Annotated in this window: 100 protein-coding genes and 1 pseudogene (2 of these 101 cut by a window edge); 42 read left to right on the forward strand and 59 right to left on the reverse strand. The window is 72.9% G+C overall.

Annotation, left to right across the window (positions count from 1 at the left end; genetic code table 11):
• The 14 genes from ABD331_RS14385 to ABD331_RS14450 all read right to left on the reverse strand — a co-directional run.
• A protein-coding gene (locus tag ABD331_RS14385; RefSeq protein ID WP_344474645.1) for a FecCD family ABC transporter permease crosses the window boundary here: on the reverse strand, positions 1–216 show its beginning. Its footprint begins 864 nt before the window's first position; 216 of the gene's 1,080 nt are visible here — the first part of the coding sequence; it begins with the start codon at positions 214–216; its stop codon lies off the left edge, out of view.
• A 2-nt stretch (positions 217–218) separates the two neighbouring features.
• Positions 219–1,220, reverse strand: coding sequence for a FecCD family ABC transporter permease (locus tag ABD331_RS14390; protein ID WP_344474649.1), 1,002 nt, complete (start codon positions 1,218–1,220; stop codon positions 219–221).
• Positions 1,217–2,236 (reverse strand): iron-siderophore ABC transporter substrate-binding protein, encoded by a 1,020-nt coding sequence (locus ABD331_RS14395; protein ID WP_344475026.1) that lies wholly within the window; start codon positions 2,234–2,236, stop codon positions 1,217–1,219. The genes ABD331_RS14390 and ABD331_RS14395 overlap by 4 nt, the downstream gene beginning before the upstream one ends.
• Positions 2,237–2,395: 159 nt before the next feature.
• A complete protein-coding gene (locus tag ABD331_RS14400; RefSeq protein WP_344474651.1) occupies positions 2,396–2,665 on the reverse strand; it encodes a WGxxGxxG family protein in 270 nt (89 codons plus the stop codon).
• 134 nt (positions 2,666–2,799) lie between these two features.
• On the reverse strand, positions 2,800–3,648 hold the full coding sequence (locus ABD331_RS14405) for a lysophospholipid acyltransferase family protein (protein ID WP_344474653.1): 849 nt from the start codon (positions 3,646–3,648) through the stop codon (positions 2,800–2,802).
• On the reverse strand, positions 3,645–4,361 hold the full coding sequence (locus tag ABD331_RS14410) for a GNAT family N-acetyltransferase (RefSeq protein WP_344474655.1): 717 nt from the start codon (positions 4,359–4,361) through the stop codon (positions 3,645–3,647). Before ABD331_RS14410 ends, ABD331_RS14405 begins: the two co-directional genes overlap by 4 nt.
• 114 nt (positions 4,362–4,475) lie before the next feature.
• Positions 4,476–5,081, reverse strand: a complete 606-nt coding sequence (locus tag ABD331_RS14415) for a hypothetical protein (protein WP_344474657.1) — start codon at positions 5,079–5,081, stop codon at positions 4,476–4,478.
• A 19-nt stretch (positions 5,082–5,100) separates the two neighbouring features.
• Complete coding sequence (locus tag ABD331_RS14420; protein ID WP_344474659.1) at positions 5,101–6,243, reverse strand: WD40 repeat domain-containing protein; 1,143 nt, start codon at positions 6,241–6,243, stop codon at positions 5,101–5,103.
• A 64-nt stretch (positions 6,244–6,307) separates the two neighbouring features.
• A complete protein-coding gene (locus ABD331_RS14425; protein ID WP_344474661.1) occupies positions 6,308–6,808 on the reverse strand; it encodes a GNAT family N-acetyltransferase in 501 nt (166 codons plus the stop codon).
• Between the two features lie 60 nt (positions 6,809–6,868).
• On the reverse strand, positions 6,869–9,418 hold the full coding sequence (locus ABD331_RS14430; protein ID WP_344474663.1) for a M14 family zinc carboxypeptidase: 2,550 nt from the start codon (positions 9,416–9,418) through the stop codon (positions 6,869–6,871).
• Positions 9,418–11,451, reverse strand: a complete 2,034-nt coding sequence (locus tag ABD331_RS14435) for a M14 family zinc carboxypeptidase (RefSeq protein ID WP_344474664.1) — start codon at positions 11,449–11,451, stop codon at positions 9,418–9,420. The genes ABD331_RS14430 and ABD331_RS14435 overlap by 1 nt, the downstream gene beginning before the upstream one ends.
• 50 nt (positions 11,452–11,501) lie before the next feature.
• Positions 11,502–12,560: an alpha/beta fold hydrolase gene (locus ABD331_RS14440; RefSeq protein WP_344474665.1), complete on the reverse strand. Its 1,059-nt coding sequence runs from the start codon at positions 12,558–12,560 to the stop codon at positions 11,502–11,504.
• Between the two features lie 81 nt (positions 12,561–12,641).
• A complete protein-coding gene (locus ABD331_RS14445; protein WP_344474667.1) occupies positions 12,642–13,442 on the reverse strand; it encodes an IclR family transcriptional regulator domain-containing protein in 801 nt (266 codons plus the stop codon).
• A gap of 49 nt (positions 13,443–13,491) precedes the next feature.
• A complete protein-coding gene (locus ABD331_RS14450; protein WP_344474669.1) occupies positions 13,492–14,925 on the reverse strand; it encodes an amidohydrolase family protein in 1,434 nt (477 codons plus the stop codon).
• Between the two features lie 158 nt (positions 14,926–15,083).
• Between ABD331_RS14450 and ABD331_RS14455 the strand changes: the two genes are divergently transcribed.
• Genes ABD331_RS14455 through ABD331_RS14470 form a run of 4 tightly spaced genes read left to right on the forward strand, consistent with a single transcriptional unit; the run spans position 15,084 to position 18,400 of the window.
• Entirely contained in the window at positions 15,084–16,235 is a 1,152-nt protein-coding gene (locus ABD331_RS14455) for a CaiB/BaiF CoA transferase family protein (protein WP_344474671.1), read from the forward strand.
• Positions 16,228–17,154, forward strand: a complete 927-nt coding sequence (locus ABD331_RS14460; RefSeq protein WP_344474673.1) for a citryl-CoA lyase — start codon at positions 16,228–16,230, stop codon at positions 17,152–17,154. The genes ABD331_RS14455 and ABD331_RS14460 overlap by 8 nt, the downstream gene beginning before the upstream one ends.
• Positions 17,155–17,174: 20 nt before the next feature.
• Positions 17,175–18,044: a DODA-type extradiol aromatic ring-opening family dioxygenase gene (locus tag ABD331_RS14465; RefSeq protein ID WP_344474675.1), complete on the forward strand. Its 870-nt coding sequence runs from the start codon at positions 17,175–17,177 to the stop codon at positions 18,042–18,044.
• Positions 18,041–18,400: a hypothetical protein gene (locus ABD331_RS14470; RefSeq protein WP_344474677.1), complete on the forward strand. Its 360-nt coding sequence runs from the start codon at positions 18,041–18,043 to the stop codon at positions 18,398–18,400. Before ABD331_RS14465 ends, ABD331_RS14470 begins: the two co-directional genes overlap by 4 nt.
• A gap of 114 nt (positions 18,401–18,514) precedes the next feature.
• On the opposite strand, the gene ABD331_RS14475 is transcribed toward ABD331_RS14470, so the two are convergent.
• Entirely contained in the window at positions 18,515–19,456 is a 942-nt protein-coding gene (locus ABD331_RS14475; RefSeq protein ID WP_344474679.1) for an RNA polymerase sigma-70 factor, read from the reverse strand.
• A 174-nt stretch (positions 19,457–19,630) separates the two neighbouring features.
• Here ABD331_RS14475 and ABD331_RS14480 point away from each other — a divergent pair, with 174 nt between their 5' ends.
• Positions 19,631–20,485, forward strand: coding sequence for an SDR family NAD(P)-dependent oxidoreductase (locus tag ABD331_RS14480; protein WP_344474681.1), 855 nt, complete (start codon positions 19,631–19,633; stop codon positions 20,483–20,485).
• Positions 20,486–20,630: 145 nt separating this feature from the next.
• On the opposite strand, the gene ABD331_RS14485 is transcribed toward ABD331_RS14480, so the two are convergent.
• From ABD331_RS14485 to ABD331_RS14495, 3 genes are read right to left on the reverse strand one after another with little or no spacing between them, the layout of a single operon-like run.
• Positions 20,631–21,296 carry an aspartate/glutamate racemase family protein gene (locus ABD331_RS14485; protein ID WP_344474683.1) on the reverse strand — a complete coding sequence of 222 codons (666 nt, stop codon included), beginning with the start codon at positions 21,294–21,296 and terminating at the stop codon, positions 20,631–20,633.
• The gene (locus tag ABD331_RS14490; protein ID WP_344474685.1) at positions 21,293–22,192 is read right to left on the reverse strand and encodes a hypothetical protein; all 900 of its coding nucleotides are present in this window, start codon (positions 22,190–22,192) and stop codon (positions 21,293–21,295) included. Before ABD331_RS14490 ends, ABD331_RS14485 begins: the two co-directional genes overlap by 4 nt.
• On the reverse strand, positions 22,189–24,039 hold the full coding sequence (locus ABD331_RS14495) for an FGGY-family carbohydrate kinase (protein ID WP_344474687.1): 1,851 nt from the start codon (positions 24,037–24,039) through the stop codon (positions 22,189–22,191). The genes ABD331_RS14490 and ABD331_RS14495 overlap by 4 nt, the downstream gene beginning before the upstream one ends.
• A gap of 61 nt (positions 24,040–24,100) precedes the next feature.
• Between ABD331_RS14495 and ABD331_RS14500 the strand changes: the two genes are divergently transcribed.
• Both ABD331_RS14500 and ABD331_RS14505 read left to right on the forward strand, forming a co-directional pair.
• Positions 24,101–24,865 carry a DeoR/GlpR family DNA-binding transcription regulator gene (locus tag ABD331_RS14500; protein ID WP_344474689.1) on the forward strand — a complete coding sequence of 255 codons (765 nt, stop codon included), beginning with the start codon at positions 24,101–24,103 and terminating at the stop codon, positions 24,863–24,865.
• A 404-nt stretch (positions 24,866–25,269) separates the two neighbouring features.
• Complete coding sequence (locus ABD331_RS14505) at positions 25,270–27,582, forward strand: rhamnogalacturonan lyase (RefSeq protein ID WP_344474691.1); 2,313 nt, start codon at positions 25,270–25,272, stop codon at positions 27,580–27,582.
• On the opposite strand, the gene ABD331_RS14510 is transcribed toward ABD331_RS14505, so the two are convergent.
• From ABD331_RS14510 to ABD331_RS14535, 6 genes are all read right to left on the reverse strand, one after another.
• Positions 27,575–28,486: a protein kinase domain-containing protein gene (locus tag ABD331_RS14510; protein ID WP_344474693.1), complete on the reverse strand. Its 912-nt coding sequence runs from the start codon at positions 28,484–28,486 to the stop codon at positions 27,575–27,577. The two genes, ABD331_RS14505 and ABD331_RS14510, sit on opposite strands and share 8 nt — an antisense overlap.
• The gene (locus tag ABD331_RS14515; RefSeq protein ID WP_344474695.1) at positions 28,456–28,686 is read right to left on the reverse strand and encodes a hypothetical protein; all 231 of its coding nucleotides are present in this window, start codon (positions 28,684–28,686) and stop codon (positions 28,456–28,458) included. The genes ABD331_RS14510 and ABD331_RS14515 overlap by 31 nt, the downstream gene beginning before the upstream one ends.
• Before the next feature lie 126 nt (positions 28,687–28,812).
• Positions 28,813–29,766, reverse strand: a complete 954-nt coding sequence (locus ABD331_RS14520; RefSeq protein WP_344474697.1) for a phosphotransferase — start codon at positions 29,764–29,766, stop codon at positions 28,813–28,815.
• 69 nt (positions 29,767–29,835) lie between these two features.
• Positions 29,836–30,402 carry a hypothetical protein gene (locus ABD331_RS14525; RefSeq protein ID WP_344474699.1) on the reverse strand — a complete coding sequence of 189 codons (567 nt, stop codon included), beginning with the start codon at positions 30,400–30,402 and terminating at the stop codon, positions 29,836–29,838.
• Positions 30,403–30,585: 183 nt separating this feature from the next.
• Entirely contained in the window at positions 30,586–31,413 is an 828-nt protein-coding gene (locus tag ABD331_RS14530; RefSeq protein WP_344474701.1) for an ABC transporter permease, read from the reverse strand.
• Positions 31,410–32,123: an ABC transporter ATP-binding protein gene (locus ABD331_RS14535; protein ID WP_344474703.1), complete on the reverse strand. Its 714-nt coding sequence runs from the start codon at positions 32,121–32,123 to the stop codon at positions 31,410–31,412. The genes ABD331_RS14530 and ABD331_RS14535 overlap by 4 nt, the downstream gene beginning before the upstream one ends.
• 130 nt (positions 32,124–32,253) lie before the next feature.
• Here ABD331_RS14535 and ABD331_RS14540 point away from each other — a divergent pair, with 130 nt between their 5' ends.
• From ABD331_RS14540 to ABD331_RS14550, 3 genes are all read left to right on the forward strand, one after another.
• Positions 32,254–33,393 carry a sensor histidine kinase gene (locus tag ABD331_RS14540; protein ID WP_344474705.1) on the forward strand — a complete coding sequence of 380 codons (1,140 nt, stop codon included), beginning with the start codon at positions 32,254–32,256 and terminating at the stop codon, positions 33,391–33,393.
• Positions 33,394–33,397: 4 nt separating this feature from the next.
• Positions 33,398–34,045 carry a response regulator gene (locus tag ABD331_RS14545; protein WP_344474707.1) on the forward strand — a complete coding sequence of 216 codons (648 nt, stop codon included), beginning with the start codon at positions 33,398–33,400 and terminating at the stop codon, positions 34,043–34,045.
• Between the two features lie 116 nt (positions 34,046–34,161).
• A complete protein-coding gene (locus tag ABD331_RS14550; RefSeq protein WP_344474709.1) occupies positions 34,162–35,052 on the forward strand; it encodes a phosphotransferase enzyme family protein in 891 nt (296 codons plus the stop codon).
• A 7-nt stretch (positions 35,053–35,059) separates the two neighbouring features.
• On the opposite strand, the gene ABD331_RS14555 is transcribed toward ABD331_RS14550, so the two are convergent.
• Positions 35,060–36,088, reverse strand: a complete 1,029-nt coding sequence (locus ABD331_RS14555) for a LacI family DNA-binding transcriptional regulator (RefSeq protein WP_344474711.1) — start codon at positions 36,086–36,088, stop codon at positions 35,060–35,062.
• Between the two features lie 208 nt (positions 36,089–36,296).
• Between ABD331_RS14555 and ABD331_RS14560 the strand changes: the two genes are divergently transcribed.
• A complete protein-coding gene (locus ABD331_RS14560) occupies positions 36,297–38,603 on the forward strand; it encodes a beta-xylosidase/alpha-l-arabinosidase (RefSeq protein ID WP_344474712.1) in 2,307 nt (768 codons plus the stop codon).
• A 22-nt stretch (positions 38,604–38,625) separates the two neighbouring features.
• Positions 38,626–40,635, forward strand: coding sequence for a beta-galactosidase (locus ABD331_RS14565; RefSeq protein WP_344474714.1), 2,010 nt, complete (start codon positions 38,626–38,628; stop codon positions 40,633–40,635).
• Positions 40,636–40,645: 10 nt separating this feature from the next.
• Here ABD331_RS14565 and ABD331_RS14570 read toward each other — a convergent pair whose 3' ends face one another.
• From ABD331_RS14570 to add, 3 genes are read right to left on the reverse strand one after another with little or no spacing between them, the layout of a single operon-like run.
• Positions 40,646–41,512 carry an aminoglycoside phosphotransferase family protein gene (locus tag ABD331_RS14570; RefSeq protein ID WP_344474716.1) on the reverse strand — a complete coding sequence of 289 codons (867 nt, stop codon included), beginning with the start codon at positions 41,510–41,512 and terminating at the stop codon, positions 40,646–40,648.
• The gene (locus tag ABD331_RS14575) at positions 41,509–42,345 is read right to left on the reverse strand and encodes a TIGR02569 family protein (RefSeq protein WP_344474718.1); all 837 of its coding nucleotides are present in this window, start codon (positions 42,343–42,345) and stop codon (positions 41,509–41,511) included. The genes ABD331_RS14570 and ABD331_RS14575 overlap by 4 nt, the downstream gene beginning before the upstream one ends.
• The gene (add, locus tag ABD331_RS14580; protein ID WP_344474720.1) at positions 42,342–43,376 is read right to left on the reverse strand and encodes an adenosine deaminase; all 1,035 of its coding nucleotides are present in this window, start codon (positions 43,374–43,376) and stop codon (positions 42,342–42,344) included. The genes ABD331_RS14575 and add overlap by 4 nt, the downstream gene beginning before the upstream one ends.
• Before the next feature lie 91 nt (positions 43,377–43,467).
• Here add and ABD331_RS14585 point away from each other — a divergent pair, with 91 nt between their 5' ends.
• The gene (locus tag ABD331_RS14585) at positions 43,468–44,211 is read left to right on the forward strand and encodes an alpha/beta fold hydrolase (protein ID WP_344474722.1); all 744 of its coding nucleotides are present in this window, start codon (positions 43,468–43,470) and stop codon (positions 44,209–44,211) included.
• Between the two features lie 101 nt (positions 44,212–44,312).
• On the opposite strand, the gene ABD331_RS14590 is transcribed toward ABD331_RS14585, so the two are convergent.
• A complete protein-coding gene (locus tag ABD331_RS14590) occupies positions 44,313–45,080 on the reverse strand; it encodes a class I SAM-dependent DNA methyltransferase (protein ID WP_344474724.1) in 768 nt (255 codons plus the stop codon).
• Positions 45,081–45,247: 167 nt separating this feature from the next.
• Positions 45,248–46,252 (reverse strand): annotated as a pseudogene (locus tag ABD331_RS14595) (RNA polymerase sigma factor); the annotation flags it as partial.
• A 97-nt stretch (positions 46,253–46,349) separates the two neighbouring features.
• Between ABD331_RS14595 and ABD331_RS14600 the strand changes: the two are divergent.
• The gene (locus ABD331_RS14600) at positions 46,350–47,072 is read left to right on the forward strand and encodes a TetR/AcrR family transcriptional regulator (RefSeq protein ID WP_344474728.1); all 723 of its coding nucleotides are present in this window, start codon (positions 46,350–46,352) and stop codon (positions 47,070–47,072) included.
• Positions 47,073–47,082: 10 nt separating this feature from the next.
• Here the strand turns inward: ABD331_RS14600 and ABD331_RS14605 are convergent, their stop codons facing one another.
• From ABD331_RS14605 to ABD331_RS14615, 3 genes are read right to left on the reverse strand one after another with little or no spacing between them, the layout of a single operon-like run.
• Positions 47,083–48,189, reverse strand: coding sequence for a winged helix DNA-binding domain-containing protein (locus tag ABD331_RS14605; RefSeq protein WP_344474730.1), 1,107 nt, complete (start codon positions 48,187–48,189; stop codon positions 47,083–47,085).
• A gap of 16 nt (positions 48,190–48,205) precedes the next feature.
• Positions 48,206–49,636, reverse strand: coding sequence for a WS/DGAT/MGAT family O-acyltransferase (locus ABD331_RS14610; protein ID WP_344474732.1), 1,431 nt, complete (start codon positions 49,634–49,636; stop codon positions 48,206–48,208).
• Positions 49,637–49,661: 25 nt separating this feature from the next.
• Positions 49,662–50,711, reverse strand: a complete 1,050-nt coding sequence (locus ABD331_RS14615; RefSeq protein ID WP_344474734.1) for a winged helix DNA-binding domain-containing protein — start codon at positions 50,709–50,711, stop codon at positions 49,662–49,664.
• 9 nt (positions 50,712–50,720) lie between these two features.
• On the opposite strand from ABD331_RS14615, the gene ABD331_RS14620 reads away from it, so the two are divergent.
• The 11 genes from ABD331_RS14620 (at position 50,721) to ABD331_RS14670 (ending at position 64,739) form a co-directional block, all read left to right on the forward strand.
• A complete protein-coding gene (locus ABD331_RS14620) occupies positions 50,721–51,899 on the forward strand; it encodes a cysteine desulfurase-like protein (protein ID WP_344474736.1) in 1,179 nt (392 codons plus the stop codon).
• Between the two features lie 124 nt (positions 51,900–52,023).
• Complete coding sequence (locus tag ABD331_RS14625) at positions 52,024–53,337, forward strand: purine-cytosine permease family protein (protein WP_344474738.1); 1,314 nt, start codon at positions 52,024–52,026, stop codon at positions 53,335–53,337.
• Between the two features lie 20 nt (positions 53,338–53,357).
• Positions 53,358–54,908 carry a hydantoinase/oxoprolinase N-terminal domain-containing protein gene (locus ABD331_RS14630; RefSeq protein WP_344474740.1) on the forward strand — a complete coding sequence of 517 codons (1,551 nt, stop codon included), beginning with the start codon at positions 53,358–53,360 and terminating at the stop codon, positions 54,906–54,908.
• 3 nt (positions 54,909–54,911) lie between these two features.
• Complete coding sequence (locus ABD331_RS14635; protein ID WP_344474741.1) at positions 54,912–55,982, forward strand: S-methyl thiohydantoin desulfurase family protein; 1,071 nt, start codon at positions 54,912–54,914, stop codon at positions 55,980–55,982.
• Positions 55,979–57,073, forward strand: coding sequence for an S-methyl thiohydantoin desulfurase family protein (locus ABD331_RS14640; protein WP_344474743.1), 1,095 nt, complete (start codon positions 55,979–55,981; stop codon positions 57,071–57,073). Before ABD331_RS14635 ends, ABD331_RS14640 begins: the two co-directional genes overlap by 4 nt.
• The gene (locus ABD331_RS14645; RefSeq protein ID WP_344474745.1) at positions 57,070–57,780 is read left to right on the forward strand and encodes an SDR family oxidoreductase; all 711 of its coding nucleotides are present in this window, start codon (positions 57,070–57,072) and stop codon (positions 57,778–57,780) included. Before ABD331_RS14640 ends, ABD331_RS14645 begins: the two co-directional genes overlap by 4 nt.
• A 47-nt stretch (positions 57,781–57,827) precedes the next feature.
• On the forward strand, positions 57,828–58,613 hold the full coding sequence (locus ABD331_RS14650; RefSeq protein WP_344474747.1) for a glycerophosphodiester phosphodiesterase: 786 nt from the start codon (positions 57,828–57,830) through the stop codon (positions 58,611–58,613).
• A gap of 267 nt (positions 58,614–58,880) precedes the next feature.
• Positions 58,881–59,309, forward strand: coding sequence for a Fur family transcriptional regulator (locus ABD331_RS14655; RefSeq protein ID WP_344474749.1), 429 nt, complete (start codon positions 58,881–58,883; stop codon positions 59,307–59,309).
• 23 nt (positions 59,310–59,332) lie between these two features.
• Entirely contained in the window at positions 59,333–61,609 is a 2,277-nt protein-coding gene (gene katG / locus ABD331_RS14660) for a catalase/peroxidase HPI (RefSeq protein ID WP_344474751.1), read from the forward strand.
• A gap of 387 nt (positions 61,610–61,996) precedes the next feature.
• A complete protein-coding gene (locus ABD331_RS14665; RefSeq protein ID WP_344474752.1) occupies positions 61,997–63,082 on the forward strand; it encodes an S-methyl thiohydantoin desulfurase family protein in 1,086 nt (361 codons plus the stop codon).
• Between the two features lie 4 nt (positions 63,083–63,086).
• Entirely contained in the window at positions 63,087–64,739 is a 1,653-nt protein-coding gene (locus ABD331_RS14670; RefSeq protein ID WP_344474754.1) for a helix-turn-helix domain-containing protein, read from the forward strand.
• 95 nt (positions 64,740–64,834) lie between these two features.
• Here the strand turns inward: ABD331_RS14670 and ABD331_RS14675 are convergent, their stop codons facing one another.
• Genes ABD331_RS14675 through ABD331_RS14685 form a run of 3 tightly spaced genes read right to left on the reverse strand, consistent with a single transcriptional unit; the run spans position 64,835 to position 67,825 of the window.
• Positions 64,835–65,929, reverse strand: a complete 1,095-nt coding sequence (locus ABD331_RS14675) for a LacI family DNA-binding transcriptional regulator (RefSeq protein WP_344474756.1) — start codon at positions 65,927–65,929, stop codon at positions 64,835–64,837.
• A gap of 32 nt (positions 65,930–65,961) precedes the next feature.
• On the reverse strand, positions 65,962–66,819 hold the full coding sequence (locus ABD331_RS14680) for a PfkB family carbohydrate kinase (RefSeq protein WP_344474758.1): 858 nt from the start codon (positions 66,817–66,819) through the stop codon (positions 65,962–65,964).
• Between the two features lie 4 nt (positions 66,820–66,823).
• A complete protein-coding gene (locus ABD331_RS14685) occupies positions 66,824–67,825 on the reverse strand; it encodes an SIS domain-containing protein (RefSeq protein ID WP_344474760.1) in 1,002 nt (333 codons plus the stop codon).
• 236 nt (positions 67,826–68,061) lie between these two features.
• Between ABD331_RS14685 and ABD331_RS14690 the strand changes: the two genes are divergently transcribed.
• From ABD331_RS14690 to ABD331_RS14710, 5 genes are all read left to right on the forward strand, one after another.
• Positions 68,062–69,378 carry an ABC transporter substrate-binding protein gene (locus ABD331_RS14690; protein ID WP_344474761.1) on the forward strand — a complete coding sequence of 439 codons (1,317 nt, stop codon included), beginning with the start codon at positions 68,062–68,064 and terminating at the stop codon, positions 69,376–69,378.
• 2 nt (positions 69,379–69,380) lie between these two features.
• Entirely contained in the window at positions 69,381–70,268 is an 888-nt protein-coding gene (locus ABD331_RS14695; protein WP_344474762.1) for a carbohydrate ABC transporter permease, read from the forward strand.
• Complete coding sequence (locus tag ABD331_RS14700; RefSeq protein ID WP_344474763.1) at positions 70,265–71,098, forward strand: carbohydrate ABC transporter permease; 834 nt, start codon at positions 70,265–70,267, stop codon at positions 71,096–71,098. Before ABD331_RS14695 ends, ABD331_RS14700 begins: the two co-directional genes overlap by 4 nt.
• The gene (locus tag ABD331_RS14705; RefSeq protein ID WP_344474765.1) at positions 71,095–71,919 is read left to right on the forward strand and encodes a sugar phosphate isomerase/epimerase family protein; all 825 of its coding nucleotides are present in this window, start codon (positions 71,095–71,097) and stop codon (positions 71,917–71,919) included. Before ABD331_RS14700 ends, ABD331_RS14705 begins: the two co-directional genes overlap by 4 nt.
• A 146-nt stretch (positions 71,920–72,065) precedes the next feature.
• Complete coding sequence (locus ABD331_RS14710; RefSeq protein ID WP_344474767.1) at positions 72,066–72,797, forward strand: dienelactone hydrolase family protein; 732 nt, start codon at positions 72,066–72,068, stop codon at positions 72,795–72,797.
• Here ABD331_RS14710 and ABD331_RS14715 read toward each other — a convergent pair.
• The gene (locus ABD331_RS14715; protein WP_344474769.1) at positions 72,778–73,143 is read right to left on the reverse strand and encodes a VOC family protein; all 366 of its coding nucleotides are present in this window, start codon (positions 73,141–73,143) and stop codon (positions 72,778–72,780) included. The genes ABD331_RS14710 and ABD331_RS14715 overlap by 20 nt on opposite strands.
• 91 nt (positions 73,144–73,234) lie before the next feature.
• Between ABD331_RS14715 and ABD331_RS14720 the strand changes: the two genes are divergently transcribed.
• The gene (locus tag ABD331_RS14720) at positions 73,235–74,311 is read left to right on the forward strand and encodes a helix-turn-helix transcriptional regulator (protein WP_344474771.1); all 1,077 of its coding nucleotides are present in this window, start codon (positions 73,235–73,237) and stop codon (positions 74,309–74,311) included.
• 134 nt (positions 74,312–74,445) lie between these two features.
• On the opposite strand, the gene ABD331_RS14725 is transcribed toward ABD331_RS14720, so the two are convergent.
• Complete coding sequence (locus tag ABD331_RS14725) at positions 74,446–75,630, reverse strand: molybdopterin molybdotransferase MoeA (protein WP_344474773.1); 1,185 nt, start codon at positions 75,628–75,630, stop codon at positions 74,446–74,448.
• Positions 75,631–75,769: 139 nt separating this feature from the next.
• On the opposite strand from ABD331_RS14725, the gene ABD331_RS14730 reads away from it, so the two are divergent.
• Entirely contained in the window at positions 75,770–77,188 is a 1,419-nt protein-coding gene (locus ABD331_RS14730) for an MFS transporter (RefSeq protein WP_344474775.1), read from the forward strand.
• Positions 77,189–77,309: 121 nt separating this feature from the next.
• Here ABD331_RS14730 and atzF read toward each other — a convergent pair whose 3' ends face one another.
• From atzF to ABD331_RS14750, 4 genes are all read right to left on the reverse strand, one after another.
• Entirely contained in the window at positions 77,310–79,055 is a 1,746-nt protein-coding gene (atzF, locus tag ABD331_RS14735; protein WP_344474777.1) for an allophanate hydrolase, read from the reverse strand.
• Positions 79,056–79,150: 95 nt separating this feature from the next.
• Positions 79,151–82,789, reverse strand: a complete 3,639-nt coding sequence (gene uca / locus ABD331_RS14740; protein WP_344474779.1) for an urea carboxylase — start codon at positions 82,787–82,789, stop codon at positions 79,151–79,153.
• Positions 82,782–83,405 (reverse strand): urea amidolyase associated protein UAAP2, encoded by a 624-nt coding sequence (locus ABD331_RS14745; protein WP_344474781.1) that lies wholly within the window; start codon positions 83,403–83,405, stop codon positions 82,782–82,784. The genes uca and ABD331_RS14745 overlap by 8 nt, the downstream gene beginning before the upstream one ends.
• A complete protein-coding gene (locus ABD331_RS14750; RefSeq protein WP_344474783.1) occupies positions 83,405–84,247 on the reverse strand; it encodes an urea amidolyase associated protein UAAP1 in 843 nt (280 codons plus the stop codon). Before ABD331_RS14750 ends, ABD331_RS14745 begins: the two co-directional genes overlap by 1 nt.
• Positions 84,248–84,482: 235 nt before the next feature.
• On the opposite strand from ABD331_RS14750, the gene ABD331_RS14755 reads away from it, so the two are divergent.
• A complete protein-coding gene (locus ABD331_RS14755) occupies positions 84,483–86,021 on the forward strand; it encodes an amino acid permease (RefSeq protein WP_344474785.1) in 1,539 nt (512 codons plus the stop codon).
• Here ABD331_RS14755 and ABD331_RS14760 read toward each other — a convergent pair.
• The 3 genes from ABD331_RS14760 to rox form a co-directional block, all read right to left on the reverse strand.
• The gene (locus tag ABD331_RS14760) at positions 85,962–86,588 is read right to left on the reverse strand and encodes a TetR/AcrR family transcriptional regulator (RefSeq protein WP_344474787.1); all 627 of its coding nucleotides are present in this window, start codon (positions 86,586–86,588) and stop codon (positions 85,962–85,964) included. The two genes, ABD331_RS14755 and ABD331_RS14760, sit on opposite strands and share 60 nt — an antisense overlap.
• Before the next feature lie 72 nt (positions 86,589–86,660).
• The gene (locus ABD331_RS14765; protein ID WP_344474789.1) at positions 86,661–87,620 is read right to left on the reverse strand and encodes an NAD(P)H-dependent flavin oxidoreductase; all 960 of its coding nucleotides are present in this window, start codon (positions 87,618–87,620) and stop codon (positions 86,661–86,663) included.
• Positions 87,621–87,697: 77 nt separating this feature from the next.
• Positions 87,698–89,155: a rifampin monooxygenase gene (gene rox, locus ABD331_RS14770; protein ID WP_344475028.1), complete on the reverse strand. Its 1,458-nt coding sequence runs from the start codon at positions 89,153–89,155 to the stop codon at positions 87,698–87,700.
• Between the two features lie 362 nt (positions 89,156–89,517).
• Here rox and ABD331_RS14775 point away from each other — a divergent pair, with 362 nt between their 5' ends.
• The 3 genes from ABD331_RS14775 (at position 89,518) to ABD331_RS14785 (ending at position 91,499) form a co-directional block, all read left to right on the forward strand.
• Entirely contained in the window at positions 89,518–90,492 is a 975-nt protein-coding gene (locus ABD331_RS14775; protein WP_344474790.1) for a cytochrome P450 family protein, read from the forward strand.
• Positions 90,493–90,589: 97 nt separating this feature from the next.
• Entirely contained in the window at positions 90,590–91,030 is a 441-nt protein-coding gene (locus ABD331_RS14780; RefSeq protein ID WP_344474792.1) for a cupin domain-containing protein, read from the forward strand.
• A 67-nt stretch (positions 91,031–91,097) separates the two neighbouring features.
• Complete coding sequence (locus ABD331_RS14785; protein ID WP_344474794.1) at positions 91,098–91,499, forward strand: SMI1/KNR4 family protein; 402 nt, start codon at positions 91,098–91,100, stop codon at positions 91,497–91,499.
• Between the two features lie 99 nt (positions 91,500–91,598).
• Here the strand turns inward: ABD331_RS14785 and ABD331_RS14790 are convergent, their stop codons facing one another.
• From ABD331_RS14790 to ABD331_RS14800, 3 genes are read right to left on the reverse strand one after another with little or no spacing between them, the layout of a single operon-like run.
• Complete coding sequence (locus ABD331_RS14790; protein WP_344474796.1) at positions 91,599–91,826, reverse strand: alpha/beta hydrolase fold domain-containing protein; 228 nt, start codon at positions 91,824–91,826, stop codon at positions 91,599–91,601.
• Entirely contained in the window at positions 91,796–92,179 is a 384-nt protein-coding gene (locus ABD331_RS14795; RefSeq protein ID WP_344474798.1) for an alpha/beta hydrolase, read from the reverse strand. Before ABD331_RS14795 ends, ABD331_RS14790 begins: the two co-directional genes overlap by 31 nt.
• A gap of 29 nt (positions 92,180–92,208) precedes the next feature.
• Positions 92,209–94,959: an ATP-binding protein gene (locus ABD331_RS14800; RefSeq protein WP_344474800.1), complete on the reverse strand. Its 2,751-nt coding sequence runs from the start codon at positions 94,957–94,959 to the stop codon at positions 92,209–92,211.
• A 158-nt stretch (positions 94,960–95,117) separates the two neighbouring features.
• Here ABD331_RS14800 and ABD331_RS14805 point away from each other — a divergent pair, with 158 nt between their 5' ends.
• Entirely contained in the window at positions 95,118–95,777 is a 660-nt protein-coding gene (locus tag ABD331_RS14805) for a sigma-70 family RNA polymerase sigma factor (protein WP_344475030.1), read from the forward strand.
• Between the two features lie 99 nt (positions 95,778–95,876).
• Here the strand turns inward: ABD331_RS14805 and ABD331_RS14810 are convergent, their stop codons facing one another.
• The 5 genes from ABD331_RS14810 to ABD331_RS14830 all read right to left on the reverse strand — a co-directional run bounded on the left by ABD331_RS14810 (position 95,877) and on the right by ABD331_RS14830 (position 100,767).
• A complete protein-coding gene (locus ABD331_RS14810) occupies positions 95,877–96,593 on the reverse strand; it encodes an alpha/beta fold hydrolase (RefSeq protein WP_344474802.1) in 717 nt (238 codons plus the stop codon).
• Between the two features lie 4 nt (positions 96,594–96,597).
• Positions 96,598–98,352, reverse strand: coding sequence for a ferritin-like domain-containing protein (locus ABD331_RS14815; protein ID WP_344474804.1), 1,755 nt, complete (start codon positions 98,350–98,352; stop codon positions 96,598–96,600).
• A complete protein-coding gene (locus ABD331_RS14820; protein ID WP_344474806.1) occupies positions 98,342–98,782 on the reverse strand; it encodes a hypothetical protein in 441 nt (146 codons plus the stop codon). The genes ABD331_RS14815 and ABD331_RS14820 overlap by 11 nt, the downstream gene beginning before the upstream one ends.
• 158 nt (positions 98,783–98,940) lie before the next feature.
• A complete protein-coding gene (locus ABD331_RS14825) occupies positions 98,941–99,693 on the reverse strand; it encodes an SDR family oxidoreductase (RefSeq protein WP_344474807.1) in 753 nt (250 codons plus the stop codon).
• Positions 99,694–99,792: 99 nt separating this feature from the next.
• Positions 99,793–100,767 carry a universal stress protein gene (locus tag ABD331_RS14830; RefSeq protein ID WP_344474809.1) on the reverse strand — a complete coding sequence of 325 codons (975 nt, stop codon included), beginning with the start codon at positions 100,765–100,767 and terminating at the stop codon, positions 99,793–99,795.
• Between the two features lie 322 nt (positions 100,768–101,089).
• Between ABD331_RS14830 and ABD331_RS14835 the strand changes: the two genes are divergently transcribed.
• Positions 101,090–102,745 (forward strand): acetolactate synthase large subunit, encoded by a 1,656-nt coding sequence (locus tag ABD331_RS14835; protein ID WP_344474811.1) that lies wholly within the window; start codon positions 101,090–101,092, stop codon positions 102,743–102,745.
• A 35-nt stretch (positions 102,746–102,780) separates the two neighbouring features.
• On the forward strand, positions 102,781–103,752 hold the full coding sequence (locus tag ABD331_RS14840) for a tyrosine-type recombinase/integrase (protein ID WP_344474813.1): 972 nt from the start codon (positions 102,781–102,783) through the stop codon (positions 103,750–103,752).
• Between the two features lie 398 nt (positions 103,753–104,150).
• Here the strand turns inward: ABD331_RS14840 and ABD331_RS14845 are convergent, their stop codons facing one another.
• Both ABD331_RS14845 and ABD331_RS14850 read right to left on the reverse strand, forming a co-directional pair.
• Positions 104,151–105,845, reverse strand: a complete 1,695-nt coding sequence (locus ABD331_RS14845; protein ID WP_344474815.1) for a SulP family inorganic anion transporter — start codon at positions 105,843–105,845, stop codon at positions 104,151–104,153.
• A gap of 236 nt (positions 105,846–106,081) precedes the next feature.
• On the reverse strand, positions 106,082–106,684 hold the full coding sequence (locus ABD331_RS14850; RefSeq protein ID WP_344474817.1) for a TetR/AcrR family transcriptional regulator: 603 nt from the start codon (positions 106,682–106,684) through the stop codon (positions 106,082–106,084).
• A gap of 67 nt (positions 106,685–106,751) precedes the next feature.
• On the opposite strand from ABD331_RS14850, the gene ABD331_RS14855 reads away from it, so the two are divergent.
• The gene (locus ABD331_RS14855) at positions 106,752–108,734 is read left to right on the forward strand and encodes a HelD family protein (RefSeq protein WP_344474819.1); all 1,983 of its coding nucleotides are present in this window, start codon (positions 106,752–106,754) and stop codon (positions 108,732–108,734) included.
• Between the two features lie 71 nt (positions 108,735–108,805).
• Positions 108,806–109,072, forward strand: a complete 267-nt coding sequence (locus tag ABD331_RS14860; RefSeq protein WP_344474821.1) for a hypothetical protein — start codon at positions 108,806–108,808, stop codon at positions 109,070–109,072.
• A gap of 5 nt (positions 109,073–109,077) precedes the next feature.
• Here ABD331_RS14860 and ABD331_RS14865 read toward each other — a convergent pair whose 3' ends face one another.
• Genes ABD331_RS14865 through ABD331_RS14880 form a run of 4 tightly spaced genes read right to left on the reverse strand, consistent with a single transcriptional unit; the run spans position 109,078 to position 112,563 of the window.
• The gene (locus tag ABD331_RS14865; RefSeq protein WP_344474823.1) at positions 109,078–110,277 is read right to left on the reverse strand and encodes an ABC transporter permease; all 1,200 of its coding nucleotides are present in this window, start codon (positions 110,275–110,277) and stop codon (positions 109,078–109,080) included.
• Complete coding sequence (locus ABD331_RS14870) at positions 110,274–110,990, reverse strand: ABC transporter ATP-binding protein (RefSeq protein WP_344474825.1); 717 nt, start codon at positions 110,988–110,990, stop codon at positions 110,274–110,276. Before ABD331_RS14870 ends, ABD331_RS14865 begins: the two co-directional genes overlap by 4 nt.
• Positions 110,987–112,045 carry an efflux RND transporter periplasmic adaptor subunit gene (locus ABD331_RS14875; RefSeq protein WP_344474826.1) on the reverse strand — a complete coding sequence of 353 codons (1,059 nt, stop codon included), beginning with the start codon at positions 112,043–112,045 and terminating at the stop codon, positions 110,987–110,989. The genes ABD331_RS14870 and ABD331_RS14875 overlap by 4 nt, the downstream gene beginning before the upstream one ends.
• A complete protein-coding gene (locus ABD331_RS14880; protein ID WP_344474828.1) occupies positions 112,042–112,563 on the reverse strand; it encodes a hypothetical protein in 522 nt (173 codons plus the stop codon). The genes ABD331_RS14875 and ABD331_RS14880 overlap by 4 nt, the downstream gene beginning before the upstream one ends.
• Before the next feature lie 107 nt (positions 112,564–112,670).
• On the opposite strand from ABD331_RS14880, the gene ABD331_RS14885 reads away from it, so the two are divergent.
• Positions 112,671–113,271: the 5' portion of a response regulator transcription factor gene (locus ABD331_RS14885; protein ID WP_344474830.1), read on the forward strand. The gene runs 53 nt beyond the window's last position; the window shows 601 of its 654 coding nt (coding positions 1–601); it begins with the start codon at positions 112,671–112,673; its stop codon lies off the right edge, out of view.

The raw sequence follows: 113,271 nt of genomic DNA on the forward strand, positions 1-113,271 counted from the left end.
GACGACCTGGCCCAGCCCGAGCCTGACCTCGCCGAGGCCGATGCCCAGGCAGAAGGCGAGGAGGGCGGCGACGGCGGCGGCCACGCCGACGAGGATGGTCCGGGGCCGCAGCACGCCGGAGACGGGCGGGACGGCCAGCCGGAAGGCCAGCCGGAGGGGCAGTCGGAAGGGCAGCCGGAAGGGCAGCGCCCGGCCGGGAGACGGGGTCGCGCGCATGCTCACAGCTCCGCGAGGCGTCGGCGGCGGGCCAGGACGACGAAGAAGGGGCCGCCGACGAACGCCACCAGCAGGCCCGCCTGCACCTCGATGGGCGGGGCCACCATCCGGCCCAGGACGTCGGCGGCCAGCAGCAGGCACGGACCGAGCAGCGCCGCCAGCGGCAGCAGCAGCCGGTGGTCGGCCTCGGACCGGCCGCCGCCCCTTGCCAGGGCGCGGGCCGCGTAGGGCACGACGAGCCCGACGAAGACGACGGGGCCGATGGCGGCGACGGCCGAGCCGGTCAGCAGCATCACGGCCGCCGCGCCCTGGAGGCGTACCAGGCCGACGCGGCGGCCCAGCCCTCTGGCCACGTCGTCGCCGAGCGCCAGGCTGTTGAGCGCGGAGCCGCAGAGGAGGGCGAGCGCCGCGCCCGCGGCCACGAACGGCAGGAGCTGCGGCAGCAGCTCGCCGCCCGCCCCCGACAGCGACCCGGCCGACCAGAACCGGTACCTGCTCAGCGACTCCGGGTCCACCAGCACGAACGCGCTGGTGACGGAGCTGAGCAGGAACGTGGTGGCGACGCCCGCCAGCGCCAGCTTGACCGGGGTCATGCCGTCGCGGCCGAGCCCGGCCAGCGCGTACACGACCACGCTGGCCACCAGCGCCCCCGCGAACGCGAACCAGACGAACCCGGCGGGCGCCGCCACCCCGAACACGCCGATGGCCAGGACGACGGCGAACGCGGACCCGGCGCTGACGCCCAGCACGCCGGGGTCGGCGAGGGGGTTGCGGGTGAGCGCCTGCATGAGGGCGCCGGACAGGCCGAGCGCCGCCCCGGCCAGGAGGCCGACCAGGGTGCGCGGGACGCGTACGGACCAGATGACGTCCAGGACGTCCTGGTCGCCCGCCGTTCCGGCGAGCGCGGCGGCCACCTGGTCGAGGGGGATGGCGCGGGCGCCGAGCGAGAGCGACAGCAGGCACACCGCGAGCAGCGCGACGACGGCCGCGGCGAGCGCTTTCACGAGGTCTTGGTGGCCGGATCGCCGTCCACGGCGGCGGCCAGCCGCGGGACGAGCGTGTCGAGCACGTACGGGACGCTGAGCACGGTGAGGAAGGCGACCGCGTCGCTGGGCGGCGTGCCCTCGGGCAGGTAGACCTCGCGGCCCTGCTTCACCACGTCGAGCGCCTTGTAGACGGTGTCGCCGTGCAGGGTCTCCTGGCCCTTGGCGACGTCCGTGACGCTCCAGACGATCGCGCCGGTGTCGAGCAGGTCGAGCCGCTCCCGGCTGATGTTGGCGCCGAACTTGTCGCCGATGGCCTGGTCGAGGTTGGCGGGGAGCTGGAAGCCGAGCGAGCCGAGCAGGCGGTTGCGCGGGTCCTGGCTGCCGAAGACGAAGTAGCCCTCGTACAGGGTGGCCATCAGGCCGGTCTGGCCGGCGAACTCGGGGTGCTTGCCGCGCTCCTCGGCGAAGCGGTCCTCGACCTGCTTGACCAGGGTTTCGGCCTCGGCGGGCTTGCCGACGGCGGCGCCGACCCGCTTGGTGACCTCCTGCCACGGGATGCCGTAGTCGATGTACTCCTTGGGCTGGGCCACGGTCGGCGCGATCTTGGAGAGCGTCTCGTACTGTTCCTTGGTCAGCCCGGAGTACAGGGCCAGGATCAGGTCGGGGTTCAGTGCGGCGATCTTCTCGAACTGGGGGCCGCTGCCGGTGTCCTTGAGCACCTGGGGACGGGCGGCGCCGCCGAGCTTGGCCTCGGCCCAGGGGCCGATCGCGCCGGGGTACCCGCCGAACCACTCGGTGGTGCCGACCGGGACGATGCCGAGAGCGAGCAGCGAGTCCTGCTCCAGCAGGCCGACGGTGACGACGCGCTTGGGCGCGGCCGGGATGGTGGTTTCGCCGTACTTGTGCGGCAGCGTCACGGGGAAGGCCCCGGGCGAGGACGCCTGGGGTGCCGGTGCGGTGCCGGAGGGGGTGGCGGGTGTGGTGGAGCCGCAGCCCACGATGGTGATCAGGACGAGCGCCACGAGGGCGAGCACGCGGGTCAAGGACGGCTCCTCAGAAGGTAAGGCCACACTAAATAAGGGGAGCCTAACCTTATATGGGGAGTCGATCAATGTGGTGACACGGCCGACCTGCCGGCAGCCGTGTCACCCGGTGGAGATGCACCCCGGCCCGGAGGCCGGGGTTGGGCCCTGTTACGGGCGCGTGGTGCGGTGCGGGATGTTCTCTGCGGTGCCGACGTGGTTGCGCTGCTTACGCATGCCGGCCATGCCCAGCAGACCGAGCAGGCCGAGCAGGCCCCACAGGCCGGCGTTGCCGCCGCCTTCGTCCCTGTTGTTGTCCTGCGGTGCCGGTGTCACCTGGCTCTGCGCGACCGGCTCGACAGGCGTGTCCGCCGTTGCCGCGGCGGCCGGTACTAGCGTCAAGAAGAACGCCAGGCCCAGCCCGGTGAGCGTCTTGCGCATTGGGTTCCCCCGATCCGGCGGTCTCGATTCAACCGCGGAGACCGCCTATCACGCCTTCCCTGACGAAGGCTTCCGATAGCGGGGCGATCTCCAGATCCCCTGCTAAAGGGCCATCTACCATCGAGATGGCCGCATCAAACGCCTTCTCCCTCCAGGTGGCGGCCCGGGACGCCCGCACGTACGTGTGCCTCGGAGATTCCGGCCAGTTCCGCTCTCGCACGCGGATTGCGCAAACCGGGCTCGGGCCGTACCGGAGGCAGCAGCGTCACCTCCACGACCAGGTCGCGGGTGGCGGTCACCCGCAGCAGCGAGGCGAGCAGCGAGTCGTCGCCGACGAAGCAGGCGCGGGTGGAGGGCAGCGGCCCCTCGCGGTAGCGCAGCGTGGCGGGCCTGACGGCGGCCTCCGCGTCGATCGCCGCCTGGAACACGGCGGGCCGGAAATAGCCCATCTCCCGCCCGCACCACGTGGTCCCCTCGGGGAAGGCGACCACCGTGTCGCCCGCCCTGAGCGCGCCGGCCACGGCGGCCACCGCGGACGGCAGCGCCGTGAGCCGCTCCCTGTCGATGAACAGCGCCCCGGCCCCCGCCACCAGGGTCCTGATCACCGGCCACCCGGCGACCTCCTGCTTGGCGAGCGGCCTGGACGGCACCGCGGCCGCGATGACCAGCGGGTCGAGCCAGGAGACATGGTTGGCCACGACCAGCTCACCCGCACCACCCGTCCCGTGAACCTCCAGGCGGATGCCCAGCGCGCGCAGCATCAGCAGCGCCCACAGCCTCGTGAGCCGCGCCTGGGTGAAGGCGCGGGCGACGAGCGCCACGGGCACGCCGCCCAGCACCACCATGCCCGCGGCCAGCAGCCGGGCCGCGCGCCGGACACGGCCCACCGCGCAGGCCGGGTCCCCGATGCAGGCCGCGGGCGTGCACGGCCCCGTGGGGCGCCACGGGTTGAGCCGCGCGGCGGGCGGCAGGACGGTGCTCACAGCGGCTCGCCGAGGAAGTAACGCAGGTAGCGGGCGTTGACGTTGGCCATGGACAGCAGCATGAAGAAGTCGGCCGTGCCGAAGTCCCCGTCGTGCGCGGGCTCCCCGCACACCCACGACCCCAGCCGCAGGTAGCCGCGCAGCAGCGGCGGCGGCACGAACCGGTCGGGCGGCGCCACCCGGCCCGGCCGCCACGGCGTGCGCGGGCGCACCCGGTGCTCCTCGGGGCCGAGCGGCACCCGCTCCATCACGGCGGCGGCCAGCGCGCCGCCGTCGTCGAGCGGCACCGAGCAGCAGCCCGCCAGCCACTGGTGGCCGCCCGCGACCATGTAGCGGGCGATGCCCGCCCACATCAGAGCCATCACCGCGCCGTCCCGGTGGGCGGGGTGGACGCAGGTGCGTCCGGCCTCCACCAGGCCCTTCCTGATGGGCCGCAGGTTCGCGAGGTCGAACTCGGCGTCGGAGTAGAGCCGCTCGGCCCGCCCGGGCGGCAGCAGCCGGTACGTCCCCACGACCTCGTCCCCGGCCCGGACGAGGAGATGATCGCAGTAGGCGTCGAACCGGTCGGCGTCGAGGCCGGAGACGGGGCTGTCGAGCCGCGCCCCCATCTCCCCGGCGAAGACCGCGTAACGCAGCCGCTGGGCCGCCTGGAGGTCGGCGGCGCTGGTGGCCATGCCGACCGTGTACCTACCGGTGTCAAGAGAGATCGTCATGGGCGCGCGCGTCCTTCCCTGAAGGGTCCTCGCGCCAATGTCGACATGCGGACATGACGTCCACGTCTCACGTTGGGGGCAGCCAGGCGACCTGGAGAAAAAATCGTCCGACCGTCAGCCGGGCGCGTCCAGCTCGGCGGCCCGCCGCAGGTCCTTGGGACGGCCGATGGCGCGGCGCATCCGGATCAGGTCGTCCCGCGAGGCGTAGTGGACCTCCAGCCCTCCGGGTCCTGACGCAGTGAGCGCGCGGGCGAGGAACTCGCGGGCGTCGAGGCTCCCCCAGGGGAGCGCCGGGGTGCAGCAGTCGCCGCCGGCTCCGGTCGCGGTGAACTCCACCTTGGGGCGCAGGAACGACTCGGGGCGGACCGGCAGCGCGTCGCCCGTCTCGCCGGTGAGCCGGGCGTCCACGGAGGCGAAGGCGTCCGCCAGGGCGGGGGCGTGCGCGGGGTCGCCGTCCCAGAGCAGGTCGAGGTCGCCGGTCAGCTCGTTGGAGCCGTGCATGATGCCGGCGACCTGCCCGATCACCACGGCTCGCACGCCGTGCCGGTGGAGGGCTTCGAGCAGGGGGAACGGGTCGAAGCCGCGGGCGCCGTCCGTGCCGATGGTGCCGGCGTCGTCGTCGGCGTCCTGGTGGCCCAGGCCGGTCTCGGCCCTGTTCATGGCCAGTTCGCGGGTGCGGTGGGCGGCGGCGCGGAGCCAGCGCAGTGGATCATCGAACATCTGCGACATTCAACACCGTTCACCAGGCCGCGCGCGGCGGTTCGCCCTCCTGCTCGGCGATCGGGACCGAGGCGGCGGTGCCGTCGGCGAGGCTGACCTGGTGGGCGCGCCCGCCGTTCACGTACAGGAGGTGCTCGCCCGTCCCGTCCACGCTGAAGCGCAGGGTCAGCGACGCGCCGGGCGGCAGCTCGGGCCTGGCCAGGACGCGCGCGGGCCCGCCCGACACGGCGACGCGCTCGACGGTGTGCCCTGCCGCGTAGATCAGCGCGGCGCCGTCGGGGGTGTGGGCGACGGACTCGATCAGCCGGACGCCCTCGGCGTTCGTGACGGTCCTGGAGGTGGCGCGGTCCAGATCGGTGCCCGCGCGAGCAAGGTCGAGCACGGCGATGGCACGGCCACCCGGCACGTACGCGAGCGACCGGCCGTCCGGCGCCCAGGACAGGCCGTTCACCATCGAGTACGTCATCGTCGTCCAGTCCCTGCGCCTGCCGGTGGCGACGTCGAGCACCGAGATCTTGGCGCCGCCGCCGAGCAGCGGCGTGGCGTAGGCCAGCCGGGTGCCGTCGGCGCTCAGCGCCAGGTCGTGAACGGTGGTCAGGACGTCGGGGTCGGTCTGCGTGACGGCCACCGGCTCGCCCGGCCGCCCGTCCTCGCCGAGGCGCACCAGGAAGAAGACGATGGCCGGGTCCTGGCGGCCGGTCCAGCCGGCGATGGCGAACGTGCGGTTGTCGCGGGCGGCGGCCACGACGTGCCAGGAGCTCTCGACCCCGGGCGGCAGCGGGATCTCCGCGACGAGCTCGCCGGTCTCCGCGTCTTGGACGGCGGGCTTGACCGGCGTCTGCACGGCGGTCTTCGAGTCGCCGGGGAAGCGGGCGACGGGGGCTCCCGCCGAGACGAAGAACCGGGGCTCGCCGGTCGGCGCGAGTGGCGTTCCGGTCGCCGTGGGGTCGGCCAGGGAGGTGGCCATCGGGTACGGGTGGCGGACGGCGGGGCCCGTGGTCGTCCGGACCTCGGGCGGGAGCATCGTGGACGACGGCGGGAGCATCGTGGACGACGGCTGCGAGCCGACGAGCGAGACGCGGTCGGTGGCCGGATCCGCGCAGCCGGAGGCCAGGACGGCCAGGGCTAAACCGGCCAGCGCGACAGACGGTGAAGGGCGCATGTAACGATCATCGCCTGAACGCGGCGGCACCGCCACCGCCGGAGGTGGCGATGCCGCGCCCGTCCTAGCCCGCGGTGAAGGAGATCCACACGTCAGGCGGCACGTCGGGCCGGTTCGGCACGGCCAGCCGCTCCTCCGTCCAGGCGGCCCCGGCGGCCTCCGTGGCCACCCGCCGCCAGAACGCGACCGCGCCCGCGTTCGAGTCCTGGAAGGCGACCCGCCACGGGCCGGGGTGGCGGGCGATCACCTCGCGCACGACGGTCGTCCCGATGCCGGACCTGCGCGCGCCGCGTACCACGAAGAAGCTGTTCAGCACCCGGGCGGGCCCGGACAGCGCGCGCACGAACGCGAACCCGACCGGCGAGTCGCCGCTGGTGAACAGGTAGGCCGCCCAGTCGTGGTCGGTGAGCGCCGAGCGCAGCCGGTCGCTGTGGTAGGTGCCGTCGGTGCTGGGCAGGCCGCCCTGGTAGTCGGCCATGTCGTGGCGGAACATCAGCCAGAGGCGTTCGATCGCGGGGCGGTCGTCGGCCGTCGCCGGCCGTACGGTCACATCAATTTCGGTCATGAAAGTGACTTTCCGGCCGGGAGCGAACCCGGCCGGAAAGGTAGAACATAGCAGGTTCGATCATGGAGTGCCGACGGCGGCCCCCGTCACCGAGGACGACCAGTACAACGCCCTGGCCACCTGCGCGAACAGGCCCTTGGGGTGGTTGCGGAACATCGGCTCGGTGCCGAACAGCACCACGGCCGCGCCCCGCTCGTCCCTGCCGCTGACCACCGCCGCCTGGCCTCTGGCGTCCTTCTGGCCGCCGCCCGAGCCGTCGTCCCTGGGCCGCCAGTGACCGGCGATGAGCGGCCCTTCCGCCGCGTACGACTGCTCGACCGTGACCTCGGGGCCGAGGCCCGTGAACCAGAGCGGCGAGTACACGAACGAGTACCCGGGCAGGTCGGCGTTCGGGGACACGGTGCGGACCACGCCGTTGCCGTCGCTGTTGCCCGCGACCGTGGTGGCGGTGAGCAGGCCGGCCGCGGCGTTGAAGGCCGCGCCCGTCCGGCCCCTGGTGATGACGCCGCCGGTGACGAGGAACGCGTCGAGCGCCGTCCTGGCCGCCGGGTTGAGCGCCGCGTGGCTGAGGCCGCTGGAGACGTACAGGACGTCCGTGCCGCTCCAGTCGAAGCCCGCGTTCAGGACGGCGGTGGAGACGGGCGTGACGGCGAAGCCCAGCTCGCGCAGCGTGAACAGCTCGTCGGCGGACGCGGCGGCGGCGACCCGCACCGGCGCGAGCGGGACGCCGGCGGCCGGGCCCGCCGCGGTGAAGGCGACGCCGTAGCGGTCGGCGACGGCCCTGGCGGCCTGCCTGGCGGAGGCCGGGACGATCGCGCCGGCGCTCCCCCACGTCACCGCGACGCCCTGGGCGAGCAGGTCGTTGAGCGCCCTGACCTCCTTGGCGTCGTTGACGCGCAGCGCGAGCGGGCCGGGGGTGCGCGGCACGGAGCCGGTCGGGGCGGCGGCCTTGACCGGCTCGGTACGCGCCCGCAACGACTCGACCGGCTCGACCGTGGCGCCCCACAGCAGGGCGTGGCTCCAGCCGGAGATGTCGTACATGGCGCCGACCCGGGGTGAGATGTCCGCGCCCGGCTCCAGCATGACGTTGGCCAGGCCGCGTTTCGGCTGCCGCATGTCCACGACGTACGAGCCCGCCGGGTAGGTCCTGCCGCCCGAGCGGAACGCGGCTTCGGCCCGCTCGACCCGCACGTCGTTCGCGATCAGGTGGTCGACCAGGCGGGCGGCGGCCGTGGCCGAGCGCTGCCCAGCCCCGGACGGGATGACGTACGCGCGCGGGAACGTGGTGGTGTAGACGTCCTCGGGCCCGAAGCCCGGCACGATGCCGAGCGGCACGGCCTTCGACGGCTCGCCCGCCGCGCCGCGCCTGAACACCTCGATCTGGTCGGCGATCAGCCGGTCGTGCCTGGCCCGCACGAAACCGTAGGTGGCGCGGACGGCGGCGGCGGCCACGTCGGTGTTGATGGCCGAGCGGCGGCGCAGCTCCTCCACCGGCTCGGTGCTGTAGGCGGGCTCGTTGACGTCGAGGGGGATCTCCACGGTGTGCGCGGCGACCGTGCCGTGGAAGGGGGCGTACTGCGGGGTGAAGATGGGCGGCCAGTCGTCCCAGCCGTCCGTGGAGTCGCGGAACGGGATCTGCACCGGCTCCACGCCGTCCCGCTCCGGGGTGTAGCCGAGCGCGTTGACGGCGGCCTCCATGCCCAGGCCGTTGGCGTAGGTGTTGGTGATGAACAGGTCGTACTCGTAGTTGGCGCCGTGCGGCGGGGTGGTCGGCTCGATGAGCGTGCCGTTGACGTAGCCGTGCAGGTCGAGCAGGGCCACCGGCTGGGTGTCCATGATCGCCTGGCGCATGGCGCGCGCCTCGGGCTGGGAGGCGGTGACGAAGTCGCGGTTCAGGTCGAAGCCCGCGCCGTTCTGGCGCACGCCGTTGACGCGGCCGTCGGGGTTGGCGGTGACATTGAAGTACAGGCGGGTGCGGGCGAGCAGGGCCGTGACCGCCGGGTCGGTGCTGGTGGCGAGCTGCTCGATGGTACGCAGGGAGGCGTCCGTGCCCTCCCACTCGTTGCCGTGGATGTTGGCGTTGACGAAGATCGGCGCCTTATAGCGCGCGGCCAGGCCGCGGTCCCTGGCGGCGGCGGCCGGGTCGTTCTCGATGCGCTCGCGGATGCGGGCCTGCTCGCGGGCCCGCGCGGCGCTCTCCGGCTCGGTGACGGTGACGAGGTAGAGGTCGCGGCCCTGGTACGAGCGGCCGATGATCTCCACGCTGACCCGATCGCTGCGCCGCTGCAGCTCGTTGAGCCTGGGCGCGATGCCGTGGTACGGCACCAGGCCCAGCTTGATCGAGGAGTCGGCCGGGTTCTCCGGCGGCAGCGGCAGGCGGGTCCGGCGCGGGTAGCCGCGGTCGTGGGAGTGCCCGTACGGCTGCGCCTCAGGAAGGGCGGCGGCGTCGAGGGCGCCCGCCTGCTCGGGGACGCCTGCGGCGGCGTCGTTCCGCTCGGGGCCGTTGCCGAAGTCCCGCGCGGGCGGGGCCGTCGGGTCGGGGGCGGCGGAGGCGGGCGAGGGGACGGCGAGGAACGCGACCGCGAGGGCCGCGGCCAGGAGACGGCGCATCAGCGCTCCCTGTAGTCGGCGGCGATCCCGATGAGCGAGATCAGGCCGGAGGCGAACTCCATCGCCTCCGCGTGGCCCTCCTCGAACGGCGGCTGGAAGCCGACGCCCTCCCACGTGCCGGTCGCCGGGTTCCACAGGTCTGCGCCGACCTCGAAGTCCCAGCCGTAGACGCCGTAGTCGTACCAGAGCTCGTCGGCGGAGTTCCCGGCCGCCGAGTACAGCACGTCGGTGACGGGCCCGGTCTGCTGCGGCCAGATGACGGTGCCGCGCTCGGCGGCGATGGCCTGCTCGATGGTGCGGGCCGAGCGCAGGAAGTAGGCCAGCTCCTGCTCGGTGGGCCTGGGCAGGGTCACGCGGCCGTCCAGCTTGTACGCGCCGGGAGGCCACATGAAGAAGCCGCCGTAGCTGTGCACGTTCATGGCGAAGCGGATGTTGGGGTACTTCTGCGCCAGCCAGATGACGTTGCGGCTCTCGGGCTCGGAGTGCTCGCCCGGGCCCGCGTACGTGCCGCTCTGGCAGTTGGCCGAGGCGCCGAAGTAGCCGTCGGTCAGCGAGCCGACGGCGTAGTTGCGGTTGACGTCCACGCCCCACGTGTTGCGCAGCGCCGGGTCGGACTGCTGCGCCGGGCAGTGGTTCGTCATGTTCTTCCGCTGGGAGTTGAAGTCGTAGAAGCTGTAGTTCGCGCCGTCGGGGTTGACGGTCGGCACGATGAAGATGTCGGTGCGCTCCAGCAGCCGGCGGGTGGCCCTGTCGCGGGCGTGGTTGCGCAGCAGCCGCTCGGCGGCCTCGATCGTGACCAGCGGCGTCACCCACTCCCTGGCGTGTTCCTGGGAGTAGGCGAGCACGCCGGTGCGTGAGCCGTCGCGGCGCTCGCCGATGCGCAGCGCGAGCACCTGGGCGGGCGCGCGGGAGACGTCGGCGGGGGCGTTGAGGAAGTCGTCGAGCTGGACGGCCGGTGCGGGCGCCATGACGCCCGCCCCCGGGTCGGTGCGGTAGAGAGAGGCCCTGACCGGGATGCCGGGCACGGCGTTGACGGCCGCGACGACCTGGGCGGCGGTGCTGACCGCCGCGCCCGAGCCGTCGGTGGCCAGGCTGACGGTGATCAGCTTGCCGTTGACGGTGACCCGCAGCGGCTGATTGGGCGTGCCGGGCGTGACCAGCTCGACGGACAGGTCGTTGCCGCCCTCGGAGCCGTACGCGGCCGAGGTGATCACGACGGCTGCGCCGGGCGGCGTGCCGATCAGCGCCTGGGCGTGCCTGCGGTAGCCGTTCGTCCTGTACGGCAGCGCGATCAGGTCGGTGAGCTTGGGGAACTGCCGGTGCAGCGCCTTGATGCGCTCGTTGAGCTGGGCCGGCGGCATGTACTGGGTGACGAAGTCCTTCTGGTAGCCGCGGCCGGTGTGGTCGGGGCGTTCGCCGTCGGGCCACTCCTTGACCCGGGCGTCGGCCTTGCCGCCGCCGGTGGAGGTGACGGTGATCCGCTGCGGCTGGTCGGCGGCCGGGACGGGCGTGCTGAACTGGTGTCCCAGGTACGCGCCCGCGTCCACGTACGCGATCATCTCCGCCCGGCCGGTCGTGCCGCGCCTGCCCTGCCAGGTGACGGTGAGCGTGGCGGCCTGGGCGGCGCTGCTGCTGGCCTCGACGGACAGGAAGTACCCGTCGCGGGACTTGAACCAGACCGCCCGCTCGACCACGACCTGGTCCTGCTGCGTGGCGGTGGTGGCCTCGCGGGCCGCCCGCGGCGCCTGACCGGCCGCCCTGGTCACGCCCTCGGGCAGGGCGGCGAGCTGGCTCGGTGTGAGGACCGCGTCCACGCGGACGCTGCCGTCCGCCTGCGGGCGCACCCGTTCGGTGAGGTCGGCGCCGGAGGCGACCAGCCGCTCCATGGCGGCCGCGTCCGGCACGGACAGTGTGACCAGGGAGACCGGCTCCGGGTCGGCCGGTCCGGCGACCGCCGGGATCGATGGCGCCGGTGCCAGGAATGCCGTGACGGCGATCAGCAGAACGACCGTGGACGCCCGTAAGCCATGCATGTGCCCCTCCAGGAAGATCCCTTCTGGGGCTCATTGAAAGCCGACAATCCTCAACCGGCAAGACCCAGGAAATTCACCACCTCCCGGACGAACCGCTCCCTGCCCCGGTCGGCGCGGTCGAGGTGCACGTAGTGCGTCGCCTCCGGCAGCTCCACCTCGCGCACGTCGCGGGCGTGCACGAGGTGCTCGCGCAGCCGCGTCACGTCCTGCGGGCGGCTCCAGAAGTCGCGCTCGCTGCGCACGATGAGCGTGCGGGCGGTGATCGTGCCCGCGTCCCAGAGCTGGCGGCCGGTCGCCAGGTAGAAGCTGTCCTCCATGGCGCCGGAGGGGGCGCGGAGGCTGGGCGGCGTGCGGGTGCCGCTGGTGGGGTCGGAGGCCAGGGCCGCCTTGACGTAGGCGTCCACCAGGGCCGGGTCGCGCCACGTGGTCTTGTCCTCGGCCGGGATGCTGCTGTCCCACGACGGCAGCAGGCTCGCGCCGGTGCTGAAGCGGTAGGCGCCGTAGGCGGCGGCGTTGAAGCGGCCCGGATGCGCCGGGTCCTCGTTGTCGCTGCCTCGGCCCAGCGTGGGGTGGCCGTCCACGGGGCCGTACAGGGTGTTGTAGAGGACGAGGTGGCTGACCCTGCCGGGGTTGGCGGCGGCGTACTGGCCGAGCCAGTGGGCTCCGGTCGCCCAGCCGAGCAGCGCGACCTCGCCCTCGGGGGCGATCCTGTCCACGACGGCGGCGATGTCGCGGACCACCTCGTCAGAGCGGACGGCGGGCCGGTTCTCCTCCGCCGGGCGGGACAGCGCCGCCGGGCGGGTCGAGCCGCCGTAGCCGCGGGCGTCCATGACGTAGACGCGGTGGCCGGCGCGGGCCAGGTCCTCGGCCAGCGAGCCGCCGGGGACGCGCAGGTCGAAGCTGGCCACACCAGGGACGCGGGCGCCGTGCAGCAGCAGCACCGGCGGGCGGTCGCGCCCGGCGCCCTGGACGCTCACCTCGCGGACGGCGATCCGCACGCCGGGGTCGCTCGTGACCTGGAAGTCCGAGCGTTTCACCTGGTCGCGGGGCTCGGCTCCGAGTGACATGGCGGTGACCAGGGTGATGACGGTGTTGAGGATCAAACGCATGGCCCGATCCTGCCGCCGGGCTTGCCAGTGTTCCGGATTCAGCTCGTTATCGAGTGCGATTGATATGCCAAACGGGAGTAATCAGGAGGCGGTCACGTGCGGCACCGCCTCGTAGGCCGCCCAGTCGGCGCTGATCGCGCCCGCCGTCTTCAGCAGCAGCGGCAGGTGCTCCTCGGTGAGCTTGTCGATGGAGGTCTCGGCGGCGTGCGCGTTGACGTTCACCGCCGCGATGACGTTGCCGAGCCCGTCGCGCAGCGGCGCCGCCACCGACCTGATGCCCAGCGCGAGCTGCTGGTCGGTGACCGCCCAGCCCTTGGCCCGCACCGCGCGCAGCACCGCCTCGCGCTCCTTGGCGTCCGGCCGCCAGCGCGGCTCGATGCCGGAGCGGCTCGGCTCCGACAGCACCCGCTCCACCTCCGCCGGCGGCAGCGCCGCCAGCAGCACCTTGCCCAGGGACGTCTGCAGCGCCGGGAACCTGGTGCCGATCTGCACCGACAGAGCGACGATCTTCGGGACGGAGACCCTGGCGACGTACACGATGTCGGAGCCGTCGAGCTGCGCGACCGAGGACGACTCGTGCGTCTGCGTGACCAGCCGCTCCAAATGCGGCCTGGCCACCTCCCACAGGCCCATCGAGCGCACGTACGACACGCCCAGCTCCAGCACCCGCGGCGTGAGCGCGAACCCGCCCTGCTCCGGCCTGGCGTACCCCAGCTCCTGGAGGGTGAGCAGGATGCGGCGGGCCGTGGGGCGGGCCAGGCCGGCGGCCGTCGCCACGTCGGTCAGCGACATGACCGGGCGGCCCGGCTGGAAGGCCCTGATGACGTCGAGGCCGCGGGCCAGCGCCTCGATGAAGTCAGGTCCGGTCTCACCACGTGCCATCTACGTCCCCGCTCGCTTCTGGATCTACTTGATCCGACTTTAGGGGCTGCTACAGGCGGTGCGTGGAGTCGCTGCGGTAGTCGGTGTACGTGTACGGGTTGTCGAGCACCTTCGTCGTGGGGATGTCCGGGTTCATGCCCTTCTCCCACGCCTCCTCCCCCATCTCGCCCTTGAGGTACTCGACCGTGCGCTCGACTTCGGCGCGGGCGGCGGTCAGGTCGATGCCGACCAGCCGGTGCTCGTGCTTGACCACCCGCCCGTTCACCAGCACGGTGTGCACGTCACCGCGCTGCGCCTGGAAGGCGACGTGCCCGAACGGGTTGAGCAGCGGGAACGACACCGGCGACGCGTCATTCTTGATCAGCACGAGGTCGGCCTTCCGGCCCGGCGCGAGGGTGCCGAGGTCGGCGCGGCCGATGGCGGCGGCGCCCCCCCGGGTGGCCCAGTCCACGACCTGGTCGGAGCGCAGCGCGCAGTGCGTGACCGTCTCGCTCTTGGCGTGCGCCTCCAGGTGCTCGCGGGAACGGTCGGCGCCGAGCGTGGCGCGCATGGCGGAGAACAGGTCGCCGCTCCACCAGACGCTGGTGTCCATGGACAGCGACACCGGGATGCCGTGGGCGCGGATCGCCCACGTGGGCGGGTAGCCCTGGCCGGCGCTCTGCTCGCTCTCCGTGGAGACCGAGACGGAGCCGCCGGTGGCCGCGATGCGGTGGTAGGAGTCGGCCGACAGCGAGGCGGCGTGCACGTAGATGGTGCCGGGGGCCATGAAGCCGTGCTCGTACATCAGCCGGATGCCGTCGTCGCCGGTGGCGCCCCACACGCCGGCGTGCGTGGTGACCGTGACGCCGAGGTCGCGGGCGACCTCGAAGGCGGGCAGCTCCGGGAACGACGGGTCGCCGAGCACGTCGAAGGCCAGCTGGAAGCCGAGCATGCCGTCGCCGGTGATCCTCCTGCGGACGAAGTCTCGCAACTCCGGCGCCGTCGCCCACTCGGCGGGCGGCTGCTGGATGTTGCCGTACGCGAGCACGTACCGGCCCGGCACCGCGCGCAGCGCGTCGGCGGCGGCGTCGGCGTGGTCGGGGGTGCGCAGGCCGTGCGACCAGTCCACGACGGTGGTGACGCCGGCGTCCAGCGCCTCGATGGCGGCCAGCGTGTTGCCCGCGTGCACGTCCTGCGGCCGGAACAGCTTGCCGTACTCCAGGTAAAACCAGACGAAGTACTGGGTGAGCGTCCAGTCGGCGCCGTAGCCGCGCAGCGCGGTCTGCCACATGTGCCGGTGCGTGTCGATCATGCCGGGCATCACGATGCCGCCGGAGGCGTCGATCTCGGCGGCGCCCTCGGGAGCCTCCAGCCGGGGGCCGACGGCGGCGATCGTGTCCCCCGTGACGAGGACGTCCGTGTCAGGCAGCACACGGCGGCCGTCCATGGGCAGCACGGTGCCGCCGCGCAGGACCAGGGGGCGTCCGGCCTGGAAGTCGTTCATGACAGGCTCCTCGCTTGCGAACGATTGTCCGCTGTACGGTCACCGTCACTGTGATGAGCCCGTCGATGCCTGTCAAGATGGTTGACGGGGGCGGAGGTGCGTGCTGTGATCGCTTGGGCGGACGTTCGTCCGTCAAGCGGACGCGAGGTGGGAGCTGGATGACTGACGGGCCTCTGTCCGGCGTGCTGGTGGCCGACTTCTCCAGGATCCTGGCCGGGCCGTACGCGACGATGCTGCTGGCCGACCTGGGCGCCGACGTGATCAAGGTGGAGGGGCCGCGCGGCGACGACACCCGGACGTGGACGCCGCCCGCGCGCGGCTCGACGTCCACCTACTACCTCGGCGTCAACCGGGGCAAGCGGTCCATCGCGCTCGACCTGCGCGACGACGGCGACGCGCGGCTCGCCAGAGAGCTGGCCCGGCGCGCCGACGTGCTCGTCGAGAACTTCCGGCCAGGCGGCCTCGCCAAGTACGGGCTCGACCACGCGGCCGTCGCCGCCGCCAACCCCGGTGTCGTGTACGCCTCGATCAGCGGGTTCGGGTCGGGGGCCGGAGCGCGGGTGCCCGGCTACGACCTGATGGTGCAGGCCATGTCGGGGCTGATGAGCCTGACCGGCGAGCCGGACGGGCCGCCGTACCGGGCCGGGATCTCCGTGTTCGACGTGATGGCGGGCAACCACGCCGTCATCGGCGTCCTGGCCGCCCTGCGGCACCGCGACGCGACCGGGCGCGGACAGCACGTCGAGGTGAACCTGATGTCGTCGGCGCTGACGGGGCTGGTCAACCAGAGCTCGGCGTACGTGGCGGGGGACGTGGTGCCGTTCCGGATGGGGAACGCGCATCCGAGCGTGTTCCCGTACGAGCCGCTGCCGACCGCCGACCACGAGCTGATCGTGGCCGCGGCCAACGACGGGCAGTTCAGGAAGCTGTGCGAGGTGCTCGGGATTCCCGAGGTCGCCGACGACCCGCGGTTCGAGCGCAACGCCGACCGTACGGCGCGGCGGGAGGAGCTGCGGCCGTTGCTCGTCGAACGGCTCGTCACCCGGGGGGCGGACGAGTGGTTCGCGCTGCTGGTGGAGGCGGGGGTGCCGAGCGGGCCGATCAACACCATCGACGGCGGGTTCGCGGTGGCGGAGCGGTTCGGGCTGGAGCCGGTCGTGGTGGTGGGCGAGGGGGAACGGGCGGTGCCCACTACCCGGCATCCGATCCGGTTCTCCGAGACGCCCGCCGGGTACGCGCTGCCGCCGCCCGAGCTGGACGAGCATGGGGCTGAGCTGCGGAAGTGGCTGGAGGGTGGGTCGCATGCCTGAGCACTCGGCAGGGGCGGGCCGCCTTCCTGATGGGACGGGCCGCCTTCCTGACGGCGCGGGCCACCTTCCTGACGGCGCGGGCCACCTTCCTGAGCGACCTGCACCGGCGGGCGGGCCTGAGTACCCGACCGCGCTCGGGGCCTCCTCCCCCAAGGAGATCACTCTCCTCGGGCACGACCTCGCCACGGACGTGATGGGCGAGGTGGGGTTCGGCGAGCTGGCGTTCTGGCTGGCCACCCAGCGCAGGCCGGCGCCCGGCGAGGTGCGGGTGTTCGAGGCCGTGCTGGCCGCCCTAGCCGATCACGGGTTCACGCCGACCGCGATCGTGACCCGGCTGACGTACCTGTCGGCGCCCGACTCCGTACAGGGTGCTCTGGCGGCGGGGCTGCTCGGCGGCGGCTCGCGCTTCCTCGGCGTCACCGAGGACTGCGGCCGGTTCCTCAACGAGGTGGTCGCGGGACGCGACCCGCTGCCGTGCGACGACTCCGGCTGGGACGCCCTCGCCCTGGACACCCTGCGGGCCCGGCGCGAGTCGGGGCGGCTCGTCCCGGGGCTCGGCCACCACGTGCACAAGGACGGCGACCCGCGCACGCCGCGGCTGTTCGAGATCGCGGCGGAGGAAGGGCTGTTCGGCCCGCATTTGTCGCTGTTCGCCGCCATCGGCCGGGTGCACCCGCGCGTGCTCGGCCGCACGCTGCCGCTCAACGGGGCGGGGGCGTGCGGGGCCGCGCTCGCCGACCTGGGGCTGCCGCTGGAGCTGCTGCGCGGCTTCGCGCTGCTCGCCAGGACCGCGGGGCTGATCGGCCAGCTCGCCGAGGAGCTGCGCCGGCCGGTCGCCAACGACATCTTCCTGTCCGTGGACCTGAACAACCGGTCCGTCCCGCCCGAGCCTTACCCCGATGGAGGCCCGCATGGCTGAGCTCGTCGATGGAGGTCCGCATGGCTGAGGTCGTCGCCGTCATCGCGTCCACGCACCACCCGTTCTACTACCGCGCCAGCACCGCCACCGGCGAGGACCGGCCGCCGTTCGCCGACGAGTGGGTGCGCAAGGTGATGGCGTTCCGGGAGACGCTCACCAACGCCAGGCCGGACGTGCTGGTGATGGTCGGCTCCGACCACTTCCACCAGCTCTGGCTGGACAACATGCCGCAGTTCCTGGTCGGCAAGGCGCCCTTCTACGACGCGAACTTCTACAACGAGGAACGCGAGTTCGGCCTCCCCCGCCTCGTCTGCCGGGGGCAGGAGGACCTGTCGGCGTACATCCTGCGCGAGGGCCTGGACGCGGGCTTCGACCTGGCCTTCTCCAACGAGCTGCGGATCGACCACTCGATCACCTGCCCGATCATCACCCTGCGCCCCCAGAACGACCTGCCGATCGTGCCCGTCTACACCAACATCTTCGCCCCTCCCCTCCCCCAGCCGAAACGGTTCGTGCAGCTCGGGCGGACCATCAGGGAGCTGGTCGAGTCGTGGCCGTCCGACCAGCGGGTCGCCATCATCGGCACCGGGCACCTGTCGCTGGAGCTCGGCGGGCCCCGCCAGTTCGGTCCGCACGGCCCCGACCCCGAGTTCGACCGCAGGGCCGTGGAGTGGATCTCCTCCGGCGACATCGAGGGCTGCCTGTCCGAGGTCACCCTCGACAGCCTCCACCAGCCCGGCAACGCCACCCACGGGTTCATGGACTTCATGCTCATGATGGGCGTGGCGGGCGACGGCAGGAAAGCCGACTACGTCGACACCTACGACCTGTTCCACACCATGGAGGCGTACTTCACCTGGTATCCCGCGAACGGAGGCGGCCGGACGTGAGCAAGTACCTGCTGAACAAGTTCCTGTTCACCGTCGATCGCGACCCCGAGCTGGTGGAGCGGTACCGCGCCGACCCGCGCGGCACCGTCGAGTGGTGGGAGGACACCTACGCCAACCGGATCCTGGGGTGTCACGCGGGCGAGTCGTCCACGTGGCTGGGCTTCGACGAGGCCGAGCGGGAGGCGCTGGGGTCGCATGACTATCCGCGGTTGTTCGAGATGGGGGCGCATCCGTTCTTGACGTTGACGTTGTTCATCGCGATGTTCGAGCGGGATCATCCGCCGATGGGGTTTCAGACGGAGTATGCGCGGCGGGTGGCGCACGTGCAGCTTCCGTATCCGGACATCGCCACCTGACGAACAACCACCCCGCCCACGAGCCCACCGCCCCCGCCCTCTGATCACCCTGCCCGCCAGCCTCCCGTTCTGCCCTCAGACCGGCGGTTGAGGGGGCCGAGATCCCGAAGACGGTCAGTTGAGCGTGAGCGGGATTTCGGAGGCGATCCGGGTGAGCTTGTACGGGTTCCGGACGTAATAGAGGCCGGCGATGCGACCATCCTCGACGCTGGCCGCGATCACCCCGTCGATCTCGCCGTTCACCCGCAGCACCAGCGCGGGCCCGCCGTTGACCAGGGTCGGCTCGCCGGTGAGCGTGACCTGCGCCTTGCCGAGGCCGCCGACGATGAAGCGGGCCACCTTGCCGGCCCCGGCGATCGGCCGCGGCGCGGCCTGCTTGACGCCGCCGCCGTCGCTGATCAGCACCACCTCGGGGGCGAGCACGTCCAGCAGCCCTTGCAGGTCCCCGGTCTCGAACGCGCGCCGGAACGACTGGAGCGCCGCCCTGACCACGTCCGGAGCGACGACCTCGCGCGGGCGGCGGGCATCGACGTGCCGGCGGGCGCGGTGCGCGATCTGCCGTACGGCCGCCGGGTTCTTGCCCACCGCGGCGGCGATCTCGTCGTACCCGACGTCGAACACCTCCCGCAGCACGAACACGGCCCGCTCGGTCGGCGCCAGCGTCTCCAGCACCAGCATCAGCGCCATCGAGACGCTCTCGGCCAGCTCTGCGTCCTCGGCCACGTCCGGCGCGGTGAGCAGCGGCTCGGGCAGCCACGGGCCGATGTACTCCTCCCTGCGGCGCTTCACCGAGCGCAGCCGGTCCAGCGCGCGCCTGGTCACGATCCTGACCAGGTAGGCGCGGCGGTCGTGCACCTGCTCCAGGTCGACCTTCATCCACCGCAGCCAGGTCTCCTGGAGGACGTCCTCGGCGTCGGCGGCGGAGCCGAGCATCTCGTAGGCGACGGTGAACAGCAGGTTGCGGTGGGCGACGAACGTCTCGGTGGCCGAGTCGGCCGAGCCGCCGCCGGCGGGTGGCTCCCCCGTGGCCGCCGTCGGCTCGCTGTGCTCGTTCATGACCGGCTCCTGACTGTTCGCTGACCTGTGCTGCCGCTAACGAGACGCCGCCCGGCCCGGCGGTGTGACACCCGGGTCGAGTGGCACACGTCACATCTTCCCGATGTCACAGGGCCGGGCGTGGCCGGCGTCTCGTGGTCGTCAGGACACCGTAGAGGGAACGGAAGCAGCATCATGAGCAAGGTCTGGTTCATCACCGGTTCGTCGCGCGGCCTGGGCCGTCACTTCGTGCGGGCCGCCCTGGAGCGCGGCGACAAGGTGGCCGCGACGGCCAGGGACACCGCGAGCCTGGACGACCTGGTGGCCGCACACGGCGACGCGGTGCTGCCCCTCGCGATGGACGTGACCGACAGGGCCGCCGTCCTCGCCGCCGTCCAGCGCGCCAAGGAGCACTTCGGCCGGCTGGACGTCGTCGTCAACAACGCCGGGTACGCCCAGGTCGGCGCGGTCGAGGAGCTGACCGAGCAGGACCTGCGCGACCAGATGGAGACGAACCTCTTCGGCGCCGTGTGGGTGGTCCAGGCCGTGCTGCCGCACCTGCGCGAGCAGGGGTCGGGGCACATCATCCAGCTCTCGTCGGCGGCGGGGCTCATCGCGCTGCCGCTCGGCGGCGCCTACCACGCCTCCAAATGGGCGCTGGAGGGCCTGAACGAGGCGCTCGCCGGTGAGGTCGCCGGCTTCGGGATCAAGGTGACCATCGTCGAGCCGGGCGGGTTCGCCACCCGGGACGGCAAGAACCCCGACCCCCTCGCCAACGGCCACCTGGCCACCCCCGAACCCGCCTACGACGGCCTGCGTCAGCGCCTCGGCGCGGTCGCCGGCAAGCAGCCCGCCGGCGACCCGGCCGCCGCCGCCCAGGCGCTGCTCAAGCTGGCCGACACCGAGAACCCGCCGCTGCGGGTGCTGTTCGGGCAGGGGTTCTATCCGATGATTCAGCAGGCTTACGCCGAACGGCTCAAGATGTGGGACGACTGGCAGGACCTGTCGGCCGCGGCTCACGGCAGCCACGGTCAGGGGGACAACGCCTGAGGCCGACGGACCGGGCTGCTCCCGAGCGCCATCAGGCGGGCCGTTCCATACGCGGCCGACCGGGCCGGACCGTTGCTGAGCGCGGTCACCCGGGCGGGACGGCTGCCGGACGAGCCCGACCAGGCGGGACCGCTGCCGGACGCGGTCAGCCGGGCTGGGTCGTTCGGAGGTCGCCGAGTTGGGCGATGCCTGAGCGCGGTGACGACAGCACCGGTACGCCGCCGTCCGCCTCCCCCACGATCCGCGCCATGGACGCCTGGGCCAGCACCACCACGTCCACCTTCCCCGCCAGCTCCCGGAACCCGTCGAGAACCAGCGCGTCGTGCCGGGCGGCGTCACCGGCCCGCAACGCCTCGAACGCCCCCTCGCACAACCGGGGCACCACCTCCCGCTCCACCTCGCGCCGCGCCGCCGCCCGCTGGACCGCTCGCGTGGTGGGGCCGAGGGTGGTGGCGAGCGTGGCCAGCACCCCGATCCGGGCGCCTTCCCGTACGGACTGATCGGCCATCGGCTCGTCGATCCGCAGAACCGGCAGCCCGGTGAAGGGGCGCGCCCGCTCGGCCGCCTCCCCGATGGACGAGCAGGTCACCAGCAGCGCGCCCGCGCCGGACTCCTCGGCGTAGGCCGCGTACGCCATCACCCTGCGCAGCACGTGCGGCGGCGGGCCGCCGGCGGCGATGCTGTCCTGGAGCAGGCTCTCGTCCACGAAGTGCAGGAGCCGGGCGTCCGGGCGCACCTCGGCGGCCAGCTCGGCGAGGGGGGCGGCGAGCGCGGGCACGGTGTGCAGCATCGCGATCGTGGATCCGTTCATCGGGCGGTCCAGGGGCGGGCGTGCTCGTCCACGATCGCGGCCAGCTCCCGCAGGCGCGGCACGGAGCGGGAGCGCAGCTCGGCGGCCACGTCCTCGCAGCCCACCACGTCGCTCCAGATCGCCCGCCCGGCCAGCATGCCCGACGCCCCGGCCCGGCAGGCGGCCCGCACGGCGGCGGGGAAGTCGTCCCTCTCCACCCCCTGCGAGAGCACCACCCACGGGACGGGGATCACCTCGTCGAGCCGCGCGCACTCCTCCACCAGGCGTTCCTCCGGCGCGGCCCCGCCCAGCGGCACCTGCGCCTTATACAGACTCGGCCGCAGCCCGGCCAACTCCCTGGCCGCCTCCCTGATCGCGGCGGGCCCGTCGAACGCGGTGGTGCCGATGGGCGGTTTGGCGACGCCTTCGAGGACGGACAGCAGCCCGGCGTCCGCGCACCGCTGGACGAACTCGGCGGCGATCTCCAGCCGCCGCCCCCTGCGCTCGTCGTCGCGCCAGATGAGCAGCAGCTTGGCCGCCACGGCCCCGGCCTCGCGGGCGGCGACCAAATCGACCCGCTCGTCGATCCCGGTGTCCTCCACCGGCCCGTCGGGCTCCTGCTCCAGCCGGTCCACGGCGACGATCAGCCCACCGGACACCATCCGCTGTGCGGCCACCTGTCCGAACCCATAGTCCTGGTCGATGAGGAACCCAGAAGCGTACGGCCCCACCTCTCGCGCCACCGCCAGCTTGAACGACGTCAGCCGCTCGTCCCCGACCCGCTCGCCGAGGGCCGCCGCGAACATCTGCCTGAGGCTCTCCCGCTGATCCATCGCCACCATCGCGAACCCGCCTGAGGGGCGGGCCAGCAGGTCGAGCGTCGGCGCCGGTGTGGTGGTGGTGTGCTGCGCGGTCATGGGTGCTCCTGTCGTTGCTGCGAACGGAAACGCTGGTAGAGGGGCAGGTAGGCGGCTTGGAGGTGGGGGTCGGGCGGCAGGTGTTCGCGGGGCAGCACCGGTACGTCGTCCAGGGAGCCGCCCACCTGTCCGGCGATGAGCGCGGCGCCCGCGCAGACGGCGTCGTCGGCGCGCACCACATCGATGGGCACGGGTGAGACCGCCGCCTTGACCCGCATCCACAGCGGGATCCTGACCTGGCCGCCGAAGACGGCCAGGCGATCGGGGGTGACGCCGGTCAGGGTGGTGAGCTCGTCGAGGATCCAGCGGCTGTGCAGGCACGTGCCCTCGATGGCGGCGGCCAGCAGGTCGCCGGGGCCGTGCCCGGACGCGATCCCTGACCAGGCCATCCGGCGCTCCCGGTCGGGCGCGGGGGCGGCCCGGCCGCGCAGGTAGGGCTCCACGAGAATGCCGGTCGGCAACCGCACACCCGCCAGCAACACAGGCAACGCCGCATATCCACCCGCCCTCACCACCGCCCCGGCGGGCGAGGTGAGCACTGCAGTCACCGCCTCGGCAGGCGTCCCAGCGGGGGTCGCGGCTGGCGGCGCGGCGCGCGTCGTGGCGGGCCCCGCGTTCGGCGTCGCGGCGGGCATCGCGACAGGCGTCCCGGCAGGGGTCGCGGCGGGCGTCGCGGTCGTGGTGGGCGTCGTGGTCGTGGCGGGCGTCGTGGTCGTGGCGGGCGTTCCGGCGGGCGTCGCGTTGGGCGGCGCGGCTGGCTTCGCGTTCGGTGGCGTGGTGAGCGTCGTTGTGGGCATCGCGGCGGGGGTCCCGGCAGGGGGCGCGGCTGGCTTCGTGGTGGGCGGCGCAGCGGTCGGCGCGGTGGGCGTTGGGGTGGGCGCTCCGGCTGGTGGCGTGGTGGGCGGTTCGGATGGTTGACCGGTGGGGGGCGCGGTGGGTGTGTCGTTGGCTGTTGTGAAGAGGCTGAGGAGCCAGTCCACCGTCGCGCCGCTCGTCGGCAGCCCGCCCACCAGCACCGTCCGCGTCCCGTCCAGCGACGGGTCGGCCGTTACCCCCATCGCCAGCCCGACCCCCGGAGAGGGCGGGTGCGTGGCGGGCACCAGCATGGCCTCGGCCGCCCCGAGCGAGTCGGCCGCGGAACCCGGCCGCCGCACTCCCGCTGCCCAGGCCCCCACCGCGTGGTCGTGGCCGGCGATCACCACCGGCGTGCCGCGCGGCACGCCCCGTACCTGCGCCACCACCCCACCGACCGGCCGGACAGATGGTTGTACGAGGGGCAGTCGCTCGCTGCGCAATCCTGCCAAAGCGAGCAGGTCCGTGTCGTAGTCAGCGCGTCCGACCGAGTATCCGAGTGTGCGGGCCGCGAGCGTGGCGTGCGTGCGCAGCACCCCGGTGAGTGCGTACGCGACCGCGTCCGGCACGCTCGCCCACCACCGCATCGCCCGCAGCACGTCCGGCGCGTGCTTACGCAGCCACAGCCATTTGGCCAGCGGGGCCTTGGCGTCGGCCCACCGCCCGGTTCGCGCGTACAGATCCACCGCGTTCAGACCCAGCTCGGCGATCTCCGCCGTTCCTCGGGGATCGTTCCACCACAGCAGCGGCGTGAGCGCTTGACCGGACGCGTCGAATGGCACGCCCGTCTCGGCCATTCCTGCAATACCGATCGAGAACGGCTGCCGGCCGGTCCGCTCGGCGCATTCCTCCAGCCCTCGTACCACGGTGGCCATGAGGCCGGGCAGGTCGTGGGGTGTGGGGTGCCGCACGGCGGACGCGCAGCTGCCGCGTTCGTCGAAGAAGCCCACCTTGACGTGGGTGGTGCCCACGTCGATCCCGGCAGTCAGGGTCATGTTGTCACTATAAGTCCATAGTTTGGCGTTAATACGCCAACTTTTGCGTCATACTTACCATATGAGCAGCGAAGGAACCCTCCGCTACACCTCGGCCCCGCACCGCCGTGAGGCGATCCTGCGGCGCGTCGAGCTGGACGGGTACGTCGCCGCCGCCGACCTGGTCACCGACCTGGGCGTCTCTGCCAACACCGTCCGCCGCGACCTGCAGAAGCTGGCCGAAGACGGCCTGATCAGGGCCGTGCGCGGGGGCGCCACGGCGGCGGCGGACGCGAGCGCCCCGCCCTTCGCCGACCGTTCCGTCCAGGCCGCCGACGCCAAGCGGGGGATCGCGGCGGCGGCCGTCCGGCATGTCGAGCCGGGGACGACCGTGGCGCTCGACTCGGGCACCACCACGCTGGAGATCGCCAAGCTGCTGCCCGCCGACGCCGGCCTCACGGTGATCACCCATTCGCTGCCCGCGATCGCCGTCCTGGCTCCCCGTCCTGACATCACGCTCATCGGCATCGGCGGACAGTACGGCCGGGACACCCGCTCCTTCGGCGGCCCCGAGACGCTGGCGGCGCTGGAGCAGTTGAGCGTGCGCACGCTGTTTCTGGCGGCCACCGCGCTTGACGGTTCCGGCGTGTACGGGGCTACGCCGTACGAGGCCGAGACCAAGCGCCGTCTGATCTCCGTCTCGCGGCGCACGATCGTGGTGGGTGACGCGCGCAAGTTCGCGTTGAGTGCGCCCATTCGGGTGTGCGGGTGGGGCGCGGTCGAGCGGCTGGTGACCGACGGCGTCCCGGCCGGCTTCACGGGGGTCAGGGTGGAACTCGTCTCATAGGACGCATACAGGCCCGGCCCCGCTTCACGCCGGTGGGCACGACCGATAGACGACTCTCAGGACCAGCCGGCGGCGCTCAGGGCGCGGGAGGTGGCGTTCAGGATCCCGGCATGCGGCGCTCAGGGCGCTGGCAGGCGACTCCTCGGGGCCAGGCAGGCACGACCCGGGAGGCAGGGCCCAAGAGGTGGCGGCTCCAGGGCCCGGGAGGGTGGCGCTCAGGACGTGGCAGGCGGCGCTTTAGGGCGTGGCAGGCGGCTCCTCGGGGCCCCAGCAGGCGGCCCTCAGAATCCCGGGAAGCGGCCGGATGCCAGGAAATCAGTAGGAAACGGGTCCTTGACAAACCTCACAACCGCCCAATACTCTCCAGCCAAAATTTAATCGATTCAAAAGCGGAGCTCGTCACCATGAGACCCCCCAGCAGCATCCGCCGCGCGTTAGCCTCAGGGCTGGCGGCCCTGCTCTGCCTGCCGCTCACCGCACTGCCCGCGTCCGCCGACGCCACGGGCAGCCACCGCGACGGCATCAGGCTGGAGCACCTCGACCGCGGCCTGGTAGCGGCCTCCACCAGCGAAGGTGTCTTCCTGAGCTGGCGCCTGCTCGGCGAGGAGGTGACCGGCGCCGGCGCCACCGGCATGACGGGCGCGAACTTCCGCGTCTACCGCGACGGCCGGCCCGTCGCCACCGTGACCGACAGCACCAACTATCGCGACCCCGCCGGCACGGCCACGTCCGAGTATCGGGTCGCGCCGATCGTGAAGGGCCGCGAGGGGCGGCGCAGCGCTGCGGCGAAGCCTTGGGTTAAAACGTTTTACGATCTTCCGCTGAAGAAGCCCGCCGATGGGGTGACCCCGATGGGCGAGGCGTACACGTACGCGGCCAACGACCTGAGCGTGGGCGACGTGGACGGCGACGGCCAGTACGAGTACGTGGTCAAGTGGGACCCGTCCAACTCCAAGGACGTCTCGCAGCGCGGCTACACCGGCAACACCTACCTGGACACGTACGAGCTGGACGGCACCCTGCGCTGGCGCCTGGACCTCGGCGTGAACATCCGCTCGGGCGCGCACTACACGCAGTTCCTGGTCTACGACTTCGACGGCGACGGCCGCTCGGAGACGATGCTCAAGACCGCCCCCGGCACGAAGATCATCCGCTACGGGCAGGACGGGCAGGTGGTGTCCGAGCGCTACATCACGATGCCGCGTGAGGATGTCAAGTCCGGATACGCCAACACCGACGACTACCGCAAGAGCGCCGCGGACTATTTCGACCACGTCGTTGAGATGTTCGCGAACTGGCACGAGCACCCGGAGGTGGTGGCCGGGCGCTGGCCGGCCACGCTCGAAGAGGCGTTCGGCATCGCGAAGAAGTACACCTATCCGCTCTCCCACGACGACGCCGTCGAGCTGGCGAACTACTTCGTCGACGTCTACGCGCCGAGCCGCAGCGGCAACAACCGGCTGCGGGAGTTCAACGGGTTCGTGCTGACCGGGCCCGAGTACCTGACCGTCTTCGACGGCGCCAGCGGACGCGAGCTGCAGACCGTCCACTACAAGCCGGGACGCGGCGACGACGGCCTGCTCTGGGGCGACTATGCGATGGCCAGGATCGAGCCGGGCAACCGGGTGGACCGCTTCCTGTCGTCCGTGGCCTACCTCGACGGCAAGCGCCCCTCAGCGATCTTCGCGCGCGGCTACTACACCCGTACGACGCTGGTCGCCTACGACTGGGACGGCAAGCGGCTCAAGGAACGCTGGTACGTCGACAGCGGCCACGCCCCCATGACGAACCCGTTCAACTCGGGCCCGCACGGCGTGGACGGCACGAACCCCGAGTACGCGAAGATCACCACCCAGGGCTTCCACTCGATGAGCGTCGCCGACGTGGACGGCGACGGCAGGCAGGAGGTCGTGTACGGGTCCGCCACCATCGACGACGACGGCGGCCTGCTCTACTCGTCCTTTGCGCAGGCCCCTCCGGAAAGCGCATTCCCGGGGCAGAACCTCCGGCTCGGCCACGGTGACGCCATGCACGTCGGCGACTTCGACCCCGACCGGCCCGGTCTGGAGATCTGGACGGTGCACGAGGGCGGACGCTCCGCCCCGTACGGCTGGGCGCTGCGCGACGCGGCCACCGGCCAGGTCATCCACGGCGGCTACAGCGGCGTGGACACCGGCCGCGGCATGGTCGGCGACATCGACCCCGCCGTCCGCGGCGTCGAGTCGTGGTCGTCCATGCCGCCCGACCAGGCCGTCCAGGCGGGGCTGTGGTCGGCGCGCGGCGAGTACCTGGGCCGGAATGCGCCCGGCACGAACATGAGCATCCGCTGGGCCGCCGACATGACCACCCAGCTCGTCAACGGCACCGCCACCACCGTCCTGCAGACGCCGACCATCGACGACTACAGGCGCGGGACGCTGCTGACCGCCGAGGGCACCCTGACCAACAACTGGACCAAGGGCAACCCGGGGCTGGTGGCCGACGTGTTCGGTGACTGGCGGGAGGAACTGCTCGTCCGTACCGCCGACAACAGTGCGATCCGCATGTACGTGAGCACCGAGCTGACCGATCGCAAGCTCTACACGCTGATGCACGACCCGCAGTACCGGGTGGAGGTGGCCAGGCAGCAGACCGCCTACAACCAGCCCGCGTACCCGAGCTTCTACCTCGGCTCGGACCTCGACTGGTCGAAGGTTCCCGTACCGAACCTCAAGTGACCTGCCGGGAAGGCCGGCCTCCGGGCCGGCCTTTCCACGACTCCCAGGCCCAGCCCGCCGTGATGAGCGTGAGAACGGTCATCACGACTCCGGACGTCACCACGGCGTCGTCGGAGCGCAGGCCGGTGGGCTGCCGCATCAGGAGAAAGGCCAGGCCGTCGAAGGCCAGCACCGCCGCACCGCTGCCGATGATCAGCGCGATGACCCCGACGAGGACGGCGACGGTCCTGCCGGCGATCGGCGGGACCAACCGGGCGACCTGCGCCCACAGGAGCCCGGCGAAGGCGACGTCAGCGATGGCGGCCACCGGAAGGGCGGCCTCCCAGCCGTCGTCGAGGATGTCCTCGTACTCGTCCCAGGCGAGACCGGCGTCCCGTAGACCTATCAGGCCGAGTACGACGATGAGCACCGTGATCAGCGCCACGCCCTTGAGCTGCCACCCCCGCACCGCCTCGGGAGGAAGGACCCTGGTGACGCCCGCCACCCCGACGGGACCAGGCCGGGCAGCGCCGAGCAGGGACAGGGCCTCCTCGACCGCGGGCCGTCCGGTGGGATCCTTGCTGAGCAGCCGCGTGATGAGCGGCGCCAGCCCGCCCGCCCGGCGCGGCGGCGGAGGCTCCTCCAGCAGGACCGCCGTCAGCGCCGCCGGCTGCGTGGTGCGGTGGAACGGCGAGACGCCCTCGACAGCCTGGTAGAGGGTCACCCCGAGGGAGAACAGGTCGCTGGCGGGCAGCCCGTCCATGCCGCGCAGCCGCTCGGGCGCCATGTACTCGGGCGACCCGATGAGCATCCCGGCGGTCGTCAGCGTGGTGTCGGTGTCGTGGACCGCGATCCCGAAGTCGGTGAGCAGCACCCTGCCGTCGCCGGCGAGCATCACGTTCGCGGGCTTGATGTCGCGGTGCACGATGCCCGCCCGGTGCGCTCCAGCCGTTTGGTCTGCTCGGCCTGCGACATCCCGGGCAGCAGCCGCAGCTCCTTGACCGCGACCTCGACGTCCAGGATCTCGTCGTGGGCGCGCCACACCTGGCCGAACCCGCCGGAGCCGAGCACGGCGATCAGCCGGTAGCGCCCGCCGACCCGGTGACCGGGCTGCGCCGGAGTCATCGCCGCACCGTTCGTTCCGCCCCGGCCACGGGTCGCCGGGCCTGATGGCGTCCTGACACCTGCACGTCACCGAAGATCACCCGCAGGAGTCTTCCTGACGCGGCCGACCCGCCGCAACCCCTTCGCTCAGGCCCCGCCCAGGCCGCCCGCGAACGGCGTCGTCCGCCAGTGGTCGATGGCCGGTCTCACGTACTCCAGCAGCACAGGCAGCTCAGGCACCAGCGCGAGGACGGAGACCGCCCGCAACATCCCCACGGCGTCCACGAACGCCATGACGTCCTCGTTCAACGGCCGCATGCCGTTGCGCCGCGCCCCGCGGTCGTAGGCGGACGCGCAGGCGGGCCCGAGCGCGGCCAGGTCCCACTCGACGGGGCCCAGGGTGACCAGCTCGAAGTCCGAGTAAAGATTCCCGCCCACCCCGTGGAAGATGTTCGCGGGCGGGGAGTCGCCGTGGACGGGCTGAAGGTCGATGCCCGGGAACGCGTTCTCGAAGGCGGCGCGTGACCGTACGAGAGGCTCCAGAACCTGCCACTCCCGGCGCGCCCGATCCAGACCGGCCGGGTCGATGAGGTCAGGGCGCTCTTGGAGCATGGCGAGGCTGTCGGTGACGAAGTGCGGCTCGGCCGCGGACAGGAACTCCAGCTCCCCCGGGTACGCGCGCATGGCCGCGTGCAGGTCGGCGACGCTCTCGGCGTTCGCCTCGTAGTCGGGCTCCTTGCCCTGGTCCTCCTCGACGAACTGCCAGAACGTCATCGAGAAACCGTCGCGCCGCACGGGTTCCCGTGGCACGAGAGGGCTCGGCGGGATCACGGGTACCCCCTGGCCCGCCAGCCACTGGGTCACGTCCAGCTCCGCCCGCTGGCGGCGTGCGAGGAAGCCGAGGTCCGCCTGACGGGGCAGGACCGTGGGCACCCGGACCACGACCGGGGCGGGCGCCAGGTGCACGACGACGGAGAACAGGTCGTGCAGCACCCTGGCGCCGGTCACGGTCAGCCCGAGCTCGCGGCCCGACGCGACGGCGGCGTCGAGCGCGGCGGAGGTACGGCGGGCCAGGTGTTGCTGCGTCAAGGCGTCGGTCATCCTCTGATCGTTCCACGTCATGCGAAGAGGGCGCCCCCCGTACGGGAAGCGCCCTCGAAAAACGTGTGATCAGTGGCCGGCGTTCTTGACCGACACCTGCTGCGTCATGGTGGCGTCCTTCTCGGCCCAGGCGCCGGTGGAGAAGGCCACCGGGTGGCTCTTCTTGCCGACGCCGTCGCCCCACTTGGTCACCACGTACTCGATCTTGATGTGGCCCTCGCCCTTGACCCCGTCCACACCCAGGGTGTCGGGGTTGAAGGTGCCGCCGGTCAGCTCGGCGAAGGTCTTGGCGTCCAGGTCGAGCATGACGCCGCGGTTGGAGGGGTCGCCGGGGCCGCGGTCGCCGACGAAGAAGGGCAGCTTCTTGCCCTTGTAGACGACGTAGCCCTCGGTCATGAGAGGCCAGGAGGGGCTGGCGACCAGGCCCTTCTGCATGGGCTTGCCGGCAGCCGGGAGGCCGGTGTCACCGGCGCGGCCGGAGGCGTCGTCCCAGAAGTAGGAGGCCGTGGTCGAGCCCTTGAGCAGGCCCCTCTGGTCGGTGTTGCCAGAGTCGGCGTGCGCCGCGGTCGAGCCAACCGTCAGCGCCGTGGCAGCGGACGCGGCGAGCATGGCAATGGCACGCAGGCGAGCAGACATACTTGATTCAGGTCCTTTGTTAGGGGACGGGAGTCGTTGCGCTCGCAAACGGACGTAGCCGGGCAGCACGCCGTACAGTCGCTACGTGGAGCGCAGAAGATCCAAGATGACGGATCAGAGATTCCGGGAGGCCCCGGCCTTCCTGATGAAGGTAAGGCGCAGGTCACTCGCCGGCAACACTGTCTAAGTTACCTGCCGAATCGGACAAAGGCAAACGAAACCCCATGAAACGGGCAATGATCTACCTTGGGCGGTAAAGCGCTCACCGCACGTCCTTTCGCAGCACGCGCAGAACGCCTGCGGCCATGGGGATGACGACCTGCACCCCGACCGCCGCGGCCAGCCGCGCAACGTCCTCACCACGTAAGAGCCGTCCATGAGCGCGTTGGTGGCGGTGTTCAGATCCAGCCATTCGGCCAGGACCTCCCCCATCGGGCCGAGCCGGCTCAGGAAACTCCACAGCATGGGCCCGACCAGGTAGATCACTATTGCCGCGGGCGCGTTCAGCAGCAGCATGCCCAGCGCCAGCCCCTGGGCGACCGACAGCACGATCGTCGCGATCCAGCCCAGCAGCGGGCCGGGCTCCAGCCGCCAGTCGGCCGCACCGCCCTGCACGGCGGCGTTCACCGCCGTCATCGGCACCGCCACCAGCAGCGCCAGCAGGCAGGCCGCCACGGCCGCGCCCAGCACGGGCAGGCATTTGGCCGCCAGCACCCGCCCCCGCCGGGGCTCCAGCGTGAACGTCGTCAGCGCGGTGCGGTGGCTCCACTCTCCGGTGACGGTGAGGATGCCGAGCACCGGCAGCAGCATGCCCGGGACGAGCGCCGCGGTGTTGGCCAGGCTGCTCAGGCCGATCGGACCGGCGAGCAGGGCCCGGCCGGTGACGAGCGCGAGCGCGCCGGCGACCAGGATCGCCGTCATGATGAGGCTGGTGCGGGTGTCCAGGAGCTTTCTGGTCTCGACGCGCAGCAGGGTGACGAAGGGGACGCGACGCCCAGGAAAGGAACTCATGCCGGACTGCGGTCCGCTTGCGCGGTGAGGTCGAGGAAGGTCCGTTCGAGGCTGCGCCCCTGGCCGAATTCGGCGAGCGTGCCCTGGGCCAGCACCCGGCCGCCGCCGATCATCACGATCCGGTCGGCCACCTGCTCCACCTCGTACAGCAGATGCGAGCTGAGCAGCACCGCACACCCCGCGCCGGCCAGCCCGCGCAGCAGCTCCCGCATCCACCGGATGCCCTGCGGGTCCAGGCCGTTGGCTGGCTCGTCGAGAATGAGTGCCTTGGGACGCCCGAGCAAGGCGTGCGCGATGCCCAGGCGTTGCCGCATGCCCAGCGAATAGCCGCCGACGACCCGTTTGCCCTCCTTGCCGCTCAGGCCCACCAGCTCCAGCACCTCGTCCACACGGGATCGGGGCAGCCCCAGCATCATGGCGCCCAGCGTGAGCACCTCCCGCCCGCTGCGGCCGGGATGCTGCGCCCCGGCGTCGAGCAGCGTGCCGACCTGCGAGCCTGGGCCTTCCAGCTCCGCATAGGGACGGCCGAGCACGGTGGCCGAGCCCGAGGTGGGCCGGGAGAGCCCCGCCAGGATGCGCATGGCCGTCGATTTGCCTGCGCCGTTGGGGCCGAGGAATCCGGTCACGGTGCCGGGCGGGACCGTGAACGAGACGTCGTCCAGCACCTTCATCGCGTTGTACGTCTTGGTGACGCGGTGGAATTCGAGCACGGGCCAAGTCCATCGGAATCGCCACCCGGGCTCATCAAGCCTGGGTCGAGGAGTTCCTGGACCAAGGTCTGCACCGGCCTGGCCCCAGGTCTCTGCAGCTCAGGCCCGGACGGTCTCTAGGCTGGCAGCCGTGCGTCACCTCCGCCCCCACCAGCTCGACACCGTCCTGATCCACCTGTTCGCCGCCACCCCGCTCCTGATCTCCTGCCTCCTGCTCGCCACCCTGTCCTCCCGCACCGGCGAGGCCGCGAGCTTCGTCCCCATGAGGCTCCTGGACCTCGCTCTCGGCGGGGCCGGACTGATCCTGCTTCGCGGGCGCAGGCGCCGGCCCTGGCAGGTGGCGCTGCTCACGGCGGCGCCGGTCGCCGTCTCCTGGTCGCTGCTCGGCCCGGCCGCCGTCGCGTTCACCTCGCTGGCCGCGCACCGCCCCTGGAGGCAGGTGGCGCCGGTCGGGCTGGTGCTCTGGCTGGGTTTCACGGCCTCCAGCCTGTGGGTGCGGGGTCCCTGGCTGCTGACCGCCCTGTACGCGCTCGTCGGCGGCATCGCGCTCACCGCGCTGACCGTCTTCGGCCTTTACCTGCGCGGACGCAGGAACCTGGCGCAGGCGCAGCGGGCCGCGGCGGAGTCGGCGCAGGCCCAGCGGGTGGAGCAGGCCAAGCTGGCGGAGCGGCTCGCCATCGCCCAGGAGATGCACGACGTCCTGGCGCACCGGATCTCGCTGCTGGCCATGCTCGCGGGCGGCCTGGCCTACCGCGAGGACCTGCCGCCCGACCAGACGCGCGAGACCGCCCTGGCCATCCAGGAGAACGCCCACCAGTCACTCAACGAGCTGCGCGCCGTCCTCGGCACGCTGCGGCGCGACGGCACCGCCCCGCAGCCGCCGCAGCCGACGCTGGACCAGCTGGACGCCCTGTTCGAGGAGGTGCGCGCAGCCGGTCAGCGGGTCGAGGTCGCCGACTCGGTGGACCGGGGGGCGCCGCTGCCGACGCGGACGGGGCGGCACGCGTACCGGATCGTGCAGGAGGCCCTCACCAACGCCCGCAAGCACGCGCCCGGCAGCCCGGTGCGCGCCGAGTTGAACGGACGGCCGGGGGCGGGGCTGCGCATCCGGGTGAGCAACGCGGCCACCCCGGGCGCGCCGGCCGGTCCAGGCGGGCGGCTCGGGCTGGTCGGCCTGGCCGAACGCACCCGGATGGCCGGCGGCACCCTCACCCACGACGTACGGGACGGACGCTTCGTCCTGGACGTCCGGCTGCCGTGGGAGGCTTGAGCCCGTGACCAGAGTGGTGATCGTGGACGACGACCCCATGGTGCGCACCGGGCTGCGCCTGATCCTGGGCGGCGAGCCCGACCTGGAGCTGGTGGGCGAGGCGGGCGACGGCAAGCAGGCCATGGCGGTGATCCGCGACCTGCGGCCCGACGTGGTGCTGATGGACATCCGGATGCCGGAGCAGGACGGGCTGGTCACCACCGAGCTGCTGGTGAGGCGTCAGGACGCGCCCCGGATCCTGGTGCTGACCACGTTCGACGCCGATGACATGGTGTTGCGGGCGTTGCAGGCCGGCGCGAACGGCTTCCTGCTCAAGGACACGCCGCCGCCGAAGATGATCGAGGCGGTGCGGGCGGTGGCGCGCGGTGAGCCGGTGTTGTCGCCGAGCGTGGCCGAGCAGGTGATCGCCGCCGCCACCGGCCGTTACGAGCCGCGCAGCCTGGAGGCGGAGCGCGAGCTGGCGGTGCTGACCGAGCGGGAGCGGGAGGTGGCGGTCGAGGTGGCCAAGGGCCGTTCGAACGCCGAGATCGCGCGGGAGCTGTCGGTGAGCGTGGCCACGGTGAAGGCCAACATCACGCGGATCTTCGCCAAGCTGGGGACCGACAGCCGGGTGCACGTCGCGATGAAGGTGCGGGACGCGGGACTGCGCTGACGGGGTGCGTCCAGCCCCGGACATTCCTGGCGTGATCGCGCCATCACGCTTACGCCCCGCCCCCGCCTGGGCACATGGAGTGCATGGGCTCCGCCCCTCCGCCGACGGGAAGCGTCATGCGTCACGACCGGCTGCTGCGCGCACTGGCCGCCTGGAGCCTGCCCGTCGGCCGCGCCGAGCCGCTGCCCGGCGGCTGGAACTCGCTGACCTGGCTCGTCACGTCCCGGACCGGTGAGCGGTACGTCGCCAAGCTGGCCGACGCGGAGGGCGCCGCCGCGTTCCTCAGCGGCCTGAGGGTGGCCACCCGCGCCCAGGCGGGCGGCCTGACCAGCGGCGCTCCCGTCCCGCTGCCCAGTGGCGAGCTGGTCGCGACGCTGGACGAGGGGGTGCTGGCGCTCCTGGAGTACGTGCCCGGCCGCGCCCCGGACGTCGCCTCGCCCCCGGATCTGCGGAGGATGGGCGCGCTGCTGGCCAGGGCGCATCGGGTGCTCGGCGACGGCGCGGAGGAGCTCGGGGAGGAGCATCGGTGGCCGTGGCCGTGGGTGAGCGGGTGTCTGCGGCAGGTGGACATGCCGGAGCATGTGCGGCGGGCGGCGGGGCGGGTGATGGAGGAGGCGCGGGAGGCCGCGCCGCTGTTGCGCGCCGGGGTCGTGCACGGCGATCCCGGTCCGGGCAGTTTCCGGTTGAGTGAGCATGCGCCCGCGCGGGACGGGCTGATCGACTGGGGGGCGGTCCTGCAGGCGCCTGTCCTGTACGACCTGGCGTGCGCGGCCGTGCTGACCCGCGACACCCCGCAGGCGCTGCGGCACTTCCTCGACGGTTACCGCACGGTGGATCCGTCCATGGCCCGGGATCTGGACCATCTGGATCTGTTCGTGCGGGTGCGGTGGATGGCGAACGCGATCTACTTCGCCGACCGGATCGCGCGCGGGGTGCGCAGGGGGCCCGGCGGGCCGGCCGCCAATGAGGAGGGGCTGGCGGAGGCGTACGCGGGCATGCGGGCCTGAGCGCGCCTCAGGACGCCCGCGCCGCCTTCTGACCGTGCGGCGCCGTGCTGCGCCGCACGATGAGCGTGGTGGCCAGCTCGATCCGGGTCCCGGACGGCCCTCTGGGGTGCGTCAGCTCCTCGTACACCAGCCGCACGGCCTCGTTGGCCATGTCGTCGAGCGGCTGCCGGACGGTGGTGAGCGGCGGCGACAACGTCTCGCAGAGCAGCGAGTCGTCGAACCCGACCACCGACAGATCATCGGGCACCCGCAGCCCCCGCTCGGTGGCCGCCTGGTAGACCCCGGCGGCCTGGAGGTCGTTCCCGGCGAAGACGGCGGTGGGCGGGAAGTCGCGGTCGAGCAGCTCGCCCCCGTAGGCCTTGCCGCTGCCGACGAGAAAGTCTCCGTAGCGGGTGAGCGCCGGGTCGGAGTCGATGCCGAACGTCCGGTGCGCCGCCAGGTAGCCCTCGTACCGGTCGAGGGTGCACTGCGTGTCGAGGGGCCCGCCGATGAAGGCGATCCTGGTGTGGCCGAGCTCCAGCAGGTGGGTGGTGGCCATGACGCCGCCGAGCCAGTTGGTGGCGCCGACGGTGGACAGGCGGGGGTCGCGCTGGCCGACCGGGTCGAGCAGGACGAGCGGTACGTGCAGCAGCTCCTCCAGGGCGGCGATCTCGCGCTGGTCGGCCCGGGAGAGCACGAGGACGATGCCGTCGGTGTTGCGTTTGCGCACCATCCCGATCCAGCGCCGCAGGTCGAAGTCGGAGCGGGCGGAGGAGGTGACGACGAGGGAGAAGCCCCAGCGGGCCGCCGCCTTCTCCGCGCCGCTGATGAGCACCTGGGCCCACGGGGAGCCGAGCCCGTCGATGAGCAGGTCGACGACGCCGACGCGGGGCGCGGTGGGCGGGCGTGGAGCCTCGTAGCCGGAGGTTCTGACCGCTTGGAGGACTTTGTCCCTGGTGGCGGCTGAGACGTGTTTCTTGCCGCTCAGAACCTTGGACACCGTCGGCACCGAAACTCCGGCGGCCGCCGCGACGTCGGCCAGCGTGGCTCGAGGCACAGAACCTCCCGCGTGTGAAACTTTCGGAAAAACCACCTGAAACTGGGCGACGCTTTCACCAGGCAATTTGGTGAGCAACCGCCATTTGATACGCGCTGTTGACAGGGCTGCGAGCAGGACCCTACCGTAACTGATCGGCAATGTCACGGTAATCTTTCGGAAAGTGCGCCAGAAACTTTCCGAGCCAGAAATGCATGAACGAGGGTGTATGCCTGCACGTGTTGAGCAGCCCGGACTCGACGAACGCCGATCGCGGCGGGTCGAGGAGCTGCTGGCGGAGATGTCGCTCGACGAGAAGCTCGCGCAGCTCGTGGGCGTGTGGCTGAACGTCAATCGCGAGGAGGGCGTGGTCGCCCCGCTGCAGGACTCGATGCAGGGCGAGGACGTGCAGTTCGAGGCGTTCGCCAAGGACGGCGTCGGCCAGATCACCCGCCACTTCGGCACCAGGCCCGTCGAGCCGGAGTGGGCCCGCGCGGCGCTGGCAGGGCGGCAGCGCTGGCTGCGGGAGAGCACGCGGCTGGGCATCCCCGCGCTCGCCCACGAGGAGTGCCTGACGGGGCTGGCGGCGTGGCGGGCCACGACCTATCCGGCGCCGCCGGCGTGGGGCGCGTCGTTCGACCCCGCCCTGGTGGAGGAGATGGGGCGCAGGATCGGGGAGAGCATGCGCTCGCTCGGCGTGCACCAGGGCCTGGCGCCCGTCCTCGACGTGATCCGCGACCAGCGGTGGGGCCGGGTCGAGGAGTGCGTGTCCGAGGACCCGTACGAGGTCGCCACGATCTGCGCCGCCTACGTGCGCGGCGTGCAGTCCACGGGCGTGATCGCCACACTCAAGCACTTCGTCGGCTACTCCAACTCCCGCGCGGGCCGCAACCTCGCCCCCGTCCACGCGGGCGCGCGCGAGGTGGCCGACACGTTGCTGTTCCCGTTCGAGGTCGCGGTACGTGACGCGGGCGCGGGCTCGGTGATGAACTCCTACGCCGAGATCGACGGCGTCCCGATCGCCGCCGACCCCCACTACCTGACCGAGATCCTGCGTGACCGGTGGGGCTTCGAGGGCACGGTCGTCGCCGACTACTTCGCGGTGGCGTTCCTGCACACCCTGCACGCGGTCGCCGAGGACGCCGGTGACGCCGCCGTCCAGGCGCTGACGGCGGGCATCGACGTGGAGCTGCCGACCGGCGTGACCTACCTGGAGCCGCTGCGGCAGGCGGTCGCCGAGGGCCGGATCGAAGAGTCGCTGATCGACCGGGCGCTGCGCCGCGTGCTGCGGCAGAAGGCGTGGCTCGGGCTGCTGGACGACGACTACGACCCCGAGCCGTCCGGCCCCGTGGACCTCGACGACCCCGAGTCCCGCGACCTGGCGCGGCGGCTGGCCGAGGAGTCGGTCATCCTGCTCACCAACGACGGCGTGCTGCCCCTCGCAGGCGACCGGCGGATCGCGGTCGTCGGGCCGAACGCCGACGACGTGGCCGCGCTGTTCGGCTGCTACTCCTTCGTCCAGCACGTGCTGCCGCACTTCCCCGGCGTCGAGACCGGCCTCGCCGCCCCCACCCTGCTGGACGCGCTGCGCGCGGAGCTGCCCGGCGCGCGGATCGGCACGGCCAAGGGCACCGGCGTGGACGACGGCGACCGCGCGGGCATCCCCGACGCCGCCCGGCTGGCCGCGGAGTCCGACGTGGCGATCCTGGTGCTGGGCGACCGGTCGGGGCTGTTCGGGCGGGGCACCTCGGGTGAGGGCTGCGACGCCGAGAGCCTCGACCTGCCGGGCGCGCAGCGGGAGCTGGCCGAGGCGGTGCTGGCCACCGGCACGCCGACCGTGGTGGTGCTGATGACAGGCCGCGCGTACGCCGTACCGTCGATCATCGAGAAGGCGGCGGCGGTCGTGCAGGCGTACTTCCCCGGCGAGGAGGGCGCGGGCGCGATCGCCCGCGTGCTCAGCGGCGCCGTGAACCCGTCAGGACGGCTGCCCATGAGCATGCCGCGCGGCATCGCCGGCCAGCCCTACAGCTACCTGCACCCCAGGCTCGGCGGGGCCGGCTCGGTCAGCAACCTCGACCCCGCCCCCGTCCTGTCGTTCGGCCACGGCCTGAGCTACACCCGCTTCGAGTACGCCGATCTCACCGCCGAGGCCGAGGTCGCCGCCGGGGCGCCGATCCGGTGCTCGGTGGTGGTGCGCAACGCCGGCGACCGGGCGGGCGCCGAGGTCGTCCAGGTGTACGCCGCCGACAGGATCGCCTCGGTCACCCGCCCGCTCGCCCAGCTCGTCGGGTACGCCCGCGTCGAGCTGGAGCCAGGCCGCGCCGCGAAGGTCACCTTCGACGTGCCCGCCCGGCTGCTGTCGTTCACCGGCAGGGACGGGCGGCGCGTAACCGAGCCCGGCGAGGTGGGCCTGTCCGTGCGCCGCTCGGTCGCGGACGTGGTGGACGAACGGACGGTCACGCTGACCGGCCCCGTCTACGAGTTCAAGGGCTCCGAGCGCCGCCTGACCGGCGTCTCGATCGAAGATCACAACTAACGGGAGCAGTGGCATGTCGCGTATGGAGAATTTCCGGCGCCGGGTGGGTGGATTCGCGTTCGGCGGTGACTACAACCCCGAACAGTGGGACCCCGAGGTGTGGCGCGAGGACGTCCGCCTGATGCGCGAGGCCGGGGTGAACACCGTCAGCCTGGGCGTGTTCGCGTGGGCCTCGCTGGAGCCGGAGCCGGGCACGTACGAGTTCGGCTGGATGGACGAGATCATGGATCTCCTCCACGACAACGGCATCAGCGTCAACCTTGCCACCCCCACGGCCGCGCCGCCCGTCTGGCTGACGCACCTGCACCCCGAGGTGTTCCCGATCAGGGAGGACGGCCACCCGTTCGGCTTCGGCAACCGCATGCAGTACGACCCGTCGTCGCCGATCTACCGCGAGTACGCGGCGCGGATCACCACGAAGCTCGCCGAACGCTACTCCTTCCACCCGGCGCTGGCGATGTGGCACATCAGCAACGAGTACGGCCCCACCTCCTACGGCCCGGCCGCCGCCGCGAACTTCCGCACCTGGCTCAAGCGCAGGTACGGCACCCTCGACCGGCTGAACGAGGCGTGGACGACCCGCTTCTGGGGCCAGGTCTACACCGACTGGGAGCAGGTGGACGTCCCGCACATCCCGCGCACCTGGATGAACCCGACGCGTCGGCTCGACTTCAAACGCTTCACCTCCGACGCGCTGCTGGAGTGCTACGTCGCCGAACGGGACATCGTCCGCTCCTTCCGCGACGACATCCCGGTCATGACCAACTTCATGCGCTTCTTCCGCCACGCCGACTACTGGAAGTGGGCGCCCGAGGAGGACGCCGCCGCGCTCGACATCTACCCCAACCCGGCCGACGCCGACTCCCACGTGTCGGCGGCGTTCAACTACGACCTGTTCCGCTCGCTCAAGGGCGGCCAGCCGTGGATGCTGATGGAGCAGTCGAGCAGCGCGGTCAGCCAGTGGCAGCTCAACATCGTCAAGGAGCCGGGGCGGATGCGGCTCGGCTCGCTGCAGGCGGTCTCGCGGGCGGCCGACTCGGTGATGTTCTTCCAGTGGCGGGCCAGCCGCGGCGGCCAGGAGCGCTTCCACTCCGCGATGCTGCCGCACTCCGGGCCCGATTCCCGCACGTTCAGGGAGATCACCGACCTGGGACGGGAGGTCAAGCAGCTCGCGCCCGTCGCCGGCACCACCTCCCGCGCCGACATCGCGATCGTCTTCGACTGGGACGGCTGGTGGGGGCTGGAGGAGGTGTTCGGCCTGCCGCGCTCCGACTTCAGCTACACCGACACCGTCATGCGGCACTACACGCCGCTGTGGGAGCGCCACCACGCCGTGGACGTGGTCGGCCACGCCTCGCCGCTCGACGGGTACAAGGTGCTGATCGTGCCGAACGCGTACCTGATCGACGACGAGGCGGTCGCCCGCATCCACGAGTTCGCCGCGAACGGCGGGACCGTGATCATGTCGTTCTTCACCGGCGTCGTGGACGCCGACAACCGCGTCCGGCCGAACGGCTACCCCGGCGCGTTCCGCGAGCTGATCGGCGCCAAGATCGACGAGTACTGGCCGGCGCGCCCGCACGAGGAGTTCGCCGTGACGTTCGCCGACGGGCGGCGCGCCACGGCCACCTGGTGGCGTGACGACCTGCACCTGGAGACGGGCAAGGCGCTGGCCACGTACGCGGACGGGCTGCTGGAGGGCCGGGCCGCCGTCGTCGAGAACCGCTACGGCGCCGGGCGCGTCGTCTACTTCGCGACCCTGCTGGAGCAAGACGCCTTCGACGCCACGGTGGCGCAGATCGTCGAGGAGGCGGGCGTGCGCTCCCGCTTCGAGGGCGTGCCCGCGCACGTGGAGTGCACGGTGCGCGGCGACGCGGCGCACGAGTACGTGTTCCTGCTCAACCACAGCGCCGAGGAGGGCGCGTCCGTCACCGTGGGCGGGACGGGGACGGACCTGCTCACCGGGCGGCAGGTGGCGGGCGAGGTCACGCTGGCGCCGCTGGGCGCCGCCGTCGTCCAGCTCGCCCGCTGACGCCGGCGGTTCACGGCCGCCGGGACAGGATGAACTCCTCGTAGCCGTCGGGCACGGGCATGCCTCTGGACAGCATCCAGTGGACGCGGCCCGCGCCGGTGAGGGCGAGCGTCGCGCGGTAGCCCAGCTCGACGTCCGCCCTCGCGAATCGGTCCGTGCCCGCCAGGTAGGCGTCCAGGGGGTCGGTGAACGTGCTGAGCGCCAGCGCGGCCAGGTCGGCGCCGACCGGGCCGGCGCTCAGCGTGGCCCAGTCGAGCAGGACGGTGGCGCCGGTGGGGGTGGCGAGGATGTTGCCCGCGGAGAAGTCGCCGTGGGACAGGACCGTCGGGAGGCCTGCCAGGCGGGCCAGCAGGTCGTCTCGTTGGCGCCACAGCCGTTCGATGCGGGGGTCCGCGTCCACCGGGGTCCAAGTTGTGGCGCGCAGGCGTTGCGGGAGCTGGTGGCCGCCCAGCCAGGGGACGTCCGGGAGCGGGGTCGCCGCCTGCCAGACCGCCAGCCTCGCCGCTGCCGTAGCCGGGGCTTCCGGTTTGCCCTGGACGTCCTCCAGGTACAGGACGTTGTCCACTGTTGCGTAGCAATGGGGGGTCGTCAGGCCGGGGCCCGTGGGGAGCAGGCCGGAGGCGTAGGCGAGTGGCTCGCGGCGCCAGTACGCCCAGTGGCGGGGATCGGTGGCGAAGGGGGCGTGGCGGCCGGTGCGGATGGGGTGTAGTTCCTTGCGTACCAGGGTTTTGTGGTGGGTTTGGACGGTCAGGCGGGTGAGGGTGGCGGTGGCGGCGCCGGAGCTTCCGCGGATCGGCTCGGCGTGGCAGGTGATCCGCTCGGGGCTGCCTTCTTGGAGGGCCGCGAGCACGTCCGGGGGTAGCGGTTCGCAGGTCACGGGCTCTCCTTCGCGTAGGCGATCGCGATCTCGATGGCGGGGTGGTAAGCCGTCGCCGGGGGCGGGCCGTGCAGTGTGTCGTGGGTGACGATTCGGTAGATCAGCGCCCGTATCAGCATCTGGCCCCACTCCGGGAGGTGCGCCCAGCGGGCCGGCAATGCGGGCGTGGCGCCGTACCAGCACAGGGCGTCCGCGACCGCGACCGCCGCCGCCCATGACGGAGGCCGCCAGTAGACCGGCCAGTCGATGATCGCCGGGGGTAGTCCGTCGGCGAACAGCACGTTTCCCGGCAGGTCGCCGTGCACCGCCTGGGACGGCAGATCTACCGGGCGGCGCGCTCGTGCCAGCGGCTCCAGCAGCCCCGCCGCCGCTCCGTGCTCGATGGGCAGTTCCTCCCATGCCACCCGGTCGCCGGACGACCAGGGGTCGTCGCGTGCGTCCAGGAAGGGTGGGCGTGGGAGGTGTGCGATCGCCTCGTGGAAGGCTGCGGCGGCGGTCAGTACGTCATCCTGTCTGCGCACGTCCGGCTCGCCCGGGACGAGCTGGTACGCCTCCCAGCCGTGCGCCACCCACCCGCCGCCGTCCCTCGCCGCCACGGGACGAGCTACTCGGAAGGCGGACGAGTCGGGCAGGGTAGCCAGGACTTCGGCCCGCCAGAGGGCTTCGGGGGTGAAGTCGGCCCGTTTGAGCACCAGGCTCCCGACTCGCCACGCGCCGTCCATCCACACGGGCTCATCCGCTTCCGCGCCGTAGGCGGCGAGGACGTGCGGAGGCGGCGCCTGGTTCTCGTCGGACGAGCAGTTCTCGCCGTTCGTGGCGGACGAGGGAGTCATGTCGAGGTCGCTGGCCAAGCGGGCATGGCGCTCGCGGACGCGTCGCTCGCAGGCGCGACACTCGCGGACGCGGCAGGCGCGGGCGCTGGGGTTGTGAGCCAAGCGTCCACCTCCGCCCGGAGCCCCGCCTTCACCCCCGCCGGCGCGAACGACGCGTCGATCGACGCCCTGGCCAGCCCGGCCAGCTCCTCATCCCCGTACCCGAAAACCTCCCGCACCCGCGCATACTCATCGGCCAGCGCCGTCTCCCCATCGGTGTTGACGGTCACGACCAGCCCCGCCTCCCGAAGCCGTGGCAGCGGATGCGACTCCAGCGAAGGCACCAGCCCGAGCAGCACGTTCGAGGAGGGACAGACCTCCAAGGCCAGCCGACGCTCACGCACCTCCTCCACCAGCGCCGCGTCGTCGAGCACCCGGATGCCGTGCCCGAGCCGCTCCGTGTGCCCCACCTCGATCGCCTCCCTGATGCTCCCGGCCCCCGCCGCCTCCCCCGCGTGGTGCACGAGGTGCAGCCCGGCGTCCCTGGCCGCGTCGCAGACCTTCGCGAACGGTGCCAGCGGGTAGCTCTCGTCGCCCGCCAGGCCGATGCCGATCACCCGTTCGTGCCGGAGCGCCAGCTCGTACGTCCGCCACATCCGCTCCACCGGCCGCCGCCTGGAGTGGTCGAGCAGCATGCGGCACTCGATCCCGTACCTGGCCTGCCCCTCGGCGAGCCCGTCGAGCACCGCCTCCAGCGGCATGTCAGGATCCCCGACGCGCTCCCCGTGCGAGGCGGCCGTGAACGTGACCTCGGCGTACCGGGTGCCCTGGGCGGCCTCGTCGGCGCAGAACTCCAGCGCGACCCGCCGGAAGCGGTCGGCGGTGGTCAGCAGCTCGCGCACCTTGGCCCGCTGGTCGGCGAACTCCCTGAAGGTGGTGAAGCCTCCCTCCGGCTCGGGCGGGCCGCCCCACTCGCGCACGGTGCGCGGCCGTACGGTGCTCTCCAGGTGAACGTGCAGGTGGGCCTTGGGCAACGACCGAACGTCTCTCACGTGCGTCCACCTTATGGGCCGTCCGAATCGCCCGCAGCTCAATATCGGGACGTACCGTCGCAGACGGGGGCCTGCACGGAGGGAGCGCTTCATGACAGTCGTTCTGGTTCACGGCGTGCCGGAGACCGCGTCCGTGTGGGATCCGCTGCGCTCGGTGCTGCGGCGGCGGGACGTGCGCGCACTGCGGCTGCCCGGCTTCGGCTGCGCGCGGCCCGGCGGGTTCGGCGCGACCAAGGAGGAGTACGTGGCGTGGCTGGCCGCCGAACTGGAGTCGATGGGCGACGACGAGATCGACCTCGTCGGCCACGACTGGGGCGGCGGCCTGGTGGTGCGGCTGGTCAGCATCCAGCCCGAGCTCGTACGCTCCTGGGTCACCGACGCCCCCGGCCTGGGCCATCCCGATTTCCGCTGGCACGACCTCGCGCGGTTGTGGCAGACGCCGGAGGCCGGGGAGCAGTTCTTCTCCCGGCTCGTGGCGATGCCGGTCGAGGCGCGGGCCGAGGCGTTCGCCGGGATCGGGGTGCCGCGGGAGCGGGTGGTGGCGATGGTGCGGGAGGTGGACGCGGTGATGGGCGGAAGCATCCTGGACCTCTACCGGTCGGCGACGCGGGTGGCCGAGGAGTGGTCGCCGGCGTTCACGGACATTCCCGTGCCGGGGCTGGCGCTGGTGCCGTCGGAGGATCCGTACCTGGCGGCGGAGGTGGCGCGGGCGAGCGCGGCCAGGGCGGGGGCGGCGGTGGCCGAGCTGCCCGGGCTGGGGCATTGGTGGATGCTGCAGGATCCGGCGGCGGGGGCGGCGAGGCTGGAGTCGTTCTGGGCGGAGGTGGCCAAGTAGGGCGCGGGCCAGGCGGCCACCTTCGACCGGCCCGTCGGCCTTATCGGCCCCGTCGGCACCACAGGCCCCGTCCGGCCTTCGCCACCCTCCCGCGAGGGAAGCTAGGCGGCCGGCCGCCTGGTGAGGCGGAGCTTGGACTGCTTGTGCGGCGACCGCTCCCAGTCCTCCATGAACTCCGCGTCGAACCCGTACGTCCCGGCCAGCGCGACGAGCGTCTCGGTGCGGTAGTAGAAGTCCTCCCGCAGCACCTGGTGCTCCCTGCCCTCGGTCCGGTCGAAGGTGAAGTCGAACCAGCCGCCGGGCTTCATGACCCTGCCCACGTGGGCGAAGCACTCCTCGATCACCTCCAGCGGGGAGTGCGAGAAGACGCTGTGGGCGTGCACGACGTCGAAGTGCTCGTCGGGCAGGAACGCCAGGCGCAGGTCGCGTACGGGGGTGAGGTAGGGCAGTTTGTCCGCCAGGTCGTGCTGGACGATCGTCTGCTGGGCGGCCATGAGGATGTCGGGCGAGATGTCGACGCCGTAGTAGTTGCCGGTGTGCAGGTAGCCGATGAACAGGTGGCCGGCCCGCAGGTTGCCGCAGCCGATCTCCAGCATCCGGCATTCGGGCTTCAGCCCGTGCTCCACCAGGTAGTCGAACTGCATGCGGCCCAGCGCCAGCCACCGCTTGTGGTTGTGCGAGCCGACGGCGCCCTCGGGGTCGCGGGCCGTGTCGGACCTCATGACGGCGCGGTAGTAGCCGATGTGGTCGCGCGTGCGCAGCCTGAACCACGTGTCGCGGGCCAGGCGCCGCAGGTGGGGGATGATCTTGTGTGGGTTCTTGATGGCGTACGTCGCTTGGTGGACGACGCTCGATCGGGAGCGGTTCACGTTTCGGAATCTAGGTCAGGGGCGCGGGCCGCCATAGGGCCGTCGCGACACTCTTGATGGTCCGTTGGCGCAGCCTTTCTGTCGCGGGCGCGCTCCACGGAGCCCCCGCCCGGAGGCGCGCCGCCCCGGACGCGTGTCCGGAGGCGCGCCGCCTCAGGTTCGCGCGCCTAGCTCAGGTAGTCGCGCAGCGCCAGCGACCGGGACGGATGCCGCAGCTTGGACATGGTCTTGGCCTCGATCTGCCGGATGCGCTCCCGCGTGACCCCGTAGACCCGCCCGATCTCGTCGAGCGTCATGGGCTTGCCGTCCGTCAGCCCGTACCGCATGGTGATCACCCCCGCCTCCCGCTCGGAGAGCTGGTCGAGCAGCGACCGCAACTGCTGCTGGAGCAGGGTGAACGAGACCGCGTCGGCCGGTGAGACCGCCTCGGTGTCCTCGATGAGGTCGCCGAACTCGCTGTCGCCCTCCTCTCCCAGCGGCGTGTGCAGGGAGATCGGCTCGCGGCCGTACCCCTGCACCTCGATGACGCGGTCGACCTCCAGCTCGCTCTCCTTGGCGATCTCCTCCGGGGTGGGCTCGCGGCCGAGCTCGCTCTGCAGCCGCCGCTGCACCCGCGCGACCTTGTTGATCAGCTCCACCATGTGGACGGGGATGCGGATCGTGCGGGCCTGGTCGGCCATGGCGCGGGTGATGGCCTGCTTGATCCACCAGGTCGCGTACGTGGAGAACTTGTAGCCGAGCTGGTAGTCGAACTTCTCGATGGTCCGGATGAGGCCCAGGTTGCCCTCTTGGATGAGGTCCAGGAAGAGCATGCCGCGGCCGGTGTAGCGCTTGGCGATGGAGACGACCAGCCGCAGGTTGGCCTCCAGCATGCGGCGCTTGGCGCGGGTGCCGTCGTCGGCGATCCACTGCAGCTCGGCGCGCAGGTCGTCGGCGAGACTTTCCTCGGTGTCGAGCCGTTCCCTGGCGAACAGCCCCGCTTCGATGCGCTTGGCCAGATCGATCTCCTGCTCGGCGGTGAGCAGGGGCACGCGGCCGATCTCCTTCAGGTAGGCCTTGACCGAGTCTGCGCCGACGGCCGTGCCGCCGTCGGCGACGGTGTCGTCCAGCTCTAGAACCTCTGCTGCTTGGGACAAGACTCTCTCCTCGCTCGCTTTGGATGATGTGGACGGCGGCCTAAACTTAGGTCGCGCCTAACTTTAGGTACCCTCAAGAAGAGGGTCAACCTAAAATAAGGTCGAACCTAAGATTTTGTGGAAGACTACGGCCATGAGCACCGACACCTTGGGGTTGAGGGAACAGAAGAAGCGAGAGACCAGGCAGGCCATCTCTGACCACGCTACCCAACTGTTCCTGCAACGTGGCTTCGACCGGACGACGATCGCCGACATCGCCACCGCGGCGCGGGTCGCCAAGATGACCGTCACCAACTACTTCCCGCGCAAGGAGGACCTGGCACTCGACCACCACGAGGAGTTCGCGGCGGGCCTGGCGCGGACGGTCGCGAACCGCCCCGCCGGGGAGTCGGCGCTGGGGGCGGTGCGGCGGGCGTACCTGGCGGCGCTGGCGCGGCGCGATCCGGTGATCGGCTTCACCGGGCGGGAGTTCGCGCAGATGATCGCCGAGAGCCCGACGCTGGTGGCGCGGCTGCGCGATCTGCACGACCAGCGCGAGGAGGGGCTGGCGCGGCAGCTCGCGCACGAGGAGCCGGGCGACCCGGTCGCCGCCCGGGCGGTGGCGGCGCAGCTCGCGGGGGCCGATCGGCTGCTGTTCCGTGAGTTGCAGGCCCGGATGCTGGCGGACGACCAAGCGCCTGCGGCACGAGCGGACGCGCCCGAAGCGGGCCAGGGCGCACGCGCGACGCACCAAGGCGCGCGCGCGGCAGGCGGCACAACAGCGCGGGACGAGGGCATCGCCGCCGAACTCGGCGAGATCGCGCGCCGGGTCTTCGACCTCCTGGAACCCGCCATAGGCGGTTACGCCGTCCGCTGACCGCACCCCCTCACGAAAGCGCCACCGCACTCCTCGGCGCCGACCATACGACCTCCCCTTCCCCGGCCACCCCCGCGAACGCCATCAACCGCGCCCCTTCGGCGGCCACCTCCCCCATGACCTCGTCGGACAGCGGCGCGAAGGGCTCGACGTTCAGCACGCCGTCCTTAAGGTCCCACATGCCACCGACAGTTCCGCCGACCAGGAAGGTGGGGTAGACGGCCGCCCCCACGCACACCGCCTTGCGCTGTTCGGCGGTCATCATCCGCCCGCGGTCGGCGAAGGCGACGATGAGGTTGTCGAACCAGGGCAGGAAGCGCACGGGCGCGGGCACGTCGGCGGGGGCGAGCGGCGCGTCGGCCAGGTCGAAGAGGACACGTCCGGAAATATCGTGGTAGCGGCGGAGGCCGGGCATCGCCTCTATGACCGGGCGCAGCCGCGTCAGCCCCGACCACGCCTGCACGTCCATCACGCTCGCCGGCCCGTACGCCGCCAGATACCGCGCCACCAGCCGCTCCACCGGCGGCGCCGCCTCCAGCGGCCGTCCCAGCCACTCCTCCGCCAGCGTGAACGGCGTGGGCCCGCCCTTCCCCCAGATCCCGTTCGGCGGCGTGTGCACGATCGGCAGCAGCGCCTGCGCCGAGAAGCCGAGCGCCGTGCCGTCGGTCTCGGGCCAGCGCTCCCGCAGCAGGTCACGGAGCTGCGGGCGGGTGAGCGTGCGCCCGGCCAGGTGCCCGCGCGCCAGCGTGGCCAGCTCCTCGACGTCCACCCCGCGCATCAGCCGCCCGAACGCCGCCTGCCGGGTGCGCGAGAGGATGACCTGCATCAGCGGCCGGATCCAGACGTAGTCGTCGGCCAGCGTGAGGTGCTGCGTCCCGCGCAGCAGGGAGCCGCGCACCACGTGCTTGCCGTGCAGGAGCGAGGCCAGGTCGTCCTGGGTGAAGGAGGCCAGGCGGGTCCACAGGCCGAGGTACGGCGCGTCGATCTCCTGCCCCTGCACGGCCACCAGGCGCTCGACGGCCTGGGCGGCGGACAGGTCGGCGCGGTTCAGCAGCAGTTGCCGCTCCAGCGTGGTGCGGTTGAGCACGCGGAGGTCGAGCTCGCGGATCAGCGTCATACGGGCAGCGTATGAGTCATTGCGGCAAGTCCCCTTCCGCGTTGCGCAACTCGTTCAAAGCGTCCCGCAGGTGCTCGGTCAGCTCCCAGGCGTCCGGCACCATCTCCCTGTCGGTGACGAGGCCGATGTCGAGGGAGCCGTCGTAGGAGAAGGCCGTGATGTTCAGCCCGCCGCTCACGTCCGTGATCACCGAGACGGGGTAGTGGCAGAGCAGCCGCGCGCCGCAGACGTAGAGGGGGAACTGGGGGCCGGGCACGTTCGAGATGATCAGGTTGATCGGCGGCGCGGCCTGCCCGACCAGCGCGAACGCCGAGCGGGAGGCCAGCCCCATGAGCGCGGCGGGCATGGACTCGCTGAACTCGCGCAGCCACCGCGCGGGCGCCAGCGAGAACCTGTCCTTGATCCGGTGCATGGCGTGCCGCACGTGGTGCAGCCGCGCGACCGGGTCGGCGACGTGCACGGCCAGCGGCGCCGTCATGATCGCCACCTGGTTGCCCGGCCCCTCCTCGCCCACGGCCCGCAGCGAGAACGGCACCCCGGCCACCAGCGGCGTCCGCGGCACCCCGCCGTGCGCGGCCAGCCACGTGCGCAGCCCGCCCGCGCACACGGCCATGACCACGTCGTTGACCGTCACCCCGAACGCCTTGCGCACCTGCTTGATCTCCTCCAGCGGCAGCGACGCGAACGCGAAGCGCCGGTGCCCGGACAGGGGTCCGCTGAACGGCGTCCTCGGCGCGGGCAGCGCGGGCAGCTCGGGCGCGCCGCCGCTGCCCGCCAGGCGGCGGGCGAACCCGGAGACGGCCGCGGCGCCGGGGATCCACGACACGACGGGGATCTCGTCCAGATGCGGTACGGCGTCGGCGGCGAACCGCACGGCGGCGGCCGGGTTGCCCGCCAGCCGGGTCAGGCCGCGCGCCACCATGGCCAGCGGCCCGGGCGGCGGCGCGTCCCGCTCGGGCGGGTACGTGGGCGGCGGCGCGGGCTCGGGCGTCAGGTCGAGCAGCGCGGCCAGCACGTCGGCGCCGCCGATGCCGTCCACGGCCGCGTGGTGGATCTTCGTGTAGAGGCCCATCCGCCCGCCGGACAGCCCGTGGATCAGGTAGATCTCCCACAGCGGCCGGCCCCGGTCGAGCCGCCGCGCGTGCAGCCGCGAGACCTGGTCGGCGAGCTGCCGGTCGTCGCCCGGCGGCGGCAGGCCGATCTCGCGGACGTGGTAGTCGAGGTCGAGGTCGTCCTCCTGCACCCAGTACGGGTGGTCGAGGCCGAGCGGCACGGCGGCCAGCCGCCGCCGTAACGCGGGCACGTACGGGAGCTTGCGTTCGAGCAGGGCTTGCAGGTCGGTCCGGTTCAGGTCGCCTTCCAGGACGGCCAGGCCGGCGATGTTGGCGATGTTGGTGGCGGTCTCGAAATGGAGGAACTGCGCGTCCAGGGCGGTCAGCTGTGGCATCGTCACACCTCCGCCACCGAACCTGTCAGACTGCGTCCACCGCTTCAAGAGTCAGCGAGGCGGCGTCGGGCTCGGCGAACGCGAGCAGCCGCAGGCCCTCCTCCTCCAGCCCGTCAAGATCGGTCCCGGCGAACGGGGTGACGAGCAGTCGGGCCTTCTTGCCTGAGCGCTTGATCTGCCAGGTGCCGGCCGCGAAGCCGTCCACCAGGTAGACGGCCCTGACGCGGAGGTTCTTGGTGGCGACGAAGCCCTTGTGCTCGTCGGCCAGGACGCGGGTGCGGTCGGCGTGGCCGAGGATCAGGGTGTCGAAGTCGGGCAGGAAGCGGACGGGGGCGGGCACGTCGCCGTCCGGGCGGGGCGCGCCGGGCAGGTCGAACAGCTCGCGCCCGGTGAAGTCCTTGACCCGGTCGAGTTCCATGCCGGTCATGATCGGGCGCAGGCCGCGCAGCCCCGACCAGGTCTGCACGTCGGCGGGGGTGGCGGGGCCGAACGCGGCCAGGTAGCGCTCGATCAGCGCGGGCGCGCCGGCAGGATCGAAAGGAGCGGAGGGGAGGCCGAAGCATGGGTCGCGCGGGTAGCTCCACCGGTCGTCGGTGGGCTCGATGACCAGCGGGGTCAGCATGCGCACGGCGTACCCGAGTGCCCGGTCGTACCCGCCGGGGAACTCCTCCAGCAGCCGAGGGCGCAGCTCGTTGAACGTCATCGGCCCCGCCGCCAGCAGCCGCTGGGCGGCGGCAGAGACGGCCTCGAAGTCGACGCCGTCGAAGCGGCGCGCGGCGGCCTCCAGCACCGGCGCGACCACCGGCCGGAACGCCGCGAAGTCGGCGGCCGTCACGAGGTGCAGCGTGGCCCGCCACATGGTGGCGCGCACCAGCGTGCGCGCGTGCAGCGCCGCGTGCAGGTCGTCGCGCCCGAACCCGGCCAGCCGCGACCACACCCCCAGGTACGGCGGGCGCGGCTCCTGTGCCTGGAGCCCCACCAGCCGGTGCACCACGTCGGCCACGTCGCCCTCGTGGCGGGAGAGCAGATGCTGGCGGGCCAGGGTGGCACGGTTGAGGTCGCGAAGGCTGAGCATCTACATATCATGCCCTTCCCCATCAAAGAGGTACGTGCCACGTACCCCGCCCTGTCCGACGGCTACGCCTACCTCGACGGCGCGGCCGGCACGCAGACCCCCCGCCCTGTGATCGACGCCATCGCCACCGCCTACCGGACGGGGATCGGCAACGTCGGCGGCGCCTTCCCCGCCAGCCACCGCTCCGACGCCATCGTGGCCGCCTGCCGCGCCGCCGTGGCCGACCTGGTCGGCGGGCACCCCGACGGGGTGATACTCGGCCCGAACATGACGACCCTGACCTATCGCCTGTCACGGGCGCTGGCGGGCCCCGGCGACGAGGTGGTGCTCTCCCGGCTGGACCACGACGCCAACGTGCGCCCCTGGACGCAGACCGGCGCCACCGTGCGCTGGGCCGAGGTGGACCCGGTCACCGGCGAGCTGCCCGTCGAGCAGTACGCCGAGCTGATCAACGAGCGGACCAGGGTCGTCGCGGTGACGGCGGCCAGCAACATCCTGGGCACCCGCCCCGACGTGCCCGCCATCGCCGAGCTGGCGCACCGGGCGGGCGCGCTGATGTACGTGGACGGCGTGCACGCCACCCCGCACGGCCCCGTGGACATGCGCGCGCTGGGCGCCGACTTCTACGCCACCAGCGCGTACAAGTGGTCGGGCCCGCACATCGGCGCGGTGGTCGCCGACCCGGCGCTGCTGGAGACGGTCAGGCCCGACAAGCTGGCCTCCTCCCCCGACACGGTGCCGCACCGGTTCGAGACGGGCACGCTGCCGTTCGCCGACCTCGACGGCGTGACCGCGGCCGTCGACCACCTGGCCGCCATGGTGCCGGGCACGGGCAACCGGCGCGAGCGGCTGCTGACCTCGATGGCCGCCGCGGAGGAGCACGAGCTGGCGCTGTTCGCGGCGCTGATCGAGGGGCTGGAGACGATGCCGCACGTCACGGTGTACGGCAAGCCGGCCAGGCGCACCGCCACCGCGTACTTCAACGTCGCCGGGCACGCTCCGCGCCAGGTGGCGGAGCACCTGGCCAGGCTGCGGGTGAACGTGTGGAGCGGCCACAGCTACGCCTGGGAGCTGACGGCCGCGCTCGGCGTCCGCGACACGGGCGGCGCGGTGCGCGCGGGGCTGGTGCACTACAACGACCGCTCGGACGTGGACCGCCTCCTGGAGGGGGTGGCCGGCCTGGTGTGAGGCGCCGGCAGTGCATGATGCACGGTGAGGCCGTTCCAGCTGTGGGATGTCACCACTGACACCCGCTTGACCAGCGCCTATGGTGGGCGGCTAAGCAACACCCCCGCCTGCGAAGGAGCCCGGCATGGCCTCAGCCGTCGGTGTCGACGATTACGCGCTCACCAGGGTCCCCCAGAGCGCCCGCTACTCCTGGTGGTCGGTCGCCGTGCAACGGTTCGGCCAGGTCTCCGCGTTGAGCCAGTTCCTGCTCGGCGCCACGCTCGGCTTCGGGATGGGGTTCTGGGAGGCGTTCCTGGCGCTGACCCTGGGCGCCGTCATCCTGGAGGTGGTGGCCGTCTTCGTCGGCGTGATCGGCGTGCGGGAGGGGCTGTCCACCTCCATGCTGGCCCGCTGGACGGGGTTCGGCCGGTCCGGGTCGGCGCTGATCGGCCTGGCGATCGGGATCAGCCTGGTGGGCTGGTTCGGCATCCAGTCGGCGGTCTCCGCGCAGGGGCTGGCCGCGCTGGTCGGCGGGCTGCCCGAGTGGGGCTGGTCGCTGGTGTTCGGGCTGCTGGTGACCTCGATCGTGCTGTGGGGGTTCGGCTCCATGGCGTGGACGGCGTACGTCACGGTGCCCGCGTTCCTCGTCCTGGTCGGCTGGTCGATCATCAGCGAGCTGTCGCGGCACGACGTGGGCGCGCTGATCGCCTCGGCGCCGCCGGGGCCGCAGCTCAGCCTGCTGGAGGGCACGACGCTGGTCGCGGGCGGGTTCATCGTGGGCTCGATCATCACGCCTGACATGACCCGGTTCAACCGCAGCGTCGCCGACGTGGTCAAGCAGACGGTGCTCGGCGTGACGCTCGGCGAGTACGTCATCGGCATGGCGGGCGTGCTGCTCGCGCACGCCGTCGGCACCAGCGAGATCACCACCATCGTCACCTCGTCGGTCGGCTGGGTCGGCATCCTGGTGATCGTCGCGGGCACCATCAAGATCAACGACTGGAACCTGTACTCCTCCGGCCTCGGCCTGGTGAACTTCGTCGGCACCGTCTTCGGCAAGCGCGTGCACCGGGGCGTGGCCACGGCGCTGATCGGCGTCGTGGGCAGCCTGCTGGCCGCCGCGGGCATCCTGGACGCCTTCACCGAGTTCCTGACGCTGCTCGGCGTGGCCTTCCCGCCGATCGCCGGGATCATGGTGGCCGAGTACTTCCTGGTGCGGCGCTGGCGCGGCGACCTGGAGGCCGCCAGGGCGCGCGGGGAGCTGCCGGACCAGGCTCCGGCCTGGGTGCCGGCCACGCTGGTGATCTGGCTGGTGGCGGCCCTGGTGGGCAGGTTCGTGGAGGTCGGGCTCGGCAGCATCAACTCGCTGGTCGTGGCCTTCGTGCTCTACGTGGTGGCCGGGAAGCTGGGGCTGGTGCGGGGCGTGGGGGCCGGCCGTACCGAGCAGGTGCGGGTCTGAGACAAGTGAGGGGAAATTCCGTGCGTATCGGCATCGACGTGGGCGGCACCAACACCGACGCCGTCCTCCTGGACGGGCGGCAGGTGCTCGCCGCCGTCAAGACCAGCACCACCGCCGACGTCACGTCGGGCATCGTGGCCGCCATCGCGGGGCTGCAGGAGCAGCGGCCGTTCGACCCGGCGGACGTGCGGGCCGTGATGATCGGTACGACGCACTTCATCAACGCCCTGGTCGAGGCGCGCAGGCTGGCCCCGACGGCGGCGCTGCGGCTGAGCCTGCCCGCCGGGGCGTCGCTGCCGCCGATGGTCGACTGGCCCGGGCGGCTGATCGAGGCGGTGTCCGGGCGCGGCTACCTGGTGCACGGGGGGCACGAGTTCGACGGCAGGCACATCGCCGAGCTGGACGAGGCCGAGGTGCGCAAGGCCGCCGCGGACATGGGCAGGGCCGGGGTGCGCAGCGTCGCGATCACGTCGGTGTTCTCGCCGGTCAACGCCGAGTTCGAGGCGCGCGCCGCGGAGATCGTCGCGGCGGAGCTGCCGGACGCGGCGATCTCGCTGTCCTCCGAGATCGGCCGGATCGGCCTGCTGGAGCGGGAGAACGCCACCATCATCAACGCGGCGCTGCGCGAGCTGGCCGCGCACATCGTGGACGGCCTGGCCTCCTCGGTCACCGGGGCGGGCATCACCGCGCCGCTGTACCTGAGCCAGAACGACGGCACGCTCATGGACGTGGACTTCGCCCGCCGCTACCCGGTCGCCACGTTCGCCTCGGGCCCCACGAACTCCATGCGCGGCGCCGCCGTCCTGTCGGGGCTCGACACCTGCGCGGTGGTCGACGTGGGCGGCACCACCAGCGACGTGGGCGTGCTGCGGCACGGCTTCCCGCGCGAGGCCACGACCGACGTGACCGTGGCCGGCATCCGGACGAACTTCCGCATGCCGGACGTGCTGTCCATCGGCATCGGCGGCGGCAGCCGGGTGCGTGACGGAGCCGTCGGCCCCGACTCCGTCGGCTACGAGCTGACCTCCAAGGCGCTGGTGTTCGGCGGCGACACGCTGACCGCGACCGACATCGCCGTGGCGGCCGGCCGGGCCGAGATCGGCGACCCCTCCCTGGTCGCACACCTGGACAAGGGCCTGGTCGAGGCGGCGCTGCGGCGCATCGCCGACGACGTCGCCGACGTCGTGGAGCGCATGCGCACCTCCGCCGAGCCGCTGCCCGTCGTGGCCGTCGGCGGCGGCTCGGTGCTGCTGCCCGACGAGCTGGCCGGCGCGGGCGAGGTGCGGCGGCCCGACCACTACGCCGTGGCCAACGCCATCGGCGCGGCCATCGCCCAGATCGGCGGCGAGGTGGACCGCGTGTACGCCGTGGAGCCCGGCCGCCGCGACGCCGTCGTGGACGCCGCCAAGCAGGAGGCCGTGGACCGGGCCGTGGCGGCCGGCGCGTCGCCCTCGACGGTGCAGATCGTGGACTTCGACGAGGTGCCGATCCCGTACCTGCCGGGCAACGCCACCCGGATCAGGGCCAAGGCCGTGGGCGAACTCCAGCTCACCGACGCGAAGGGACGCTGACACATGCGCGAGATCACCCTGTCGGACCTGGACGACATCGCGACCGGCGCGGCCATCCTCGGCACGGGCGGCGGCGGCGACCCGCACATCGGCCGCCTGCTGGCCGCCTCCGCCGTGCGCGAGTACGGCCCCGTGAAGCTCTGCTCCCTGGACGAGCTGCCCGCCGACGCCGCCCTCGTGCAGGTGGCCATGATGGGCGCGCCCACCGTCATGGTGGAGAAGCTGCCCTCGATCGACCAGGTCTCCGCCGCGGCGGACGCGCTGAGCGGCTACCTCGGCAGCGGCCTGACCCACGTCGCCTGCGCCGAGGCGGGCGGCGTCAACTCGCTCATCCCTGTCGTCGCGGCTGCCCAGCTCGGGCTGCCGCTGGTGGACGCCGACGGCATGGGGCGGGCCTTCCCGGAGATCCAGATGGTGCTGCCCACCCTGTACGGGGTGCGCGCCACGCCGATGGCCATCGCCGACGAGAAGGGCAACCGCGCCGTCCTGGACACCGTGGACAACCACTGGGCCGAACGCCTGGCCCGCTCGGCGACCATCGACATGGGCTGCTCGGCGATGATCAGCTCGTACGCGATGAACGGCGACCAGGCCCGCGAGTCGCTCGTGCCGGGCACCCTCAGCCTCTGCGCCGAGCTGGGCAGGCTGGTGCGCGAGTCGCGGGCCGCGCACGCCGACCCCGTGGCCGCCGTGGTGGCGAAGCTGGGCGGCGCGACGCTGTTCACCGGCAAGGTGACGGACGTCGAGCGGCGCACCGTGACCGGCTTCGCCCGGGGCACCGCGACGCTGTCGGGCCTGGACGGCGACGCGGGCGGCGAGCTGACGCTGCGCTTCCAGAACGAGTACCTGGTGGCCGAGGTGAACGGCCGGGTGCGGGCGACCGTACCGGATCTGATCTGCACCCTCGACCGGGAGAGCGGCGAGGCCGTCACCACCGAGGCGCTGCGGTTCGGGCAGCGCGTGACGGTCATCGCCGCACCCGCCGACCCGCGCTGGCACACCCCGGAAGGGCTGGCGCTGGCCGGGCCGCGCTACTTCGGCTACGACCTCGACCCCGTGAGGGCGGCCGGATGAGCTGGGAGCTGACCGAGGCGGACCTGCCCGACCTGGCCAGAGGCGCCGCGCTGCTGGGGACGGGCGGCGGCGGCGACCCGTACGTCGGGCAGTTGCTGGTGCGCGAGGCCGTCCGCGAGCACGGCCCGATCACCGTGCTGGACCCGTCCGACCTGGACGACGACACGCTGGTCATCCCGACCGCGCAGATGGGCGCGCCGACGGTGGTGCACGAGAAGCTGCCGCGCGGCACCGAGCCGGTCGCCGCGCTGCGCGCGCTGGAGTCGCACCTGGGCAGGAAGGCCGGCGCGACGATGCCGATCGAGTGCGGCGGCATCAACTCGATGATCCCGCTGGTGGTGGCCGCCAGGACCGGCCTGCCCGTCGTGGACGCCGACGGCATGGGGCGCGCCTTTCCCGAGCTGCAGATGGAGACGTTCGCGGTGTACGGGGTGCCGGGCTCGCCGATGGCCGTGGCCGGGGAGCGCGGCGAGACCACGATCATCGACACCGGCGCCGACAACGCGCGCATGGAGTGGCTGGCGCGCGGCGTCACCATCCGGCTGGGCGGCGTGGCGCACATCGCCGAGTACGCGATGACCGGAGCGCAGGTCAAGCGCACGGCGGTGCCGCGCACGCTGTCGCTGGCCCGCACGGTGGGCCGCACGCTGAGGCAGGCCAGGGAACGCGCGGCCGACCCGGTCGCGGCGCTGGCCGAGGCGCTGCGCGACACCCTGTACGGGCACCTGCGGGTGCTGTTCAGCGGCAAGGTCACCGACGTCGAGCGGCGCACCGAGGCGGGCTTCGCACGGGGCAGGGCGGCGGCGGTGTCGTTCGACGGGCGGCACGAGCTGGAGCTGATGTTCCAGAACGAGCACCTGGTGGCGCTGGTGGACGGCGAGCCGCGCTGCGTCGTCCCCGACCTGGTGTGCGTGCTGGAGTCGGAGCAGGCCGAGCCGATCACCACCGAGAGCCTGCGTTACGGCCAGCGGATCAAGGTCGTGGGCATCTCCACGCCCGCCCTCATGCGCACCCCTGAGGCGCTCGCGGTGTTCGGGCCTGCCGCGTTCGGCCTGCCGTACCCGTTCAGGCCCGTGGAGGAGGTCGCGTGAACGGCCGGACAGCGGTGATCATCGGCGGCGGGTCGGGCATCGGGCTGGCGGTGGCCGGGCGCGTGGTCGCCGCGGGCGGCCGGGTGGTGATCGGCGGGCGCACCGAGGCGCGGCTCAGGGCGGCGGCCGGCGAGCTGGGCGAGGCGGCGTCCTGGCGGGTCGTGGACACCGCCGACCAGGCGTCGCTGGCCGCGTTCTTCGAGGCGGTGGAGCGGGTGGACCACCTGTTCACCCCGGCCGCCTCCTACACCACGGGGCCGATGCGCGAGCTGAGCGACGAGGCCGCGGCGAGCCCGTTCACCTCGAAGTTCTGGGGCCAGTACCACGCGGTGCGGCTCGCGCTGCCCAAGCTGGGCGCGGACGCCTCGATCGTGCTGATGGCGGGCGCCGCGAGCGTCCGGCCGCCCGGGCCCGCGCCCGCGTACGTGGCCTGCAACGCGGCCATCGAGGGGCTCGGCCGGGGGCTGGCGGTGGAGCTGGCGCCGGTGCGGGTGAACGTCGTCTCCCCCGGCACCGTCGACGGCAACCTGTGGCGGCAGCGGCCGGAGGAGGTGCGGGAGTCCGCGTTCGCGCAGTACTCGCGCGACGCGCTGCTCGGCAGGGCGGGCCGGGAGAGCGAGGTGGCCGACGCCGTCATGTTCCTGTTCGCGAACACGTACATGACCGGCTCGACCCTCTACCCGGACGGCGGGTACGCGCTGCGCTGAGGGGCGCCGCTGTACGGTGGGCACACCTCAAGATCGAAAGGTGTGCCGTGACAACCCCCCTCACCGCGTTACTGCTGGTCTCGTTACTCACCGCGCCATCCGCCGCCACCCTGCCCGCGTGCCCGCAGATCTTCGGGCACGGCGGCTACCCGACCGGCGCCAACGCCTGGGAACGGGACCAGATCCGCCAGCCCAACAACCCTGCGGCCATCCGCCAGTACAAGGCCTGGGGCTCGGCGGGCGTGGAGGCCGACCTGCAGCTCACCAGGGACGGCACCAAGGGCGTCATGTGGCACAACACCTCCACCTGGGGGCTGACCGGCACGAAGAAGAACATCACCGAGATCTGGTGGGCCACGGGCGACACGAAGCTCCAGGGCCGCACCATCACCCGCGGCCCGTTCCAGGGCGAAAGGGTCCACACCTTCCGCGAGTGGCTGGCCGCGATGCGGTCGGCCGGCCTGGTCGGCCTGGTGGAGATCAAGCCGGAGGCCCGGCAGTCGCTGTTCAGCACGAACGCCACCATCAAGGCGCGGGCCTGGGCCGAGGTGCTCGACCCCGTCAAGGAGAACATCGGTTCGCAGGAGATCATCCTGTACTCACACGACAGCGGGATCGCCGCCGAGCTGCGCAGCCGGGTGACGGCCGCGAGCCTGACGCGGGTGCTGAGCGGCGGCCCGGTCTGGCCCGACGTCACCAAGTGGGAGGAGCCGCCGCCCTCGTGGACGCTGAACGAGAGCGCGTGGCAGGCGGCCCTGTCGAGTGGCGCCAGACGGATCGCCACCGACTACCCGGCTCAGCTCCGCACCTGGCTCGCGGGCAAGTGCCAGTGAGCGTGCGGAGCCTTGGCTGACCCCGGCGCGGGCGGGCGTTGTCACGCAGGTCCTGCGCCACGCCGCCGTTGCGGGCGCGCGGCAGCGAGGTCTGCGCCATGTCGTCGAGCAGGTCGGCGGCGAGCGCGCCCGGCGCGCCCCAGCGGCGGTAGACGGTGGTCTTCCCGCCCCCGCGACGCGGGCGAGGTCGCCGAGGTCGATGGCCTCGAACCAGCATCGCGCGTCTCAAACTTGAACTACTCCAGATTGTGGCTATATGTTGGCACCATGGCGTCTGACCTCGAGGCGCAGTTGCGATCGGTCTCGTTACGAGTGACCCGGCCGCGGCTGGCAGTGCTCGCCGCGCTGCGCGACCACGCGCACATCGACACCGACACGGTGATCGCCCTGGTACGAGCGGAGCTCCCCAGGGTCTCCCACCAGGCGGTGTACGACGTGCTGCGCGCACTGACCAGTGCGGGCCTGGTGCGGCGCATCGAGCCCGCCGGCACGACCGCCCGTTACGAGTCCCGAGTAGGAGACAACCACCACCATGTCGTGTGCCGCTCCTGCGGTGCGATCGCGGACATCGACTGCACCGTCGGCCACGCCCCTTGTCTCACCCCCTCGAACGACCAGGGCTTCCTGGTCGACGAGGCGGAGGTGGTCTTCTGGGGCACCTGCCCCGACTGCGCGAACAGACGCGATGCCCAATGATCCGGCAGTTCGGAAGGAAATAAATGAGCGACACCCAGGACAACGCCCCCTCGAGCGCGCAGGGCGTGGATCAGAAGGCGGCGGCCGGCTGCCCGGTCGCGCATGACTCCGTGACCGCGCACGGCAGCGAGAGCGAGAACCCCGCCATCGACTCCCCCGCTCCCAAGCGGAGCGGCCGTCCCCGGACGAACCGGGACTGGTGGCCCAACCAGCTCGACCTCTCGGTGCTGCGCGCGCACTCGTCCAAGAGCGACCCCCTGGCGGCGGACTTCAGCTACGCCAAGGAGTTCGAGAAGCTCGACGTCGAGGCGCTCAAGCAGGACATCGCCGAGGTGCTCACCACCTCGCAGGACTGGTGGCCGGCCGACTTCGGCCACTACGGCGGCCTGATGATCCGCATGAGCTGGCACGCCGCGGGCACCTACCGCATCCACGACGGCCGCGGCGGCGCCGGTGACGGCGGGCAGCGGTTCGCGCCGCTCAACAGCTGGCCCGACAACGCCAACCTCGACAAGGCCCGCAGGCTGCTGTGGCCGGTCAAGCAGAAGTACGGGCAGCAGATCTCGTGGGCCGACCTGCTCGTGCTCGCGGGCAACGTCGCCCTGGAGTCGATGGGCTTCAAGACCTTCGGCTTCGGCTTCGGCCGCGAGGACGTCTGGGAGCCCGAGGAGATCTTCTGGGGCCCCGAGGACGCCTGGCTCGGCGACGAGCGCTACGTCTCGGAGTCGGAGATGGTGGCGGACGTCGGCGCGACGGAGATGGGCCTCATCTACGTCAACCCGGAGGGCCCCCGCGGCAACGCGGACCCCGCCGCCGCGGCGCACTTCATCCGTGAGACGTTCGGCCGGATGGCGATGAACGACGAGGAGACCGTCGCCCTCATCGCCGGCGGCCACACGTTCGGCAAGACCCACGGCGCCGGCATCGCCGACGACCACGTGGGCCCCGAGCCCGAGGCCGCGCCGCTGGAGGCGCAGGGCCTGGGCTGGCTGAGCACCCACGGCAGCGGCAAGGCCGGCGACACGATCACCAGCGGTCTCGAGGTGACGTGGACCGACGTGCCGACCCAGTGGAGCAACCGCTTCTTCGAGATCCTCTTCGGCTACGAGTGGGAGCTCACCACGAGCCCCGGCGGCGCCAAGCAGTGGGTCGCCAAGGACGCCGAGCCGATCATCCCGGACGCCCACGACCCGTCGAAGAAGCACCTGCCGACGATGCTCACCACCGACCTGTCGCTGCGCGTCGACCCGATCTACCGCGAGATCTCCCTCCGCTTCCGCGACAACCCCGACGAGTTCGCGCTGGCCTTCGCCAAGGCCTGGTACAAGCTGCTGCACAGGGACATGGGCCCGGTCAGCCGCTTCCTCGGCCCGTGGGTGCCCGAGGCCCAGCTCTGGCAGGACCCGGTGCCGGCCGTCGACCACGAGCTGGTGAGCGAGGCCGACGTCGCCGCGCTGAAGGCGCGCGTACTGGACTCCGGGCTGAGCGTCTCCCAGCTCGTCTCCACCGCGTGGGCCTCGGCCGCGAGCTTCCGCTCCACCGACAAGCGCGGCGGCGCCAACGGCGCCCGCATCCGCCTGGAGCCGCAGCGGAGCTGGGAGGTCAACCAGCCCGAGCAGCTCTCGACGGTCCTGGACGTCCTGGAGGGCATCCAGCGGGAGTTCAACGAGGCCGGCGGCGCGAAGATCTCGCTCGCCGACCTGATCGTGCTGGCCGGTTCCGCGGCCGTGGAGAAGGCGGCGGCCGACGCCGGCGTGAAGGTGACGGTGCCGTTCCACCCGGGCCGCACCGACGCCACCCAGGAGCAGACCGACGTCGAGTCGTTCAAGGTCCTGGAGCCGCGCGCCGACGGGTTTCGCAACTACCTGCGTCCCGGTGAGAAGACGCAGCCCGAGGTGCTGCTCATCGACCGCGCGTACATGCTGAACCTGACCCCGCCGGAGATGACCGTCCTGCTCGGCGGCCTGCGCTCCCTCGGGGCCAACGCCGGCGGCAGCGCGCACGGCGTGCTCACCGACCGGCCCGGCGTGCTCACCGCCGACTTCTTCGCCAACCTGCTCTCCCCGGGCGCCCGGTGGAAGGCGTCGGAGTCCGAGGAGCACGTGTACGAGATCCGCGACCTGGCCACCGACCAGGTGAAGTGGACCGCCACCGCGGTCGACCTGATCTTCGGCTCCAACTCCCAGCTGCGTGCCCTCGCCGAGGTGTACGCCAGCCGGGACGCCGGTGAGAAGTTCGTCAACGACTTCGTGGCGGCGTGGACCAAGGTCATGGAGCTCGACCGGTTCGACCTCGCCTGATCCGTCCGCAAGACTGCCGAGCCCGGCCGAGCCTCCCGCCCGGCCGGGCTCGCGCGCGTCTGGACTCGCGCACGTCTGGACTCGCGCACGGGCGGGCACGCGCACGTCCGGGCCCGCGCGCGCTGAGCGGCCCAGCGCCCGGCCGGGTTCGCGTGCGTTGACCGTGCGCACGCTCGATGACCACACTCGCCCGCGTTGACGCCGGGCATGCGGCTCGTACAGCCCAGTTGGCCGCCGGGGTGCGATGTCACGCAGCGGTCGTGCCCCGGCGCGGCCGTGCGGGCGCTGCCGAGGATGCCGTCCGTGACGCGAGAGGCGGGCGCTGCCGAGGATGCCCTCCGAGTGGCGGGAGGCGGGCGCTCGCCGGCGTACGGCAAGCTGAGGAGCATGCTGCGCATCGAGCTGCCGGACGTGGACGCCCTGGAACGAGGCGTCGCCGTGCTCGGCTCCGGAGGCGGCGGCGACAGCCGGACCGCCGCCACCCTGCTGCGGCGGCGGCTGGCCGACGGCCTGGACGTCGCCGTCCGCCCGCTCGGCGCGCTGCCACCCGACGCGCGGGTCGTGCCGGTGGGCGTCGTCGGCGCGACCGCCGTCTTCGCCGAGAAGCTGCCCGGCGGCCAGGAGGTCGCGGCGGCGGTCGAGGCCATCCAGCGGTGGACGGGCGAGCGCGCCGACGCGCTGGTCTCCATCGAGATCGGCGGGCTGAACGGCGTCCTGCCGCTGGTCGCCGCCTGCGACCTCGGCCTGTCCGCGGTGGACGCCGACCTGTCGGGGCGCGGGCTGCCGCGCCTGGACCAGCTCTCCCTCGCCGCCGCCGGCCGTCCGCTCACCCCTGCCGCGCTGGCCGAGCCGAGCGGGCAGGTGCTCGTCCAGGGCACCGGCTCGCCCGCCGATCTGGAGCGCACCGCCCGCACCTTTCTGCCCGCCGCCGGCGGGTGGGCGGCGCTCGCCCTCGCCCCCGTCCCCGCGCGCGTGCTGGCCGCCTGCTGCGTCACCGGCTCCGTGTCGGACGCGGTACGGCTGGGGCGGCGCATCCTCGACCTCGGCGAATCACCCGATCCGTCCAGGCTCGCGTCCGCCACCGGAGGGCGGGTGCTGTCCGTGGGGCGGGTGGTGGAGGTCACCCGGCGGCCCGGCCCCGAGCTGCACGGGCGGCCGGGGTTCGCGCGGGGCAGCGTCACGCTGGCCGGGCACGCGTCGGGCGAGCTGCTGCGGGTGGAGATGGAGAACGAGTACCTGCTCGCGCTGCGGGACGGGCTCGTGGTGGCGTCCACGCCGGATGTGATCGCGGTGCTGGATCGGCGGACGGGGGTGCCGATCGCGGGAGACACGGTGCGGGTGGGGATGGAGGTCATGGTGCTGCAGGTGGCGATCTCGGCGTTCTGGACCGACCCGGGCAGGATCGGGGTGCTGGCGCCGCGGGCCTATGGGCTGGACTGCGAGCCGGTGCTGCTGGAGCGGGGCGGGGTGTGACTCGATGATCAGCGTGCGCAGGTTGCTGGCGCTGCCCGAGTGGAGTGGTGGGGTGCGGGTGCTCGCGGGGGCCGCCGGGCTCGACGCGCCGGTGCGCGCGGTGCGGCCCGTCGCCGATCCCGGGGCCGTTCATGACGTGGGGGCCGATGAGCTGATCATCGTCGCGGGCTCGCCGCCGTCCGCCGACTGGCGCGTGGACGCGCTCCTGCGCCGGGTGGTGGACGCGGGCGGCGCGGGCCTCCTGATACCGGCCCGCGCGACGACGACCGGCGCTTCGAACCGGGCCAGCGACGGGGCCGGTACGGGCGGCGGCGGGACAGGCGGCGGCGGGACGGGGGCGGGCGGAGGCGGCGCCGAGGCGGGTGGTGGCCGGGCCGGGTCGGGTGGTGAGGTGTCGCGGGCGACGTTGTTGCTGGCCGACCGCCTGGCGCTGCCGCTGCTCGGCACCACCGGCGCCGACCCCCTGGACCTGGTGGTGGCCGCCCGCCTCCTGCTGGCCGAGCCGGAGATCGACCGCGCCCGCCTCGTCCTGGCCGCCCACCGCACCTTCGACAACCGCACCTCCCCGCCAGAAGACGTGGTGCTCAGGCTCGGCGACCTGCTCAAGGTCCCGGTGGCGCTGCTGGACGACCGGGGCCGTCCCCTGGCCGGGGAGGTCTCGGAGCCCGCCGCCGTCCGCGTGGACGAGTTCGTGGCGCAGCGCGTCCCGCTGGCCGACGGCGAGCTGCTGGCCCACCCCGTGCTGCTGCCGCACCCGGCGCGCCCGGCGCTCTGGCTGGTGGCCGAGTTGCGGGGCACGGCGGCGGCGCGGGCCGGGATCGTGCCGCCCGCGCTGGCCGTGGCGACCGCGGCCGTGCAGCGCTGGTTGCTGGCGCACCGCCTGGAGCTGGAGCGCGACGCCCGGGCCCGTACGGCGCTGCTGGGCGACCTGCTGCGGCTGGACGGCGAGCCCTCGGCGCAGCTCCGCAGGCGGGTGGCCGACGCGGGCTGGCAGCTCGGCGGCTGGCACGTCGGCCTGCGCATCGGCGCGGTGCCCACGCTCGACCTGGTGCCCTGGACGGCGGAGATCTCGCGCGTGCTGCGTGCGGAGGGGGTCGAGGCGGTGGTGGTGGAGCACGACGAGGGCTGGACGGGCTGGACCACGTTCGGGCAGGAGCCCACGCCAGCACGGGTGCGGGCGCTGGCGGCGCGACTGCGCGCGGCGCACAGGAAACTGCGCGGCTCGATCGCCGACCACATGGGGGTCGGCCGGCCGCATCCGTGGCCGGAGGGGCTGGCCGGGACGGTGGCGGAGGCGACGGACGCGGCGAGGCTGGCCGCGACCCGGCCGGAGGCGGGCTTCTTCTTGCAGGTGGACCAGCTCGGCATGGCGCAGCTCCTGCTGGAGTGGACCCGTACCGACACGTTCGAGCCGGCGGCCCGCGCCCTGCTCGCGCCGCTGCGCGACCAGCCGGGCGATCTGGTCCGTACGCTGTCCGTCTACCTGGACGCGGAGTCGTCGATCGCGGAGACGGCGGCCGTCCTCGGGGTGCACCGCAACACGGTGGCGGCCCGCATCGACCGGATCGAGCGGCTGCTGGGCGTGGATCTCGGGCATCGGGACGAGCGCCTGGCCCTGCACCTGGCCTGCCGCACGGTCACCCTCCCCGGCCGCTGACCCAGCCGCACGGCGGCCCTTCCCTGCCGCTGACCCAGCCGCACGGCGGCCCTTCCCTGCCGCTGGCCTTGCCGCACGGCGGCGCTTCCCGGCCGCTAATCCGGGAGGCGTGGCGGGGCGACGGAGGAGCGCTGGATCAGGCGGGAGCGCAGCGTGTGCATCTCGCGGGCGGGCTCGCCCCCGCCCAGGATGTCGAGCAGCACCTGCGCCGCCTTGGCCCCCAGCTCGTGCACGGGCTGCGCGATCATCGTCAGCGGCGGCTCCATCACCGCCGCCCAGGCGCTGTCGTCGAACCCGATCAGCGCGACGTCCTCCGGATAGGCCAGCCCCGCCGCCCGCAGTGCCCGCAGCGAGCCGGTCATCCCGTCGGTCTCGGAGCAGAACACGGCGGTGACCCGGTCGGGCAGCGCGAGCATCCGGCCGACCTCGGTGACGACGCGTTCCTCGGTCTTCGGCCCGACCATGACGAGCTGCGGGTCGAACGGGATGTGCGCGTCGTCGAGGGCGTCGAGGTAGCCGCGCAGCCGTTCGCCGTCGGTCCACAGGTTGCGGGAGGCGGCGGTCAGCAGCTCGCGCCTGGTGGCGGGGGCCTCGGCCACCGGCGGGCCCCAGACGAAGCCGATGCGCCGGTGCCCGGCGGCGATGAGCACCTCGACCGCCTCGCGGGCCGCGTCGCGGTTGTCGATGACGACGGAGTCGAGGTCGAGCGCGGCGACGGCGCGGTCGACGAGCACGACGGGGATGCCCCGGTCGATGGCGGCCTTGAGGTGGGCGACCTGGTCGCGGCCGAGCGCGGCGGAGGCGACGATGACGCCGTCCACGCGCTTGTCGATGAGCACGTTGGTGGCCGCCACCTCCTCCCGCAGGTCCTCGTACGTGCTCAGCACGATCACGTCGAACCCCCGGGCCCGCGAGGTGTCGGAGACGCCTCGCAGCAGCCCGGCGAAGAACGGGTTGCCGATGTCGGCCACGATGACGCCGAGGGTGTGGCTGACCCCGGTGGACATGCTGCGGGCCAGCGCGTTGGCGCGGTAGCCGAGTTTCTCGGCGGCGGCGAGCACGCGGGCGCGCAGCTCGGGGCTGACGTAGCCGTAGCCGCCGAGCGTGCGCGCGGCGGTGGCCCTGCCCACGCCGGCCTCCGCCGCCACCTCGGAGATCGTCGGCCCCGCCTGGCCGCGGTCAGTGGGCATGGGTCCCGTCCCTGGTCACTGAATCATGCTAACTACGCGCGGGTACGGCCGTGCCCGAAGGCGCCTTCGACGTAGCACTGCGCGTGGGCGGCCTCGGCGCCCTGGTGCAGGGCCCGTTCGACGGCGGCGGGCGGCGCCGGGCGGCCGGTGGCCCAGCCGTCGCGCAGCAGCGAGACGGCGAAGCCGGCGAGGAAAGCGTCTCCGCAGCCCATGGTGTCCACGATGTCCTCGGCGAGCCAGGCCGGGGCGGACACGGTGACGTTCCCGTCGCTGGCGAGGGCGCCGGCGACGCCGCGGGTGCCGAGCGCGAGCCCGGCCCCCCGGCGTACGGCGTCGGCGAGCAGGGCGACGGTGGCGTCCTCGTCCAGATGGGAGCACGACAGGAGCACCAGGTCGGCGTGCGGGCAGATCCGGTCGAGGTAGGCCGGGTCGCGGTACTCCTCCTCGCTGGACAGGTCGAAGCTGACCAGCGGGCCGGGCCCGGCCAGCTTGGGCAGCTCGGGTTCGCTGCGCGAGTAGACGCTGGAGTGCACCAGGTCGAAGCCGCGCACGTAGCCGAGCAGGTCCTCGTCGAGCTCCAGCGGCTCGCGGACGGTGACGCCGCCGCCGTTCCAGCCGAGGAAGACGCGTTCGCCGTCGTCCACGCGCAGGCGGGAGACGCCGCTCTCGCCCGCGCGCACGACGCACCGGTCGACGGCCACGCCTTCGGCGGCGATCGCGTCGCGCAGGAACGCGCCGGGCCCGTCGTCGCCGAAGACGCCGAGGTAGGCGGACTCGGCGCCGAGCCTGCGGGCGTAGACGGCGACGTTGACGCTGTTCCCGCCGGGGTAGTCGATGCCCCGGTCGACGAACCGGTCGACGATGTTGTCGCCGAAGCCGAGCACTCTCATCGGTTCAGTAGTCCATGACCCGGTAGTAGCGGCGCAGGTCGAGGGAGTGGTCGCGGACCCGCTCCAGGTGCTTGCTGACGCGGCTCATGACGGTGTCGAGGACGAGCGGCGCGAGCAGGCCGCGGAACTCGGGGCTGATGCCGGTGAGCGGGTAGTCGCGGGTGTCGAAGACGGTGACGTCCTTGGAGACGCGCCTGGCGAAGGCCTCGGCGCGGTCGGTCAGGGCGCGGGTCTCGTCCTCGCCCTGGAAGACGATGACGCTGGTGTCCTCCTCCAGCAGCTCCAGCGAGCCGTGGAAGAACTCGGCGCTGTGCACGCGGGTGGTGCGCAGCCACTGCATCTCCTCGAGGATGCACATGGAGTAGAGGTAGGTGAAGCCCCAGAGGTTGCCGCCGCCGATGAGGAAGTAGTAGTCGCTGTCCTTGTGGGCGTCGGCGAACGCGGCGGCGACCGGCTCGGCCTGCCTGGCCACCTCGACGAGGATCTCGGGGATCCCGGCCAGCTCGCCGGCGAGCTGGTCGTAGCCGTCGAACTCGCCGCGGCGGTCCAGCAGCCGGCCCATGAACAGCAGGAGCTGAAAGTCGAACGGCCAGGTCTTGGGCTGGGAGACGAGCGCGGTGTCCACCTTCGCGGCCACGGGCGAGTCGGGGTGGCCGGTGAAGGAGACCGTGTACGCGCCCTTGGACCTGCAGTACTCGATGGCCCGCACGCTGTCGTCGGTGGTGCCGGAGACGGAGGTGAACAGCGCCACCGTGCGCTCGCCGAGCCGGGCGTCACCGGAGGCGATCAGCTCGGCGGCGATGACGGCGCGCACGTCGAGCGCGGAGGTGCGGCGGGCGAGGTGCTCGTACGGCCACATCTGCGCGTACGTGCCTCCGGCGCCGACCAGCAGCAGGGTGTCGAAGCCCTCGTCCACGAGCCGGTCGACCAGCTCCTCGATCTGAGGGCGCAGGGCCACCGCGCTCGCCACCTGGGAGAGAAATTCCGGCTCGTCGAATCCGAGCATCGTCGCATCCTTTCGCAGAACCCGGCGTCCGCCTGATCGGGACCTGATACCGGTATCACGCGACGGTCACGTTGGCACAGCGCACCGTTCGACGTCAACCACCAAGCCTTTCGACCTGCGGATATCTAGGTCACACCGAGTTAACGAATGAAAGATCTTGGTGAACGGGTCTGGTACCGGTATCAGACGAGCTGTAGGGTCGGCCAACACCACGCACCGGTGGAGAAAGGAAGCCCATGCGCCCTCGCGCCCTGCCGACCTTCGCGGCACTCCTCGGGACACTCACACTGGCCGCCTGCGGAAGCGGCGGAACCACCACCCAGGCGCCCAAGGCCGACGCCGCCGCCACCCCGGAGTTCTCCGGCACGCTGAGCATCCTCACCAAGTTCGCCGGCGACCCCACGGGCCCCTACTTCGAGAACCTCGCCGCCGCCTACACCAAGCAGCATCCGCAGGTGAAGTTCGAGCTGATCCAGGAGACCGACCAGAGCGTCAAGGACAAGCTCAAGACGCTCACCGCCTCCGACGCGCTGCCCGACATCTACTTCACCTGGACGGGCAACTGGGCCGACAACTACATCCGCGGCGGCCGGGCCGCCGACCTCACCGCCGTGATCGGCCCCGACACCGCGTGGGGCAAGACGTTCAGCCCCGGCTCACTGGCCGCCTTCGCCCGCGAAGGCAAGAACTACGGGATCCCGCTGTACGGCAACGGCAAGTTCATGGGCTACAGCAAGAGCGCCTTCGACAAGGCGGGCGTCGCGGTGCCCAAGACGTTCGAAGAACTCATCGCCGCCTGCGGGCCGCTGCGCAAGGCCGGGTACGAGCCCATCGCGTTCGGCAACAAGGACGGCTGGCCGGCCCTGCACTACCTGCAGCAGCTCTTCGCCTACAACGTGCCGGACGCCACACTCCAGGCCGACTTCGACCCGGCCACCGCCAAGCTCGCCGACCCCGGCTACGTCACCGCGCTCACCCAGTTCAAGACGCTGGTCGACCAGTGCACCGACACCCGCGAAGGCACCAACGGCGTGCTCTACAGCTCCGCCCAGGAGGCGTTCGCGGGCGGCAAGGCCGCCATGTACTACCAGGAGATCCTCGAGTTCGACAACGCCACGTCGGACAAGGTGAAGCCGGACGACTTCGGCATCTTCCAGCTCCCCGTCCCGCAGAGCGCGCCGGGCGACGGCACGGTCCTGGAGGGCTCGCCGGAGGGCTACCTGATCAACGCCAAGTCGCCGAGGGTCGCGCTCGCGGTGGACTTCATGAAGTTCGCCACCAGCCTGGAGAACGCCAGGACGTTGTCGGCGCCGCCGTACGGGCAGCCCAGCACCGTCGTCGGCGCGGTCACCGAGGAGACCTCCAGCAAGGCCGTCCACGAGGGCGTGCAGCTCGTCAACAAGGCGCCCAAGCTGGCGATCTGGCTCGACACCGTCACCGTCCCCGAGGTGGCCGACGCGTGGCTGGCCGGCGGTGAGGCCCTGATCAGCGGCGGGAAGACGGCCGAGCAGGTGCTCGAAAGCGTGCGCCAGGCCTCCGAGTCGACCAAGTAGCCGTGCGCGCCACCCTGCGTAGGACGCTCGGGCTCGCGTGGGTCGTCCCCGCCCTCGTGCTGGTCGGAGTGTTCGTCTACCTCCCCCTCGTGCAGAACCTGCAGTTCAGCACGTTGAAGTGGGACATCTACAGCGGCAGCCAGGAGTACGTCGGCCTGGACAACTACGCCAAGCTGGTCGACGACCCGGTCTTCTGGTCGTCGCTCGGCAACAACGTGCTCTACGCGGTGATCTCCATCGTCTTCCAGGTGTTCGGCGCGCTCCTGCTCGCCGCGCTCATCGAGGGCGTGCGGAGCGAGCGGTGGCAGCGCGCGCTGCGGGCGATCTACTTCATCCCGTCGGCGATCTCGCTGACCGTCGCGGGCCTGCTGTTCTACTTCATCTACGAGCCGAACCTCGGCCCGCTCAACCACGCGCTCAGGGCCGCCGGGCTCGGCGACCTCGCCCAGGCGTGGCTGGGGCAGGAGAGCACGGCCATGTCGTCGATCATCGCGATGAGCCAGTGGCAGGGCTTCGGCTACTCGACGCTGCTGTTCGCGGTGGCGATCCAGCGCATCCCCGCCGAGATCTACGGCGCCGCCGCCATCGACGGCGTCGGCGCCGTGGGCCGCTTCTTCCGGATCACGGTGCCGCTGGTGCGGGAGATGACCGGGCTGATGGCGATCGTCACGCTCTCGGGCGCGTTCCAGGTGTTCAACGAGGTCATGGTGATGACGGCGGGCGGCCCCGACAACTCGACGCAGGTGCTGGGCACCTGGCTGTACCGCAGCGGGTTCGTGCGCAACAACTTCGGGTACGCCGCCGCGATCGCGACCGTCCTGTTCGTGATCACGCTCGGCGTGGCGGTGGCGCAGCTCTGGGTCACCCGCAGGAGAAGGGTGGAGTGGTGAGGCGCCTGAGCTTCCTCGGGGTGATCGCCCGCGTGTTCATGTGGGCGTTCCTGCTGGCCCTGGCCGTGGTCGTGCTCTACCCGCTGCTGTGGATGACGCTCAACGGGTTCAAGACGAACGCCGAGCTGTTCGGCGACCCGTTCGCGCTGCCGCTCGACTGGAGCTTCGGCAACTACGCCAAGGCGTGGAACCGCGGCGTCAGCGGCTACCTGACCACCAGCGTGCTCGTCACGCTCACCTCGACCGTCGCCACCGTGTTCATCAGCGCGTGGGCCGCCTACGGGCTGACGCGCGTGGACATCCCGCTGAACAGGACCCTCACGGCGGCCATACTCGGCGGGCTGATGCTCGCGCCGACCGTCGCGCTGGTGCCGCTGGTGAAGCTGTTCCAGGCGATGGGCCTGTACAACTCGTTCTGGGCGCTGCTCATTCTCTACACGGCCTTCCGCATCCCGTTCACCACGTTCCTCATCCGCGCGTACATGATCGACCTGCCGCGCGAGGTGGACGAGGCCGCCGAGATGGACGGCGCGGGCCGGTGGACGGCGTTCTGGCGGGTCATCCTGCCGATGTGCAAGCCGATCCTCACCTCGACGGTGCTGCTGCACATCCTGTTCACCTGGAACGAGTACCTCTTCGCCATGATCTTCACCAGCGGCTCCGGCGTGCAGACGCTGCCGGTCGGGCTGACGAGCCTGATGAGCAAGCACGGCACCGACTACCCGGTGGTGTTCGCCGGGATGGTGATCGCCGCCCTGCCGGTGGTGCTGCTGTTCTTCCTCGGCCAGCGCCACATCGTCAAGGGCCTCGCGGACGGGATAGGGAAATGATGGAGCTCGCCCGTTTCACCGGTTCGAACTTCGCCTACCAGCACCTGCCGTTCGACCGCTTCCTCGACGACATGGCCGCGCTCGGCCGGGAACGGCTGGAGCTGTGGGGCATCGCGCCGCAGCTCCACATCCCCGAGCTGAGCGACGCCGGCGCGCGCGCCGTCCGCCGCCGCGCCGCGTCACGCGGCCTGAGCGTCGCCTGCCTCACGCCCGAGCAGGTGATGTACCCGGTCAACCTGGCCTCCCCCGACACGGCGCTGCGGGCGCGCAGCGTCGCGCTGTTCCGGCGCGCCGCCGAGCTCTGCGCCGAGCTGGAGGCGGAGCTGCTGCTCCTCACGCCGGGACGCGGCTTCGAGGACGAGCCGGTGGCAACCGCCTGGCGCCGCTCCGCCGACGCGATCGGCGAGATCAGCGCGTACGCGGCCACGCTCGGCGTGACGTGCGTGCTGGAGGCGCTGCAACGCGTCGAGTCCAACCTCGTCAACGACTCCCGGACGCTGGCCACGATGATCGGCGAGATCGGCGCGCCGAACCTGGGCGCAGTCCTCGACACCGTGGCCATGGCCGTGGCCGGGGAGAGCGTGGACGACTACTTCGACGCCCTCGGCGACCGCGTACGGCACGTGCACCTCATCGACGGCCGGCCCGCCGGGCACCTGGCGTGGGGCGACGGCGAGCTGCCGCTGGCCGGCTACCTGGAGGCGCTGGAGCGGCGGGGGTATCGCGGGCTGATGACGTTCGAGCTGTTCGGGGACGGCACGTACGCCCTGGCGCCGCGCACCGCCGTGGAGCGTTGCCTGGCGGCTGTCGGCCGGCGATGAAGGGGGGTCGTGATAACGTCTGCGTCGCCGTGCAACACCGCGAACCGAGGAGGTGAGACCGATCAACGCTGTCACAGGTCGGGGCTCCCTCACTCGCATGGCCTAGGGAGCGCCCGCAGCAGGCAATCCGAAAGGCTTGAAACGCTGTGCGCTTCACCTCCACGACGTCGCACGACGGCGTCACAGAACACCTGTTCACCCTCGGCGAGATTCCCGGCGTGCTGTGGACGCCGGACGACGCCGCAGGCCCGCGTCCCCTGATCCTTATGGGGCACGGCGGCGGCCAGCACAAGCAGGCCCCGGGCATCGTCGCCCACGCCCGCCGCTTCGCCGCAGAAGGCGGGTTCGCCGTGGTGGCGGCCGACGCGCCACACCACGGCGAGCGGCCGAAGGGCGAGGACTTCGGCCGGGTCCTGGCCGGACTGCGGGCCGGCATGGCCGCGGGCGGCGACAACGGCGGCCCGCTCGCCGCGATGCACGAGTTCCTGTCCGAGCGGTCCGTCCCGGAGTGGCGGGCGGTGCTGGACGCCGTCCAGGAGCTGGACTTCGTCGGCGCCGGGCCGGTGGGCTACTGGGGCCTGTCGATGGGGTGCGGCCTCGGCGTCCCGTTCGTCGCGGCGGAGCCCCGGGTCCGCGCGGCGGTGCTGGGCCTGCTCGGCGTGCACGGCCTGGCCGAGGCCGCCGCGCGGGTCACCGTTCCGGTGCGGTTCCTGCTGCAGTGGGACGACGACCTGGTGCCCAGGGAGCAGGGGCTGGCGCTGTTCGACGCGCTGGCGACGGCCGGCAAGACGCTGCACGCCAACCGCGGCAAGCACGGGGAGGTGCCCGCGTTCGAGACGGACAGCTCGCTGCGGTTCCTCACGCGGCACCTCGGGTGAAGAAGTTGACGAGGTTGCCGTCCGGGTCGCGGAACAGCAGCGAACGGTTGCCCCACGGCATCGTCGCGGGCTTCTGGACGACGTCCGTGAGGTGGCCGGTCAGGCTCTCGTAGACGCGGTCCACGTCGTCCACGAGGAACTCGACGATCACGCGGTGGCCGCCGGCGGGCTCCGTGGCCAGCAGCGGGACGATGCGGGTGCCGGCGATCGCCAGCGTGCCGGCGGACGTCCTGATCTCGGCGAAGTCCTCCGTCGCCCAGGCCGCCTCGACGCCGGTGGCCTTCTCGTAGAACGCGACGAGGCGGGCGACGTCGGCGGTGATGACGCGGATCGAGACGAAGTCCATGGTTGTTCTCCTTCGGTTCGGTGCTGACGCGTCGCACGTTACGGCCGATTGTGGACAGAAACGGTCCACAATCGGCCGTAGGCTCGGGAACATGTCCCGACCCACCGGCCGCGTGCTCACCCTCCTTGCGTTGCTGCAGTCGGGCGGCACCCGGACGATGGCCGAGCTCGCCGACCGGCTCGGCGTCGACGGCCGCACCGTGCGGCGGTACGTCGACCACCTGATCGACCTCGGCGTGCCCGTCGAGTCGGTGCGGGGCCGCTACGGCGGGTACCACCTCGCGCGCGGGTACCGCCTGCCGCCGCTCATGCTCGACGACGACGAGGCGCTCGCCGTCCTGCTCGGCCTCGTCGCGGGCCGGGGCGCGGCGGACACCGCGAGCGAGACGGCGGCGGCCAAGATCCGGCGGGTGCTGCCGGACCGGCTCGCCCGCCGGCTCGACGCGCTGCTGGACTCCCTGGCCTTCACCGGGCCTTCTGCCGGGCTTCCTACCGGGCCTTCTACCGGGCCTTCTGCCGGGCCTTCTGCCGGACCTTTTGCTGGGCCGCGCGGCGAGTCCGCCGCTCCTGACGCCGAGGTCCTGCTCACGCTCGCCGACGCGGTACGGCACCGCCGTCCTGTCTCGTTCCGGTACGCCGACCGCCACGGCCGGCGCAGCGACCGCCTGCTGCACCCGTACGGGATCGTCGGCCATTCGGGGCGCTGGTACGTGCACGGCGAGGACGCCCGCGCGGGTGAGAGCCGGACGTTCCGGCTCGACCGGATCGCGGACGCCAGGGCGCTGCCCGGCTCCTTCGCCGTGCCCGACGGGGCGGATCCCGTGGAGGGGGTCCTGACGGGGTTCGCCACGGCGTCCTACCGGCACGAGGTGGTGCTGCGGATCCACGGGACGGTCGAGCAGCTCCGCACCCGGCTCCCCGCCGGTGTGGCACAGATCGAGGCGGCGCCGAGTCCCGGCGGCGAGGCGGGGATCGGGGCGGTGCCGGATCTCCGTGGTGAGGGCTGGTTGCGGGTCCGGTTGCGGGTCGAACGGCTCGACTGGCTGCCCGGCGTGCTCGCCTCGCTCGACCGGCCGTTCGTGATCGAGCGCCCGGACGAGCTGCGCGCCCTCATCCTCGCACTCGCCGACCGCCTCGCGTCACACGCCCAAGCCGACACCGACGCCTAGCCGCGACCTCACCTGCGCCCAGCGGATCCGCCCTCCCACCTCACCTGCGCCCAGCGGATCCGCCCTTCCGCCCCACCGCGCCCGGCCAGTCCGCCCTTCCGCCCCCCTGCGCCCAGCCGGTCTGCTCTCCCGCTCTACCTGCGCAGGAGCATCAGCGGCACCGGCTCTCCCGGCTCGTGGCCGTGCGGGACGGCGGCGAGCGCGTCGCCCAGGGCGGCACCGTTCAGGAACGCGGGCCGGTCACCGCCGACAGCCCGCACCCCGGCCCCGTCCCAGACGACCGGCACGATGCGGGTGCGACCGGCGGGCGCCCGCACCCGGGAGAGCAGCGGGACCTGTGGCAGGGCGCCGAGCGGGCGGCAGGACAGCCCAGCCAGGAGCGGCCCGAGCAGGGTGTGGGCGGCGGTCAGCGCGGCGAACGGGTTGCCGGGCAGGCCGACGACGTACGGGCCGCCGCGCGGCCGGGCGAGCAGCGCGGGATGGCCCGGCCGGCTCGCCACCGAGTCGACGATCCACCGGGCGTCGCGCTCGGCGAGCAGGCGGCGCAGCCCGTCGGTGACGCCGACCGACGTCGATCCGGTGACCACGACGACCTCGGCGTCCGCCGCGTCGACCGCCTTGGCCAGCGCGGACACAGGCTCGTCGGGCACGTGGACGAGGTCGTCGAGGCGTCCGCCCAGCTCGGCGACGAGGGGCGGCAGCAGCGGGCCGAGCGCGTCGCGGACCCGGCCGGGCGCGGGCAGGCCGTGCTGGGCCAGCTCGTCTCCGGTGACGATCGCCCGGACGGCGGGCGCGCGGCGGACCAGCAGCTCGTCGTACCCGCAGGAGGCGGCCAGGCCGAGCAGCGCGGGACCCACCGGGGTGCCGGCGGGGGCCAGGCTCGCGCCGGCGGGTGTGTCCTCTCCCGTGTGCCGGATGTGCTTGCCGCGCTCCAGGACGGGCCCGGCCACCCGGCCGTCAGTGGTGGTGGCCGACTCGACGGGGAGCACCGCCCACGCCCCGGGCGGGACGACGGCGCCGGTCGAGATCTCCACGGCGTGCCCGTTCTCCAGCCGTTCGCCCGGCCATGGCCTGCCGGGGCGGGCGCTGCCGGTGAGCGTCCACGGGCCGTCGCCCGCCACGGCGTACCCGTCCATGGCTGAGGTGTCGAAGGCGGGCAGCGGCGTCGGCGCGACGAGGTCCTCCGCGAGCGTCAGCCCGGCCGCGCGGCCGAGCGGCGTGCGCACGGGCGGTGCGGGCTCGGCGGACGCGTGCGCGAACCGCCTCGCCGTCGCCCAGGCGACGTCCCTGCGTGTTGCTTGATCGGCTGCCGTTACCACGCCTCACGTTCCCATCTGTGGTGTCCGACGTGCAAGTCGGCCACTCGGGGAGGCTCGCTTGACATATACCCCCCTATGGTATTCATTTACCCCCGCCAACATACCCCCTAGGGGTAATAGACGAAGGTTTGGAGTTCTCATGTCCGCACCATCGCCGAGGCGGTGGGCCGCCCTGGCCCTGATCGCCCTGGCGCAGTTCATCGTGATCATGGACACGTCGATCATCGGCGTGGCCCTGCCCCGCATCCAGCAGGACCTCGGCTTCTCGCAGGAGAACCTGTCCTGGGTCTTCAACGCCTACGTCGTCGCCTTCGGCGGCCTCCTGCTGCTGGGCGGCCGGCTGTCCGACCTGTTCGGCGCCCGCAGGCTCTTCAGCGCCGGCTGGATCGTGCTGCTCACCGGTTCGCTGCTGGCCGGGATCGCGCCCGAGGTGTGGGTCGAGCTGACCGGCCGCGCCGTGCAGGGCGTGGGCGCGGCGCTGATCGCGCCGTCCGCACTCACCCTGCTGATGATGCTGTTCGGGCACGACCCGAAGGAGCTGACCAGGGCCCTGGCCCTGTACGGCGCCGCCGCACCGGCGGGCGGCACCGCCGGCGTCTTCCTCGGCGGCGTCATCACCGAATACCTGAGCTGGCCCTGGGTCTTCTACATCAACATCCCCATCGCGGTCGTCGCGCTGCTGGCCACCGGCCCGCTGATGCCCGCCGCACCGGCCCGGCGCGGCTCCATCGACGTGCTCGGCACGCTGACCGTCACCCTCGGCCTCGGCACCGCCGTCTACGCCGTCGTCCGCGCACCCGAGGCGGGCTGGGGCTCCGCCCAGACATGGATCGCGCTGGCCGTCGCCGTGGCGCTGCTGGCCGCGTTCGTCGCCACCCAGGCCCGCCGCCGGGAGCCGCTGATGCGCCTGTCCATCTTCCGCACCCCGGACCTCGCCGCCGCCAACCTCACCCAGCTCCTGCTCGGCGGCGCGTGGATCCCGATGTGGTTCTTCCTCAACCTCTACCTGCAGCAGGTTCTCGGCTACAGCGCCTTCCCCAGCGGGGCCGCCCTGCTCCCGATGACCGTGCTCATCATGCTCGGCATGATCGTCCTGGCGCCGCGGGCCATCGAGCGCTTCGGCCCCAGGACGACCACCGTCGCCGGCCTGCTCCTGCTCACGGCCGGGATGGCATGGCTGTCGCTGATCAGCCCGGACGGGAGCTTCGCCGCCGACGTCCTGCCCGCCAGCCTGGTGGCCGCGCTCGGCATGTCGCTGGCCTTCATCCCCTCCCTCGGCACCGCCATCTCCTCCGCCCGTCCGGAGGAAGGAGGCTTGGCGTCGGGGATCGTCAACACCAGCTACCAGGTGGGGTCCGCGCTCGGGCTGGCCGCCATGACCGCCGTGGCCGCCGCCAACGGCTCGGGGCGGCTCGGTGACCTGCCGGCGCTGACCGAGGGCTTCTCCTCGGCCTTCGTGGGGGCCGCCGCCATCGCCCTGGTGGGCGCCGTGGCCGCCGCCGCCCTGCGGACGCGCACCAGCGCGCCCGCCGACCAGGTCACCGCCTCCCGTGGGTGACCGCTGCCGGACGGGGAAGCGCTCACCGATCGGTGAGCGCTTTCCCGTTGGCGGGGCTCAGCGGCGGGGGAGCGCTTCCCGAGCAGCGCCTACCGCCCGGGCAGCGCTTCCCGGGGGCGCGTCACTGGCCCGCCAGCCACGCCCGCCAGCCCCCGTACTTCGTGATGTCCTCCCCCGCAGAAACCGCCTCCCGCGTGCAGCCGAACCCCACGACCCACCGCCCGTCGGACAGCTCGACCCGCCCCAGCGACATCGGCGCGGGCAGACCGGACAGGAACCGGCCGAGCGCCCCCTCCGACAGCAACCAGACCTCACCCTCGACCGGCGCGCCACCCACGCCGACCCGCGTCAGCCCCGGCTTCGGCGGCACCGTCCCGAGCGCGTGCAGCTCGTAGGCGGCGGAGGTCCGCGCGGCCCTGTCCCACCGCGCGCCGAGGCCCCGCAACTCGTGCTCCAGCGGCTGCCCGGCCAGATGAGCGCCGACCACGAACAGCTCGACAGCCTGGACGCCGCCGCCGTCCGCGATCGCCGCGGGCCACGGCAGCGGCCCGGCGGGCAGCGGCGGCGCGCCACCGGCGAACTCCGCGGGAGGCTCGGGCCGCACGGCGACCAGGCGGGCGACGTCCAGCGCGACCGCGTCGTGGAACGGCCGCGCCACGACGGTGACGCCGAACTGGGCGATCCCCCGCTCCGGGCCCTCGTCCACCGTCCCGGCAGGTACCGCGACCGCGCACAGGTCGAACAGGTTGCAGAAGTTCGTGTACGTGCCGACGCGCGAGTTGACCGCCACCGGCTCCGCGGCGACCTCGGCCACCGTGGGGTGGCAGGGCGCCGTCGGCACGAGCAGCGCGTCGAAGCCGTCGAGCAGGCCCAGGCACTCCTGCCGCAGCCGCTCCAGCCGTTCCAGGTCGCGCACCAGGTCGGAGGCGGCGATGCCCCCGGCGCGGCTGATGATCGCGCCGACCGTGGGATCGACGTCGCCGGGGTGGGCGTCCACGAACGCGCCGACGGCGGCGTGCCGCTCGGCGACGAGCGCGCCGTCGTACAGGAGCCGGGCGGCGGCCAGGAACGGCTCGAACCTGATCGGCTCAACGACCGCGCCCGCCTCTCGCAGCCGCTCGGCGGTGGCCGTGAAGGCGTCGGCCCAGCCGGGGTCCATGGCCGTCAGGTCGTCGGGGACGGCCACGCGCGGGGCGGCGGGTGCGGCCAGGGGCGCGTCCGGCGGCCAGGGGCGGGTGCCGGGGCCGCCCGCCATCGCGGCCATGGCGGCGTCGGCGGTGTCCAGGTCCCTGGCCATGATCGTGACCGCGTCGTACGAGCGGCACGCCGGGACCACGCCGTTCACGGAGACCGTGCCGAGGGTCGGCTTGATGCCGGTGATGCCCTGGAACGCGGCCGGCACCCGTCCCGAGCCAGCCGTGTCGGTGCCGATCGCGAGGTCGGCCAGGCCGAGCGCCACCGCGACCGCGGAGCCCGAGCTCGAACCGCCCGACACGAACGACGGGCGGCGCGCGTCACGCACCCCGCCGTACGGGGTGCGCTGGCCTACCAGGCCGGTCGCGAACTGGTCCAGGTTCGTCACGCCGACGACGGTCGCACCCGCCGCCCGCAGGCGTGCCACGGCCTGCGCGTCGGCCTGCGCCGGGGCCTCGGCGAAGGCGGGGCAGGCGGCGGTCGTGGGGAAGCCCGCCACGTCCACGTTGTTCTTCACGGCCAGCCTCAGCCCGGCCAGCGGCCCGGTGGCCGCCGCCAGGTCGGCCGCGACGTCGGCCTCGTCGCGGTGCGCGATGAACACCTCCGGCCGCCGCCCCCGCACCTCACGGGCAGAGCGGGCAGAGGACGCCTCCAGCCACCCGCCCACCGGCATGGACGCTTCTGGCCGCCCGCCCACTGGCACGGGGACCTCCGGCCGCCAGCCCGAGTCGCTGGGCGCTTGCGGGGCGTGCGTTGGCTTGCGGTCGTTCATGCGAGCGGCCCCATCACGACCAGGCAGTCCCCCGGCGCGACCTGGGTCCCGGCCGCCGCACGCACCTCGACCACGACCCCGGCCGCCGGCGCCGCCAGGTACGTCTCCATCTTCATGGCCTCCAACGCCACCACCGTCTGCCCCTCCTCCACCACGTCACCCACGGCGACCTCCACCTTCCACACGTTCGCCACGAACGGCGCGTCCACCCGCGCACCGCCCTCCGGCACCACGACCTCGGCGGGCGCGGCGATCTCGACGGCCGCCGCCTGCTCGGCGCGGGTGAACTCGCCCGCCTCCTCCCAGGCCCGCCGCTCCGCCGAGAACGCCGCCGCCTGCGTGGCCCGGAAGGCGGCGATGGACGCGGCGTTCTGGGCGAGGAAGCGTTCGTGCTCGGCCAGTGAGAAGGATCCGTCGGCGGCGTCGATGGAGGTCCGTCCGGCGGCCAGGTCGGCCCGCAGGTCGAGCAGTTCCTCGGGCGAGACCGGGTACCAGCGGATCCGGTCGAAGAAGCGCAGCAGCCACGGGTCCTGGCCGGGCGCCGGGTGGGTGCGCCACACCTGCGTGGTGCGGCCGACGAACTGGTAGCCGCCGGGCCCTTCCATGCCGTAGACGCACAGGTACGCGCCGCCGATGCCGACGGAGTTCTCCGCCGTCCAGGTGCGGGCGGGGTTGTACTTCGTGGTGACGAGCCGGTGGCGCGGGTCGAGCGGCGTCGCCACGGGGGCGCCGAGGTAGACGTCGCCCAGGCCCAGCACCAGGTACTCGGCGTCGAACACGGTGCGGTAGACGTCGTCCACGCTGTCGAGCCCGTTGACGCGGCGGATGAACTCGATGTTCCACGGGCACCAGGGGGCGTCGTCGCGCACGCCGGCCATGTACCGCTCGATGGCCTCGCGGGTGGCCGGGTCGTCCCAGCTCAGGGGGAGTCTCACGGTGCGGCTGGGGACGACCAGCTCGGCGGTGGGCGGCAGGGTGGTCTCCAGTTCGGCGAGCAGGCCGAGGAGGCGGGGCACGGGCAGCACCTGCGGGTCGACGTGCACCTGGAGGGAGCGGATGCCGGGGGTCAGGTCGAGCACGCCGGCGGGGGCGAGGCCGGCCAGCGCGGTGTGCAGGGCGTGGACGCGGGCGCGGAGCGCGAGGTCGAGCACGAGGTCGCCGTACTCGACGAGGACGCTGTCGTCGCCCTGCCGCCGATACGTCACGACCGGCCCGTCACCCCCGTCGAGCGAGCGCGCCAAGCCGTCGCCGCCGGACCGGCCCAGCACGCCGCCGCCCCCGGGGAGCCTGCCCAGCACGCCGTCGTCGCCGTCGCCGCCCGCCACGAGCGCGGGCAGGTCGAGCGAGCGCGCAGGAACGGCGTCGGCGGCGCGGACCGGCACGAACGACACCGTGTCGCCGGGCCGGAGCTGCCCCAGCTTCCACCGCTCCCCCGACACCACCGTGACGGGGCAGACGAACCCCCCGAGGCTGGGCCCGTCGGGTCCGAGCAGGATCGGGGTGTCGCCGGTGAAGTCGAGCGCGCCCACCGAGTAGGGCGTGTCGTGGATGTTGGACGGATGCAGCCCGGCCTCGCCCCCGTCCCGCCTGGCCCAGGCGGGCTTGGGCCCGATCAGGCGGACGCCCGTGCGCGCGGAGTTGAAGTGCACCTCGTAGCGGGTGGCGTAGAGCTGGTCGATGTCGGCGCGGGTGAAGAACTCGGGCGCGGCGTGCGGCCCCTCGGTGACGCCCAGCTCCCAGTGCGGCTCGAAGCGGGGACGCCGCTCGGCGGGGACGGGCCCGGTGGGGGCTGAGGACGGAGTGAAGGCGCGGAGGACGTCGCCGGGCCGCAGGGCGCGCCCGCCGTGGCCGCCGAACCGCCCCAGTGTGAAGGTGGCCGCACTGCCCAGGTACGGGGGCACGTCCAGCCCTCCGGCGAAGGCGACGTACGTACGCAGCCCGGCGGCGCAGTCACCCACGTGCAGGGTGGATCCGGCGGGCACCCGCACCGGCTCCCACATCGGCACCGGCGCCCCGTCCACGGTGACGGGCGCGGGCGCGCCGGTGACGCAGACGAGCGTGTCGTGGCTGACTTCGAGGGTGGGCCCGCCGGCGGTGCACTCCAGGCCCGCCGCGTTCTCGTCGTTGCCGAGCGCCAGGTTGGCCAGCCGCAGCGAGCGGTCGTCCATCGCCCCGCTGGGCGGCACGCCGACCTGCCAGTAGCCGACGCGCCCTTCTGCGTCCTGGACGGTGGTCATCAGGCCGGAGCGCACGACGGTGACGCGCGGCTCCGGGTCGCCCACGCCGGCGAGGGTGCCGGTGCTGTGGGCGGCGGCCCTGAAGGCGGGGATCTCGACGGCGGCGCGCAGCAGGCCGAGGTTGACCTCGATGCCGTCGATCCTGGTCGTGGCGAGGGCCTGGCCGAGGCGGTCGAGGGCCTCGTCCCGGCTGCGGCCGGTGGCGATCACCTTGGCGAGCATCGGGTCGTAGGCGGTGGACACCTCGGTGCCGGTCTCGGCCCAGCCGTCGATCCTGATGCCGTCCCCGGACGGGAGTTCCACCCGGGTGAGCAGGCCGGCGCTGGGGCGGAAGCCGGCGGCCGGGTCCTCGGCGTACACGCGGGCCTCGACGGCGTGGCCGGTCACCGGCACGTCGCCGGTGGCGAGGTGCGGCGCGAGGAAGGAGGCGTCGCCGCCGGCCAGCCGCAGCATCCAGGCGACCAGGTCGACGCCGGTGACCTGCTCGGTGACCGGGTGCTCCACCTGGAGGCGGGCGTTGACCTCCAGGAAGGAGAATTCCTCACGTTCGGCGTCGTAGACGAACTCGACCGTGCCGGCCGAGCGGTAGCGGATGGACGCGGCCAGGTCGCGCGAGGTGCGGTGGAGCCGTTCGCGCACGTGGCCGGGCAGGGCGGGGGCGGGCGCCTCCTCGACGACCTTCTGGTTGCGCCGCTGCAGCGAGCAGTCGCGGTCGCCGAGGGTGACGACGCCGCCCATGCCGTCGCCGAAGAGCTGCACCTCGACGTGGCGGGCGCGTTCGACGTACCGCTCGGCGAAGACGCCGGCGGAGCCGAAGCTGCGCAGCGCGAGGCCGGTCACCCGGTCGTGGGCGGCGCGCAGCTCCTCGGGGGTGCGGCACACGGTCATGCCGATGCCGCCGCCCCCGCCGGTGGCCTTGAGCATGACGGGGTAGCCGATGGCGGCCACCTCGGCGACCGCGTGGTCGGCGTCGGTGAGCAGCCCTGTGCCGGGGAAGACCGGGACTCCGGCCGCCACGGCGACGGCGCGGGCGGTGTGCTTGTCGCCGAAGGTCCGCAGGTGGGCGGGTGCCGGGCCGACGAACGCCAGCCCGGCGCCCTCGACCAGCTCGGCGAAGCGGGCGTCCTCGGCCAGGAACCCGTAGCCCGGGTGGACGGCGTCGGCGCCGCTCTCCTTGGCGGCGCGCAGGACCGCCTCGGCGTTGAGGTAGGACTCGGCGGGCGCGGCGGGGCCCAGCAGGACGGCCTCGTCGGCGAGCCGGACGTGCGCGGCGGCCCGGTCGATCTCGGAGAACACCGCCACCGTACGCAGGCCGAGCCGGCGTGCGGTGCGGATGATCCGGCAGGCGATCTCGCCCCGGTTGGCGATCAGCAGCGTGCCGGGCGAAGGCTCACGCACCGGCGTACACCGCCATCCGGGCGCGGCTGGGGTCGAAGCCGTTGCAGGGGTTGTTGATCTGGGGGCAGTTGGAGACGACGACGAGGGTGTCCTTCTCCGCGCGCAGCGCGACGGACAGGCCGGGCGCCGAGATGCCGTCCACGATGCCGAGCGCGCCGTCGGGGTCCACGGGCACGTTCATGAACCAGTTGACGTTGGAGACCTGGTCGCGCTTGCCCATGCCGTACCGCGACAGCTCGGCCAGGAAGTTGTCGGCGCAGGCGTGCTGGGCGTAGGTGTGGTGGCCGTAGCGCAGCGTGTTCGACTCGCGGGAGCAGGCGCCGCCGAGGGTGTCGTGCCGGCCGACCTCGTCGGCGACCACGGTCAGGAGCGGCTCGGACTCGTTGTCGCGCAGCACGCTGCCCGTCGTCAGGAAGATCGTCTCCTGCTCCTGCAGGGTCGCCTGGGCGCTGTAGGCGCGCCAGGAGCGGTGGGCGTCGTAGGCGAGGAAGTCGACGGCCTGGTTGCCGTCGAGGTCGGCGATGACAAGCACCTGCCCGCGCCGCAGCACCCACGACCAGGGGGCGCGGGGCGGGACGGTCTCCCTGTGCAGCTCGGCCCCGAACGCGTCCGTCATCACAGCGCCCTGCCCTTCCGGTGGTCGGCGGTGTTCTCGAAGGCGCGCCGGCCCTCGGGCGTGGCGCTCCACTGGGGGTCCTCGGGCGTCGTCACGCGGTCCCGCCAGGCGAGGATCTCCAGCGGGGTGACGGTGTAGCCGGGGCGCGGGTCGAGCGGGTGGGCCGCGTTCGCGAGAAGCACGACGACGGGCAACTCGGTGCGCAGGGTGACGCTGGTGCCTGGGCCTGCCGAGCCCTGCCATTCGGGCCGCCCGTCCGCGTCGATGCGGACGCCCTGGAAGAAGGAGATCGACGGGGGCAGGTCGCGCCGTTCCAGGCCGTTCTTCGCGCCGGCGAGGGCGAGCAGCTCCCGTCCGGCCGGGCTGGGGCCCTGGGGGGAGCCGTCGCCGTAGCGCCGCTCGTTCCTGGCCCTGGTGGAGGCGCCGTAGAGGGTGTCGTGCCGTCCCGAGCCGTCGTGCAGCACGGTGGCCAGGACCCGGGCCTGGTCGCTGAGCAGCAGGTACGACGCGCCCGCGTACACCTGCCACTGCACCTTGACCGTGTCGGCGACGTTGAGCCGCTCCCACGGCAGGCCGGCGTGGTGCAGCAGCAGCGACGCGCAGGCGTCGCCGTCGGGGTCGGTGAGCCGGATCGCGGTGCCCGGCGCGAGCACGCGGTGGGCGTAGCCGCCCGCGGGGACGCGGTCGGCCCAGACGACGTCGCCGGCGGCGACCCCTTCGGGCAGGTCGGTCCAGCGCGAGGCCGGGACGGTCGGCGCGGTGTGGACCGTGGTGCCCTCCTGGGCGCGGGCATGGGCGCGCGCACCTGCGGTGGTGGCGGTCCCGTTCTGGAGTGTGGTCACGACGCTCCTCGCAATTTCTGTCGCTTGACAGAAATGCTGTGCGGCCTCGCGAACACCCATGGGTCGGGCCGGTAAATCCCGTGTTAAGCGGTGCTCACGGCGCTGATGCGGCTCAAGTGATCAGGCCGCGCGGTGAGTTTTGCGTTACGGCAGATGAACGCCGGCGTCACGAGGCGGAAACGCCGGGCCCGTACATATCGGTCAACCGACAGAAATTCGAACGCCCGGAGACCCGATGGACGTCACCGCCACTCCCCCGCCACCCACCGACGAATCCTCGCTGCGGACCTTCGGCTACCGCCAGGAGCTGCACCGCAGCATGGGCAGGTACGCCTCCTTCGCCGCGGGCTTCTCCTTCATCTCCGTCCTGACCACGGTCTTCCAGTTCTTCGCCATCGGCTACTCCTTCGGCGGCGCCGCGTTCTTCTGGACCTGGCCCATCGTGCTGGGCGGGCAGCTCCTGGTCGCGCTCTGCTTCGCCGAGCTGGCCGCCCGCTACCCGATCTCCGGCTCCATCTACCAGTGGTCCACCCGGCTGAGCACGCCGGCGTTCGGCTGGTTCGCGGGCTGGATCATGATCCTCGGGCAGATCGTGGTCATCGCCGCCGCGGCGCTCGCGCTGCAGGTCGTGCTGCCGTCCATCTGGCCGGGGTTCCAGCTCGTCGGCGGCGACCCCGCGCCGACCACCGCCACCGGCGCGGCCAACGCCGCGATACTCGGCCTGATCCTGCTCGCGCTCACCACCGCCGTGAACGTCATCGACAACCGCGTCCTGGCCCGGATCAACAGCGTCGGCGTCACCACGGAGATCATCGGCGCGGTGCTCATCATCGTGCTGCTGTTCACCCACGCCGAGAACGGGCCCGGCATCACGTTCAGCACCGGCGGGCAGGGCGGGGCCATCGGCGCGCTGCTGGTCGGCTCGTTCACCGCCGCGTACGTGCTCATCGGCTTCGACAGCGCCGGCGAGCTGAGCGAGGAGACCCGCAACCCGCGCCGGGTCGCGCCCCGCACCATCCTGACCGCGCTCACGGCGGCCGGGCTGCTCGGCGGCCTGATCATCTTCGCCGGCCTGCTCGCCGCCCCCAGCCTGACCGACGGGCGGCTGGCCACCGAGGGCCTGTCCTACGTGCTCACCAGCAGCCTGGGCGACTGGGTGGGCAAGCTGCTGCTGGCCGACGTGGTGGTGGCGATCGCCGTGGCGACCATGGCCATCCAGACCGCCGCCACCAGGATGTTGTTCTCCATGGCGCGCGACGGCGTGGTGCCCTTCTCCGGCGCGCTGTCCCGGGTCTCCCCCCGCACCGGCATGCCGGCCGGGCCCGCGCTGGTCACCGGAGGGCTCGCGGCGGCGATCCTGCTGCTCAACTTCGCCTCCCCCGAGGCGTTCCTGGCCATCGGCACCACCTGCATCGTGCTGCTTTACCTCGCCTACGCGATGGTGACCGGCCCGCTGCTGGTGCAGCGGCTGCGCGGCGGCTGGCGGGGCGGCGCGCCCGGCGGCGTCGCGGAGGACGGCACGCCGCTGTTCAACATGGGACGGTGGGGGCTGCCGGTCAACGCGCTGGCCTTCTGCTACGGCATCGCGATGACCGTGAACCTGGCCTGGCCCAGGGCCGAGGTGTACGCCCCGATCACCGGCCACTGGTTCTTCCAGTGGTTCACCATCGTCTTCCTCGCGGCCGTCGTCGCCCTCGGCCTGCTCTACCGGCGGCTACGCCGCACCGGGGTCGCCGCCGGGCAGGTGCCGCTCGCGAACACCGGCCAGGCGTAGCGCCGCGTCGGCGGTGGCCGCCGCCAGCGTCTCGACGGCGGTGGCGGCCATCTCTCCCGGTGTGTCCCTGCGGATCAGGATGACGCCCTCGATCAGCGCGAACAGCAGGTCGGTGCGCAGCGCCCTGTCCTCGGGGGACAGCGCCGCCCCGGCCGAGGTGCCCGCCAGCAGCTCGCCGTACGCGGCCTTCAGCTCCTCACGCATCCGCCGGAACCCGGCGAACCGCTCCGTGCGCACCTCGGGCAGCAGGTAGAGGGCGCCCAGGTTGTACGGCCCCGCGCACAGCAGCCTGGCGTCACGCTGGCACAGCTCCCGCAGCCGCTCCTCCGCCGTCGCGCCGGCCAGGGCGCGCGCCGCCTCCAGCGACGGCCGCACCGTGCTCTCCAGCAGCTCGGCGAGGATGTCCTCCTTGCCGTCGAAGTAGTGGTAGATCGACGCCTGCCTGATCCCGGCCCGCTCGGCCAGCGCCCTCGTCGTGGTGGCCGCATAGCCGTGCACGGTGAACAGCTCCGCCGCCGCCGCCAGGATCTCCTCCCTCGGGCTCAGCTCGCTGCGCGGTCGCGCCACTGCTCGCGGTCTGCCTACTTTTCGCACGGTGGAAGGGGCGCTCACCGCTCGATCGTCGCACACCCGCGCTTCTCAGCGGCGTCCCGCCCTGTTCAGCGCCTCCTGCGCCTGTACGGCCATCGCGGCCACCAGGTGCTCCGCCGAGGGCAGGTCGCCGATCAGGTCCACGGCCTCGCCCGCCCACACCGGCAGCGGCGGGATCGCGCCGCTCGCCACGTCCTGCTGATACTGCCGCAGAGCTCCGGCGTCGGCGGCCAGCTCCGCCTCCCGCCCCCGCCAGCGGTCCAGATAGGGGTGCCCGAGGGTGCGGGCCGGGTACCTGGCGGGCCAGGCCGAGCCGCGCGCCACGTCCAGCACGGTGCTCCGCTCGGTCTCCTGGCCCCGCCCCTCGATGATCGCCTTCTTGGTCGACGGATCCGCCAGGGCCTCGGTGGTGGCCTGGAAACGGGTGCCGACCAGCGCCCCGGCCGCCCCGAGCACCAGGGCCGCCGCCACGCCGCGCCCGTCGGCGATCCCGCCCGCCGCCAGCACGGGCACCGGGTGCACGAGATCCACCACGGCGGGCACGAACGGCAGCGTGGAACGCCCGCGCGCCGCCCCGTGACCGCCGCTCTCCGTGCCCTGGGCCACGATCACGTCGGCGCCCGCGTCCACGGCCTGCCTGGCCTCCTCCAGGTCGGTCACCTGGAGGATCAGCAGAGCGCCCGCCTGGCGGACCAGCTCCGCGTACGGGGCGGGGTCGCCGAACGACAGCATCACGGCCTTCGGGCCGAGGCTCAGCCCCAGCTCCACGGCCGCCCGGTCGATGCCCCAGGTCAGGAAGCCGACACCCCACGGCAGGCCCGTGGCCGCCACTGCCGGGGCCTCGCGTGCCAGCCACCCGGGGTCCCCGTACGCGCCGCCCAGCAGCCCCAGGCCGCCGCCCCGGCAGACCGCGGCGGCCAGCGCGCCGCCCGCCGAACCGCCCATCGGAGCGAGGGCGATGGGGTGCCGGACGCCGAACATCTCCGTGAACACCGTCGACAACGTCATACCGGCATCCTCCCGCCGTGCCCGGCCGACCTGGTCACGGGCCCGGGGTCACGCGCCCCCGAGTCACGCGCCCCAGGTCAAACGCCCCCCGCACCGGCCAGGCGGGTCACGCCCTCGGCGCCGAACCAGCGCGGCAGCCGGTCGAGCAGCTCCCCCTGATCGTCACCGGCCCACGCGACGTGACCGTCCGGACGCAGCAGCACGGCGGGCACGTCCAGCTCCTCAGCGGCGTCCACGACGTGATCGACCCGGCCCGCCCAGCCCTCGGCCGACAACCCGCCCGTCCGGTCGAGCAGCAGCCCCCGCCCGGAACGCATCAGCTCGTACAGCCGCCGCCCCTGCTTGAGCCGCACGTCCCGCAGGCGCCGCCCGACCAGATCGGCCCCGTCGCCGAAGTCGTACCGGACGCCGATCGCGGTGACCTTCCCGATGAGCAGCCTGCGCACCTCCTCGACGTCCATCAGCTCGGCCACCAGCCGGCGCACGGCCTGCGGCCCCGGCTCAGGAGACATCAGCTCCATCTGCGCCCGGCTGTTGTCCAGCACGTCGGCGGCCACCGGGCGGCGCTCGGCGGCGTAGCTGTCCAGCAGCCCTTCCGGCGCCCACCCGGCCAGCTCGGCGGCCAGCTTCCAGCCGAGGTTGAACGCGTCCTGGACGCCCAGGTTGAGCCCCTGCCCGCCGGCCGGCGGATGCACGTGCGCCGCGTCGCCCGCCAGCAGCACCCGCCCGTCACGGTAACGTTCGGCCAGCCGGGTGGCGTCGCCGAAGCGGGACAGCCAGCGCGGCGAGCGCGCGCCCCAGTCGGTGCCGACGTAGGCCCGCAGCCGCCGCTGGAACTCCTCGATGGTCGGCGGGACGGCGCGGTCCTCGGCGACCTCCTCGGCCGGCACCAGGACGCGGTACACCCCGTCCCCGAGCGGCATGGCGCCGAACGTGAACAGCGTCTTGCGCACCTCGGCCCCCGCGGCGGCGATCTCCGCCGGGTCGTCGGTCAGCTCCATCTCGCCGAGCAGCATCTCGGTCCTGGCGGGCTCGCCGGGGAAGGCGACGCCGAGCGCCTTGCGCACCGTGCTGCGCCCGCCGTCGCAGCCGACGAGGTAGCGGGCGCGCAGCCGGGTGCCGTCGGCCAGCTCCGCGGTCACCCCGTCCGCGTCCTGGCTCACCCCCACCACCTCGCTGCCGCGCCGGATCTCGGCGCCCAGCTCTGCGGCGCGCTCGGCCAGCAGACGGTCGGTGATGGGCTGCGGGATGCCGAGGGTGTAGGGGTGGGAGGTGTCCAGGTGGTCGAGCGGGGGCTTGTCGATGCCGGCGAAGTGACCGCGGATGGGGTACTTCGTCCCGTGCTCCAGGAACCGCTCCAGCACGCCCCGCTGGTCCAGCAGCTCGATGGTGCGGATGTGCAGGCCGAGCGAGCGGACATGCTTGGCCGGCTCCGCGTCCTTCTCCAGCACGAGTACGCGCACGTCGTGCAGCCGCAGCTCGGCGGCCAGCATCGAGCCGGTCGGCCCGCCGCCGACGATGATCACATCGAACATGGAATCGCCCATCCAGTGAGGTTGCTTCTGCCGGCCGGCTGCGCCCCGCGTGCTTTCGCGCCCGCGAATCCGCAGGTCCTGGCCCCAGCCGTTGATTGTGCGGCACGACCCCGGTCTTGCCGCAAGACCCCCTGTGCGCTATAGCTTGAAAGTGACGGGGAGTGCTTTCACGCACGGGGAGTGCCCTTCCCCTTCGTCATCGATCCCACCGGTGCCGACCGGCACGCCGAGTACCGGACCCGGCCCTGCTCAAGACGCTGCTGACCAGCCCGGACGTGTCCAAGAACGGGCGCCCCCACTACCCGGACTTCCAGGAGACGATCCGCACGTGACCGCTCGCCCTGTGGTTCGAGGTGCGGAGCATGCTCACCGCGTACGGCGCCGACCACCGCAGGCTGCGGCGGATGGTCGCCCCCGCGTTCAGCGCCCGCCGCATCGCCGAGCTGAAGCCGGCCGTCCAGGCGCTGGCCGCCGAGCTGATGGACGAGCTGGCCGCGGTGCCCGAAGGCCAGGTGGTGGACCTGCGGGAGCGGCTGGCGTACCCGCTGCCCATCGCGGTGATCGGCCACCTGATGGGCGTGCCGCAGGAGCAGCGGGACGACTTCCGGCAGATCGTCGACAACGTCTTCGACAGCACACTCACCCCTGAGCAGGCCCAGGCGAACAACCTGCGCCTGTTCGAGCACATCGAGCAGCTCATCGCCACCAAGCGGGCCGAGCCGGGCGACGACATGACGTCCCTGCTCATCGCGGCCCGCGACGAGGAGTCCGGCGGCGCCGGACTCACCGCCGCCGAGCTGCCCGACACGATGATCCTGATGATCAGCGCCGGGTACGAGACCACCGTCGACGTCATCGACCAGGCCGTCTTCACGATGCTGGCCTCCCCTGCCCAGCTCGGCCTGGGCCGCTCCGGCGAGGCGAGCTGGGCGGACGTCGTGGAGGAGACCCTGCGCGCCGAGCCCGCCATCAAGTACCTGCCGCTGCGCTTCGCCGTCACCGACGTCAAGCTGCCCGACGGGCAGGTCATCACGGCGGGAGAGCCCATCCTGGCCGCGTACGGCGCCGCCAACCGCCACCCGGACTGGCACGGCGCGGACGCCGACGCCTTCGACGTCACCCGCCGCGTTAAGGACCACCTGGCGTTCGGCTACGGCGTGCACTTCTGCCTCGGCGCACCCCTGGCCCGCCTGGAGGTGGCGGAGGCCCTGCGCCAGCTCTTCGACCGCTTCCCCGGCCTGTCCCTCGCCGCGCCCGCCGACACGCTGCGTCCCATACCCACCCTCATCAGCAACGGTCACCAGAAACTGCCCGTGCGGCTGCACACCGCCGGATGACACGCCGCCAGGAGAGTTGTCACGCGCCGGGGGCGCTGTCTTGTCTGAGCTGTACACGGCCGGATCGAACCGGCCACTGATCTCCGGAGGACCGCTCATGAGCACCGATCACGCGCACGGCCACCACCTCGACAACCCCGACAAGAGCGGCCCGCCGCCCAAACTCGACGTGGTCGCCACCGTGCCGGGCGCGCCGCCCGCGCCGGCGGGCGCCGAGGCGATGACGATCCTGGTCACCTTGCCGCCCAACAGCCCCGGCGCGCCACCGCACCGGCACTCGGGGCCCGCCTTCGGGTACGTACTCAAGGGAGCGATCAACTTCGAGCTCGAAGGGGACCCGGTGCGGGTCCTGCGGGCCGGGGAGGCGTTCTGGGAGCCGGGTGGGGACGTCATCCACTACCAGGACGGCAACCATCTGGAGGATGAGGAGTCGGCGTTCGTGGTGACCATGTTCTGCGCGCCGGGACAGCCGATGCTGGTGCCGGTCAGCGCGGAGGAACTGGAAGCCCGCCGGGATCGGCGCGCGCCCCAGCCATGACCGATGAAAGGCCACCGGCCGCCCTCGGGGGGTGGCCGGTGGCCTTTTTCTTGTGTGAGATGTTCGGATGGAAGCAGACGAAGCACGGATTCAGGATGCGGAGCAGCGGCTGGGCGTCCGGTTTCCCGATGACTACCGGAGCTTCTTGACGGCCGAGGGGGCGGTGGGGCGGGTCGTCGAGTCGGCCGGGAATTACCTGAGGTTGCAGCCTCTGGAAGAGCTCGTGGCGGTCAACGCGGCCGGGGAGATGCAGACGCGCTTTCCTGGTGCGGTGGCGATCGGTGATGACGGCAGCAGGGAGTTGCTGGTGTACGACTTCAGGAAGGACCCGCCGCCGCTTCTGCTGCTGGATGTCACCGCGGAGGACTGGCATGCGGGCCTCTATCAGGCCGGGTCCTTCACCGAATTCTTGCGTCTGTTCTCTCGGCGCGGCTGGAACTGGGGTCCGCCGGAGGCCGTCACTCGATGAGGACAGGCCGCACTCGGGCGGCACGTAGTCGAAGGTCGGCCCGGCGGGGATCGGGGCTCACGAGACGGCTGAGCGGCCATGGTCTCCGCCTCGTAGGCCTCACACCCGCGCGCCGTCGGCGGGGCGCGGCGCGGCCTTGAGCACTTCGATGGCCTGGGCGGTGGCGTCCTCCAGGGTGGCGCGCAGCGGAGAGGCGGTGATCTCGGCGCGCTGGGCGGGGTCGGTGGTGTAGTACAGCGACTGGTGCACGAACCGCACGTCGCCGCGCTGCTTGGCCATGAGGGTCAGGGCCGCGGTCATGTTCCCGCCGACCGAGTCGCCCGCCACGGCGAGCCTGCCGGCGTCGAGGTTCTCGGCCGCGCCGTCCCGACGGACAGCTCCCGCACCAGCCGGTCGTGGGTGCCCGCGTTGCCCAGCACCCAGCCGCCGCCGTGCACGTACAGCACGACCGGCAGGACCCCCGTGGCGCCGGCGGGCCTGACGAGCCGCACCCGCACGTCGCCGGCCACGGCGGGCACGACGATCCACTTCTCGTCCACGGCGGGCTTGGCGACGGGGCCGGACTGCACGTCGTCCAGCAGCTTGCGGGCGCCCTGCGTGCCCAGCTCGTACAGGAGCGGGGGCTTGGCCGCCGCCTCGGCGAACTCCTGAGCCGCAGGCTCCAGAACGATGTCGTTCATCACATGTCCCTCTTGCCGCAGGGGAGCTGTCAGGCGGTGGCGGCTCCGGGCAGGGTGGTGCGCAGCTCCCTGCGGGAGGCGACGCCGAGCTTGACGAAGATCTTGCGCAGGTGCCATTCGACGGTGTGCGGGCTGATGTAGAGCTGCGCGCCGATCTCGGAGTTCGTCAGCCCGCCGGCGGCCAGGCGGGCGATCCGCGCCTCCTGCGAGGTCAGCCCGGTAGGCGTCTCGGCCGGGCGTCTGCGGACGCTCTCGCCGGTGGCCCGCAGCTCCCGCCCGGCGCGTTCGGCGAACGCCCCGGCCCCCATCGAGCCGAACAGGTCGTGGGCGACGGTCAGTTGCTCGCGCGCGTCCACGCGGCGGTTCTCGCGGCGCAGCCACTCGCCGTAGAGCAGGCGGGCGCGGGCGAGCGCCGTCCTGACCTTGGTACGGCCCAGCCGCTCGATCGCCTCCCGGTGGAGCGCGTCGGCGGCCGGGCCCGCGCTGACCTGGGCGCGGGCGCTCGCCGAGATGCCGAGTGCCCAGTCGGTGCCGCTGGCCCTGGCCATCTCGTCGAGCCGCCGGGCGGCCTCGGCGGCGCGGGCCGGCCTGCCGCTCCTGGCCGCCGCCTCGACCAGCTCGATCGTGGACCAGGTGGACAGCCCGAGCTCCTGCGGGTGCTCGGCGCCCCGCTCCGCCGCGACGTACGCCTCCTCGTAGCGGCCGTGGCCGTTGTGCAGCACCGCGGCGGCCCACTGGGTGGCGGTGGCCACCTTGCCCTCCCCCTGCAGCGCCACGTCGCGGGTGATCGCCTCGATCGCCTGGCGGGTCGCCTTCTCCTGGCCCCGCCACGGCTCCAGCACCAGGGCTCCGTACTGGGCCATGAAGCGGCTGCCCGTCACCTCGCCGATCGTCATCGCCTCGGCGACCAGCGCCTCGGCCTCCGCCAGCTCGCCGGCCAGCACCCGGGCCGACAGGAGCAGCAGCAGCGCCGGCGGCAGCACCGACAGCGCGCCCGTCTCGCGGGCCGACGCGACCAGGCGGGCCGAGAGGTCGGCGTAGCTGTCGAAGTCCCACACGTTGTGGGCCATGCGGCAGGCGAGCGGGAGCCAGCCGAGGCCCTCCTCCCTGGACACCTCTCCGGTACGGAACGCCTCCAGAGCCCGCAGCACCATCGGCGTGCCCGCCGCGTAGCCGTCGATGATCGTGGTCGCCGCGCCGTTCAGCAGCAGGTCGTCGCGTTCCGGGGGTGGGCCCGGCGGTGCGGCGAGGGCGGCCCTGGCGACGTCCGCCATCTGGGCTCCGCTCGCCAGGCGGCCCGCGGTGAGCGCCGCGTACAGGGCGTCGCGGTAGGTCTCGCGGGCCAGCCCTGCGTCCAGCGGCTCGAGGCGTCTGCCCGCCTTGAGCAGCAGCGGCAGGGCGGCGCCCGCGCTGGTGGAGGCGAACATGATCTGGCCGCGCAGCAGGCTGGACTGGGCGAGAAGGCGGTCGTCGAGGGGGCTCAGCTCCGCGGCGTCGAGCAGTTCGAGCGCGGCGTCGTACCCGCCGGCCCGGTACTTGTCGCGGGCCGCCGCCAGCGCCCGCGCGCCGCGCACGGCCGCGTCGGGGGTCAGCTCGGCCGCCCGTTCGAGGAACGCCGCCGCCGCCGCGACCCCGCCACGGGCCTGGGCGCGGCCCGCCGAACGCTCCAGCTCCGCCGCGACCGCCTCGTCGGGGCCCGGGGCGGCGTTGGCCAGGTGCCAGGCCCGCCGGTCGGGGTCCGTCGCCTCGTCGGTGGCGTCGGCCAGGGCGCGGTGCACGGCCTGCCGTTCCTGCGGGGCCGCCACCCGATAAGCCGCAGAACGCACCAGGGGGTGGCGGAACCGCACCCGCGTGCCGATCGTGATCAGGCCCTCCACCTCGGCGGGCGCCGCGGCGGCTGTCTCGATGCCCAGCAGGTCGGCCGCCCGCGCCAGCAGCGTCACGTCGCCCACCGGCTCGGCCGCCGCGACCAGCAGCAGGCGTTGCGTCTCGGCGGGCAGGGCCTGGACCCGCCGCAGGAAGCTCTGCTCGATCTGGCTCGCCAGCAACCGCGCGTCCGGACGGCCGAAACCGCCCGCCAGCTCGGCCGGGGTCAGCCCGCGCGGCAGCTCCAGCAGGGCCAGGGGGTTGCCCTGCGTCTCGGCCACGATCCTGTCCCTGACCTGCTCGTCCAGCCGTCCGGGCGTCACCGAGTCGAGCAGGGCGCGGGCGTCGCTGTCGCTCAGCCGTCCCACGTCGAGCTGCGGCAGGCCCGCCAGCTCGCGGCCGAGACGGTCGTCGCGGACCGCGATCACCAGCGCGATCCGTTCGGCCAGCAGGCGGCGCGCCACGAACGCGAGCGTCTGCGCCGAGACCTGATCCAGCCACTGGGCGTCGTCGACCAGGCAGACCAGCGGCTCCTTCTCGGCCACCTCGGCCAGCAGGCTCAGCACCGCCAGCCCCACCAGGAACCGGTCCGGCGGCGTGCCCGCGCTCAGCCCGAACGCCGTCCCCAGCGCCTCGCGCTGCGGCTCAGGCAGCTTCGCGAGCTGGTCGAGGAACGGCGCGCACAACTGGTGCAGGCCGCCGAACGCCAGCTCCATCTCCGACTCGACGCCCGCGGCCCTGGTCACCCGGCATCCCTGAGCGCCTTCCCGCGCGTACTCCAGCAGCGCCGTCTTGCCGATCCCCGCCTCACCGCGCAAGATGAGCACCGAGCTGTGGCCGCCCCGCACCGTGGCCACGAGCCGATCCAGCCGCTCGCACTCGATCCTCCGGCCCCGCAGCCGCCTGCTTGCCACCCGGCCTCCGTCCTGCCGTTCCCTGGGTACCCCCTGGGGCCCGGGCCAGGGTATCGACCACGGTGTCCCCGGGGCGCGACGGAGGGGCTCCGGCAACGACCGTGATCACAGTGGCATCCGCCGGATGCGGCTGTGAACGGGGAGTTGAAGCCGTGAGCATGAGTTTGCTGGAGTCGTACGGAGACAGCGCCACGCAGGGGGATGACCGGCCGGCCGGCGGCTGGGACGGGGCCGCCGCCACCTTCGCCGGCGCCGCCCCGCGCCTGTACGCCATCGGGCTGCGCGTCCTTCAGGACGCGGGCGAGGCGGAGGACGTCGTGCAGGAGACGTGGCTGCGGTGGGCCCGCGCCAACCGGTCCGTCGTCGTCAGCCCGGCCGCGTTCCTGGCGCTGACCACCACGCGGCTGGCCATCAACGTCACCCAGTCGGCGCGCAAGCGGCGCGAGACCTCTGCCGGGCCCTGGCTCCCTGACACGCCCGACCGGTCCGCCGGGCCTGAGGTGGCGGCTGAGCGGCATGAGGCGGTCGATGGGGCCGTCCGGATGTTGCTGGAGCGGCTGACCGCTGCTGAGCGGGGGGTTTATCTGCTGCGGATGGCTTTCGACTATCCGTTCCGGCAGATCGGGGAGGTGCTGGGGTTGACTGAGGAGCACGCCCGGCAGTTGCTGCGGCGTGCCCGCCGGCACCTGGCCGCCGGGCGGATCCGTCCGGTGAGCGGCGCCGCGCGTCAGCGGCTCGTCCGGACGTTTCTCGCTGCGGCGCGGACCGGGGACCTGGGCGGGCTGGAGAGCCTGCTCGCCGCTGACATCAACCGCTAGGCCACTTCGCCGCTGAGATCAACCGCTAGGCCACGGGTCGCGGCCTGAAAGGCGAGCGGCCCGTGGCGGAGTTCATGCCACGGGCCGCGATCCGGCCGGTCAGCCGGTGCCGCGAACGGCCTCGGCGATGACGGCGGCGACGGCGTCAGGCGCGGAGACGGCGACCGCGTGCGACGCCCCAGGGATCTCCGTGGTGCCACGCGCCCCGGCCCGCTCGGCCATGAACCGCAGCGCAGCCGCCGGGATGTTGAGATCGCGCTCCCCGTGCACGAACCACGACGGGATCCCCCGCCACGCGGGCTCGGCCACCGTGATCTCGTCCCGCAGCGCCCGCTCGGTGACCGGCCGTTGCGTGGCGGCCATCAGCGCCGCCTCGCCGGCGTCCACGTCGGCACAGAACTGGTGGTGGAACTTGCCGGGATCGATGCGGAACTCGGTGCCGGAGGCGGCGACCGGGTAGGCGACCAGCGCGTCCCCCAGCGTGCTGCCCTCGAACTTGGCCGACAATAGGAAGGCGCTCTCCCCCGCCTCGGGCGCGAAGGCGCCGACGTGGACGAGCGCCCGCACGGCCGGGTCGCCGGTGGCCGCCTGGCTGATCACCATGCCGCCGTAGGAGTGCCCGACGAGCACGACGGGCCAGCCGAGGCCGGCGATCACGTCGCGCACGTACGCGCCGTCGCCCTCGACGTCGCGCAGCGGGTTGGCCACCGCGACCGCCTGGAGCCCATGGCCGTGCAGGCGCTGGATGACCCGGTTCCAGGAGGCGGATTCGGCGAAGGCGCCGTGCACCAGCACGACAACGGGCTGTTCGGACATGAGGTCATTCCTCTTCTCGTGGTGGGTTCGGGTCTTCCTCGTGGAAGCCGATCTCGCGGTGGGTGCCGTCGCACAGGGGTTTGTTGCCGGAGTGGCCGCAGCGGCAGAGCGTCGTCCGGTTGCGGGTCTCCAGCGGCAGTCCGTCCGACCGGATGACCGGCACCCGGCCGGTGACCCACAGCGCGCTGGCCAGCCCGCCCTCCTCCTCCAGGACGGAGACGGCCTGCGGGAGGTCGGGTTCGATGGTGTCGCCGCCGCGTTCGAGGGCGTAGCTGTAGGAGCCGGAGGGGCAGTGGTCGATGCGGCCCATGATGTTCGAACGGACGTCGCTGTCGGCGGTGTCGGCGAGCATCGCGGCGATGGGCCTGGTGCGGCCGATGCAGAAGGCGGCGTGGACGCACAACTCACCCACGCGCTGCGCCGAGATGCCGGCCCCGTCGTGGACGTGCTGCAACTCCCGGTACGGGCGCATGATCTCGGCCTCGGTGCCGTCGAAGCCGATGACGGCGTGCGTCCCGTCGCAGAACGGCTTGGCGCGCGAGTGGCCGCAGCGGCACAGCGCGTACGTGTCCTCGGTCTCCAGGGGTTCGCCGGTCTTCCAGGTCAGGGCGTCGTTCCCGGCGGAGACGATCTTCCGCTTGCGGCGGAGGGGGACGCCGCCGTACACGACGTACGGGCCGTCGCGCAGCACGACGACGCGCCGCTCGTCGCCGACGCTCCACCGGCGGCGCTCGGGCGTGACGTAGCGGAAGGTCGGGCCGGAGCCCTGCTCCAGGAGGGCGAGGGCCTGGGCCTTGAGCGCGTACATGGTGCCGGTGGCGACGGCCAGGAGTCTCGGGTTGCCGTTGAACGCCCGCTCCAGCAGGTGCAGGACGGCGCAGTAGGTGTGGTCGAAGGCGTCCTGCGCCTCGCGGGCGGCGCTGCCGGGCTCGGCCGGGCGCGGGTTGGGCGGCATGGGGCGTACGCCGGCCGGATCGACTCTGATGGGCTCGCCGGTGGGGCCGGAGTCCGGGGTGTCGCCGCGCCGGTAGCGGCGGCCTAGTTTCAGCTCCTGGAAGCGGTAGTAGTGGGCGACCTCGTCGCGTTCCGGGTGCATGACGTCCTGGTCGCCGTCCCAGACCTGGCCGCCGTCCAGGCCCTCGCCCTGCTCGACGATCTCCTCCAGCGCGGCGAGCGCCGTCTTCAGGTCGTGGACGGCGACGAGCCGGCCGGCGGTGTGCCTGAAGTGGCCGGCGTGCACCTGGCGGGCCGGGTCGCCGGTGAAGACGGCCTGCTCGCCGAGCCGTTCGCACAGGTCGCGCAGGCCCTGCTCGATGGCGGCGTAGAACTGGCCGATCGTCTCGTAGTCGTCGCCCTCCGGTGCGGCACCCGCGGGCGCCGGGCGTTCCAGCCGCAGGAACATCTCCAGCGCCTGCTCGCCGAACGGGACGAGCGACAGCTCCAGGGAGCCGTGGGGGAGGCGGCGCGGGTGGGGCGGGAGCATCCGGGGGGTGTCGAGGCGGGGCTTGCCGCCTATGGCGTTGAGGAGGTTGGCGGCGAGTGCCAGGTGCAGCATCTCCTCGGCGAAGACGCTGCTCACTATGGCGGCGGCCGCCGGGTTGCGTTCCTGGTCCAGCGAGTACAGGGCGCAGAGGTAGGGCGGCAGCGTGGCGTGTTCCAGCTCGATCGCCCACTGCAGGTGCTCGCGCAGGTCCCCGATCGTCCCGATCCGCGCCTCACGCCTCGGCGTCTCAGGTGAGGTCGGCGTCTCAGGCGACATGGTCGTCCGGTCGCGAGCCGTCCTCCAGTACCTCGACCGCGTCGAGCAGGCCGCGCAGGCCGATCTCCTCGCGTTCTGCGTCCGTGGGGTCGAACAGCCAGTCGGTGACCGGCAGCTCGGCGACCTCCCCGGGACGGCTGGCCTCGACCAGGCTCACCTCCGCCTCGACCTCCACCTCCAGCTCGTGCAGGAAGCCGTCCTGGTCCCTCGGAGCGCTCATCATTCCTCCATCCGTGACTTGCGTGGATGCCCGGCTGACCGCGTGCGGCAGCCGCACGCCGATCTGGCCGGACGCGAACAGGTGCGTGAACCGCTCCCCCTGGTGGGCGGCCGGCGTGTAAGCCCGGTGCCGGGTCGGGACGACGGCCGCCACCTGCTCGGCGCGTCGCGGGACGGTGCACAGCCCGCCCAGGCACCAGGCGGCGTCCACCGGCCCGACGCGCAGGGGGATGCGCCGGCGGTCCGCCGCGATGACCGGCAGCCCGAACAGGCGGGCGGCGGCGCGACCGGCATCGGCTCCAGCAGGATCAGCCGGACCCCGAACCGCTCGGCCGCCCAGGCGGCCCGGCTGGCGGTGCCGTCATGGACCTACTTGCCCGAGCCGTCCAGCCAGTCGCGGTAGGTGATGCTGCCCAGGACGGCCTTGTCGTCGAGCGGCACCAGCGACCGCTCGGCCAGCTCGCTGCCGAAGTAGCGGGCGTGCGGGTCGGTGACCACCTCGCGCGGGTCGCCCCAGGCGGCCAGCGCCTTGCGGAAGAACTCGTCCATCCGGTACTGCTGCGGCCCGGCGATCTCGACCCTGCCGTTCAGCGGCTCCCCCACCGCCGTGCGGCCGACGGCCTTCGCGACGTCGTCGCCCGCGATCGGCTGGAAGAGCACCGGCGCGACGTGCACCTGGCCGTCCCTGGTGGCCTCGTCGGCGATACCGCGCGCGAACTCGAAGAACTGGGTGGAGTGCACCAGCGAGAACGGGACGCCCGACTTCTCGATGAGCTGCTCCTGAGCGATCTTCGCGGCGAAGTAGCCGTTGTCGGGCATGCGCTCGGTGCCCACGATCGACACCGCGACGTGGTGCCCCACCCCGGCCTCCTTCTCGGCCGCCAGCAGGTTGCCCGTGGAGGTCTGGAAGAACTGCAGCACCGCCTCCCGTTCGAACGACGGCGAGTTCGACACGTCCACCACGACCTGCGCGCCCTTGAGCACCTCGGCCAGGCCCTCGCCGGTGAGGGTGTTCACGCCGGTGTTCGGCGCGGCAGCCACCGCCTCATGACCGTGCTCGCCCAGCTTGGCCACCAGCTTCGACCCGATCAGGCCGGTCCCGCCGATCACCACGATCTTCATGCGGATTCCTCTCTCGGTCGCCGGGCGACCCCTTCGCCACCCGGTCACCAGCTATGACCGGGCAGCCCCTCGGGCTCGTGACGGTTGCCGCGAGATTTTTCACGGAGCAATCCTGACGATGGCCACCGGGCAGGTGGCGTGGTGCAGGACGTGCTGGCTGACCGAGCCGTGCCACAGCGCGCTGAGCTCGTGATGGTGGTGGCTGCCGACGACGAGCAGGGACGCGCTCGACGCGGCGTCCGTCAGCGCCTTGCCCGGACGCCCGGTCAGCGTCTCCTGGTCGATCGTGACCGTGGGGAAGCGCTCCCGCCAGCGGGCCAGGTCGGGCTCGGGCAGCGGCGGGCTGGCGTGGCCGCCCGGCCCGGCCGCGCCGGCGTGGGCCAGCATCAGGGGCTGCCCGGTGCGGGCGGCGTGCGCGCAGGCGAAGGCGAGGACGGCCTCGCTGTCGCCTGGGTCAGCGATGCCCGCCACGACGGGCCCGCCAGAACGCGCGTCGGCGGTGTCCGGTGCGACAAGGCTGCCGGGCGGGGCGTCGCTGATGCCCGCCGACACGGGCCCGCCTGGACGCGCGTCGGCGGTGTCCGGTGCGACGGGCTCGCCTGGACGGGCGTCGGTGGTGCTCAGCGCGACGGGTTCGCCTGGCTTGGCGGGGCCGCGTACGACGACGAGCGGGCAGGCGGCCTCGGTGGCGAGCCTGGCGCCCACCGAGCTGAGCAGCAGCCCGCCGACCTCGCCCAGCCCGCGACTGCCCACGACCAGCAGCTCAGCGTGCCGCGAGTGACGCACCAGCGCGACGAAGGGCTCGCCCTCCGGCATCTCGGTCGTCACCTCTACCTCGGGTGCGGCGGCCCGCGCACGGGCGGCCGCGTTGTCGAGGACGCGTTCCGCGTCGTGCCGGAGGCCGCCTTCCGCGGGTGCGCCCGGCGCGGGCCCCAGGGGCACGTGCAGCTTGGGCCAGATGAAGGCGTGCACGATCAGCAGCGGCCGACCGCGGCGCACGGCCTCGGCGGCGGCCCACTCGACGGCCCGCAGGCTGTCCTCGGAGTCGTCCACGCCTACGGTCACAGAACTCATCGTCGTCCTTTCCGAAGCGGTCACCGGCCATTCGACGAGCTTGCCGTCGGTCGACACGTCGCGCCTGAGCGCCGCGAGCCCGGCGGGAGCCGGCGCGATGGCCTCATGTTCCCCCTGTCCTGGCCCGGACCACACCAGGTTGACGCGCAATGCCGGGTCTGTATACGGGTGGTCGGAACGGTGGTGGCAGCCGCGTGTCTCGCGGCGGGCCAGCAGCCCGGCCCCTCCCGTCCCGATGACCAGGACCGGGCAGCGGCGGGAATCGTGACAGCCGTCCGCGTGCTGCACCGAAGGCAGTCGTTCATGGAAGAAGGCGTTTCGCATGTCAGCGCAGGCCGACGCGGCCCGGCTCATCGTGCAGGCTCTGGAGGCGGAGGGCGTCGAGTACGTCTTCGGCATCCCGGGCGAGGAGAACATCCATTTCGTCGACGCGCTCAAGGACTCCTCCATCCGGTACGTGCTCGTCCGTCACGAGCAGGGTGCGGCGTTCATGGCGGAGATCTACGGCAGGCTGACCGGCAAGGCGGGCGTGGCGTCGGCCACGCTCGGGCCCGGCGCGATCAACCTGCAGCTCGGCGTGGCCGACGCCACCACCAACAGCACCCCGGTGGTGGCGATCACGGCGCAGGTCGGGCTGGACCGCATCTACAAGGAGTCGCACCAGGTGGTGGACCTGGTGTCGCTGTTCAGGCCGATCACGAAGTGGTCGGAGCTGGCCCCGTCGGCGCGGGCGCTGCCCGAGCTGATCCGCAAGGCGTTCAAGACGGCGCAGACCGAGCGGCCCGGCGCCGTCTACCTGGCCATCCCCGAGGACGTCGAGTCGGCGCCCGTCCCCGGCGACCTGCGCCCGCTGCCGGTGAACGTGGTGCGTCCCCAGGACCCCTCCCCCGCGCAGATCGCCCGGGCCGCCGACGTGCTGGCGACGGCGCGCAGGCCGATCGTGCTGGCCGGTCACGGCGCGACCAGGGCCGGGGCGTCGCAGGCGCTCGTCCGGTTCTCCGAGCGGCTCGGGCTGCCGGTGGCGACGACGTTCAACGGCAAGGGCGTCTTTCCCGACGATCACCGGCACGCGCTGGGCGCGGTGGGGTTCATGCGGCACGACTACGTGAACTTCGGCTTCGACGAGGCGGACGTGCTGATCAGCGTCGGGTACGAGCTGCAGGAGTTCGACCCCGTCAAGATCAACCCGGAGCGGGACAAGAAGATCATCCACATTCACCGGTTCCCCGCCGAGGTGGACGACCACTACCCCGTCAAGGTCGGCGTGCACGGCGACATCTCCCGCTCGCTGCACGTGCTGGCCGACGCCGTCCATCGGCGCTTCGAGATCAACGGCACCGGCGAGAGGATCCGCCGCATGCTGCGGGAGGAGCTGGAGCAGGGGCGGGCCGAGGGCGGGTTCCCGCTGTCGCCGCGGCGCGTGGTGGCCGACATCCGCGCCGCCATGGGACGCGAGGACATCGTCCTGGCCGACACCGGCGCGGTGAAGATGTGGATGGCCCGCATGTACCCGACGTACGAGCCGAACACCATGCTGGTCTCCAACGGGCTGTCGTCGATGGGGTTCTCCGTGCCGGGCGCGCTCACCGCCAAGCTCGCCTACCCGCGGCGGCGGGTGCTGGCGGCGACCGGTGACGGGGCGTTCCTGATGAACTCGCAGGAACTGGAGACGGCCGTGCGGGAGCGGGTCCCGTTCGTGGTGCTGGTGTGGGTGGACGGCGCGTACGGGCTGATCGAGTGGAAGATGGACCTGGAGCTGGGACGCGACTCCAACGTCGCCTTCGGCAACCCCGACTTCGTGAAGTACGCAGAGAGCTTCGGGGCGCGCGGCTACCGGGTCACCAGCGCCGACGAGTTGCTGCCCACGTTGCGCAAGGCGCTGGCCGACGACGTGGTGTCGGTGATAGCGGTGCCCGTCGACTACTCCGCGAACCTGCAACTGACTGACAAGCTGGGCGAACTCACCGGGCCTTTCTGAGCATCGGCCCGTCCGGGCCTTCTAAGATCGTTCGGGTGAGCCTGCCTGCCGTTCCCGCGCCGGGTGCGCTGCCGGTCGAGCCGGCGCGCGACCCGTACCACGTCTACCTCGACTCCCTGACCAGCCCCGAGTCGCGGCGCACCATGCGCGGCTGCCTCGACCGGCTGGCCCGCCTGCTGACCGGCGACGAGAACGCCACCGGGGCGGGCCAGCCGTGGCACCTGCTGCGCTACGAGCACACCGTGCGCATCCGCACGATGCTCACCGACCAGGGCTGGTCGGCGGCGTACGTGAACAAGCACCTGGTGGCGCTGCGGCGGGTGCTGAAGGAGGCGTGGCGGCTCGGGCAGACGACCGCCGAGGACCTCGCCCGCGCCTCCGACCTCGCCCCGGTACGGCAGAGCCGCCTGCCCGCCGGACACCACGTCCCGCCCGAAGTGGTCGGCGCGGCCCTGTCGGCGTGCGACGACTCGCCCGCCGGGGTGCGCGACGCGGCGCTGATCGCCGTCCTGTACTCGACCGGGTGCCGCCGCGCCGAACTCGGCGGGCTCACGCTGGCCGACTACGACCCGGGGTCGCGGTCGCTGCGGGTGCGCGGCAAGCGCGACAAGGAGCGGCTCGTCTACCTGACGACGGACGCGATCGGGCTGGTCGAGCGGTGGCTCGCGGTGCGCGGGCCGGGGGCGGGGGCGCTGTTCAGCCCGATCAGCACGGCGGGGCGGCTGCGTACGCGTGACGGGCGGCCGGTGGGGCTGACGGGGCAGGGCATCGCCGACATCCTGACCCGGCGCTTCGGGGCGGCGGGGGCGGCCCGGCGGACCGCGCACGACTTCCGGCGCACGTTCATCGGTGAGCTGCTGGACGCGGGGGTGGACCTGGCCACGGCTCAGGCGCTGGTGGGGCACGCCTCGCCGGCCACCACGGCGCGGTACGACCGGCGGCCGGAGCGCACCCGCCGCGAGGCCGTCGACCGCCTCCGCCTCCCGGCCGCCCGGCCCCTGGCCTGACCGCCTGCCACACATCGGCCGTACTCCGGCGAGGTCCTTCGGGACGGGACGAGGGCGACGTGAGGAGGTGGCCGGGAGAGACCCTGGGCCGCCAGCGCTGCAGAACGCGCGACCAGAGCTCGGCCAAGCACACGTGCGGCGGGTGCGTATGCGAGCGGGCGCGCGGAGCGGCGTGCGGGGCGCGGGGCGCACGAACGGGGCGGGCGCACGGGGCGGAGGCACAGCAGGCGCACGGGGCGGACGCACAGGGCGGGCGCGCGGCGGAGGCACGGCGGGCGTGCGGCGGGCGTGCGGGGCGGAGGCACAGCAGGCGCGCGGGGCGGGCGCGCGGGGCGGGCGGTGGGGGTGCCGCTCCGACGCGGCCTGGGTGTGCCGGTCGGAGCGGTCAAAAGGCCAGGTCAGCCCGCCAGCCGCGGCACGATCCCCGAGCTGTGCAGCCGCTCACGAGCCGCCTCGATGGCCCCATCGGTGGTGGCGAACACCTGCCCCGCCTCGTCCAGCCGCCCGATCACCCCGATCACCTGCAGAGCCTGATGGTGCCCATCGGGGATCCCCGACACGTACACCATGATCCCGCGCCGTTCCAGCCGCGTGATGGTGTCGGCGAGCACCATCGCCCCGCTGGCGTCGATGCTGGTGACCAGGCGCATGCGCAGCACCACCACGGACACGCCGGTCATCTCCGACAGGTCGGCGCGCAGCCGGTGGGCGGCGGCGAAGAACAGCGGCCCGTCGAGCCGGTAGGTGACGATGTGCTCGGCGAGCAGCGCGTGCTCGTCCTCGGTGTGCTGCGGTTGCAGGTCGTGGCGGAGCGGCTCCCGGTAGAAGCGCACGTTCCGCGCGATGGTCCGCAGTGCCAGCGCGCCGGCGACGACCAGGCCGAGGATGACGGCCAGCACGGTGTCGAGCGTCAGCGTGGCGACGGCGGTGAGTACGAGCACCGCCGCGTCGCTCCTGGTGGAGCGCCACATGGCACGTACGGAGTCGCGTTCGACCATGCGTACGGAGGTGGCCAGCAGCACTCCGGCGAGCGCGGCGAGCGGGATCTTGGCGACGAGCCCGGCGGCGGTGTAGACGATGGCGCCGAGGATGAGCGCGTGGGACAGCGCCGCGAGCCGGGAGGTCGCCCCGGAGCGTACGTTGACGGCTGTCCTGACGATGGCACCGGTGCCGGGCATGCCCCCGAACAGCGGGGTGATGAGGTTGGCGATGCCCTGGCCGAACAGCTCCCTGTCGGGGTCGTGCCGGTGCCGCCCTGTCATGTTGTCGGCCACGGCGGCCGACAGCAGCGATTCCAGCGAGGCGAGGGCGGCCACGGCGATGGCCGGGGCGATGAGGGCGGGCAGCATCGCGGGGTCGAAGAAGCCCAGCGACGGCGCGGGCAGCCCCTGCGGCAGGTGGCCGATGGTGGCCAGCGGCAGCCCGGCCAGGTCGGCGACGGCGGTGGCGACGACGACGGCGAGCAGCGAGAACGGCACGTTGGGCCGTACGCTCGCGCCCACCAGCAGCACCGCGGCCACGACCAGGGTGACGGACATGGCCCACCAGTGCGGCCTGGCGAGGAAGTCCATGACGGCGTGCCAGGCGACGACGGCGACCTTGTCGCTGTCGTGGGCGGGGACGCCGAGGGCGTGCGGGATCTGCTGGAGGCCGATCACGCAGGCCATGCCGACGGTGAAGCCGGCGACGACGGGCGCGGGGACGAGGGACATGTAGCGTCCGGCCCGCGCGAGTGCCATGACGACGAGCAGCAGCCCGGCCATCAGCCCGACGGTGAGCACCCCGGTGGCGCCGTGGTCGCTCATGATGGGCATGAGCACGACGGTCATGGCACCGCTGGTGCCCGACACCTGGAGCGCCGAGCCGCCGAACAGGGCGGCCAGCGATCCGGCGACCACGGCGGTGGCCAGGCCGGCGGCGGCGCCGAGGCCGGAGGAGACGCCGAACCCGAGCGCGAGCGGCAGCGCGACGATCGCCACGGTGAGCCCGGCCAGCAGGTTGTTGCGGGGCTGGTGCCGCATGGCGGCCAGCGCGGCCCGTTCGGGCAGCACGGATCGCAGGCGCCCCCAGCTCACGGCGAGCACGCCGCTCACGTCGTGTCACCGATCGAGTCGGTACGGTGACCACACATGCACATGAAAGGTCCGTCCACCATCACTCCTTTTGAGGTAAAGACAACCCCGTCTTGTCCTGAATTGCTTATCTTTGCAATTCGTTAAGGAGTTGTCAGGATAACAATTTCACCCCCTCCTACCTGCTTAAACTCTCTCGATCTTGCGATATTACGCCAGGCGTGAAAGGGCGGGATTGTTTGAACAGGACGGTGGAATCAGGCAAACAGCGTCGCGAAACCCTGACCGGCCGCCCGCACCGCCTCCGGCTCGACCTCCGCCATCGGCCGGCCGTCCGCCAGCAACTGCCAGTTACGGCGGGCCAGCACCCGCTGCGTGGCCACCACCTGCGCCGCCAGCAGCCGCGCCGCCAGCTCATCGGCCGTCTCGGCGAGCGCCTCGGCCAGGGCCTCCTCGTCGCGCGCCATGTGCTGGTGGAGCCGCCCCAGCAGGCTGGGCGCCTCGGAGAAGACCATCCGGTGGTACGCGATCACCTCGGGGTCGTCGTTGAGCCCGGTGATCGGGTCGTGCCGGGACAGCCCGTCGAGGAAGTGCCGCCGCAGCGCCTCCACCGGCCGCTCCCCCGCGGCCCGCTCGCGCACCACCCGGGCCGACTCGCCGAGGTGGTCGGAGATGCGGTGCAGGACGAGGTCCTCCTTGGTGGCGAAGTACTTGAACAGTGTCGGCTTCGACACCCCCGCCGCCGCCGCGACCTCCGCCACGGACACCTCGTCGAAGCCGCGCTCCAGGAAGAGCGTGATGGCCGCCGTCGAGAGGGCCTCGTGCACGCGCCGCCGCTGCAGCTCCCGCAGTCCTGTCATGAGCACAGCCTAGCAAAGTGTTAACCTGGTCAATATCTTAACCGAGTTAACAGTTCTGGGAGGTGTGATGGCGACGCTCGACGAGGAGCGTGACCACGTCGGACGATGCAAGGCCGGCCTGCGCAGGATGCTGGAGGGCGCGCGCGACAACGTCATCGTCGGCGAGAGCGTGGCCGGCGACCGCTACAGCGCCGAACGCCTGGGCCGGCACCTCAAGAGCCTGGCCAAGGAGCTGAGCGAGGAGCCGGAGGGGCCGCCGTTCTTCGGCCGGCTCGACTTCGGCCCCGGCTCCGCCGAGCACGGCGGGCGGGCGTACCACATCGGCCGCCGGCACATCACCGGCGAGCACGGCGGCCCGCCCGTGGTGATCGACTGGCGCGCACCGGTCTCGCGCGCCTTCTACCGGGCCAGCGCCCGCGACCCGCAGGGCGTGGACGTGCGCCGCCGCTTCGGCTGGTCGGGCACCACCCTCACCGGCTTCGAGGACGAGCGGCTCTCGCGCGGCGAGGAGGGCGAGAGCAGGATCCTCGCCGCCGAGATCGAGCGGCCCCGCGTCGGCCCGATGCGCGACATCGTCGCCACCATCCAGCCCGAGCAGGACGACCTCGTCCGCACCGGGCTCGACCTGTCGATCTGCGTGCAGGGCGCGCCCGGCACCGGCAAGACGGCGGTCGGCCTGCACCGGGCCGCCTACCTGCTCTACGCCCACCGCCGGCGCCTCGAACGCGCCGGCGTGCTCGTCCTCGGCCCCAACCGGACCTTCCTCGGCTACGTCTCGGCGGTGCTGCCCGCGCTCGGCGAGATGGACGTCGAGCAGACGACGCTGGAGCGGCTGCTGGCCACCGTCCCCGTCACGGCGGCGGACGACGAGGAGACGGCCATGGTCAAGCACGACGCCCGCATGGCGCGGGTGCTGCGCACAGCCCTGTACGGGCGGATCGCCAAACCGGTCGAACCGGTCGCGGTGCCCGACGGCTCCCTCCGCTGGCGGGTGCCGGAGGACGAGCTGCGCCGCATCGTGGACGACACCAGGCGCGAGTCGCTCCCGTACGGCACCGGCCGCGAACGGGTCAGGGCCCGGGTCGTGGAGTCCATCCGCCGCCAGGCCGAGTCCCGCGGGCGGACGGCCGGCGCGCCCTGGCTGCGCAGGATCGGCCGCGGCGTCACCCCGTGGCTCGACCAGGTGTGGCCCGCCGTCAAGCCGGAGGAGGTCCTGTACGAGCTGCTGCGCGGCCCCGCCAGGGACGGCCGCGACCCGGCCGGCGGCGTGCTGACGGACGCCGAGCGCGCCGCCCTGACCTGGCGGAAGCCGCCGCGCGGCGTCAAGGGCGCGCGCTGGTCGGCGGCCGACCTGGTGCTGCTCGACGAGCTGGCCGCGCTGATCGAACGTCCGCGCGGCTACGGCCACGTGATCGTGGACGAGGCCCAGGACCTGTCGCCGATGGAGTGCCGGGCGGTCGCCAGGCGCAGCGAGCACGGCTCGCTGACCGTGCTGGGCGACCTGGCACAGGGCACCACGCCGTGGGCGGCCACGTCCTGGCCGGAACGGCTGAAGCTGCTCGGCAAACCCGGCGGCGAGGTCGTCGCGCTCACGACCGGGTTCCGCGTGCCCGCCGCCGTGGTCGAGCTGGCCAACACGCTGCTGGCGGCGCTGGACGCCGACGTGCCCGCGACCCGCTCCTACCGCTCCGACGGGCGGCTGCGGGTGACCCGGGTGGCCGGGCTGGAGAAGGGCGTGGTGGAGGCGGTGCGCGAGGCGTACATGTTCGAGGGGTCGATCGGGGTGATCGCGGCGGACGCGGACGTGGAGGCGATCACCGCCGCGCTGTGGAACGAGGGCCTGGACCTGAACGGGCGGCTCAGCGTGATGCCCGCCTCGCTGTGCAAGGGCCTGGAGTACGACCACGTCGTCGTGGCGGAGCCGGCCGCCATCGCCGAGGCGGAGCGGCGCGGGCTCAACCGCCTGTACGTCGCGCTCACCCGCGCCGTCTCCCGCCTCGACGTCGTGCACGCCCGGCCCCTGCCGCCACCCCTCCGCCACCCCTGCTGAAAGGGACGGACGGCTCGACAGGCGCCTTCCGCCCGGTGTGTGATGGACGCACCCCCGAGAGGAGCCCGCGCGTGTCCGCACCGCCCGACCCCCAGGACGCGGCCGGACGGCCCGCGCGGCGGCCTCCCCGGGTGCTGGACCAGGTCCCGTCGGTCATCGGGCTCGTCTGCGGCGCGGTGGCCGTGCTGTACCTGCCGGTCCTGTTCGGGCTGGCGGGGGTCGTGCTGGGCGTCGTGGGTCACGCCCGCGGCGAGCCCCTGGGGCGGTGGGCCGCCATCGCCGGGGGCGCGGGGATGCTGCTGGGCACGCTGCTCAGCATCCTGCTCACCCCCCGATGAAAGGCTCAGGTGGCGGTGAGCGCCACGGTCGGTGACAGGCGGGCGGCGCGGACGGCCGGATAGATGCCCGCCACCGTCCCGATCACCAGCGTCGCGACGACCGCGCCGCCCAGCGCCCACGGCGGCACGACGGCCGGCCAGCCCCGCGACACGGCGTACCCGGTGGTGGCCAGCGCGCCCAGCACCGCGCCCGCCACCCCGCCCAGCGCCGACAGCAGCAGCGACTCCGCCAGGAACTGCACGCGCACCTGGCCCCGCGTGGCCCCCAGCGAGCGCCGCAGCCCGATCTCGCGGCGGCGCTCCAGCACCGAGATGACCATGGTGTTGGCCACGCCGACCCCGCCCACGAGCAGCGCGACGGCGCCCAGCCCGAGCAGCAGGTTCGTGAAGGCGCCCGCCGCGGCGGCCTTGGCCGCCAGCGCGTCCGACGGCCTGCTCACCGTGACCTCGTCCGGGTTCTCCGGGTTCACGGTACGCGGCAGCGCCGCACGCACCTCCTCCACCGTCGCGTCGGACGAGCGCTCGTAGATGCTCGTCGGATAACCGTCGAAGCCGAGCAGCTCCCGCGCCGCCGGGAAGCCGACCAAGGCCGACCGCTCGATCTCGGGAGCCAGCGGCATCGGCCCGAGAATCCCCACGACCGTGAACCACCGCCCGCCCATCCACACCTGGACCCCGGTCCTGGCCAGGCCGAGCCGTTCTGCCGCTGCCGAGCCGAGCACGACGGCGGGCTGCGCGGCCGTGGCGTCGTTCAGCCAGGTGCCCTTGGCGACCGCGCCCTCCAGCGTGGTCAGCAGGCCGGTGCTGGCCGCCTGGACGGCGATGCCTCCCGTGACGGACTCGGAGATGCGGTCGTTGCGGCGCACGCTGGCCTCGACGGCGCCGGTGGCGGCGGCCGTGCGGACGGGGCGGATGCGCCGCACCATGGCCGGCGCGCCGGTCGGCAGCTTGGCGTCCGCGCCGAACATCGTCCGTCCGGGGGTGACGGTGAGCAGGTTCGTGCCCAGCTTGTCGAGCTGGCGCAGGAGCTGCTCGCGGGAGGACGACGAGATGCCGATCACGGCGATCATCGTCGCGATGCCGATGGCGATGCCGAGCGCGGACAGCACCACCCGCGTGGGCCGCGCCCGCAGCCCGGCCGCCCAGACCCGCAACACGTCCGCGACCCCGAGCCGCCCCGGCACCAGCCGTTCCTGCTCTGTCATCGCGGGGCTCCTCTCAGCAGGGCCACGGGGCTGAGGTGCTCGCCCTCGTGCCCGTCCACGATCACTCCGTCCCGCAGCCGCACCCGCCGCCGGCACCAGCCCGCGATCTCCGCGTCATGCGTGATGATCACCACGGTGGTGCCGGACTCGTGCAACCCGGCCAGCACCCGCAGCACGTCCGCCCCGGCCGCCGAGTCGAGGTTGCCGGTCGGTTCGTCGGCCAGCAGCAGCGGCGGGTCCCCTGCCACGGCGCGGGCCACGGCCACCCGCTGCTGCTCGCCGCCCGACAGCTCGGCGGGCCGGTGCCGCAGCCGGTGCCCGAGCCCGACCCGTTCCAGCGCGGCGGCGGCCCGATCGCGCCTGGCCCGGCGGCCGAGGCCGGTGTAGAGCAGGCCGTCGGCCACGTTGTCCAGCGCGCTGACGCCGGGCGCCAGGTGGAACTGCTGGAAGACGAACCCCAGGTGGCGCGAGCGCAGCGCGGACAGCCGCCGGTCCGGCAACCGCGCGACGTCGTGCCCGGCGACCCGGACGGTCCCGGCGGTGGGGCGGTCGAGCGTGCCGATCATGTGCAGCATGGTCGACTTGCCCGACCCCGACGGGCCGACGATGGCCAGCAGGTCGCCGCGTTCGATGGCCAGGTCCACCCCGCGCAGCGCGTGCACGCCGCCGGGGTAGGTCTTGCTCACCTCCAGCAGCTCGACGATCACCTTCATGTGGCCGGCACCCCGACCTTCATGCCCTCGGCCAGGCCCTGGCCCTCGACCTCGACCAGGCCGCCGCCGAACGCCCCCGTCTCCACGGCGACGATCCGTGAGCCGCCGCCCTCGACGACCTCGACGCCGTAGCCGCCCTCGCGCAGCGCGAGCAGCGCCTCCACCGGCACGGCCAGCACGTTCTCGTGCCGTTCGCTCTGCATCTCGACCTCGACCGGCGCCTGGTCCAGCTTGCTCCTGGGCGGCTTGGCCAGGGTGATGTCCACGTCGATGGTGGTGCTGGTGTCCTGCTCGTCGCCGGAGCTCTCGGCGACCGTGCCGACGGAGGTGATCGTGCCCTTGGCGTGCTCGCCGCCGGGCAGCGTCACGGTGACCGCCGCACCCTTGCGCGCCAGCGCCTGATCGCCGGTGTCCAGGTCCACGTGTACGAGCCGGTGCGTGCCGCTGACCGTGAGCGCCGGCGTTCCCGGCGCGCTCCTGGCGCCGACCTCGGCCTTGACCCCCGTCACGCGGACGGCGGCGGGCTGGAAGACGACCTGGGACGCGTCCACCCGCCCGCTCTCCGCCAGCCCGCGATCGTCCTGCCACTCCTCGACGGCCCGCGCGGTGGCGTGGCTGAAGTGGTCGTCCACGGTCAGGTAGTCGCCGTAGCCGAGCGCCTTGAGGTTGCGTTCGAGCTGCTCGACGTCGGGGCCGTCGGACACGCCCCGCTCCAGGGTCCGGTACAGCGGCAGCCCGCCGTACATGAGCACCAGCGGCTTCCTGTCCACCTTCAGCAGCGGGCGGCCCCGGCGGATCACCGCGCCCTGGGCGGGCGTCCAGGTGACGGTGCCGGTGGCGCCCGAGGCGATCTGCCGCTCCCCCGCGTACGTCAGCGAGCCGGCCACCGTCTTGGTCTCCACCAGGTCCTGCCTGGTGACGTCGGCGGTGGCGGGGACCGGCGTCCTGGACGGCGCGGCGGCGCCGGTGCCGCCGTCGTTCAGCGCGGCGACCGCCGTCCAGGTGGCGGCGACGGCCAGGACGGTGCCGCCGCCCAGCAGGAGTCCCTTCCTCATGGGGTCTCCTTCCCTGGACGGCCGGGGGCGAACTCCTGGCAGGCCTTCTGCGCGGCCTCCATCTTCTGCTTCGGCACGCCCCTGAAGTCCAGCCGGAGCGGCTGGTCGGGTTTGGGGTCGGCCATGTCGATGCCCTGCTCGCGCATGCACTGCGCGAACTTGACGAGCTGGTCGTACCCGGCCGCGTCCTGGCCTTCGCCGCCGTCGGGGACGGCGGCGTCCATGATCGGCCGGCACGCCTCGTGCGCCTTCTCGACCTTCTTCTGGTCCGCCCCCTTGGGGATCTTGAGCTGGATACGGCCCTCCTTGGGGTCGGGCATGTCGACCCCGTGCTCGCGCATGCACTGCGCGAACTTCAGCGCCGCCTCGTCCGGGTCGATCGACGCCGACGGGCTGGCGGCGGGCTTGGCGGAGGCCGTTCCGCCGCCCGCGCTGACCACGCCGTCGTCCTGTGCCGCCGGGGCTCCGCACCCGGCCAGCGCCAGCGCTGCCGCGCCCAGCAGTAGCCGTACCTTCATGGCTTTCGCTCCTTCTGTCTGAGGTGCGGCCCCACTTCAGGCCATGGGGTGCTAGAAGCGGATAAGCCCTTATCCGCGGCTAACACCGGATCCGCCACTCTCGGGGCATGCGAGTGCTGGTCGTCGAGGACGAAGAGCGGTTGGCGGACGCGGTCGCGCACGGGCTGAGGCTGCACGCGATCGCCGTGGACGTCGCCTACGACGGGCAGGAGGCGCTGGAGATGGCGTCGTACGTGGACTACGACGTCGTGGTGCTGGACCGCGACCTGCCGGGCGTGCACGGCGACGACGTGTGCCGGCGGCTGCGGGCGGGCGGCGAGGGCAGGCGGGTGCTCATGCTGACCGCCGCGGGCCAGCTCCGCGACAAGGTGGACGGGCTGGCGCTGGGCGCGGACGACTACCTGGTCAAGCCGTTCGCGTTCGCGGAGCTGGTGGCGCGGGTCAGGGCGCTGGCCCGGCGGTCCGCGCGCGCGGCGGCGCCCCTGCTCGTACGGGGCGGCATCGCCCTCGACCCGGCCCGCCGCACCGTCGCCAGGGACGGGCGGCCGGTCTCGCTCAACCGCAAGGAGTTCGACGTGCTGCGGGTGCTGCTCAGCGCGGACGGCGAGCTGGTCACCTCGGGCGAGCTGCGCAGGAGCGTGTGGGACGAGCACGCCGAGCCCGGCACGGGCGCGTTACGCGTCACGATCACCTCGCTGCGCAAGAAGC

Origin of the sequence: Nonomuraea monospora, from assembly GCF_039531895.1 — a bacterium.
GTDB classification, from domain to species: Bacteria; Actinomycetota; Actinomycetes; order Streptosporangiales; family Streptosporangiaceae; genus Nonomuraea; species Nonomuraea monospora.

Excerpts from the sequence above, each read along its gene's own strand:
- ABD331_RS14680 (WP_344474758.1), bottom strand. The coding sequence starts at position 66,819 with ATGAGAGTGCTCGGCTTCGGCGACAACATCGTCGACCGGTTCGTCGAC.
- ABD331_RS14445 (WP_344474667.1), bottom strand. The coding sequence starts at position 13,442 with ATGGCACGTGGTGAGACCGGACCTGACTTCATCGAGGCGCTGGCCCGC.
- ABD331_RS14620 (WP_344474736.1), top strand. The coding sequence starts at position 50,721 with ATGCCCTTCCCCATCAAAGAGGTACGTGCCACGTACCCCGCCCTGTCC.
- ABD331_RS14475 (WP_344474679.1), bottom strand. The coding sequence starts at position 19,456 with ATGAACGAGCACAGCGAGCCGACGGCGGCCACGGGGGAGCCACCCGCC.
- ABD331_RS14775 (WP_344474790.1), top strand. The coding sequence starts at position 89,518 with ATGCTCACCGCGTACGGCGCCGACCACCGCAGGCTGCGGCGGATGGTC.
- ABD331_RS14425 (WP_344474661.1), bottom strand. The coding sequence starts at position 6,808 with ATGACCGAAATTGATGTGACCGTACGGCCGGCGACGGCCGACGACCGC.
- ABD331_RS14875 (WP_344474826.1), bottom strand. The coding sequence starts at position 112,045 with ATGAGGAAGGGACTCCTGCTGGGCGGCGGCACCGTCCTGGCCGTCGCC.
- atzF (WP_344474777.1), bottom strand. The coding sequence starts at position 79,055 with ATGCCGGTGGGCGGGTGGCTGGAGGCGTCCTCTGCCCGCTCTGCCCGT.
- ABD331_RS14755 (WP_344474785.1), top strand. The coding sequence starts at position 84,483 with ATGGACGTCACCGCCACTCCCCCGCCACCCACCGACGAATCCTCGCTG.
- ABD331_RS14635 (WP_344474741.1), top strand. The coding sequence starts at position 54,912 with ATGCGCGAGATCACCCTGTCGGACCTGGACGACATCGCGACCGGCGCG.
- ABD331_RS14575 (WP_344474718.1), bottom strand. The coding sequence starts at position 42,345 with ATGACTCCCTCGTCCGCCACGAACGGCGAGAACTGCTCGTCCGACGAG.
- ABD331_RS14830 (WP_344474809.1), bottom strand. The coding sequence starts at position 100,767 with ATGAGTTCTGTGACCGTAGGCGTGGACGACTCCGAGGACAGCCTGCGG.
- ABD331_RS14825 (WP_344474807.1), bottom strand. The coding sequence starts at position 99,693 with ATGAAGATCGTGGTGATCGGCGGGACCGGCCTGATCGGGTCGAAGCTG.
- ABD331_RS14715 (WP_344474769.1), bottom strand. The coding sequence starts at position 73,143 with ATGGACTTCGTCTCGATCCGCGTCATCACCGCCGACGTCGCCCGCCTC.
- ABD331_RS14430 (WP_344474663.1), bottom strand. The coding sequence starts at position 9,418 with ATGCGCCGTCTCCTGGCCGCGGCCCTCGCGGTCGCGTTCCTCGCCGTC.
- ABD331_RS14835 (WP_344474811.1), top strand. The coding sequence starts at position 101,090 with ATGTCAGCGCAGGCCGACGCGGCCCGGCTCATCGTGCAGGCTCTGGAG.
- ABD331_RS14720 (WP_344474771.1), top strand. The coding sequence starts at position 73,235 with ATGTCCCGACCCACCGGCCGCGTGCTCACCCTCCTTGCGTTGCTGCAG.
- ABD331_RS14530 (WP_344474701.1), bottom strand. The coding sequence starts at position 31,413 with ATGAGTTCCTTTCCTGGGCGTCGCGTCCCCTTCGTCACCCTGCTGCGC.
- ABD331_RS14450 (WP_344474669.1), bottom strand. The coding sequence starts at position 14,925 with ATGAACGACTTCCAGGCCGGACGCCCCCTGGTCCTGCGCGGCGGCACC.
- ABD331_RS14870 (WP_344474825.1), bottom strand. The coding sequence starts at position 110,990 with ATGAAGGTGATCGTCGAGCTGCTGGAGGTGAGCAAGACCTACCCCGGC.
- ABD331_RS14745 (WP_344474781.1), bottom strand. The coding sequence starts at position 83,405 with ATGACGGACGCGTTCGGGGCCGAGCTGCACAGGGAGACCGTCCCGCCC.
- ABD331_RS14685 (WP_344474760.1), bottom strand. The coding sequence starts at position 67,825 with ATGCTCGGATTCGACGAGCCGGAATTTCTCTCCCAGGTGGCGAGCGCG.
- ABD331_RS14420 (WP_344474659.1), bottom strand. The coding sequence starts at position 6,243 with ATGCGCCCTTCACCGTCTGTCGCGCTGGCCGGTTTAGCCCTGGCCGTC.
- ABD331_RS14705 (WP_344474765.1), top strand. The coding sequence starts at position 71,095 with ATGATGGAGCTCGCCCGTTTCACCGGTTCGAACTTCGCCTACCAGCAC.
- ABD331_RS14565 (WP_344474714.1), top strand. The coding sequence starts at position 38,626 with ATGGAGAATTTCCGGCGCCGGGTGGGTGGATTCGCGTTCGGCGGTGAC.
- ABD331_RS14655 (WP_344474749.1), top strand. The coding sequence starts at position 58,881 with ATGGCGTCTGACCTCGAGGCGCAGTTGCGATCGGTCTCGTTACGAGTG.
- ABD331_RS14600 (WP_344474728.1), top strand. The coding sequence starts at position 46,350 with ATGAGCACCGACACCTTGGGGTTGAGGGAACAGAAGAAGCGAGAGACC.
- ABD331_RS14730 (WP_344474775.1), top strand. The coding sequence starts at position 75,770 with ATGTCCGCACCATCGCCGAGGCGGTGGGCCGCCCTGGCCCTGATCGCC.
- ABD331_RS14780 (WP_344474792.1), top strand. The coding sequence starts at position 90,590 with ATGAGCACCGATCACGCGCACGGCCACCACCTCGACAACCCCGACAAG.
- ABD331_RS14480 (WP_344474681.1), top strand. The coding sequence starts at position 19,631 with ATGAGCAAGGTCTGGTTCATCACCGGTTCGTCGCGCGGCCTGGGCCGT.
- ABD331_RS14605 (WP_344474730.1), bottom strand. The coding sequence starts at position 48,189 with ATGACGCTGATCCGCGAGCTCGACCTCCGCGTGCTCAACCGCACCACG.
- ABD331_RS14815 (WP_344474804.1), bottom strand. The coding sequence starts at position 98,352 with ATGTCGCCTGAGACGCCGACCTCACCTGAGACGCCGAGGCGTGAGGCG.
- ABD331_RS14665 (WP_344474752.1), top strand. The coding sequence starts at position 61,997 with ATGCTGCGCATCGAGCTGCCGGACGTGGACGCCCTGGAACGAGGCGTC.
- ABD331_RS14625 (WP_344474738.1), top strand. The coding sequence starts at position 52,024 with ATGGCCTCAGCCGTCGGTGTCGACGATTACGCGCTCACCAGGGTCCCC.
- ABD331_RS14670 (WP_344474754.1), top strand. The coding sequence starts at position 63,087 with ATGATCAGCGTGCGCAGGTTGCTGGCGCTGCCCGAGTGGAGTGGTGGG.
- ABD331_RS14400 (WP_344474651.1), bottom strand. The coding sequence starts at position 2,665 with ATGCGCAAGACGCTCACCGGGCTGGGCCTGGCGTTCTTCTTGACGCTA.
- ABD331_RS14585 (WP_344474722.1), top strand. The coding sequence starts at position 43,468 with ATGACAGTCGTTCTGGTTCACGGCGTGCCGGAGACCGCGTCCGTGTGG.
- ABD331_RS14520 (WP_344474697.1), bottom strand. The coding sequence starts at position 29,766 with ATGACCGACGCCTTGACGCAGCAACACCTGGCCCGCCGTACCTCCGCC.
- ABD331_RS14515 (WP_344474695.1), bottom strand. The coding sequence starts at position 28,686 with ATGACTCCGGCGCAGCCCGGTCACCGGGTCGGCGGGCGCTACCGGCTG.
- ABD331_RS14850 (WP_344474817.1), bottom strand. The coding sequence starts at position 106,684 with ATGACAGGACTGCGGGAGCTGCAGCGGCGGCGCGTGCACGAGGCCCTC.
- ABD331_RS14525 (WP_344474699.1), bottom strand. The coding sequence starts at position 30,402 with ATGTCTGCTCGCCTGCGTGCCATTGCCATGCTCGCCGCGTCCGCTGCC.
- ABD331_RS14465 (WP_344474675.1), top strand. The coding sequence starts at position 17,175 with ATGGCTGAGGTCGTCGCCGTCATCGCGTCCACGCACCACCCGTTCTAC.
- katG (WP_344474751.1), top strand. The coding sequence starts at position 59,333 with ATGAGCGACACCCAGGACAACGCCCCCTCGAGCGCGCAGGGCGTGGAT.
- ABD331_RS14675 (WP_344474756.1), bottom strand. The coding sequence starts at position 65,929 with ATGCCCACTGACCGCGGCCAGGCGGGGCCGACGATCTCCGAGGTGGCG.
- ABD331_RS14795 (WP_344474798.1), bottom strand. The coding sequence starts at position 92,179 with ATGAACGACATCGTTCTGGAGCCTGCGGCTCAGGAGTTCGCCGAGGCG.
- ABD331_RS14865 (WP_344474823.1), bottom strand. The coding sequence starts at position 110,277 with ATGACAGAGCAGGAACGGCTGGTGCCGGGGCGGCTCGGGGTCGCGGAC.
- ABD331_RS14805 (WP_344475030.1), top strand. The coding sequence starts at position 95,118 with ATGAGTTTGCTGGAGTCGTACGGAGACAGCGCCACGCAGGGGGATGAC.
- ABD331_RS14415 (WP_344474657.1), bottom strand. The coding sequence starts at position 5,081 with ATGTTCGATGATCCACTGCGCTGGCTCCGCGCCGCCGCCCACCGCACC.
- ABD331_RS14435 (WP_344474664.1), bottom strand. The coding sequence starts at position 11,451 with ATGCATGGCTTACGGGCGTCCACGGTCGTTCTGCTGATCGCCGTCACG.
- ABD331_RS14550 (WP_344474709.1), top strand. The coding sequence starts at position 34,162 with ATGCGTCACGACCGGCTGCTGCGCGCACTGGCCGCCTGGAGCCTGCCC.
- ABD331_RS14440 (WP_344474665.1), bottom strand. The coding sequence starts at position 12,560 with ATGCGTTTGATCCTCAACACCGTCATCACCCTGGTCACCGCCATGTCA.
- ABD331_RS14460 (WP_344474673.1), top strand. The coding sequence starts at position 16,228 with ATGCCTGAGCACTCGGCAGGGGCGGGCCGCCTTCCTGATGGGACGGGC.
- ABD331_RS14880 (WP_344474828.1), bottom strand. The coding sequence starts at position 112,563 with ATGAAGGTACGGCTACTGCTGGGCGCGGCAGCGCTGGCGCTGGCCGGG.
- ABD331_RS14485 (WP_344474683.1), bottom strand. The coding sequence starts at position 21,296 with ATGAACGGATCCACGATCGCGATGCTGCACACCGTGCCCGCGCTCGCC.
- ABD331_RS14455 (WP_344474671.1), top strand. The coding sequence starts at position 15,084 with ATGACTGACGGGCCTCTGTCCGGCGTGCTGGTGGCCGACTTCTCCAGG.
- ABD331_RS14495 (WP_344474687.1), bottom strand. The coding sequence starts at position 24,039 with ATGACCCTGACTGCCGGGATCGACGTGGGCACCACCCACGTCAAGGTG.
- ABD331_RS14765 (WP_344474789.1), bottom strand. The coding sequence starts at position 87,620 with ATGACGTTGTCGACGGTGTTCACGGAGATGTTCGGCGTCCGGCACCCC.
- ABD331_RS14855 (WP_344474819.1), top strand. The coding sequence starts at position 106,752 with ATGGCGACGCTCGACGAGGAGCGTGACCACGTCGGACGATGCAAGGCC.
- ABD331_RS14490 (WP_344474685.1), bottom strand. The coding sequence starts at position 22,192 with ATGACCGCGCAGCACACCACCACCACACCGGCGCCGACGCTCGACCTG.
- ABD331_RS14810 (WP_344474802.1), bottom strand. The coding sequence starts at position 96,593 with ATGTCCGAACAGCCCGTTGTCGTGCTGGTGCACGGCGCCTTCGCCGAA.
- ABD331_RS14615 (WP_344474734.1), bottom strand. The coding sequence starts at position 50,711 with ATGCTCAGCCTTCGCGACCTCAACCGTGCCACCCTGGCCCGCCAGCAT.
- ABD331_RS14785 (WP_344474794.1), top strand. The coding sequence starts at position 91,098 with ATGGAAGCAGACGAAGCACGGATTCAGGATGCGGAGCAGCGGCTGGGC.
- ABD331_RS14560 (WP_344474712.1), top strand. The coding sequence starts at position 36,297 with ATGCCTGCACGTGTTGAGCAGCCCGGACTCGACGAACGCCGATCGCGG.
- ABD331_RS14500 (WP_344474689.1), top strand. The coding sequence starts at position 24,101 with ATGAGCAGCGAAGGAACCCTCCGCTACACCTCGGCCCCGCACCGCCGT.
- ABD331_RS14410 (WP_344474655.1), bottom strand. The coding sequence starts at position 4,361 with ATGACGATCTCTCTTGACACCGGTAGGTACACGGTCGGCATGGCCACC.
- rox (WP_344475028.1), bottom strand. The coding sequence starts at position 89,155 with ATGTTCGATGTGATCATCGTCGGCGGCGGGCCGACCGGCTCGATGCTG.
- ABD331_RS14640 (WP_344474743.1), top strand. The coding sequence starts at position 55,979 with ATGAGCTGGGAGCTGACCGAGGCGGACCTGCCCGACCTGGCCAGAGGC.
- ABD331_RS14690 (WP_344474761.1), top strand. The coding sequence starts at position 68,062 with ATGCGCCCTCGCGCCCTGCCGACCTTCGCGGCACTCCTCGGGACACTC.
- ABD331_RS14610 (WP_344474732.1), bottom strand. The coding sequence starts at position 49,636 with ATGCCACAGCTGACCGCCCTGGACGCGCAGTTCCTCCATTTCGAGACC.
- ABD331_RS14505 (WP_344474691.1), top strand. The coding sequence starts at position 25,270 with ATGAGACCCCCCAGCAGCATCCGCCGCGCGTTAGCCTCAGGGCTGGCG.